The 92,947-nt window shown below is 69.6% G+C and carries 80 protein-coding genes, 1 tRNA gene and 3 pseudogenes; 53 read left to right on the top strand and 31 right to left on the bottom strand.

The annotated features are described in order from the left end of the window. Together ACWCP8_RS31275 and ligD are read right to left on the bottom strand one after the other, a co-directional pair. The coding region (locus ACWCP8_RS31275) for a HEAT repeat domain-containing protein (RefSeq protein WP_451119515.1) at positions 1–1,906 on the bottom strand (1,906 nt) is incomplete at its 3' end. A 151-nt stretch (positions 1,907–2,057) separates the two neighbouring features. Then, positions 2,058–2,954 carry a non-homologous end-joining DNA ligase gene (ligD, locus tag ACWCP8_RS31270; RefSeq protein ID WP_451119513.1) on the bottom strand — a complete coding sequence of 299 codons (897 nt, stop codon included), beginning with the start codon at positions 2,952–2,954 and terminating at the stop codon, positions 2,058–2,060. Positions 2,955–3,044: 90 nt separating this feature from the next. Here ligD and ku point away from each other — a divergent pair, with 90 nt between their 5' ends. Both ku and ACWCP8_RS31260 read left to right on the top strand, forming a co-directional pair. After that, positions 3,045–4,130, top strand: coding sequence for a non-homologous end joining protein Ku (gene ku / locus ACWCP8_RS31265; RefSeq protein ID WP_352262815.1), 1,086 nt, complete (start codon positions 3,045–3,047; stop codon positions 4,128–4,130). A gap of 73 nt (positions 4,131–4,203) precedes the next feature. Next, positions 4,204–6,891, top strand: coding sequence for a SpoIIE family protein phosphatase (locus tag ACWCP8_RS31260; protein WP_352262816.1), 2,688 nt, complete (start codon positions 4,204–4,206; stop codon positions 6,889–6,891). A gap of 209 nt (positions 6,892–7,100) precedes the next feature. Here the strand turns inward: ACWCP8_RS31260 and ACWCP8_RS31255 are convergent, their stop codons facing one another. Together ACWCP8_RS31255 and ACWCP8_RS31250 are read right to left on the bottom strand one after the other, a co-directional pair. Next, on the bottom strand, positions 7,101–9,044 hold the full coding sequence (locus ACWCP8_RS31255; protein ID WP_352262817.1) for a S53 family peptidase: 1,944 nt from the start codon (positions 9,042–9,044) through the stop codon (positions 7,101–7,103). A 208-nt stretch (positions 9,045–9,252) separates the two neighbouring features. Then, a complete protein-coding gene (locus ACWCP8_RS31250) occupies positions 9,253–10,872 on the bottom strand; it encodes a hypothetical protein (protein WP_451119510.1) in 1,620 nt (539 codons plus the stop codon). A gap of 285 nt (positions 10,873–11,157) precedes the next feature. Here ACWCP8_RS31250 and ACWCP8_RS31245 point away from each other — a divergent pair, with 285 nt between their 5' ends. Then, entirely contained in the window at positions 11,158–12,456 is a 1,299-nt protein-coding gene (locus ACWCP8_RS31245) for a serine hydroxymethyltransferase (protein ID WP_451119508.1), read from the top strand. Here ACWCP8_RS31245 and ACWCP8_RS31240 read toward each other — a convergent pair. The 3 genes from ACWCP8_RS31240 to ACWCP8_RS31230 all read right to left on the bottom strand — a co-directional run bounded on the left by ACWCP8_RS31240 (position 12,426) and on the right by ACWCP8_RS31230 (position 16,510). Beyond that, positions 12,426–14,540 carry a SpoIIE family protein phosphatase gene (locus ACWCP8_RS31240; RefSeq protein ID WP_352262820.1) on the bottom strand — a complete coding sequence of 705 codons (2,115 nt, stop codon included), beginning with the start codon at positions 14,538–14,540 and terminating at the stop codon, positions 12,426–12,428. The two genes, ACWCP8_RS31245 and ACWCP8_RS31240, sit on opposite strands and share 31 nt — an antisense overlap. Before the next feature lie 398 nt (positions 14,541–14,938). Then, entirely contained in the window at positions 14,939–15,601 is a 663-nt protein-coding gene (locus ACWCP8_RS31235; RefSeq protein ID WP_352262822.1) for a hypothetical protein, read from the bottom strand. 510 nt (positions 15,602–16,111) lie between these two features. After that, positions 16,112–16,510 (bottom strand): hypothetical protein, encoded by a 399-nt coding sequence (locus ACWCP8_RS31230; RefSeq protein ID WP_451119506.1) that lies wholly within the window; start codon positions 16,508–16,510, stop codon positions 16,112–16,114. Between the two features lie 695 nt (positions 16,511–17,205). Here ACWCP8_RS31230 and ACWCP8_RS31225 point away from each other — a divergent pair. Further along, entirely contained in the window at positions 17,206–18,531 is a 1,326-nt protein-coding gene (locus tag ACWCP8_RS31225) for a hypothetical protein (protein ID WP_451119505.1), read from the top strand. Between the two features lie 930 nt (positions 18,532–19,461). On the opposite strand, the pseudogene ACWCP8_RS31220 reads toward ACWCP8_RS31225, so the two are convergent. After that, positions 19,462–19,608: pseudogene (locus ACWCP8_RS31220) on the bottom strand (SAM-dependent methyltransferase); the annotation flags it as partial. Positions 19,609–19,707: 99 nt separating this feature from the next. On the opposite strand from ACWCP8_RS31220, the gene ACWCP8_RS31215 reads away from it, so the two are divergent. The 3 genes from ACWCP8_RS31215 (at position 19,708) to ACWCP8_RS31205 (ending at position 21,397) form a co-directional block, all read left to right on the top strand. Continuing rightward, on the top strand, positions 19,708–20,154 hold the full coding sequence (locus tag ACWCP8_RS31215) for a DUF6174 domain-containing protein (protein WP_451119503.1): 447 nt from the start codon (positions 19,708–19,710) through the stop codon (positions 20,152–20,154). 634 nt (positions 20,155–20,788) lie between these two features. Continuing rightward, on the top strand, positions 20,789–21,088 hold the full coding sequence (locus tag ACWCP8_RS31210) for a hypothetical protein (protein WP_451119501.1): 300 nt from the start codon (positions 20,789–20,791) through the stop codon (positions 21,086–21,088). 9 nt (positions 21,089–21,097) lie between these two features. Then, positions 21,098–21,397: a hypothetical protein gene (locus ACWCP8_RS31205; protein ID WP_451119499.1), complete on the top strand. Its 300-nt coding sequence runs from the start codon at positions 21,098–21,100 to the stop codon at positions 21,395–21,397. A gap of 118 nt (positions 21,398–21,515) precedes the next feature. Here the strand turns inward: ACWCP8_RS31205 and ACWCP8_RS31200 are convergent. Beyond that, positions 21,516–22,865: pseudogene (locus ACWCP8_RS31200) on the bottom strand (IS1380 family transposase). A 195-nt stretch (positions 22,866–23,060) separates the two neighbouring features. Between ACWCP8_RS31200 and ACWCP8_RS31195 the strand changes: the two are divergent. After that, positions 23,061–23,492, top strand: a pseudogene (locus ACWCP8_RS31195) (tyrosine-type recombinase/integrase); the annotation flags it as partial. A gap of 477 nt (positions 23,493–23,969) precedes the next feature. Here the strand turns inward: ACWCP8_RS31195 and ACWCP8_RS31190 are convergent. After that, positions 23,970–24,041: transfer RNA gene (locus tag ACWCP8_RS31190), tRNA-Arg, on the bottom strand. Between the two features lie 221 nt (positions 24,042–24,262). On the opposite strand from ACWCP8_RS31190, the gene ACWCP8_RS31185 reads away from it, so the two are divergent. The 25 genes from ACWCP8_RS31185 (at position 24,263) to ACWCP8_RS31065 (ending at position 50,159) form a co-directional block, all read left to right on the top strand. Next, positions 24,263–24,697, top strand: a complete 435-nt coding sequence (locus tag ACWCP8_RS31185; RefSeq protein ID WP_451119497.1) for a response regulator — start codon at positions 24,263–24,265, stop codon at positions 24,695–24,697. 55 nt (positions 24,698–24,752) lie between these two features. Then, on the top strand, positions 24,753–25,817 hold the full coding sequence (gene nrtL, locus ACWCP8_RS31180) for an ArgS-related anticodon-binding protein NrtL (protein ID WP_451119495.1): 1,065 nt from the start codon (positions 24,753–24,755) through the stop codon (positions 25,815–25,817). Positions 25,818–25,843: 26 nt separating this feature from the next. Then, positions 25,844–27,235 carry a diaminopimelate decarboxylase gene (gene lysA / locus ACWCP8_RS31175; RefSeq protein ID WP_411086227.1) on the top strand — a complete coding sequence of 464 codons (1,392 nt, stop codon included), beginning with the start codon at positions 25,844–25,846 and terminating at the stop codon, positions 27,233–27,235. Between the two features lie 99 nt (positions 27,236–27,334). After that, positions 27,335–28,633: a homoserine dehydrogenase gene (locus tag ACWCP8_RS31170; RefSeq protein ID WP_352263252.1), complete on the top strand. Its 1,299-nt coding sequence runs from the start codon at positions 27,335–27,337 to the stop codon at positions 28,631–28,633. Between the two features lie 6 nt (positions 28,634–28,639). Next, complete coding sequence (gene thrC, locus ACWCP8_RS31165; protein WP_326815013.1) at positions 28,640–29,713, top strand: threonine synthase; 1,074 nt, start codon at positions 28,640–28,642, stop codon at positions 29,711–29,713. A 255-nt stretch (positions 29,714–29,968) separates the two neighbouring features. Then, positions 29,969–30,886 carry a homoserine kinase gene (thrB, locus tag ACWCP8_RS31160; protein ID WP_451119493.1) on the top strand — a complete coding sequence of 306 codons (918 nt, stop codon included), beginning with the start codon at positions 29,969–29,971 and terminating at the stop codon, positions 30,884–30,886. Positions 30,887–31,270: 384 nt separating this feature from the next. Next, entirely contained in the window at positions 31,271–33,349 is a 2,079-nt protein-coding gene (gene rho / locus ACWCP8_RS31155) for a transcription termination factor Rho (RefSeq protein WP_451119491.1), read from the top strand. A gap of 367 nt (positions 33,350–33,716) precedes the next feature. Further along, the gene (locus ACWCP8_RS31150) at positions 33,717–34,820 is read left to right on the top strand and encodes an LCP family protein (RefSeq protein ID WP_451119489.1); all 1,104 of its coding nucleotides are present in this window, start codon (positions 33,717–33,719) and stop codon (positions 34,818–34,820) included. Positions 34,821–35,002: 182 nt separating this feature from the next. Continuing rightward, positions 35,003–35,227, top strand: coding sequence for a 50S ribosomal protein L31 (rpmE, locus tag ACWCP8_RS31145; protein WP_030971552.1), 225 nt, complete (start codon positions 35,003–35,005; stop codon positions 35,225–35,227). Between the two features lie 190 nt (positions 35,228–35,417). Continuing rightward, positions 35,418–36,494, top strand: a complete 1,077-nt coding sequence (gene prfA / locus ACWCP8_RS31140) for a peptide chain release factor 1 (RefSeq protein WP_352262833.1) — start codon at positions 35,418–35,420, stop codon at positions 36,492–36,494. A 42-nt stretch (positions 36,495–36,536) separates the two neighbouring features. Beyond that, positions 36,537–37,382 (top strand): peptide chain release factor N(5)-glutamine methyltransferase, encoded by an 846-nt coding sequence (gene prmC / locus ACWCP8_RS31135; RefSeq protein ID WP_451119488.1) that lies wholly within the window; start codon positions 36,537–36,539, stop codon positions 37,380–37,382. 61 nt (positions 37,383–37,443) lie between these two features. Continuing rightward, positions 37,444–38,091 (top strand): L-threonylcarbamoyladenylate synthase, encoded by a 648-nt coding sequence (locus ACWCP8_RS31130; RefSeq protein ID WP_030915951.1) that lies wholly within the window; start codon positions 37,444–37,446, stop codon positions 38,089–38,091. After that, positions 38,088–38,729 (top strand): arsenate reductase/protein-tyrosine-phosphatase family protein, encoded by a 642-nt coding sequence (locus ACWCP8_RS31125; protein WP_267001792.1) that lies wholly within the window; start codon positions 38,088–38,090, stop codon positions 38,727–38,729. The genes ACWCP8_RS31130 and ACWCP8_RS31125 overlap by 4 nt, the downstream gene beginning before the upstream one ends. Positions 38,730–38,826: 97 nt before the next feature. Further along, positions 38,827–40,092: a serine hydroxymethyltransferase gene (locus ACWCP8_RS31120; RefSeq protein WP_352262838.1), complete on the top strand. Its 1,266-nt coding sequence runs from the start codon at positions 38,827–38,829 to the stop codon at positions 40,090–40,092. A 92-nt stretch (positions 40,093–40,184) separates the two neighbouring features. Next, entirely contained in the window at positions 40,185–41,570 is a 1,386-nt protein-coding gene (locus tag ACWCP8_RS31115) for an MraY family glycosyltransferase (protein ID WP_451119486.1), read from the top strand. 262 nt (positions 41,571–41,832) lie between these two features. Continuing rightward, entirely contained in the window at positions 41,833–42,270 is a 438-nt protein-coding gene (locus ACWCP8_RS31110) for a hypothetical protein (protein ID WP_267001786.1), read from the top strand. A 225-nt stretch (positions 42,271–42,495) separates the two neighbouring features. Next, positions 42,496–43,323, top strand: a complete 828-nt coding sequence (gene atpB, locus ACWCP8_RS31105; RefSeq protein WP_326605790.1) for a F0F1 ATP synthase subunit A — start codon at positions 42,496–42,498, stop codon at positions 43,321–43,323. 74 nt (positions 43,324–43,397) lie between these two features. Continuing rightward, a complete protein-coding gene (gene atpE / locus ACWCP8_RS31100; protein ID WP_250967599.1) occupies positions 43,398–43,628 on the top strand; it encodes an ATP synthase F0 subunit C in 231 nt (76 codons plus the stop codon). A 51-nt stretch (positions 43,629–43,679) separates the two neighbouring features. Beyond that, complete coding sequence (locus ACWCP8_RS31095; protein WP_451119517.1) at positions 43,680–44,213, top strand: F0F1 ATP synthase subunit B; 534 nt, start codon at positions 43,680–43,682, stop codon at positions 44,211–44,213. Next, entirely contained in the window at positions 44,210–45,025 is an 816-nt protein-coding gene (locus tag ACWCP8_RS31090) for a F0F1 ATP synthase subunit delta (protein WP_352262844.1), read from the top strand. Before ACWCP8_RS31095 ends, ACWCP8_RS31090 begins: the two co-directional genes overlap by 4 nt. A gap of 133 nt (positions 45,026–45,158) precedes the next feature. Next, on the top strand, positions 45,159–46,730 hold the full coding sequence (gene atpA, locus ACWCP8_RS31085) for a F0F1 ATP synthase subunit alpha (RefSeq protein ID WP_352262845.1): 1,572 nt from the start codon (positions 45,159–45,161) through the stop codon (positions 46,728–46,730). A 3-nt stretch (positions 46,731–46,733) separates the two neighbouring features. Then, the gene (locus ACWCP8_RS31080) at positions 46,734–47,648 is read left to right on the top strand and encodes a F0F1 ATP synthase subunit gamma (RefSeq protein WP_267001776.1); all 915 of its coding nucleotides are present in this window, start codon (positions 46,734–46,736) and stop codon (positions 47,646–47,648) included. Continuing rightward, positions 47,648–49,090, top strand: coding sequence for a F0F1 ATP synthase subunit beta (atpD, locus tag ACWCP8_RS31075; protein ID WP_352262847.1), 1,443 nt, complete (start codon positions 47,648–47,650; stop codon positions 49,088–49,090). The genes ACWCP8_RS31080 and atpD overlap by 1 nt, the downstream gene beginning before the upstream one ends. 110 nt (positions 49,091–49,200) lie before the next feature. Continuing rightward, positions 49,201–49,575, top strand: coding sequence for a F0F1 ATP synthase subunit epsilon (locus ACWCP8_RS31070; RefSeq protein ID WP_030915989.1), 375 nt, complete (start codon positions 49,201–49,203; stop codon positions 49,573–49,575). Between the two features lie 137 nt (positions 49,576–49,712). After that, on the top strand, positions 49,713–50,159 hold the full coding sequence (locus tag ACWCP8_RS31065) for a DUF2550 domain-containing protein (protein WP_352262849.1): 447 nt from the start codon (positions 49,713–49,715) through the stop codon (positions 50,157–50,159). 182 nt (positions 50,160–50,341) lie between these two features. Here the strand turns inward: ACWCP8_RS31065 and ACWCP8_RS31060 are convergent, their stop codons facing one another. From ACWCP8_RS31060 to ACWCP8_RS31050, 3 genes are all read right to left on the bottom strand, one after another. Further along, entirely contained in the window at positions 50,342–52,213 is a 1,872-nt protein-coding gene (locus tag ACWCP8_RS31060; RefSeq protein ID WP_352262850.1) for a glycoside hydrolase family 18 chitinase, read from the bottom strand. A gap of 168 nt (positions 52,214–52,381) precedes the next feature. Continuing rightward, positions 52,382–53,032, bottom strand: coding sequence for a response regulator (locus tag ACWCP8_RS31055; protein WP_451119481.1), 651 nt, complete (start codon positions 53,030–53,032; stop codon positions 52,382–52,384). Next, positions 53,029–54,225 (bottom strand): sensor histidine kinase, encoded by a 1,197-nt coding sequence (locus ACWCP8_RS31050; RefSeq protein ID WP_352262851.1) that lies wholly within the window; start codon positions 54,223–54,225, stop codon positions 53,029–53,031. The genes ACWCP8_RS31055 and ACWCP8_RS31050 overlap by 4 nt, the downstream gene beginning before the upstream one ends. A 151-nt stretch (positions 54,226–54,376) precedes the next feature. Between ACWCP8_RS31050 and ACWCP8_RS31045 the strand changes: the two genes are divergently transcribed. Continuing rightward, entirely contained in the window at positions 54,377–54,937 is a 561-nt protein-coding gene (locus ACWCP8_RS31045; RefSeq protein WP_352262853.1) for a hypothetical protein, read from the top strand. Positions 54,938–54,967: 30 nt separating this feature from the next. Here the strand turns inward: ACWCP8_RS31045 and ACWCP8_RS31040 are convergent, their stop codons facing one another. Next, on the bottom strand, positions 54,968–55,540 hold the full coding sequence (locus ACWCP8_RS31040; RefSeq protein WP_352262855.1) for a cob(I)yrinic acid a,c-diamide adenosyltransferase: 573 nt from the start codon (positions 55,538–55,540) through the stop codon (positions 54,968–54,970). A 302-nt stretch (positions 55,541–55,842) separates the two neighbouring features. Between ACWCP8_RS31040 and ACWCP8_RS31035 the strand changes: the two genes are divergently transcribed. The 3 genes from ACWCP8_RS31035 (at position 55,843) to ACWCP8_RS31025 (ending at position 59,958) form a co-directional block, all read left to right on the top strand. Further along, on the top strand, positions 55,843–56,691 hold the full coding sequence (locus ACWCP8_RS31035; protein ID WP_352262856.1) for a 3-hydroxyacyl-CoA dehydrogenase family protein: 849 nt from the start codon (positions 55,843–55,845) through the stop codon (positions 56,689–56,691). Positions 56,692–56,916: 225 nt separating this feature from the next. Next, positions 56,917–57,240, top strand: a complete 324-nt coding sequence (locus ACWCP8_RS31030; protein ID WP_352262858.1) for an STAS domain-containing protein — start codon at positions 56,917–56,919, stop codon at positions 57,238–57,240. A 231-nt stretch (positions 57,241–57,471) separates the two neighbouring features. Then, positions 57,472–59,958, top strand: coding sequence for an ATP-binding protein (locus ACWCP8_RS31025; RefSeq protein ID WP_451119478.1), 2,487 nt, complete (start codon positions 57,472–57,474; stop codon positions 59,956–59,958). Positions 59,959–60,064: 106 nt separating this feature from the next. On the opposite strand, the gene nucS is transcribed toward ACWCP8_RS31025, so the two are convergent. Beyond that, positions 60,065–60,736 (bottom strand): endonuclease NucS, encoded by a 672-nt coding sequence (gene nucS, locus ACWCP8_RS31020; protein ID WP_451119476.1) that lies wholly within the window; start codon positions 60,734–60,736, stop codon positions 60,065–60,067. Positions 60,737–61,007: 271 nt separating this feature from the next. Between nucS and ACWCP8_RS31015 the strand changes: the two genes are divergently transcribed. Then, the gene (locus ACWCP8_RS31015; RefSeq protein ID WP_030971516.1) at positions 61,008–61,400 is read left to right on the top strand and encodes an SCO5389 family protein; all 393 of its coding nucleotides are present in this window, start codon (positions 61,008–61,010) and stop codon (positions 61,398–61,400) included. 77 nt (positions 61,401–61,477) lie between these two features. On the opposite strand, the gene ACWCP8_RS31010 is transcribed toward ACWCP8_RS31015, so the two are convergent. After that, a complete protein-coding gene (locus ACWCP8_RS31010; protein WP_352262862.1) occupies positions 61,478–62,530 on the bottom strand; it encodes an LLM class flavin-dependent oxidoreductase in 1,053 nt (350 codons plus the stop codon). A 209-nt stretch (positions 62,531–62,739) separates the two neighbouring features. Between ACWCP8_RS31010 and ACWCP8_RS31005 the strand changes: the two genes are divergently transcribed. After that, on the top strand, positions 62,740–63,069 hold the full coding sequence (locus ACWCP8_RS31005) for an ATP/GTP-binding protein (RefSeq protein WP_352262863.1): 330 nt from the start codon (positions 62,740–62,742) through the stop codon (positions 63,067–63,069). A 21-nt stretch (positions 63,070–63,090) separates the two neighbouring features. Here ACWCP8_RS31005 and ACWCP8_RS31000 read toward each other — a convergent pair whose 3' ends face one another. From ACWCP8_RS31000 to mce, 7 genes are all read right to left on the bottom strand, one after another. After that, positions 63,091–63,984 (bottom strand): ABC transporter permease subunit, encoded by an 894-nt coding sequence (locus tag ACWCP8_RS31000; protein ID WP_352262865.1) that lies wholly within the window; start codon positions 63,982–63,984, stop codon positions 63,091–63,093. Then, positions 63,981–65,102 carry an ABC transporter ATP-binding protein gene (locus ACWCP8_RS30995; protein WP_352262866.1) on the bottom strand — a complete coding sequence of 374 codons (1,122 nt, stop codon included), beginning with the start codon at positions 65,100–65,102 and terminating at the stop codon, positions 63,981–63,983. The genes ACWCP8_RS31000 and ACWCP8_RS30995 overlap by 4 nt, the downstream gene beginning before the upstream one ends. A 191-nt stretch (positions 65,103–65,293) precedes the next feature. Beyond that, entirely contained in the window at positions 65,294–66,073 is a 780-nt protein-coding gene (locus ACWCP8_RS30990) for an ABC transporter permease (RefSeq protein WP_352262868.1), read from the bottom strand. A gap of 5 nt (positions 66,074–66,078) precedes the next feature. Next, a complete protein-coding gene (locus ACWCP8_RS30985) occupies positions 66,079–67,077 on the bottom strand; it encodes an ATP-binding cassette domain-containing protein (protein WP_382828774.1) in 999 nt (332 codons plus the stop codon). 86 nt (positions 67,078–67,163) lie between these two features. Beyond that, positions 67,164–68,102 (bottom strand): coiled-coil domain-containing protein, encoded by a 939-nt coding sequence (locus tag ACWCP8_RS30980; protein WP_352262872.1) that lies wholly within the window; start codon positions 68,100–68,102, stop codon positions 67,164–67,166. A 186-nt stretch (positions 68,103–68,288) separates the two neighbouring features. Then, positions 68,289–72,083 (bottom strand): polarized growth protein Scy, encoded by a 3,795-nt coding sequence (scy, locus tag ACWCP8_RS30975; RefSeq protein ID WP_451119472.1) that lies wholly within the window; start codon positions 72,081–72,083, stop codon positions 68,289–68,291. A gap of 160 nt (positions 72,084–72,243) precedes the next feature. Further along, entirely contained in the window at positions 72,244–72,672 is a 429-nt protein-coding gene (gene mce / locus ACWCP8_RS30970; protein WP_451119470.1) for a methylmalonyl-CoA epimerase, read from the bottom strand. A gap of 135 nt (positions 72,673–72,807) precedes the next feature. On the opposite strand from mce, the gene ACWCP8_RS30965 reads away from it, so the two are divergent. Both ACWCP8_RS30965 and meaB read left to right on the top strand, forming a co-directional pair. Continuing rightward, a complete protein-coding gene (locus tag ACWCP8_RS30965; RefSeq protein ID WP_352262877.1) occupies positions 72,808–74,010 on the top strand; it encodes an acetyl-CoA C-acetyltransferase in 1,203 nt (400 codons plus the stop codon). A gap of 44 nt (positions 74,011–74,054) precedes the next feature. Beyond that, positions 74,055–75,011, top strand: a complete 957-nt coding sequence (gene meaB / locus ACWCP8_RS30960) for a methylmalonyl Co-A mutase-associated GTPase MeaB (RefSeq protein WP_326605810.1) — start codon at positions 74,055–74,057, stop codon at positions 75,009–75,011. Between the two features lie 561 nt (positions 75,012–75,572). Here meaB and ACWCP8_RS30955 read toward each other — a convergent pair. Beyond that, positions 75,573–76,022 carry a PepSY domain-containing protein gene (locus ACWCP8_RS30955; RefSeq protein WP_352262879.1) on the bottom strand — a complete coding sequence of 150 codons (450 nt, stop codon included), beginning with the start codon at positions 76,020–76,022 and terminating at the stop codon, positions 75,573–75,575. A 120-nt stretch (positions 76,023–76,142) separates the two neighbouring features. Here ACWCP8_RS30955 and ACWCP8_RS30950 point away from each other — a divergent pair, with 120 nt between their 5' ends. Both ACWCP8_RS30950 and ACWCP8_RS30945 read left to right on the top strand, forming a co-directional pair. Continuing rightward, a complete protein-coding gene (locus ACWCP8_RS30950; RefSeq protein ID WP_352262880.1) occupies positions 76,143–76,805 on the top strand; it encodes a response regulator transcription factor in 663 nt (220 codons plus the stop codon). Then, positions 76,802–78,280, top strand: a complete 1,479-nt coding sequence (locus ACWCP8_RS30945) for an ATP-binding protein (RefSeq protein WP_451119467.1) — start codon at positions 76,802–76,804, stop codon at positions 78,278–78,280. Before ACWCP8_RS30950 ends, ACWCP8_RS30945 begins: the two co-directional genes overlap by 4 nt. Positions 78,281–78,425: 145 nt before the next feature. On the opposite strand, the gene ACWCP8_RS30940 is transcribed toward ACWCP8_RS30945, so the two are convergent. The 4 genes from ACWCP8_RS30940 to ACWCP8_RS30925 form a co-directional block, all read right to left on the bottom strand. Then, entirely contained in the window at positions 78,426–78,902 is a 477-nt protein-coding gene (locus ACWCP8_RS30940) for a MarR family winged helix-turn-helix transcriptional regulator (RefSeq protein ID WP_352262883.1), read from the bottom strand. Between the two features lie 137 nt (positions 78,903–79,039). After that, the gene (locus ACWCP8_RS30935; RefSeq protein ID WP_326605816.1) at positions 79,040–79,822 is read right to left on the bottom strand and encodes an AIM24 family protein; all 783 of its coding nucleotides are present in this window, start codon (positions 79,820–79,822) and stop codon (positions 79,040–79,042) included. Further along, positions 79,819–80,469, bottom strand: a complete 651-nt coding sequence (locus ACWCP8_RS30930; protein ID WP_451119465.1) for an AIM24 family protein — start codon at positions 80,467–80,469, stop codon at positions 79,819–79,821. The genes ACWCP8_RS30935 and ACWCP8_RS30930 overlap by 4 nt, the downstream gene beginning before the upstream one ends. Further along, a complete protein-coding gene (locus tag ACWCP8_RS30925; protein WP_093772502.1) occupies positions 80,469–81,101 on the bottom strand; it encodes an AIM24 family protein in 633 nt (210 codons plus the stop codon). Before ACWCP8_RS30925 ends, ACWCP8_RS30930 begins: the two co-directional genes overlap by 1 nt. 211 nt (positions 81,102–81,312) lie before the next feature. On the opposite strand from ACWCP8_RS30925, the gene ACWCP8_RS30920 reads away from it, so the two are divergent. Continuing rightward, a complete protein-coding gene (locus tag ACWCP8_RS30920; protein ID WP_330246359.1) occupies positions 81,313–81,663 on the top strand; it encodes a DUF3817 domain-containing protein in 351 nt (116 codons plus the stop codon). Then, entirely contained in the window at positions 81,660–81,953 is a 294-nt protein-coding gene (locus tag ACWCP8_RS30915) for an MTH1187 family thiamine-binding protein (protein ID WP_030971479.1), read from the top strand. The genes ACWCP8_RS30920 and ACWCP8_RS30915 overlap by 4 nt, the downstream gene beginning before the upstream one ends. Before the next feature lie 54 nt (positions 81,954–82,007). On the opposite strand, the gene ACWCP8_RS30910 is transcribed toward ACWCP8_RS30915, so the two are convergent. Then, a complete protein-coding gene (locus ACWCP8_RS30910) occupies positions 82,008–83,006 on the bottom strand; it encodes an ArsR/SmtB family transcription factor (RefSeq protein ID WP_352262887.1) in 999 nt (332 codons plus the stop codon). Positions 83,007–83,079: 73 nt separating this feature from the next. Between ACWCP8_RS30910 and ACWCP8_RS30905 the strand changes: the two genes are divergently transcribed. The 4 genes from ACWCP8_RS30905 to ACWCP8_RS30890 all read left to right on the top strand — a co-directional run bounded on the left by ACWCP8_RS30905 (position 83,080) and on the right by ACWCP8_RS30890 (position 87,316). Then, the gene (locus ACWCP8_RS30905) at positions 83,080–84,570 is read left to right on the top strand and encodes an MFS transporter (RefSeq protein ID WP_451119462.1); all 1,491 of its coding nucleotides are present in this window, start codon (positions 83,080–83,082) and stop codon (positions 84,568–84,570) included. A gap of 10 nt (positions 84,571–84,580) precedes the next feature. After that, positions 84,581–85,090, top strand: a complete 510-nt coding sequence (locus tag ACWCP8_RS30900) for a MarR family winged helix-turn-helix transcriptional regulator (protein WP_352262890.1) — start codon at positions 84,581–84,583, stop codon at positions 85,088–85,090. A 107-nt stretch (positions 85,091–85,197) separates the two neighbouring features. Then, on the top strand, positions 85,198–85,530 hold the full coding sequence (locus tag ACWCP8_RS30895) for a DUF3817 domain-containing protein (RefSeq protein ID WP_352262891.1): 333 nt from the start codon (positions 85,198–85,200) through the stop codon (positions 85,528–85,530). Between the two features lie 85 nt (positions 85,531–85,615). Then, complete coding sequence (locus tag ACWCP8_RS30890) at positions 85,616–87,316, top strand: acyl-CoA mutase large subunit family protein (RefSeq protein WP_326605822.1); 1,701 nt, start codon at positions 85,616–85,618, stop codon at positions 87,314–87,316. Between the two features lie 27 nt (positions 87,317–87,343). Here the strand turns inward: ACWCP8_RS30890 and ACWCP8_RS30885 are convergent, their stop codons facing one another. Then, a complete protein-coding gene (locus ACWCP8_RS30885; RefSeq protein ID WP_326605823.1) occupies positions 87,344–87,973 on the bottom strand; it encodes a TetR/AcrR family transcriptional regulator in 630 nt (209 codons plus the stop codon). Positions 87,974–88,290: 317 nt separating this feature from the next. Between ACWCP8_RS30885 and ACWCP8_RS30880 the strand changes: the two genes are divergently transcribed. The 4 genes from ACWCP8_RS30880 (at position 88,291) to ACWCP8_RS30865 (ending at position 92,443) form a co-directional block, all read left to right on the top strand. After that, entirely contained in the window at positions 88,291–89,277 is a 987-nt protein-coding gene (locus tag ACWCP8_RS30880; RefSeq protein WP_352262894.1) for a tetratricopeptide repeat protein, read from the top strand. A gap of 598 nt (positions 89,278–89,875) precedes the next feature. Then, positions 89,876–90,514, top strand: a complete 639-nt coding sequence (locus tag ACWCP8_RS30875) for a DUF6230 family protein (RefSeq protein WP_382828812.1) — start codon at positions 89,876–89,878, stop codon at positions 90,512–90,514. 98 nt (positions 90,515–90,612) lie between these two features. Next, positions 90,613–91,200 carry a DUF6114 domain-containing protein gene (locus tag ACWCP8_RS30870; RefSeq protein ID WP_451119458.1) on the top strand — a complete coding sequence of 196 codons (588 nt, stop codon included), beginning with the start codon at positions 90,613–90,615 and terminating at the stop codon, positions 91,198–91,200. Beyond that, on the top strand, positions 91,190–92,443 hold the full coding sequence (locus ACWCP8_RS30865; protein WP_451119456.1) for a hypothetical protein: 1,254 nt from the start codon (positions 91,190–91,192) through the stop codon (positions 92,441–92,443). Before ACWCP8_RS30870 ends, ACWCP8_RS30865 begins: the two co-directional genes overlap by 11 nt. Before the next feature lie 104 nt (positions 92,444–92,547). Here ACWCP8_RS30865 and ACWCP8_RS30860 read toward each other — a convergent pair. Continuing rightward, positions 92,548–92,947, bottom strand: a 400-nt coding sequence (locus tag ACWCP8_RS30860) for a pyruvate kinase alpha/beta domain-containing protein (RefSeq protein WP_451119454.1), incomplete at its 5' end; no start/stop codon positions are given.

Genomic DNA, 92,947 nt, shown 5'->3' with positions numbered 1-92,947 from the left:
GGCCGGACACCTCCCACAACGCGATCGCTGCATCCACCCGCAGCCACAGCTCGTCGTGCGACAGCAGAGCCCGCAGCCGTGGCGCTGCCGCTTCCGCCCGGGCCCCCAGTCCGCCCAGCGCGGTCACCGCCGACCGCCGCTCGTGCGCATGCTCGGCCCGAAGCCCTTCGACGAGCACCGGCAGCACGGCCTCCGCGTCCCCGTCGACCGCCCACAGTGCCTGCGCCGCCTCCGTCGCCGCCGCGGTCCCGGGGCGGCGTATCAGCGCCCGCAACTCCGGTACGGCGCAGTGCGCGGCGGGGCCGAACGAGCCGAGCGCCCGCAGCGCCGACGTCCGCAACCACTCTCCGCGATACTCCGGCGCACCGCGCAGCACCCGCAGCACCTCCGTCGCAGCCTCGCCCGCCCGCAGCGCGGTCAGCCCGCTGAGCAGCGGATTCGCCCGGTCGTACGCCCCCTCGTCGAGAGCGATCTCGCCGAGTCTGCGGCGCAGCACCCCGGCCAGCGGTGCCGCAGCCGCCCCCAGATATCCGATGGCGAACCCCACGTCGTGCGGCACCTCGGGACGCTCCAGAGCGGCGGCCAGCGCGGGCAGGGCGCGGGCGTCACCCAGCCGGGCCAGCGCCTTCACCGCGCTGCCGAGCCCCGGCGGTCCGCTCGCCCACTCCTTCACCCAGGCCCCGGGGTCCGCCGCCACCCGCGCCGCCAGCGCGTCCGCGGCCGGTGCGGCGAGCCCGAAGAGCTCTTCCAGCACATGCGAGGCGGCCTCGGCCAGTTTTGGATCCGGGGCGGCGAGCTGTTCGCCCACGAGCCGGACCAGCTCCTCGTACGAGCCCCGCCAGGCCCGTATCAGCCCGGCGCTCATCCGCACGGCGTCGATCCGCTGGCGGAGGTCGGGGCTGCGCAGCTGATCGGTCAGCAACGCCGTCCGGTCGGCGACCCGGTCGTCGAGCCCGACGTGCAGTGTCCGCAGCAGATCCGCCGTCCAGGGGGCGGTACGCCCTGCGGACTCGGCGGCGGACAGCGCCCTCAACTGCCCCACCAGGGTCACCGGCGCGCCTTGCTCCTCGGTGGCATCGGCGGCCGGACCCGGATCGTCGCCCGGCCCGGCGGTGACCACCGGATCTGCCTCGTCCGCCCCGGTGGTCCCATCCTCCCCGTCGGCTGCGCCGGCCGGTGTCGCGCGCAGCCGGCGCAGCAGTCCCGCCACCACCCGTACGACATCACCCGGCAGCGCATCCGGCGCGCACCGGGCCAGCTGGGCGAGGGCGGCCAGCCGCAGTCCCGGGGCGTACGACTCCGCGGCGAGCCGGCTCAGCCAGTCAGCCGCCTGCCCGGCCAGCGGGCGGTGCCGCAGCGCGACGCGCCCGGCGGCCTCCACGAGCGCGAGCCGCACCTCCTCGTCCGGCTCCACCGGCAGCCGCTCCCGCAGCAGGGCGAGGACCCGCACCGGTTGGCCGTGCAGAGTGGCGAGCGCCAGCGGCGCGGCGAGCCGCACCCCCGGGTCCTCGTCGGCGATCAGCTCGAAGAACACCCCGGCGCCCGCGGTGACGGCGGTGGCCGCCATCGCGTAGTTCGCCGCACCCTCGATCTCCTCCTCGTCGAGCTCTTCCTCGTCGTCCTCGTCCAGATCGATGCCACCGATGCTGGTGAGCAGCTCGACGATGCTGCCCCGGTCCTGGATCCCCGGATCCGCGACCAGCTCGAAGAGAAACGGAATGCAGGCAAGTGTGCAGGCGTACACATCGCCCTGGTGGTGCACGGCCCCGTACATGCCGTCCAGCGCTCCCTCTCGCTCCGCCGGATCGGCGGACGCCAGCCCCCGCAGCAGCCCGGGCACATCATCGGCAGGCCCGTACGCATGCTCCATCGAGGCCCAGTCGACCTCGTCGATCCCTGCGAACACGCCATCGCCTCCCCACGCGACCTCACGAAGCAGTGTCTGCGCAGAGTGTGCACCACGGCCCGGACAATCCACCCGCCACATGCAGCCTTTTGCCCGCACGGACGCCAACGGAGGGCAGCATGGCCCCTGAACAGGCCCCGACGGACTCAGCTCAGGGAGCGGCTGGCAGCGGCCGGGCCCGGTCCGGATCGATCAGCGGGCCGAGCAGATCCCCGTACCGCTCCAGCCGCCCGGCCATGTCGGCGGCCAGAAATACCAGCTCGGCGGGGGTCCGGCAGTCCTCGATCTCCGCCCAGGTGACGGGCGCGGAGGCGGTCGGCTCGGCCCTGGCGCGCAGGGTGTACGGGGTGGCGGTGGTCTTCGCCGCCGCGTTCTGACTGAAGTCGACGAACACCTTCCCCGGCCGCAGCGCCCGCGTCATCCGGTGCACCACCAGGTCCGGAAGATCCTGCTCCGCCTCCGCCGCCAGCCGTTTCGCGTAGGCCGACACCCGATCGGCGGGAGCCGGTTCCAGCGGTACGAGGAGATGCAGCCCCTTGGACCCCGAGGTCTTCCCGTACGCGGGCAACCCGTCCGCCGCCAGCCGCTCGCGCAGCCACAGCGCCACCCGACAGCACTCCACGACGGTCGCCGGAGCTCCGGGATCGAGGTCGAACACCATCCGGTCGGCGATCCCCGGAGCATCGGCCTGCCACTGCGGCGTATGGAACTCCACCACCAGGTTTGCGGCCCACGTCAGCGACGCCAGGTCCTGTACGACCACCTGCCGGTTCTGCTGTGCCGCATGCCGCGGCACCTCGGCGATCCGTACCCAGGACGGGGTGCCGGGCGGCGGGTTCTTGGTGAAGAACCGTTGCCCGTCCGGCCCGTCCGGATAGCGCAGGAAGGACACCGGCCGGTTGTGCAGATGTGCGAGCAGGGCGTCGGCCGCCGTGACCGCGTAGTAGTGGAGCACCTCGCCCTTGGTGGTCCCGGTGGCCGGATACAGCACCTTGTCGAGGTTGCTGAGCGCCAGGCGCCGCCCCTCCACCTCCGTGATCGGCGTCATACGATAAGAATCACATGATTCCGGGATCTTAAGGAATCAATCGCCATCTATCGATAGCTGTCGAAATCTCCAGGGACACAGGGGTGAACGGTGAGGTCCATTTGGAACGGCGCGATCTCCTTCGGGCTGGTCAGTATCCCGATCAAGCTGGTCAATGCCACTGAGAGCCACTCGATCTCCTTCCGTCAGATCCACCTCGCCGACGGCGGCCGGATCCGCTACCGGAAGGTCTGCGAACTCGACGAGCAGGAGGTGACGACCGCCGAGATCGGCAAGGCGTACGAGGATGCCGACGGCACGATGATCCCGATCACCGACGAGGACCTGGCCTCGCTCCCGCTTCCCACCGCCAAGACGATCGAGATCGTCGCATTCGTGCCTGCCACCGAGATCGACCCGCTCCAGATGGACGCCGCGTACTACCTCTCCGCCAACGGAGTGCCGGCGGCCAAGCCGTACACCCTGCTGCGCGAGGCCCTGAAGCGGAGCCAGAAGGTCGCGGTCGCCAAGTACGCACTGCGCGGCCGTGAACGGCTCGGCATGCTGCGCGTGGTCGACGACGTGATCGCCATGCACGGCCTGCTCTGGCCCGATGAGATCCGTGCCACCGACGGAGTGGCCCCGGAGGCCGACGTCACGGTCCGTGACGCCGAACTCGATCTGGCCGACGCGCTGATGGCCACCCTCGGCGAGGTCGACATGGACACACTCCACGACGACTACCGCGAGGCGGTGGAGACCCTCATCGCCTCGAAGGCCTCCGGCGAGGCGTTGCAGCCCGCCGTCTCCGACGAGCACGGCGGTGGCAAAGTGATCGACCTGATCGCGGCGCTGGAGAACAGCGTCCGGGCGGCGAAGGAAGCCCGCGGCGAGGAGCCGGAAGAGGCAGAGGGTGCCCCGGTCGCCAAGGTCACCTCGCTCGCCGGACGCAAGAAGAGCGGCGGAACCGGGGCAAAGAAGAAAGCTGTCTCCACGGCAGCGAGCACCGGCCGGAAGGCCGCCGCGAAGAAGACGACGCCGGGCAGAACCTCCGCCAAGAAGACCACCGCACGGTCGGCGACGAAGTCGGCCACGAAGAAGACCACAGCGAACACGGCGGCAACGACAGCGAAGTCGGCAACGAGCACGAAGCCGGCGGCGAGGAAGACGTCCTCCAAGAAGCGCGCCTCGGTCTGACGGTTGGTCGACGAAAATCGGATGAAAGTGACCCAATGGGCACGTGTTGCTGGAAAGTGTTAGAAATGGCGCCATGGTCGACCATTCCGACCGATCCCGGAGCAGATCGGTTCGGTCACTGAGCGGCAGGCGTCCGCGAAGCGTAGCCCGGCAGGTGTTCGTCCTGCAGGCGGTGGTCATTGTCCTGCTCGTGGCGGGCGCGGTTCTTGCGCTGGTCCTCCAATCGTTTCGCGACGCCGAGATCGAGGCGGAGCGCCGTTCGGTGGCGGCAGCGGAGTCGTTCGCACACGCTCCGGGGATGGTGGATGTGCTGAGATCTCCCGATCCCTCGAAGGTGCTGCAGCCGCTCACCGAGGAGGCGCGGAAACTGGCCGGGGTCGACTTCATCGTGGTGACGGACACCCACGGGATTCGCTACACACACCCCCGTCCGGAGCTCATCGGGAAGAAATTCGTCGGCAACATCGAACCCTCGCTGGCCGGTCAGGTCCACGTGGAAGACGTCCAAGGACCCCTCGGCCATGAGGTCCAGGCGATTGTCCCCGTCAAAGCTCCCGACCACTCGGTCGTGGGCCTGGTGTCCGCAGGTCTCAGGGTCAAGAACGTCGCCAACACGGTCAGCAGGCAGCTGGTGGTCATCTTTGCCAGCGGTGCCGCCGCGCTCGCCCTGGCCACGGGCGGGGCCGCGCTGGTGGCCAAACGGCTGCGCAGGCAGACCCACGGGCTCGATCCCGCCCAGATGACACGCATGTACGAGCACCATGACGCGGTGCTGCACTCCGTCCGCGAAGGAGTGCTCATCGTCGGACGCGACGGTCGGCTCCTGCTGGCGAACGACGAGGCCGAACGGCTGCTTGATCTGCCGCCGGATGCCCAGGGACGCCGGGTCGAGGAACTGGAGAGCCTCGACCCGGCCACGGCGGAGCTGCTTGTCTCCGGCCGCGTGGTCACGGACGAGGTCTACTTGGCCGGGGACCGCATGCTGGTGGTGAACCAGCGGCGCACGGACCACAACGGAGGCTCTCTGGGAACGGTGGCGACCCTGCGCGACTCCACCCAGCTCCTGGCGCTGTCGGGCAAGGTGGATGCGGCGAACGAACGCCTCAGGCTGCTGTACGACGCGGGGCTGGGCATCGGCACCACCCTGGACGTGGCGCGCACGGCCGAGGAACTGGCCGAGATGTCCGTCCCCCGTTTCGCGGACTTCGCCACTGTCGACCTCGCCAACGCCGTCCTGCTCGGGGAGGAGCCGACCGGCACGGCCGCCGACATGTGCCGCGTCGCCGTCAGCGGTATCCGGAACGACCACCCCCTCTATCCGCGCGGCGAGCTCATCACCTTCCTTCCCTCCACGCCCCAGGCGCGCGGATTCGCCACCGGCCGGTCGGTGGTGGTGCCCGACCTGTCCTCCGCACCCGGCTGGCGTGCTCAGGACCCGGAACGCACGGACGATGTCATCGCGTACGGAATCCACTCACTCCTCACGACGCCGCTGCAGGCACGGGGCGTGGTTCTCGGCATGGCCAACTTCTGGCGCTCGCGGGAGGCCGGAACGTTCGACGAGGAGGACCGGTCGCTCGCCGAGGAACTGGTCGCCCGCGCCGCGGTCAGCATCGACAACGCCCGCCGGTACACCCGCGAACACGCCCTGGCGGTGATGTTGCAGCGCAGCCTGCTGCCGCGCGCTCTGCCCGAGCAGAACGCCCTGGATGTCGCCCACCGCTATCTGCCGGCACAGTCGGGAGTCAGCGGTGACTGGTTCGATGTGATCCCGCTGTCGGGCAACCGCGTCGCTCTGGTCGTCGGGGATGTCGTCGGCCATGGACTGCATGCCGCCGCGACCATGGGGCGGCTCCGCACCGCGGTGCACAACTTCTCCACGCTCGACCTGCCACCCGATGAGCTCCTCGGCCACCTCGACGACCTCGTCGACCGCATCGACAGGGAAGAGGGGAGCACGGACGTCGGCGCCGGGGTCGTGGGAGCGACCTGCCTGTATGCGATCTACGATCCCGTCTCCCGGAACTGCACCATGGCCCGCGCCGGGCATCACCTCCCCGCGCTGGTCCACCCCGACGGCAGAGTGGAGTTCCCCGACCTTCCTGCCGGGCCGCCGCTGGGGCTCGGCGGCATGCCGTTCAAGACGGCCGAACTGCATCTGGCCGTGGGTGCTCAGCTGGTCCTCTACACCGACGGGCTGATCGAGGACCGCACCCGGGACATCGATGTGGGGATGGAGTTGCTCCGCCAGGCCCTGGCCCATGCCGGCCGATCGCCGGAAGAACACTGCCGGGCGGTGCTCGACTCACTCCTTCCCACCGAGGCCCAGGACGACGTGGCACTGCTCATCGCCCGCACCCGCGCGCTCTCCGCCGACCAGATCGCCGAATGGGACGTTCCGCTCGACCCCGCCGCCGTAGCCGGGATACGCGCCGCCGTCGCCGAGAAGCTCGACGACTGGGACCTGTCGGAGCTGGCGTTCACCACGGAGCTGGTACTCAGCGAGCTGATCACCAACGCCATCCGCCACGCCTCCGCGCCGATCCGGGTGCGGCTCCTGCGCGACCGCAGCCTGATCTGCGAGGTGTCCGACGGCAGCAGCACCTCACCCCATCTGAGGTATGCGGCGACGATGGACGAGGGAGGCCGCGGGCTGTTTCTCGTCTCGCAGATCGCCGAGCACTGGGGCACGCGGTACACCCCTGAAGGCAAGGTCATCTGGGCGCAGCAGCCGCTGCCCGGGGCCACGGGCAGCTTCTGAGGGCTGTCCCGCAGCGGCTGGTCATGCACATGGGAACGGATGCCGCGCCCCGCCTCCGGGCGCTGGGCACCGACAGGCGGGGCGGAAGAGTGTCAGCGGCGATCACGACCTCCGTGCCGGAGTACATCTGTTGAGGTCGGCCCGCACACACTGCTGCCCCGGGGCCGAAACCCCGGGGCAGTCCTACGCGTCGATCCCGTGCATCGGTGTCAGCGGTACGAGTTGATGTAGCCGGCCGCCGGAGTCCCGACACCCGTCACGTCGTCGTATCCCTTGACCGCCTTGAGCGAGGCGTCCTTGCCGAGGCTCCGCACCGACGTCAGGAGACCGTCCGCCGCGTCGAAGCCGTTGGCGAAGTCGATCCGGGCCACCGCGAGGTCACGGCCTGCGCCGAGCGGGTGGTCGGTGACGTCGTGGTACGTCGTCGAACCGTACCGGGCATAGATCGCCGGGTTGGCGAAGCCGAGCGGCCGGCCGTGCTGCGCCTGCTGCGCGAGGGCCTGGACGCCTGCGATGACCGGGGCCGCCAGTGACGTACCGCCGATGCGGTACTCGTCGTAGCCGAGCGAGCCGTCGGGCAGCGTCTGGGTCTGGCCGACCAGGAAGCCGGTGTTCGGGTCGGCGACCGCCGCGATGTCCGGGGCGGTACGCATCCGGCGCTTGCCGTTCGCCCGCGCGAGCGCGTCCGGGACGATTCCACGCTGGTAGGACGGCTGCTTCACGGTCGAGCTGGTGCCACCGCCCGCGCCCGAGGTGTAGGCGCCGGGGAAGCCGGTCCAGCTCGTGCCGTCGGCCGCGAGGGACGCCTTCAGCGTGCCCCAGCCGGTCTCCCACTGGTATGCGTCGTGCTTGCCGACGGCCAGCGAGGTGCCGCCGACCGACGTCACCCAGGCGGAGTTGGACGGGACGTCGATCTGCTTCGTGCCGGTGGACGCGACATTGTCGCCCGCGTCACCGGAGGAGAAGTAGAAGCCGATGCCCTCGACCGCGCCCATCTTGAACACCTGGTCGTACGCGGCCGCGACGTCCGGGGTCTCGTTGGCCTCGATGTCGCCCCAGGAGTTGGAGACGATGTCGGCCAGCCGGTGGTCGACGATCTTGTTGAGCGAGTCCAGCAGGTCGGCGTCGTAGCAGGAGGCGCCGCCCACGTACACGATGTCCGCGGCGGGTGCGACCGCGTGCACGGCCTCGACGTCGAGGGTCTCCTCGCCGTACCAGCCGGCTGCCCCGCACTCCTCGGTCTTCGTGTAGTCGGCCGGCAGCACCTGGCGGAGCTGCCCGCTGCGGTACGGGGCGTCACCGTTGCGCCTGGCGTATTCGGAGGCGTCCTTCGCGATGGTCGGCGAGGCGTACGCGTCGGTGATCGCGACGGTCACGCCCTTGCCGGTCCAGCTGCCCGCACCGTACGCGGCACGCAGCTGCTCGCCCGTGTAGCCCTTGACCGCGTACGGCACCTTGGCCCCGTACGCGCTCGGCAGCGACTCCGCGGTCCTCGAGCCGAAGTACGAGGAGAAGGGGCCCGCGTTGCGGAACACCGCGTCCGGCGGCGGCAGCGTCTCGTCGTGGCTCGACTTGTGCGGCGCGTTGTCCAGACCGGAGACCGCCAGGACCGAGTCGCTCAGCCCGGCCGGCACGGAGGCCGTCGAGGACGGGGCGCGATAGGTCCGGCTGCCCTTGCGGTAGTTGCGCAGCTGGGTGCTGAACGCCTTCTCGGCCGCGGCGACATCGCCGGTGGCGGAGACGTAGTGCTGGTTGGCACCGGTGACGGTCAGACCGTTCGACTTCAGCCACTGGCTGACCTGGTCGATCTGCTGCTGGGTCGCCCCGAACCGGGCCTGTGCCTCCGCGGCGCTCAGATACTTCCCGTACGAGGAGGAGCGCGGGTCGGACACGGCGGCGGCGTAGGCGGCCAGCCCCTGCGCGTCCCGCCCGGCGAGATGGACCCGGACACTCACCTTGCCGCTGTCGGCCGTGGCACCCTGGTCGGCCTGGGCGGTCGCCCAGGCCGGCTTGGTGCCCTGCAGTGCGTCGCGCCCGCCGGGCGCGGAGTCCGCACTGGCGGACGGTATGCCGAGGGCGAGTGCACCGGCGAGCAGCGGCAGTGTCGCTGCCATGCTCAGCCCGGCGCGACGTCTGGCGCGGCTGATTCTCATGTAACCCCCTGCGATGTGGTTCTTCGCGTGTGGAGCATGTGCCGGATGATGCGCACATGTAATCCGTCACTCTGGCGAGGAACCCTTTACGTAAGGGGCATGCGTTCACCAAGAAACTGTCAAAAGGCGCTGAGAAACGGGCAGTTCGAGTCGATAAGAGAAGGAATGCACCTGTCCGGATCCGACCGTCCCGGTATCGACAACCGGTTCACCGAGACGAGGACGCGGGAGAAAAGGTGATCGGATCGGACGGTGAGGGCAGGCCGAGCCCGTACGCACTCTCGACGACGTACGTACAACTCGTGTACGCGTAGCCGGGCTTGATCTGCGACCCGGACGAGTAGCTGTCCACGTTCGCGCCCGTGCCGTGCTTGTACAGGAAGTGGTACTCGCCCGCCGGCAGCTGCAACCGCACCTTCGGATAGCTCCTGCCGCCGGCCTTGCAGGCGAGCACCGACCCGGACACCTCCGTCCCGTACCGCTTGCAACCGCCGCACGCCTTGAGCGTGACGCGGCCGGTGACCGGGCCGGTGTAGAGGATCTCGACACCGCTCGGGGCGTCGTTGCTGATGACGAGTTCCATTCGGGAGCCGCCCGGACGTCCGGCCGGCGGCAGCCGCTTGCCCGCCGCCGGCCGGTCGTCGGCGATCTCCGAGGCGATGGCGATGTCCCGGGCCCGAGCCCTGCGCCTGTCCTTCTTGTAAGTGGTGGCGAACTCCGCCAGGGTCTTCCGCGCCTCGGTGAACTGCTTGTTCTCGAACCGGTCCACCCCGCAGGCGTACATGCCGTTCTCGATCCCCCGGTCGGCCTCCCCGGCCCGGGCGGAGACCGACTTCTCGGGCATCGACGTCACGCTCGCCCGGAGTCCGCGCAGCGTCTCGGTGGCCGGGCAGGGACTGCTCCCGCTCACCGCCCGGGCCTGCTCCGAGATCTTCTTGGAGACCGCCGGACCCACCTTTCCGGCCTGCGCCGAGCCTGGGAACGTACGCAGCAGCTCGGCCAGCTCGCCACCCGACGAACCCACGGCCGAGTCACCCAGCTTCGACACCCCGCACGCGTACAGCGAGGTGGCCAGCGGACCGTCGGGCCAGCCGGCGAGGTCGCCCAGCAGCTTCGGGTCGATCGAATCGGGCACGGTCCGCAGATACGTCAGCGGCGCGACGGCCTCGCAGTGCCTGCCCTGCCGGTACGGAGCGGCGACCGCCTCGTAGTATGCGTTCAACCGCTCCGGCACGAGCTTCCCCGCCCTCGACCCCGCATGCTGCTCACCGAGATCGCGGTAGACGGCAAGGGCGGAACGGTAGTCGGCCCGGGCGGCATCGAAGGTCCGGCCCGAGGCGGCCCGCACGGTCCGGTCGCTCTCGCCCAGCCGGTCGAGCAGCATCTGTTCGACGGCCTCGTCCTGCGCGGAGCCGTAGAGCACCACACCGCCCGCCGGCCCCGCCAGCAGCACCAGCCCGACCCCGGCCGCCGCCACCGGCCGCCACGACCCGCCGACAGCGGTACGCCGCGCGATCCGCGCCCCGTCCACGGCGGCCGCCACCAGCACGAGTACATACCCGACGATCGGACCCGTGGCCACGCCGTCGGGATCGGCGGGGAGCGCCACGAGCAGCAGCACACCCGTCGCCACCCAGCACAGAACGGCTCTGAACCACCGTCCCATCAGGACATGGCCGAGCCCGAGACCGGTGAGATTGAGCAACCCGGCGGCCACGGCACGCAGTGTGGCGCCCGGTGGCGGCGGCCCCACGGTGGGCGGACGGGAAGGCGGTGGCGGTACGGGAGGAACCGAGCCCGGTCGGAAAACCTGATCGTCCCAACTCATCCCGGCCCCCCAACCGTTGGGCACGACACCCCCTGACCGCGCCCGGCTTCACCACCATCCTCGCCGCCAGGAACCGTGTCAATCGGGCGTATTCGCCCCGGATCCGCCCTGTATCCGCCCGGGATCCGTCATCCGTCGGTAAACTTCGAGGCGCCGCGACTGGCGCGTACCCCGGCAGGGGTGCTGCGTGGAATCGACCACGAGGAAGCGGCACACTCCGGGCCTGCCCGGAGGCGTCACCGCCGGAGAGCCGTCCGCCTGGGCATCCGGGTCCACGCCGCAGCAATGCGCCAGACCCGGGAGAACCCTGTGCCGACACCCGAGAACCACCGCGCCGCCCTTACCGCCACCGATCCGGAGCTCGCCGCACTCATCACTGCGGAGGAGCAGCTGCAGGCCGACACCCTGCGCCTGATCCCCAGTGAGAACTACGTCTCCGCAGCGGTTCTGGAGGCCTCCGGCACGGTCCTCCAGAACAAATATTCCGAGGGCTACCCCGGCAAGCGGTACTACGAAGGCCAGCAGATCATCGACCAGGTGGAGACGGTGGCCGTCGAACGGGCCACGTCCCTCTTCCGCATGGACCACGCCAATGTGCAGCCGTACTCCGGCTCGCCCGCCAACCTCGCCGTCTACCTGGCGTTCCTCGAGCCCGGTGACACCGTGCTCGGCATGTCGCTGCCGATGGGTGGTCACCTCACGCACGGCTGGGGCGTCTCGGCGACCGGCACCTGGTTCCGCGGGGTGCAGTACGGCGTCCGGCGCGACACCGGCCGGATCGACCTGGACGAGGTCCGCGACCTGGCCCGCGCCGAGCGCCCCAAGGTGATCTTCTGCGGCGGCACCGCGGTGCCCCGGACGATCGACTTCGCAGGCTTCGCCGAGATCGCCCACGAGGTCGGCGCGGTTCTGGTTGCCGACATCGCCCACATCGCCGGCCTGATCGCGGGCGGCGCCCACCCCTCACCCGCCCCGCACGCCGACGTGGTCTCCACCACCACCCACAAGACCCTGCGCGGCCCGCGCGGCGCGATGCTGCTGAGCCGGGCGGAACACGCCCGTGCCATCGACCGCGCCGTCTTCCCCGGCCTCCAGGGCGGCCCGCACAACCAGACGACGGCAGCGATCGCAGTAGCACTCAAGGAAGCCGCAACCACCGACTTCAGCGCCTACGCCCACCAGGTGGTCGCCAACGCCCGCGCCCTCGGCGAGGAGCTGGCGTCCCAGGGCTTCGACCTGGTCTCCGGCGGCACGGACAACCACCTTCTGCTGATCGACCTCACCGGCAAGGACGTACCCGGCAAGATCGCGGCGAAGGCCCTGGACCGGGCGGGGATCGTCGTCAACTACAACACGGTCCCCTACGACCCCCGCAAGCCCTTCGACCCGTCCGGCATCCGCATCGGCACCCCGGCCCTGACCTCACGCGGGATCCCCGCATCCGAGATGAACACGGTCGCGGAGTGGATCGCCCGGGTGGTGGAGGCGGCGCGTACGGACGACGAGGCGACGGTCACCAAGGTGCGCGCCGACGTGAAGAACCTGATGGACGCCTACCCGGCGCCGGGGTTGCCGGTGGGCTGAGGGTCTGCGGGCTCCGCGGCGGGCAGCCGGGCGATGAGCAGGGCCACGTCATCGTGGTCGCCGGGCCGGCGCAGCGCCCGAAGGAGCAGGTCACAGGTCTCCTCAAGATCGCGGTGCGGACCCGCGAGCAGGGACAGCAGAAGATCCAGCCGATCGTCGATGGCCTGGTCGCGGGTTTCGACCAGGCCATCCGTGTACAGGACCAGCTGGTCACCGGGGGCGAGGCCGAGGCGGGTGGTACTGAAGGGGACCCCGCCCACGCCGAGCGGAGCGCCGGTGGGCAGGTCGAGCAGTTCGGGGGTGCGGCCCGGTCGCATGAGGATCGGCGGCAGGTGCCCGGCCAGCGAGATGTCGCACGTACCGTTGTGGGGGTTGAACACGGCGTAGGCGCAGGTGGCGATGGTGTGTTCGATGCCGGCGGTGGCCCGGTCCAGATAGTGCAGGACGTGGTCGGGATCGAGGTCGAGCTGTGTCAGCGTGCGGGTGGAGGTGCGCAGCTGGCCCATGGTGGCGGCGGCGTCGATACCGCTGCCCATGACATCGCCGATGACCAGGGCGGTCTTGTCGTCGGCCAGTGGGATGACGTCGAACCAGTCGCCGCCGATCTCACTGGTGGCGCCGGCCGGCTGGTAGCGGGTGGCGATCTTCAGACCCGGTTGATCGGCCGGCCGTTCGGGCAGCAGGCTGCGCTGGAGGGTCAGGGCGGCGTGCCTCTGGCTCTGGAACAGGCGTGCGTTGTCGATGCATACCGCCGCGCGGGCAGCCAGCTCCCCGGCCAGGATGACGTCGTCCTCGTCGAAGGGCCTCGCGTTGTCGGCGCGCATGAGGCCCACGGCGCCGATCACCTCGCCACGGGCGATCAGCGGGACCGCGAGGTAGGAGTGCACTCCGGCTGCGGCCAGCAGCGCCGCGCATTCGTCGTCCCGGGCGACGCGGCGCAGATCCTGACCCGTCACATCGGTCCTGAGGACGGGCCGGCGGGTGTTGACGCACTGGGTGATCAGACGGTTGGCGTCGTACTGGGCGTAGTCGCCGGTGGGATCGACGGCGTGAGTGGCCACGGTGGGGTGGGCCGACACCACCGCCAGCGCCCTGAACCGTGCCGCGCCGGCCGCACCCCCGCTGCTGCGGTGGCCGTGCAGGATGCTGTCCAGCACATCCACCGTGGCCAGGTCGGCCACCTGTGGCACACAGACCTCGGCCAACTCCCGGGCGGTCTGTTCCAGATCGAGGGTGGTGCCGACCCGCACCGACGCGTCGGCGACCAGTGCCAGCCGGTGCCGCGCCCGGGTGGCGTCGGCGGCCGCCCGGTGCTGCTCGGTGACGTCCACCACCGAGGTGGCGAGTCCGAGCACCTGCCCGCCAGGGTCCTCCAGCCGGTAGAGGGACACCGACCAGGCATGGTCCTGGTCGGTGTCCTTCGGGGTGCGGCCGACGACGAACCGGTCCAGCAGCGGTGTGCCGGTGGCCAGGACCCGGCGCATGTCCGACTCGATGGAATCCTCGTTGGCGAAGGGCAGCGCCTCGCTGACGGCGCGCCCGACCTGCTCGTCGGCGGGCAGGCCGTCGACGCGCGCCAGCACCGGGTTGACCAGTACGTACCGCAGTTCGGTGTCCATGACCCCCAGGCCGATCGGGGACTGGGAGACGAGCCGTATGGACAGTGCCAGATCCCGCTCCACACGCTGCAGCGTCGCCTGGTCCGTGGCGATGCCGAGCGCGTAGTAGCCTCCCCGGTCGTCCTGCAGCCGCATGTTGCGAAATTCCACCAGCCGCGTGCTGCCGTCCCGGTGCAGGACCGGGAAACTTCCCGCCCAGCGCTGCCCGCTCTGCATCACCCGGGCGAACAGGTCGATCACCGTGTCCAGGTGCTGTTCCTCCACCAGCAGCCGGCCCGCGAACGTCCCCAGCGCCTCCTCGGCGGTATAGCCGAACAGCTCCTCCGCCTGCGGGCTCCAGAAGACGATCCGCCCGCTGTCATCGAGTACCACCGCGGCCAGGCTCAGCAAATCCAGCAGCCCGCTCGGCGCGGATGCCGCACCTGGCAGGCCCAGCCCGGCCAGGAACGCATCGGTCGTACTCATCCCCGGGCACCCCTTCCGCTTGCCTCCACGGCGGCAGTTTCGTCCGGCCCAGCCCGTACCTGCTCCTTACGCCTCGCTGCGGCCCCTCCATCGTCTCTCCGAACCCGATACCCAGCACTCCACCGCCGATGCGCGGTCGTGGGTGCGATGAAGCGGAAGGTCATCGTCGACACACCGGACCACCCGACGGAACCCGGTGCCCGGCCCATATCCGACAGCAGGCCCTCCGATCCGGCGTTATGCCTGATCAGAGAGCCTGCTTGGCCCCCGAACTGCGGTGCCCCCGGCAGGAGAGCTGGTGGGGCCCGTTCCGGCCGGAACCGGAGCGTCGGTGGGGGCGGCTGTCTTCCGCCACCCCCCGTCACGGGTGTCACGGGGGTCCGGGGATCGCCACTCCCTCAGCGGTTGCCTCCGCGACGATGGCCCTGGCCCTGGCCCTGGCGCTGACTCTGGGTGTTGGGCTGCTGGACGGCGGGTTGGTTCAGGCAGGCGGAGAAGAGGTCCTTCGCCTCGGCGAGGCCCTGCCGGTAACCGTCGATGTAGTCCTGGGACTCGCCGATGAGCGACCGCCTCACGGCCCTGTTCTGCTCGCACGAGGCCAAGCCGTCGGAGCGTCCGTCCTTGATTCCCTTTGTCTTCTCGGCAGCGGCGGTGCCCGTCGCTTGTCCGGGCGGCGGGGTCTGTCCGGGCGGAGGTGTCTGTCCGGGCGGAGGTGTCTCAGGCGTCGTGAACGGGTTGACGCAGGTGGCGGTATTGCCCGTCGCCACGCCCTGTGCGAGGAAGGACGGGGCCGTGAACGTGCCGGCGAGTGAGAAGCTGCCACCCACGGTCGCCGTCGTGTCAGTGATCACCTTCCCGCCCGCGGTGATGTGTATGGGTTCGAAGGCGTTGAATCCCGAACCCACGATCCGGTTCGAGGGGAATCCACTGACCACCGAACATGCTGCGCTGGGTACGGCCGAGGCCGAGGTGTCCGCGGCCTCCGCGGAGCCGCCCGCGACCAGCATGGAGGAGACGCCCAGCGGCAGGCTGAGCAACGCGATGTATCGCTTGTGTCGCATGATCTCTCCCTTTCCTTGGGGCGATCACAGTTTTGCTGTTCGGGCGTGACGCCGACGTGATGGCTGCGTGTCCCGCTCCCTGACGGCCCTGCCCGCCCAGGGGGTCCTCGGGGTGCACAGCGCACTGGCCGCCGTCCGCAGGATCCAACGGCAGCAAAACGGCATGAAAAAGCCCCTCTGCTCAGCGTTTCCGCTGGTCAGAGGGTCTATCCGGAAGTGCCCCCGGCAGGATTCGAACCTGCGCACCCGGCTCCGGAGGGCATGCGCCTATGTGTCCCGACTGGCCGCCTCAGCTGGGAGAACGTTCAAGCGAGTTCAGACCGGACGTAAACTCACTCGCCACTCACTCGGGGGCGCGCAGGGTATCGAGTCCCTGTTCGTTCCGAAGCAACTCGGAATGGGGGGCATGACCAACGGGCAGTACGCCTCCTCGCTGGCTGGTCCTGCAGCAGATCGCGACTGGCTGCGGCTACCCGGCTACTTCCCGGCACGGTCCGGAGCTGGCGCCTATCAGTCGCGCCACTTGTCTGTGATCTCATACCGCCCCAGTCCGCACCTCGCGGTGAGTTCGGGGACGTCGATGCCGCGATCGGTGAGCGCCTGATCGATGTACTGGCAGAGCTCTTCGCGTTCGCCGGTCTCGTAACCGGCACCGTCATGCTGATCATTAATGGCGTTCAGGTCGAGTACGACCCGCTGCACTGCTGCGAAGACCTCATCATCGGAGGGGGTGCGGAGAGTCCCCAGTGTGCTCTCGAACGCGCCCAAGGCTTCGTCGGTCGCGTCCAGTAGTGACACAGGGTAGAGGTCGGCCATGAACGCGTCGTCCAAGGTGAGGGTGCCGGCCGCCAGCTTGCGCGCTTCCTCAGCTACTCCGTCAGGCCAGTGCTTCGAGGGTCTCTCAGTCATGAGCGGGACGGTACATACGGACACTGACAGACGGCTCGGGAGGCAGCGCGGGCTCGCGTCCAGTCGGGCAAGCGCTTAGACGGCCCTTGAGCGGACCCCTGGATGAGTAGGCCTGACCTGGCTGTTTCCGGACCGGAATCCGCACGATCGGTGACTTCGACATGCATTCGACCGGCGAGGAAGCGGCCCGCAGGCGAAGCACCGTAAGCAGCGCGTCGTCCGCCACGCCACACCCTCCGGTCACACCCGTGGCCGTGAGGCCCGAAGAGCGCGGTCGGCACCACTGACCCCGGTCAGATGCCCTCGCCACGCGTCGTGGCGGGGGCATCGGGTCGGGTTCAAGATCCCCGACAGAGTCGCCACTGGCAGTACGACCTGCTGGGAGACGAACTGCCCTGGGACACGTGGGGGCGGTGGGAGGACAAGGAGGTGCCCTACGCCGAGCTGACCACCTGGCTGGCCCGCCACGCCCCCACCCGTCTCCAGGCCCACGGTGCTCCTGACGAACTGCTCCAGCGCATACGCCTGCTGGGCGGATCCGCATTGGCCCGGCTACAGGTACTGAGGTCATCAGGCAGGGGGCCTGTGTTGCTCGTGTGACGTATGCGCACGCAACGCCGCTGTACCTACTGAACAGTCGCATGGGACAGCCTCACTGCCGTGGAGTCCATGGCAGCCCTGGAAGGGATACAAGAGTGGCACCTCAGGCAGCACGTCACCGGCGTTCGACAAAACGCCGCCTCATCGGCGCAGGCGCCGTGGCGACCGTGGCCGGAATCGCGCTCACCGCGACGCTCGTAGTGAACGCCGACGCCGCGTGGACGTCCACGTGGAATGTCACCGCGTCCGGCTGGTCCGGCCAGGACGACCCCCAGGTCTCCATCGACCGCTCCGGCGATGCGCTGCTCGCCTGGGCGGCCATGGACAATGCGAACAGCTCCTACTTTCGCGTACAGACCCGGGTGAAGTACGCAAACGGCACCCTGGGTGCGACCCGCACCCTGTCCCCGGACGGCCGCGCCATCAGCTGGGTGCAGGCCGACTCCGATGACACCGGCGACTCGTCGGTGGTGTGGCAGCAGGACAGCACCGTCGTCGGCCGCCGGGTCGCGTCCTCCGGCAGCCTCGTCGGCTCGCTGCAGATGCTCTCCACCCCCGGGTCGCCCGCAACCACGCCCTCGGTCGCCGTGACGCCCGGCGGCAGCTCGATGGTGGCGTGGACGGAGATCCGCGACGGCAGCTGGTACGCGGTGGCCCGTCGACTGAAGCTCGACGGCACGCTTGGCGCGGTGCACACACTCGGCTCGGGCTCGGCGGAGCCGCCGGCCATCGGCGTGGACCGCAATGGTCAGTTCGTCGTCGCCTGGGTACGCGGCTCCGAGGTGGTGGCCAAGCGGATGACCGCGACCTCGATCTCCGCGGCGAAGGTGCTCACCACGCCGATCGCGGCGTACGGCGGCTTCGGCATGGTTCGGGTCGGCGTGGACCGGGACGGCGACGCGGTGATCAGCTACCGTTCCGGCGGCGGCGACCGCTCGCAGGTCTGGGCCTCGCGCTGGAGCCACACCGGCACGCTGTCGAACCCGCTGCGTATCTCGACATCCACGGAGAACGTGGACTTCCACCACACCCTCGGGACAGACCTGGACGGCGACTCGATGATCGTGTGGGTACGCAACAACGCCGGCAAGCGCGAGCTGTACGGCCGCAAACTCTCCGCCGGCGGCACCCTCGGCGCCATCACGTCGCTGGGCGCCGGCGACCGCCCCGACCTCGCCCTGGACGACGACGGCGACGGCATGCTGGTGTCGCAGACCACCACGGCCATCTCCACGCCGCCGTACAGCGTCACAAAGGCCACCGCCCGGCTGATCAGCCGCTCCGGCACCTTCGGCAGCGCGAAGACGCTCACGACGGACGGCCGCGTGCCACAGGTCGCAGCGCGTCCGACGGCCGTGTTCACGACCACGTGGCAGCAAGAGTCGTACCCGTACACGATCAAGGCGATGACTGGTCCTTGATCTGTCTTGGTCGACGCTGCCGACGGCGGAGTCCGAACCATCCCTGTGCGCCCTGCCGCTGACCCTGCGCCCCTTCGTGGACAACCCCAACGCGCGAGGGCTGGGGGCCCAGACGTTCAAAGTGGGCGGTATGCCGTCCTGGGCGCAAGACCCCGAGTTCTACCGGTGCGCGTGCGGCGCCGATCTGGTGTACCTCTGCCAGGTACCGGAGGGCATGGAATTCGCCGTCCACCCGGGCCAACCAGAGCAGCCCTACAGCATCGGCGCCGACACCTACGGGTCTTCCTCGGTAACAAGGTCTATCTGCTGGCTTGCCCGGCCCACTGCGACCCGGCTGAAGTCTGGCCGGTGAACCAGAACTGAACGGCGCTTAGTACGCGCAGCGAGCCTGCCCACGTGATCGACGGAGTCAATGGGCGAGTCCAGCCCGGGAGCGATCTTGAAAACCGTCGTGGCGCGGGTCACCGTGGGTTCAAATCCCACACCCACCGCGCAGGTTGAAGGCCTCTGACCAGGAACATCGGTCGGGGGCCTTCGTCTTGGCCAGTGCCCGTGAGTTCCCGCTGTTCCCCGGTGTTCCCCGCTCCATCAGGCACGGCTGGGGCACGACAGCGTGCTGCGTGGAGCAACTCCCCCTGGAGTGTGTTGCCTCCAGTACGTATGTCGGGGGAGCCGATCACGCCCTCGAAGGAAGCTCTCTGACCTGCTAAGACTGCCGAGTTCCCCCGCATGGCCTAGAGGCTCTTGCGGGGGCACTGGTTTCTGGATCTGCGCGTTACCCCACCTTCGGAAGAGCACGGGCAGCTTCAGACCGTAGGCGGGTGCACCGCCGGACGCAGGGTCCGGGAGCGAGCTATATACCGCCCTGGTCCGGCATCGGGCAGCGCCGTCCGGTCCGCACCCGTGCGTCAGGGTGCGCAGACGTTGATGTCAGCCGTTGATGTCAGCGGGAGCCGTGACAACGGCCAGTGAGTGCGTGCTGGCGGCGAGCAACTCCGAGTATGGCTCTGCCATGCGCGCTGCTGCCATCGCGGAGGCAATCAGCTCATCCGTGGGCCCGTCGCCCGGCTGCTGCAGGACGCTAACGAGGAGACTGGCTAGGGGAACCGAATCAATCGCGATGCCGTCGAAGGGGCAATTGAGCTGCTGAAAGGCCTAACCGTGACGAAATCCGGCATGTACCTGCTCGTCGCATCCGCTGCGCTTGCCCTCGCCGTGGTCGGCTGCGACGCAGGGTCCACACCGGCCACCGCCGGAGGCGGTGGCCAGGCAAAGGCAGCCCGATGGTCCGAACCGCATCGGTATTCCTTCCGGCTTCTCTCCGAGTCCGGAGAGCGGAGCGGCCTTGGGGAGTACCGGATCACCGTGGGAAACGGGAAGGTCGTCAAAGCGATCGGCCTCGACGAGCCGGCCCGGCGCACGGTCGAGGAGAATCCGCAGGATGTGCCGACGCTTGGCGGTCTCCTCACTGATGTCCAGAAGGCCCGTGCAGGCCAGGCTGAAGTCGCGGAGACGGTATTTGCCGCAGATGGACACCCCACTGAGATTCACATCGACTGGCTGAAGAATGCCATTGATGACGAGGCCGACTACCTCATTACCGAATACCGCGAACTCCCCTGACTGGGGCGGCAAACTGCCGTCTACCGCGTGCCCGCCCTTCGGCCGGACGACGGCATCGCGATTGATTCGGTTCCTGTCCGACCTTCCCGCAGACACCCCCCTGAGCACGCTGGTCCGGCTCGCCAAGCTCCAGTGGCGCATCGAGTACCGCGGATCGAACGGCGAGATCTTGTAGGCGGATGCTCCTATGACGTCGTCGGCGCGGCCGATGTAGGCGAATGGCCGGAACAACGAACGGCGGCCGCAAACGACGTTGATGTCACCCGCTGATGCCAGAAGCCCCTCGGGATCATCCCGAGGGGCTTCTGAGCTGTGTGCACTCGGCAGGATTCGAACGTGCAACCTTCTGATCCGTAGCTCTATGTGGAGCGGTCAACGGCGGCCATAGCGGTCGCGTCGAAGTCTCCAAGGGACGTTGCAGGCCATGGACCATTGCTGGGGTTGCTGTACTCCGCTGCTGTACCGCAACCGAGCTCCGTCGCCCCTCTTCACGGGCGGCTGTCTACCGGTTCAGCGGGTTCCTGTCGTCGTCACTCGACGCAGCCGGTCAGACACACTGCCTTTCCGACGCGTCGCGGCGAAATAGGCGAAAATGGCTGTAGAGGTTGTTTTGGTATTTTCCAGGGAGTCGCAGATGGACGCCTCGGACGAACTCCTTCGAGGAGCTGACCCGGCGGCTCTTCTGACGCTGGACGGTGCCATTCTCAGCCTCAACGCTGCGATGGCCACAGCGCTGGGCAGGCCGGCGGAGCATTGCCAGGGACTTGACTTCGGTGAGCAGTTGCTGGGACGTGACTTCGGTGATGTGTGGCCCACAAGCCAGCGGATGTCGGCCGAGAACCTCGTGGCCCACGCCGCCAAGACGAAGACGGTCGCGATGCGGGTGCTGGACTTCCCCGGGCCAGGCGGAGCGCCCGTTGCCTGCTTGATGTAGGCGCAGCAGGTGAAGGATCCCGCAAGTGACGAGCAACTGGTCTGGGTGCACGCCCTGGACGCGCGGAACGACCTGGCGAGCCTGCTGATCCCGTTCCGGATAGCCACCAGGGCCGCCCACCTCGGCCTGTGGATGTATTCGCCCCATGAGCACCAGCTGGAGTGGCTCGGTGGCGCACCCGCCCTGGACGCGCTCTTTCCGGATACCACTATTTCACTTTCCGCAGTGATATCGGCAGTGCACCCTGAGGACCAGCCTCGATTCTTCAGCGAGGTTCGGTCGTTGACCGGCTCGGCGGTTCGCCCGTAATGTCCTTGGGCCGTTCGAGGTGGGCCGCCGCGTGACGCCGCGGGTGCGCCGGGTTCCACGGGCCCGGAGTGCTGCCGGTCTTCTCCTTCCCGGTCCTTGTCGGGGTAGTGCCCGGCCGTCAGGTGACGGCCGGGAGGGCGGTGAGCCGCTGCCAGCAGGTGGTGAATGCTTGTGCCCAGGGCCAGGTCACATCGATGCGCAGCCAGCGGCGGCGGGCGTGGTCGGCGAGGCGGGCGGGCAGGTGGTAGAGGCGGAAGCGCATGGTGTCGGGCTCGGCGTCGGCCAGGCCCTCGATGTCGTGCAGGGCCAGCAGCCTGACCCAGGCGTCGAGGTCGGCGGCGATGTTCGCGGCAAGCGTCCAGCCGCGGTTGACCTCCCACGAGGCGGACGGCAGATTGTCCAGCCCCATGGCCTTGTTGGTGCGGACCCGGTCTTCCACCCCGGCGTGCGAGCGGTGCAGTACGTCCAGGAACTGGCTGTGGCCCGAGCCGGCGATGCCTCACATGTGGCGGATGTTGGTGGCGGTTATCGCGTAGCGCCAGCCGGTCCTGGTCTCGAACGCGGTCAGCTTCTTCAAGTGCCGCCGGGACGGCCGGACGCGGCGGACGATCAGCCGCGTGCCCTCCGGCCAGCCCTCACTGGTGCTCACGCCGGTCACCTCGGCAACGAAGTAGCCTTCTTGAAGGCTGCCGTCCTGGTGCACGGAGGTCTCCCAGGCGGCCTCGGGCAGTTGGGCGATGGCCTGCTCGTCGGCGTCGGTGATCTTCCAGCCGACCGTGTAGCGGACCGTGCGCCGGGTGGTGTTCAACGCTTCAAGGTGTTCCAGCAGTCCGTGGGTGGCTCCGGCCCCGTCCACTCGCACCAGGATTTTCGCGGCCGAGGAACCGGGGATCTGGGCGAGGGCGTCGGTGAGCACCGTGATGTGGTCGGCCACCGTGTTTGCTCCGGCGTTGCCGGGTCGCAGCAGCATCGCCAACGACTCGGTGGTGTTCGCGCACCACGCGGCCAGTGGATGAAACCCGAACGTCTTTTTGAAGGTGACCGCCGCCCCGGCCTTCTTCGACGCCGCGGTGATGACCGTGGCGTCCAGGTCGATGACGATCCAGCCGGTCAGCCGCTTGCCCGCCACCGTCAGCCACGGGAAGCCGCCCGGCCGCAGATGCAGCAGACTCCACACGTGCCTGCGGACCCGGGCGCGTGCCTTCGCAATCTTCGCCAGTACTGCCTCGTCGAGCGCGGCCAGAGTGCGGCGGGCGGTGGAGTCCGAGGCCGCCGACCCGAACAACGGCCGATGATGCAACTGAAGTTGCTCGGCCTCCGACAGGTTCGCCGCCCCGAGCACGATCGCGGCCGCCAGGTGCACCAGCACGCTCGCCCGTTCCCGCCAGCCGGCCGCCGTGCTGGACGGCAACACCTTCCCCAGTGCGCCGGTGAGTCCAGTGCGGTCCGCGCATCGGCGCAGCAGCACCGCACCGGCATGCCCGATCAGTCTCTTCCCGTCAGCCACCACCGACAGCCGGCGGTCCCACCCTGTAGCCTTGCTCACCAGATTGGTGCCCTGATCCTTGCAGCGGATACGACGTAGACACTCGCATCCTCGCAGGTCAGCGGCACCATTCTGCTGTCGGGGCGTCAGGTCACCCAATATCGCTGAATACCCAGGGTTAAATCACGTGAGGCGAACACCGACCGCCCAGTGCCGATCTCGCCCGTGCTGGTCGCCATGCTCCGCGCCCACATAGAGGAGTTCGGCACGGCGGAGTTCGGCACGGCCAAGGACGGTCGGCTCTTCGCCAACGAGCGCGGGGGAGTCCTCGGCTCCACGAGCTACTGGCGGGTATGGCAGGAAGCCCGTCCCTACGCGTTGCCGCCGGACAAGACCGATTCGCCGCTGGCCCACCGGCCGTACGACCTGCGGCACACATGCATCACCAACTGGCTGAACGCCGGCGTCCCCGTGGCGGAGGTGTCCCGCCGCGCCGGGAACTCGCCGGAAGTGGTTCACCGTCGCTATGCCGGCTGCATCGACGGCCACGAGGAACTGAACAATCGGAAGATCGAGCAGGCCATGGGATGGGGTGAGACGGGAGGCTGAGCTGATCTCGGCGAGGGCCGGTCTGTTGCATGGTCGGTCAGCACGGAAAAACGTTCTAGCGACGGGCGGCGACCACATGCGACGGTTCAGCGCATGGGCAACTCCATGGCGTACCCCGTCCTCCGAACCAGCGACGCGGCCGAGGCATACGCGAAGGGCAAACGTCGCAATGGTCGGGGTGGGCCGCCCACCACACCGTCTTCGTGCATGTGGGGAAGACGGGCGACCTTCCCCGTGCCCAGCGCCTGGCCGCCCACATCGGTGGTCAGGTGTTGGGCGAGCCGCTGCTCGGATGGTGAACCGGCATGGTTTTGGCGTCGCGCTGGTGTCGGCAGCGGGCCTCGAAAACCCACTCGCCACTCACTCGCGATCAGTGACACACAACGACAAAGGGTCGGACCCAGTGAGACTGGGTCCGACCCTTTGTGCTTGGCACTTTGCCTGGTCAGCGGGTTGATCACGCTGTCCGGACTGAAGTGCCCCCGGCAGGATTCGAACCTGCGCACCCGGCTCCGGAGGCCGATGCTCTATCCCCTGAGCTACGGGGGCATGTCGCTGTCGTGTTCTGCGACGGGTGAAACACTACCAGCTTCCGCGGGGTGTCCGTGAACAGGTATTTCCACGCGGCCACCGTCCGCGTCACGTCGGCCGCCATGCCCTCCGCCGTGCCGTCCGCCGTGCCGTCCGTGGGCCACCCGGCCGCCACCCGTCCGGGGCCGGAAATGGGCAAAACCCGGACGCGGCCCCTACGTCCCACCTAGTCTCGGAGTGTGTCAGGGGCGTGTGGCCGCGTGCTTGTTGTTGACGACAACAAGGTCATCCGGCAGTTGATCAGGGTCAATCTCGAGCTTGAGGGCTTCGAGGTCGTGACCGCGGCCGATGGTGTCGAGTGCCTGGACCTGGTGCATCGGGTCTGCCCCGATGTGATCACCCTCGATGTCGTCATGCCCCGGCTCGACGGTCTGCAGACCGCCACTCGCCTGCGCTCCGATCCGCGGACCAGACATCTGCCCGTCGCGATCGTCAGCGCCTGTACGCAGTACGAGGTTGACAACGGTGTCGCCGCGGGCGTCGACGCGTTCCTGGCGAAGCCCTTCGAGCCGAGCGAGCTCGTACGGCTCGTACGGCAGTTGGCGAACAGGGAGGACCCGCCGTCGCTCGACGGCAGACAAAGCGCCGGGAAGGCCGAGAGCACCGCGGGCTGACCGCATGGCGAAACCAGGTCGCGGAGCGACCCCCTCCCTCCCATACGCTTGTCCCGTGACCCCCGCCGAGCTCTCCAGGACCGTGCTGCGCGCCGTGCGTCGCGCGGTCGAGGAGGATGCCTTGCGCGCGCCCGTGCCCGCGCGCGTGCGAGTGGAGCGGACACGGCCCGGCGGTAGCGGGGACTATGCCTGTGCCGTCGCGCTCCAGCTGGCCGGGGCCGCCGCGCGGCCGGCCCGGGAGGTCGCCGAGATCCTGCGGGACCGGGTCGCCGGCGCACCCGGGATCGGGAGGGTCGAGGTCACCGGGCCCGGATTCCTGAACTTCACGCTCGACGCGTCGGCGGATGCCCGGGCGCGCGACGCACTCCTACGCGATGTGCTGGCGCGAGGGGCCCGGTACGGGTACGGGGACGCGCTGGCCGGGGACATCCTGCAGTTGAGCCATGCCCGCGAGGTCCGGGCCGCGGTCACCGCCCACGCGCTGCGCACCATCGCACGTACCCAGGGTGCGCTGGTGCGCACCGACTGCGACGGGTCGCTCGACCCCGACTGGGTGCGGCTGGGGGTCGATATCGATGCCCCGGGGGAGCCTGCTGCGTTTCACACCGCCGTCCGGCCCCTTCCCGCCGGTGCTGCCGCGAGCGAGCTGCTGGAGCGGCTCGGGCCCGATGCCGTCCGGTGGGGGCTGCTGCGGCCGGCCGGGCACGACCGGGCCCCGCTCGGCGACGAGCTGCTCGTACAGAGCGCCGGCAATCCGCTGTTCCTCGTCCGCTACGCCCACTCCCGGGCCCGCGCGCTCACCCGTGGCGCCGCGCTCCTCGGATTCGACAGCTCGTACGACGAGGATGTCGACGCACCTGCACTGCTGCGCGCGCTGGCCGACTACCCCGATGCCCTCGCCGCCGCCGCCCGCCACCGCGCGCCCGACCGGCTCGCCCGGCATCTCGAAGACGTCGCGCACGCCTTCTTCGACTTCCAGGACTCCGCGTCCCCGCTGCCTGTCGGCGACGAGAAACCCTCGGCCGCCCACCGCTCCCGGCTGGCCGTTGCCGAAGCCGCCGGGACGGTGCTCGCAGGCGGCCTGTCCCTGCTCGGTATCAGCGCACCCGAACACCTCTGAGAGATCCGAGAGAGCAGAGCAACACCATGAGCCGATCCGCACACCCCGCCGGTCCTCGTCACGCCGACGTCCTGACCGAGGGGCACTACACGGCCCCGCCCGCCGACCTGAACGTTCTCGACGAGAAGGTCTGGGCCCGCACCGTCTCCCGCGACGACGACGGTGCCGTGACCGTCGGCGGGATCGAAGTGACCCGGCTGGCCGAGGAATTCGGCACGCCCGCCTACTTCCTCGACGAGAGCGACTTCCGCGCCCGCTGCCGCGCCTGGGCCGACGCGTTCGGACCGGGCGCCGATGTCTTCTACGCCGGCAAGGCGTTCCTGTCACGGGCTGTCGTGCGCTGGCTCAAGGAGGAGGGGCTCAACCTCGACGTCTGCTCCGGCGGCGAGCTGACCACCGCGCTCGATGCCGGAATGCCCGCCGAGCGCATCGCCTTCCACGGCAACAACAAGACCGTCGCCGAGATCGAGCGCGCCGTCCAGGTCGGTGTCGGGCGGATCGTGCTCGACTCGTTCCAGGAGATCGTCCGCGTCTCGCACATCGCGCAGCGGCTCGGCAAGCGGCAGCGTGTCCAGATCCGGGTGACGGTCGGCGTCGAGGCGCACACCCACGAGTTCATCGCCACGGCTCACGAGGACCAGAAGTTCGGCATCGCGCTGGCCGGAGGACAGGCCGCCGAGGCGGTGCGCCGGGCGCTCACGCTCGACGGGATCGAGCTCATCGGCATCCACTCGCACATCGGCTCGCAGATCTTCGACATGGCCGGCTTCGAGGTCTCCGCCCGCCGCGTGGTCCAGCTCCTCGCCGAGGTGCGCGACGAGCACGGTGTCGAGCTGCCGGAGATCGACCTCGGCGGTGGTCTGGGCATCGCGTACACCTCCGACGACGACCCGCGCGAGCCGCACGAGATCGCCAAGGCGCTCGGCGACATCGTGACCCGCGAGTGCGAGGCGGCCGGCCTCGCCACCCCGCGGATCTCGGTCGAGCCCGGGCGCGCCATCGTCGGACCCACCGCGTTCACGCTGTACGAGGTCGGCACCATCAAGCACCTCGAAGGTCTGCGTACGTACGTCAGTGTCGACGGCGGCATGTCGGACAACATCCGCACCGCGCTCTATGACGCCGAGTACAGCGTCGCGCTCGTCTCGCGCCGCTCCGACGCCGAGCCGATGCTCGTACGCGTCGTCGGCAAGCACTGCGAGAGCGGTGACATCGTGGTCAAGGACGCGTTCCTGCCGTCCGACCTCGCGCCCGGCGATCTGATCGCCGTGCCCGCCACCGGCGCCTACTGCCGCTCGATGGCGAGCAATTACAACCACGCGCTGCGCCCGCCCGTCGTCGCCGTGCGCGACGGAGAGGCGCGGGTGATCGTCCGGCGCGAGACGGAGGAAGATCTCCTGCGTCTCGATGTCGGCTGATGAAATAGATGTCTCAGGATCCGGACGGGTGGCAGAAACTCCCGTCCGGTGAGTGAGACTGGTCCACACATGAGCATGCATGAGAAACGAGGTCGGATGATGCGTACGCGTCCGCTGAAGGTGGCGCTGCTGGGCTGTGGAGTGGTCGGCTCAGAGGTGGCGCGCATCATGACGACGCACGCCGACGACCTCGCCGCGCGCATCGGCGCGCCCATCGAGCTCGCCGGTGTCGCTGTCCGCCGGCCCTCGAAGGCGCGGGAGGGGATCGACCCCGCGCTGATCACCACCGATGCGACCGCCCTGGTCAAACGGGGCGACATCGACGTCGTCATCGAGGTCATCGGCGGCATCGAGCCGGCTCGCGCACTCATCACCACCGCCTTCGAGCACGGCGCGAGTGTCGTCTCCGCCAACAAGGCACTGCTCGCCGAGGACGGCGCCGCTCTGCACGCCACCGCCGAACAGTACGGCCGGGACCTCTATTACGAGGCGGCTGTGGCCGGTGCCATTCCGCTCGTGCGGCCACTGCGCGAGTCCCTCGTCGGTGACAAGGTCAACCGGGTGCTGGGCATCGTCAACGGCACGACCAACTTCATCCTCGACAAGATGGACACCAGCGGCGCGGGCTACTCCGAGGCGCTCGACGAGGCCACCGCCCTCGGGTACGCCGAGGCCGACCCGACCGCCGACGTCGAGGGCTTCGACGCCGCCGCCAAGGCCGCGATCCTCGCCGGAATCGCCTTCCACACCCGGGTGCGGATCGGCGAGGTGCACCGCGAGGGCATCACCGAGGTCACCGCGGCCGACATCGCGTCGGCCCGCCGCATGGGCTGCACCGTCAAACTCCTCGCCATCTGCGAGCGCGCCGCCGACGGCCGGTCCGTCACCGCGCGCGTGCACCCGGCGATGATCCCGCTCAGCCACCCGCTGGCCTCCGTCCGTGAGGCGTACAACGCGGTCTTCGTCGAGGCGGAGGCCGCCGGGCAGCTGATGTTCTACGGCCCCGGCGCGGGCGGTTCCCCGACCGCCTCCGCGGTACTCGGCGACCTGGTCGCGGTCTGCCGCAACAAGCTCAACGAGGCCACCGGCCCCGGTGAGTCCGCGTACACGCGTCTGCCGGTCAGCCCCATGGGCGAGGTCGTCACGCGGTACCACATCAGTCTCGACGTGGCCGACAAGCCTGGCGTACTCGCCCAGGTCGCGACGGTCTTCGCCGAACAGGGCGTGTCCATCGATACGGTCCGCCAGCAAGGCCGCCAGGACGGAGGCGGCGAGGCATCCCTCGTCGTCGTCACCCACCGCGCGCCCGACGCCGCCCTCTCGGCGACCGTCGAGGCGCTGCGCAAGCTCGACACCGTGCGCGGTGTCGCCAGCATCATGCGTGTTGAAGGGGAGTAAGGACCCATGACCAGCAAGGGCACCCACCAGTGGCGCGGCATCATCGAGGAGTACCGGGACCGCCTTCCGGTCACGAGCACGACGCCGGTCGTCACGCTTCGTGAGGGTGGTACGCCGCTCGTTCCCGCTCAGGTCCTCTCCGAGCGCACGGGCTGCGAGGTGCACCTCAAGGTCGAGGGCGCCAACCCCACCGGGTCCTTCAAGGACCGCGGTATGACGATGGCGATCACCCGGGCCAAGGAGGAGGGCGCCAAGGCCGTCATCTGCGCCTCCACCGGCAACACCTCCGCCTCCGCCGCCGCGTACGCGGTGCGGGCGGGCATGGTCTGCGCCGTCCTCGTACCGCAGGGCAAGATCGCTCTCGGCAAGATGGGCCAGGCGCTCGTCCACGGCGCCAAGATCCTCCAGGTCGACGGCAACTTCGACGACTGCCTGACGCTGGCCCGCTCGCTCTCGGACAACTATCCGGTGGCGTTGGTCAATTCGGTCAATCCGGTCCGCATCGAGGGTCAGAAGACCGCGGCGTTCGAGATCGTCGACGCGCTCGGCGACGCCCCCGACATCCATGTCCTCCCAGTCGGCAATGCGGGCAACATCACCGCGTACTGGAAGGGTTACACGGAGTACGCCGCGGATGCCATGTCGACGCACAAGCCGCGCATGTGGGGCTTCCAGGCCTCGGGATCCGCGCCCATCGTCCGCGGCGAGATCGTCAAGGACCCGTCGACCATCGCCACCGCGATCCGGATCGGCAACCCGGCCTCCTGGCAGTACGCGCTGGACGCGCGCGACGAGTCGGGCGGCTTCATCGACGAGGTGACGGACCGTCAAATCCTTTCTGCCTACCGCCTGTTGGCCTCCCAGGAGGGCGTCTTCGTCGAGCCTGCCTCGGCCGCATCGGTCGCCGGTCTGCTCAAGGCCGCCGAAGAGGGCAAGGTCGACCCCGGTCAGAAGATCGTCTGCACGGTCACCGGCAACGGCCTGAAGGACCCCGACTGGGCCGTCGCGGGCGCCCCGCAGCCCGTCACCGTACCGGTCGACGCGGCCACCGCCGCGGAGAAGCTGGGCCTCGTGCAGTAAAGACATCAGCAGCTCAACCGCCCCTTTTCGGGGCGGAGAGCGCATAGGAGGCGTGCGACACGCATCGTGCGCCTCCTGTGCGCCCTATGTCGCGACAGAACCTTCCTTCGATAAGCTGTAGTCAACCCGCCCCGCCGCAATTGCCGCGGTGTCGCCTTCGTGGCCGTCGGGTTCTCCACAGGCCTACGAAATATCCACCGCCACAATCCCCGCCGCAACAATCCCCACTGCCTCACAAGGAGAGTCGTCGAAGCGATGGCCGGTCCCGCCTTCCGAGCCGCCGCCGTCCGGGTGCGCGTCCCCGCTACCAGCGCCAACCTGGGCCCGGGTTTTGACGCCCTCGGCCTGTCGCTGGGGCTGTACGACGACGTCGTCGTCCGCGTCGCCGACGCCGGCCTGCACATCGACATCGCCGGCGAGGGTGCCGACACCCTGCCCCGCGACGAGAGCCACCTCCTCGTGCGCTCCCTGCGTACGGCCTTCGACCTGCTCGGCGGACAGCCCCGCGGCCTGGAGATCGTCTGCGCCAACCGCATCCCGCACGGGCGTGGCCTCGGCTCCTCCTCCGCGGCCATCTGCGCCGGTATCGTCGCGGCCCGCGCTGTGACGACCGGTGGCGATGCCCGGCTCGACGACGCGGCACTGCTGGAGCTCGCCACCGAGATCGAGGGCCACCCCGACAATGTCGCGGCATGCCTGCTCGGCGGCTTCACGCTGGCCTGGATGGACGGCGGGTCTGCCCGCGCGATCAGGATGGATCCCTCGGATTCCATCGTTCCGGTGGTTTTCGTCCCCGGCCAGCCGGTGCTCACCGAGACCGCCCGCGGACTGCTGCCACGTACCGTCCCGCACGTCGACGCCGCGTTCAACGCCGGCCGTGCGGCCCTCCTCGTCGAAGCCGTGACCAGGCGCCCCGAGCTGCTGCTCGCCGCGACCGAGGACCGGCTGCACCAGGAATACCGCGCCCCCGCAATGGCCGAGAGCGTGGAACTTGTGAACCGACTGCGCGCCGACGGCGTCCCTGCAGTCATCTCCGGTGCCGGGCCGACCGTGCTCGCGCTGGCCGAGGACGGTGCGGCCGACAAGGTCGCACGGCTGGCGGGCGAGGGATGGGCGGCCAACCGGCTCACTCTCGACGCCTCGGGTGCGAGTGTTCTGCCGCTCGCCCCGTAGCGAGAAGTGATTGCCGGTGAGTGAGAGGGGGAATGTTTGTTGGAGCCGGTAGTGTTAACCTCAAGTCTGCAACCGACGTCTATGTGGCGCGTTGCTTCGTGTCCCTTTCCGGGGCCACCATTTCTTCCGAGAGCCTCCCCAACTGCCTGAGCAGCCTGCCTGAGCAGTTTCGAGCACGCTCCGGAACCGGCACGACACCCCTCGCTTGTCCAGGAGTGGGCCGAGCAGGGGGATGCTCGCGCCGGACCCTTGCACACTCATCTCTCCGCCGTACCCGGCGGACCACCGCCCCGGCACGGTCCGCAAGATTCAAAGACCGCAGTCGGACAGCACAACCGGTCGCCGAGCCAGAAGGCCGACGTCCGCTCCAGGGAAGGACCCTTCGTGAGCGACACCACCGATCTGATGGGCGTGACTGCCGACAAGACCGTCGACAGCTCCGCGCCCGCCGAAGGTGCTGCCACTGGCACCACCGCACGGCGCCGCCGCTCCGGCACCGGCCTCGATGGCATGGTCCTGGCCGAGCTGCAGCAGGTCGCGTCCGGCCTCGGTATCAAGGGCACTGCGCGGATGCGCAAGAGCCAGCTGATCGAGGTCATCAAGGAGGCGCAGGGCGGAAGCGCTGCGCCCAAGGCTGCCGCAGCGCCCGCCGCCGCGGACGCCGAGACCAAGCCGAAGCGCCGCGCCACCTCCAAGGCGCGCACGGGGGACGAGTCCGCCGCCGCGCCCGCCGAGAAGGCCACGGCCCAGCAGCAGATCGACATCCCCGGCCAGCCGGCCAGCGACGACCAGCCCACGGGTGAGCGTCGTCGGCGCCGTGCGACCGCGCAAGCGGGCAGCCCGGACGTCAAGGCGGAGCCCAAGGCCGAGGCCAAGGTGGAGACGCAGGCCGAGCCGAAGGGCGACGACCGCGCCGAGGCGAAGGCCGAAGCCGCCGTGGACACCGCCGAAGGCCGCCGTGGCGACCGTGGCGACCGTGGCGACCGCGGTCAGCGTGGCGACCGCGGTGAGCGTGGCGACCGCGGTGAGCGTGGCGACCGCCGTGACCGTCAGCGCGACCGGCGCGGCAAGGGCGACGAGCAGGGCGGTGGCCAGGGCCAGCAGCGCCAGGGCCAGGGCCAGCAGCGCCAGGGCCAGGGCCAGGGCCAGAGCCAGGGTCAGGGTCAGGGTCAGGGCCAGCAGGGTGGCGGCGGACCGCAGGACGACGGTTACGACGACGAGGCAGGCGGCCGTCGCGGTCGCCGTGGCCGCTACCGCGACCGCCGTGGCCGCCGTGGCCGCGACGACTTCGCGAGCGAGGCGCCGCCGGTCACCGACGACGACGTCCTGATCCCCGTCGCGGGCATCCTGGACATCCTCGACAACTACGCGTTCATCCGGACCTCCGGCTACCTGCCGGGCCCGAACGACGTGTACGTGTCGCTCGCCCAGGTCCGCAAGAACGGCCTGCGCAAGGGTGACCACGTCACCGGTGCGGTGCGCCAGCCCAAGGACGGCGAGCGCCGCGAGAAGTTCAACGCGCTGGTCCGCCTCGACTCGGTCAACGGCATGGCTCCCGAAAGCGGCCGTGGCCGCCCGGAGTTCCAGAAGCTGACCCCGCTCTACCCGCAGGACCGGCTCCGTCTGGAGACCGACTCCAACGTCCTGACGACGCGGATCATCGACCTGGTCGCACCGATCGGCAAGGGCCAGCGTGGTCTGATCGTGGCCCCGCCGAAGACCGGCAAGACCATGATTCTGCAGGCGATCGCCAACGCGATCACCGTCAACAGCCCCGAGTGCCACCTGATGGTCGTCCTGGTCGACGAGCGTCCGGAAGAGGTCACCGACATGCAGCGGTCGGTGAAGGGCGAGGTCATCTCCTCGACCTTCGACCGTCCCGCCGAGGACCACACCACCGTCGCCGAGCTGGCCATCGAGCGCGCCAAGCGTCTCGTCGAGCTGGGTCACGACGTGGTCGTCCTGCTGGACTCGATCACCCGCCTCGGCCGCGCGTACAACCTCGCGGCCCCGGCATCCGGTCGCATCCTGTCCGGTGGTGTCGACTCGACCGCGCTGTACCCGCCGAAGCGCTTCTTCGGCGCCGCGCGCAACATCGAGGACGGCGGCTCGCTGACCATCCTGGCCACCGCGCTCGTCGAGACCGGCTCGCGCATGGACGAGGTGATCTTCGAGGAGTTCAAGGGCACCGGCAACATGGAGCTCAAGCTCGACCGGAAGCTCTCGGACAAGCGCATCTTCCCGGCGGTGGACGTTGACGCGTCCAGCACCCGTAAGGAAGAAATCCTGCTCGGCAGCGACGAGTTGGCGATTGTCTGGAAGCTGCGCCGGGTGCTGCACGCACTCGACCAGCAGCAGGCGATCGAACTGCTCCTGGACCGGATGAAGAAGACCCAGTCCAACGCGGAGTTCCTGCTCCAGATCCAGAAGACGACGCCCGCTCCGGGCAACGGCAACGACTGACGTCGTATCGCTCAGGCAGTCGTCACAGGGCCGCCCCCGTCACCTCGGTGACGGGGGCGGCCCTGTTCCCGTGCATCGTTTTCCGGCCTTTCGGCAGATCCGCCCGATCCGAGACCTTCGCCACACAGCGACCGTTCCGCTCCGGGCCCCGGCGATGCCTGTAACCGGCAAGAAACCGCAGGTGAGCGCGGGATCACCGGGCGTTCCTCGCCGTCGTGTGCGGCTTCCGTCCTCACCCGGTCACGACAGGGTGCTGTGCAACCCTTTTTCGAGCCGGCGCGTCGTACTCATAGCGACAAAGCGACAGAACCAGCACCCGAACACCACTGCAGGGGGTAGCCGGGGCAGGTGAGGATCGAGGAGACGGATGACCGGGCAGAGCGGGAGCAACGGCCGAATACACGGCACCGGCAAGCGCCGGAAGGAGCCTTCCCGCCGCCGCAGGGCGACGGCCATAGCCGCCTGGACCGTGGCCGGTGTGGTCGTCGTGGGTGGTACGGGCCTGGGGTACGCGTACTTCAAGCTCAACGGAAATCTCAAGGCCGTCGACATCAACGCCGCGCTCGGCAAGAACCGCCCGGCCGATGTCGACAACGGCTCGCAGGACATCCTCGTCCTGGGCTCCGACTCCCGCTCCGGCGCGAACTCCGAGTACGGCAGGGACGAAGGCACCGCCCGCTCGGACACCGCGATGGTCGTGCACCTCAATCAGGGCCACAGGACCGCGAGCGTCGTCTCCATCCCGCGCGACACCCTCGTCACCCGCCCCGAGTGCACGAGCGACACCAGCGGCGAGACCGTACCGGGCGAGCAGCGCGCGATGTTCAACACGGCGTACGAGGTCGGCGGACCGGCCTGCGCGGTCAAGACCGTCGAGGCGATGTCCGGCATCCGCATGGACCACTACCTCGAAGTCGACTTCACGGGCTTCAAGAAGCTCATCGACCAGCTGGGTGGCGTCAAGATCACCACCACGCAGGCGATCAACGACGCCAAGAGTCACCTGAATCTGACGCCCGGCACCCACACCCTCGACGGAGAGCAGTCGCTCGGCCTGGTCCGCACCCGCAAGAGCGTCGGCGACGGCAGCGACCTCGGCCGCATCCAGCTCCAGCAGGCCTTCATCAAGGCGCTGATGGAACAGGCGAAGACCGTGGGGGTGTTCTCCGACCCGAAGAAGCTGTTCGGCCTCGCGGACACGGCGACCAAGGCCATCACCACCGACTCCGACCTGGGTTCGGTCAAGGAGCTCACGGGCTTCGCCAACGGCCTCAAGGGGCTCGGCTCGAAGAACGTCCACATGGTCACGCTGCCCGTGCAGTACGACCCGGCCGACCCGAACCGCGTCGTACCGCTGGAGAAGGCCGCACAGCAGGTGTGGACCGCCCTCAAGCAGGACAAGCCGATCCCCGCCTCCGCCATCGAGAAGTCGGCCGGTGACAAGGGCGATGCCGGCCAGGTCGTCCGGTAGGACCACCGCAGTCCGGTGACCCGGCATGCGCGGAACGTTCCGGACCGCTCGGGAATAGTTGCGGCCCGCCCCCGGTTTTGGGAGATACGGCCGGTCCTGGCAGACTGGTACGTCGGCCCCGGTTCACGGATGCGCAAATCCGCGCGTACGACCCGGCGCCCTCCCGAACCTAGGAGACACCCTTGAAGCGCGACATCCACCCCGAGTACGTCGAGACGCAGGTCAGCTGCACCTGTGGCGCGTCGTTCACCACGCGGTCCACCATCGGCGGCGGCGCCATCCGTGCCGACGTCTGCTCCGAGTGCCACCCGTTCTACACGGGCAAGCAGAAGATCCTCGACACCGGTGGCCGTGTGGCCCGCTTCGAGGCCCGCTTCGGCAAGGCTGCAGGCTCCGCCAGCAAGTAGCGAGCCCTTGCGCCGGTTCTCGGCGCCCTCTTCCCGGGGGCGCCGAGACCGGCGTTTTTTTCCGGCCGGGGGGTACGGGCCCGTCCCCGCAGCCCCGACCGGACAGCACCACGCCTTCCAGCAGGCACGTCGAAGTCACTTCCCCGAGCTCTTGATGAGCAGGGGATACCCCCACCCCCAGGAGCCCCCGATGTTCGAGGCGGTCGAGGAACTGATCGGCGAACAGGCCGATCTTGAGAAGAAGCTCGCGGATCCCGCGGTCCACTCCGACCAGGCCAACGCGCGCAAGCTCAACAAGCGCTACGCCGAGCTGACCCCGATCGTCGGTACGTACCGCTCCTGGAAGCAGACCGGGGACGACATCGAGACCGCCCGCGAGTTCGCGGCGGACGACCCCGACTTCGCGGCCGAGGTGAAGGATCTGGAGAAGCAGCGCGAGGAGCTCACCGAGAAGCTCCGCCTCCTCCTGGTCCCGCGCGACCCCAGCGACGACAAGGACGTGCTCCTGGAGATCAAGGCGGGCGCGGGCGGCGACGAGTCCGCCCTGTTCGCCGGCGATCTGCTGCGCATGTATCTGCGGTACGCCGAGCGCGTCGGCTGGAAGACCGAGATCATCGACTCCACCGAGTCCGAGCTCGGCGGGTACAAGGACGTCCAGGTCGCCGTGAAGACCAAGGGCGGCAACGGTGCCACCGAGCCCGGCCAGGGTGTGTGGGCCCGGTTGAAGTACGAGGGCGGCGTGCACCGCGTGCAGCGGGTGCCGTCCACCGAGTCCCAGGGCCGTATCCACACATCGGCAGCCGGTGTGCTCGTCACGCCCGAGGCGGAGGAGGTCGACGTCGAGATCCACGCCAACGATCTCCGTATCGATGTCTACCGCTCCTCGGGCCCCGGCGGCCAGTCCGTCAACACGACGGACTCCGCTGTCCGGATCACGCACCTGCCGACCGGTGTCGTCGCCTCCTGCCAGAACGAGAAGAGCCAGCTCCAGAACAAGGAGCAGGCGATGCGTATCCTGCGGTCGCGACTGCTTGCCGCGGCCCAGGAGGCGGCTGAGCAGGAAGCCTCGGACGTCCGGCGCAGCCAGGTGCGTACCGTCGACCGTTCCGAGAAGATCCGCACGTACAACTTCCCGGAAAACCGGATCTCGGACCACCGCGTCGGATTCAAGGCGTACAACTTGGACCAGGTGCTCGACGGTGAACTGGACGCAGTCATCCAGGCTTGCGTCGATGCCGACTCCGCCGCCAAGCTCGCCGTCGCATAAGCAACACCCCGCCCCGCCCGTGAAACCGTACGGAGAACCGCGATGAACCTGCTGCTCGCCGAGGTGGCCCAGGCCACCCAGCGGCTGGCCGACGCCGGTGTACCCTCACCGCGATTCGATGCGGAGGAGCTCGCCGCGTTCGTGCACGGCGTCAAGCGGGGCGAGCTGCACAATGTGCCGGACGCGGACTTCGACGCCCGGTACTGGGAGGCCATCGCCCGCCGCGAGGCCCGCGAGCCGCTCCAGCACATCACCGGTCGCGCCTTCTTCCGCTACCTGGAGCTCCAGGTCGGCCCCGGCGTCTTCGTCCCCCGCCCGGAGACCGAATCGGTCGTCGGCTGGGCGATAGACGCCGTCCGCGCGATGGACGTCGTCGAGCCGATGATCGTCGACCTCTGTACGGGATCGGGCGCCATCGCCCTCGCCATGGCCCAGGAGGTGCCGCGCTCGCGTGTGCACGCCGTGGAGCTGTCCGAGAAGGCCCTCGCCTGGACGCGGAAGAACGCCGAGGGGTCCAGGGTCACCGTGCACCGCGGAGACGCCCTGACGGCCCTTCCCGAGCTCGACGGCCAGGTCGACCTGGTCATCTCCAACCCGCCGTACATCCCGCTCACCGAGTGGGAGTACGTGGCACCCGAGGCCCGTGACCACGATCCGGAGATGGCGCTCTTCTCCGGCGAGGACGGTCTCGACACCATCCGCGGCATCGAACGCACCGCACACCGTCTGCTGCGCCCCGGCGGTCTCGTCGTCATCGAGCACGCCGACACCCAGGGCGGTCAGGTGCCGTGGATCTTCACCGAGGAGCGGGGCTGGGCCGATGCGGCCGACCACCCCGACCTGAACGGGCGCCCCCGGTTCGCCACGGCCCGCAAGGCCATGCCGTGACCGGCGCCCCGCACGCGCACCCGCACGACCCGTACCCGTACACGCTTGAGGAGGCCGGCTGATGGCACGGCGATACGACTGCAACGACGCGACCGACCGTACGACGGGTCTGCGCGAAGCCGCGTCCGCCGTGCGCCGCGGCGAACTGGTCGTGCTGCCCACCGACACCGTGTACGGGATCGGTGCGGACGCCTTCAGCTCCGAAGGCGTCGCCGACCTGCTCGACGCCAAGGGCCGCGGCCGCAATATGCCCACCCCTGTCCTGATCGGCTCCCCGAACACCCTGCACGGCCTGGTCACGGACTTCTCGGAGCAGGCCTGGGAGCTCGTCGACGCCTTCTGGCCCGGCGCCCTCACGCTCGTCGCGAAGCACCAGCCGTCGCTCCAGTGGGACCTCGGCGACACCCGCGGCACCGTCGCCGTCCGGATGCCGCTGCACCCGGTCGCCATCGAGCTGCTCACCGAGGTCGGTCCGATGGCCGTCTCCAGCGCCAACCTCACCGGACACCCGTCTCCCGAGGACTGCGACGCAGCCCAGGAGATGCTCGGCGACTCCGTCTCCGTCTACCTCGACGGCGGCCCGACCCCCGGCATCGTGCCGTCCTCCATCGTCGACGTCACGGGCAAGGTGCCGGTACTGCTGCGCGCCGGTGCGCTCTCCGTCGAGGAACTCCGCAAGGTGGTACCCGACCTCGAGGTGGCCAATTGACCGCCCCTGAGGGGCGTGGTATAGCGGGGCGGACCGACACCTTCCGCATCCTCCACGTCAGCACCGGCAACGTCTGCCGCTCGCCGATCACCGAGCGGCTGACACGCCATGCCCTGGTGGACCGGCTCGGCGATCCGCTCAGCGGCGGCCTGATCGTGGAGAGCGCCGGCACCTGGGGGCACGAAGGCGCCCCCATGGAGGCCAACGCCGAGATCGTCCTGGCCGACTTCGGCGCCGACGCCACCGGCTTCGTCGGCCGCGAACTGCTCGACGAGCACGTGATCCGCGCCGACCTCGTCCTCACCGCGACCCGCGACCACCGCGCCCAGGTGATCTCGATGGGTCACTCGGCCGGCCTGAGGACGTTCACGCTCAAGGAATTCACCCGGCTGGTCCGGGCCATAGACCCCGCGACGCTGCCCGACCCGCGCGACGAGGGCGTCGTCGAACGCGCCCGCGCGCTGGTCCGCGCGGCAGCCGCGCTGCGCGGCTGGCTGCTGGCCCCCACCGCCGAGGCCGACGAGGTGTACGACCCGTACGGCGCCCCGATCACGTTCTTCCGCTCCGTCGGCGACGAGATCAACCAGGCCCTCGACCCGGTGGTCACCGCACTGACGGGCGTACCGGCCCCGCACTGACGCGTCCGGGGGCAGCGTGCAGCAGGCAGCGAGCCGGGTACTGGCCTACCTTGGATCTGACGCCAGCGCACCCCCACTCCAGGCCCGGAGCCGTCAGATGTCGGTCACCACCCCCGCCGCCCCCTCCTCCGCCCACGTCACCGCCCTGCCGCAGGACTTCGCAGCCCTGATCCGGGAGGACCCGGAGATCGCCGATGTGCTGCTGGGGGAGCTGCACCGGCAGTCGAGCACGCTGCAGCTGATCGCCGCCGAGAACTTCACCTCGCCCGCGGTCCTTGCCGCCCTCGGCTCACCGCTCGCCAACAAGTACGCCGAGGGATACCCCGGCGCCCGCCACCACGGGGGCTGCGAGATGGCCGACGCCGCCGAACTCATCGCCGTCCAGCGGGCCACCACGCTCTTCGGTGCCGAGCACGCCAACGTCCAGTCGCACTCCGGCTCCTCGGCCGTCCTTGCGGCGTACGCGGCACTGCTGCGCCCCGGCGACACGGTCCTCGCGATGGGACTCCCGTACGGCGGACACCTCACCCATGGCTCGCCCGCCAACTTCTCCGGCCGCTGGTTCGAGTTCATCGGCTACGGGGTCGACTCCGACAGCGGTCTGATCGACTACGAGCAGGTGCGCACCCTGGCCCGCACCCACCGGCCCAAGGCGATCGTCAGCGGCTCGATCTCGTACCCCCGTCACCCCGACTACGAGGTGTTCCGCGAGATCGCCGACGAGGTCGGCGCGTATCTGATCGCCGATGCCGCGCATCCGATGGGGCTGATCGCCGGGGGAGCTGCGCCCAGTCCCGTCCCGTACGCCGATGTGGTGTGCGCCACCACGCACAAGGTGCTGCGGGGGCCGCGCGGCGGCATGATCCTGTGCGGCGCGGAGCTGGCCGAGCGGATCGACCGGGCGGTCTTCCCCTTCACCCAGGGCGGGGCGCAGATGCACACCGTCGCGGCCAAGGCGGTGGCGTTCGGGGAGGCGGCGACACCGGCGTTCACGGGGTACGCCCACCAGGTGGTGGCACATGCGCGGGTGCTGGCGGCCGGCCTGGAGGCCGAGGGCTTCGAGGTGACCACCGGCGGCACGGACACCCATCTGATCGTCGCGGACCCGGCGCCGCTGGGCGTCGACGGCCGTACCGCCCGCGAGCGGCTCGCGGCTGCGGGCATGGTGCTGGACACCTGCGCGCTGCCGTACGGGGACGCCCGGGGCATCCGGCTCGGCACCGCCGCGGTCACCACCCAGGGCATGGGAGACGCCGACATGGCGCGGATCGCGGTGCTCTTCGGGGCGGCTGTACGTGAGGAAGGCGACGTCCGTGCGGAGGTGCGGGAACTGGCAGGGAAATATCCCCCCTATCCGGGGTAGACGTGGCTCGTGCAACCATCACCCGTACCTCCGTGTCCTCAACCATGAGGCCGACGTAGTTAAGGTGTGGGCTGAGATGGCCGGCGAAACCTGTGGGGCAGCCCGTGCGTGATTACTTGCTGACACTGTGTGTCACGGCCGCGGTGACCTATCTGCTGACCGGTCCGGTGCGGAAGTTCGCGATCGCGGTCGGGGCGATGCCCGCGATCCGAGCGCGTGACGTCCACCGAGAACCGACACCGCGGCTCGGCGGCATCGCCATGTTCGGCGGGCTGTGCGCCGGACTGATCGTCGCGGACCATCTGTACAACCTCGACGGCGTCTTCCAGCTCTCCAACGAGCCGCGGGCGCTGCTCTCCGGCGCCGCCCTGATCTGGCTGATCGGCGTCCTCGACGACAAGTTCGAGATCGATGCGCTGATCAAGCTCGGCGGGCAGATGATCGCCGCCGCGGTCATGGTCATCCAGGGTCTGACGATCCTCTGGCTGCCGATCCCCGGCATCGGCACGGTCGCCCTCACCCAGTGGCAGGGCACGCTGCTCACCGTCGCACTGGTCGTCATCACGATCAACGCGGTCAACTTCGTCGACGGCCTGGACGGCCTGGCGGCCGGCATGGTGTGCATCGCCTCCGCCGCGTCCTTCCTCTACACGTACCGGCTCTGGTACGGGCACATGATCGAGGCGGCCGCCCCCGCGACGCTCTTCACCGCGATCCTGATGGGTATGTGCCTCGGCTTCCTGCCGCACAACATGCATCCCGCCCGGATCTTCATGGGCGACTCCGGATCGATGCTGATCGGCCTCGTTCTGGCGGCCGGCGCGATCTCCGTCACGGGCCAGGTCGACCCGGACGCGATGAAGCTCTTCGCGGGCAGTGAGCGCGAGGCCACCCACGCGATGCTGCCGGTCTTCATCCCGCTGCTGCTGCCGCTGACCATCATCGCGATCCCGGCCGCCGACCTGGTGCTGGCGATCGTGCGGCGTACCTGGAACGGCCAGTCGCCGTTCGCGGCGGACCGCGGCCATCTGCACCACCGGCTGCTGGAGATCGGTCATTCGCACAGCAGGGCCGTGCTGATCATGTATTTCTGGTCGGCTCTGATCGCCTTCGGGACGGTCGGCTACTCCGTGCACTCGGCATCGCTGTGGATCGTGCTGGTCATCGTGGGGCTGAGCGCCGTGGGCCTGGTCCTGCTGCTGATGCCCCGCTTCACCCCGCGCGCCCCGCGCTGGGCGGAGCACTTCGTGCCGCCCCGTTACCGCCGCCGGGGCCATCACGGCGAGGAGCCGGGAGCGGCGCCCTCATCTGCGTACGGGACCCAACAGGGGCCCAGGGGCGCGCAGATGGGGCAGGACGCGGAGGGGCCCCAGGGGCGGCGCCCGGTCGTCGCGGGAGTCTCCGGCGTCAACGGAGCGACCGCGATCGGCCCTCGTTCGCGCCTCCCGGAGAGACACAAAGCCGATACGACCCGCTAACGATTCGGGCACCGAAGGGCATTACCAGACAAAGCGTTGAGTTGTTTTGCTCACACGCGCGGATTAACTCTCATGTGTGACAGCGACCACACTTTCTTGGTAAAGACCTCATCAAATAGTTTGTGATACCGTTCACTAAGCCCGGTGACGGAGCCGAAGGAGCCTAGTGAGACGCTCCATTGGCCCGAGGCATCGACTCGAACCGGGCCTACGCTCGTCCATGACGACACACTGCCCACCCCCTGCAAGCGGAGCTGCCGCCATGCCGTCCAACGACGTCCGGACTCTCCTTCAAGCCGCCGTACCCACCGCTGTCGCCGGCGCTGTTGCCGCCGCCATCAGCGGTGGCGTTGCCGGTGGCAAGGGAGCCCTGGGCGCGGTCGTTGCGACGATCGTGGTGATCCTCTTCATGGGGATCGGCCTCATGGTCCTGCAACGGACCGCGAGGTCCCTGCCCCACTTGTTCCAGGCGATGGGGCTGATGCTGTATACAGCCCAGCTCCTGCTGCTGTTCATCTTTGTTGCCGCATTCAAGAACACGACGCTGTTCAACCCGAAGGCCTTCGCGATCACGCTGGTTGCGACGACTCTCGTGTGGATCGGCGCACAGGCGCGTGCGCACATGAAGGCCAAGATCCTTTACGTCGAGCCCGAGTCCGACCAGGGCGACAAGCCCAAAAACACGGGCTCGCAGACGTGAAAGGTAGGGGCGGAATAAGTGCACGTTCCGGACCCTGCTATCGTCCGGTTCCAACTGCGGCACTGCGGGCGCGGGCATGTGAGCTGACGCCTGCTCGATCGCGAGGCTCAATGCCTGACTGCCGCTCACACATCCGTAACACCAGTCCAGTGCCGAACCGCGGCTGCGCGCCGCGCCGACACAACGAGGTTGCCGTACCTATGCGCCACGCTGAAGGAGCCCGCGGTGAGTGCTGACCCGACACAGGTGCTCGCCTTCGAGACCGATTGCCACATCTTCCAGAACAACGGTTGTGGCTTCCCGGCACCCGGCTTGCACTCGTTCCTGTTCGAGCCCCTCTGGGGCGACGCGGACAGCAACCTGTACTTCAACAAGCCGATGCTGCTGGCCCTGCTCGGCTCGATCATCGTCGTCGGTTTCTTCTGGGCCGCCTTCCGTAAGCCGAAGGTCGTCCCGGGCAAGCTGCAGATGGTTGCCGAGAGCGGCTACGACTTCATCCGTCGCGGCATCGTCTACGAGACGATCGGCAAGCGTGAGGGCGAGAAGTACGTCCCGCTCGTTGTCTCGCTGTTCTTCTTCGTCTGGATGATGAACCTCTGGTCGATCATCCCGGTCGCGCAGTTCCCGGTGACGTCGATCATCGCGTACCCGATCGTGCTGGCCCTGATCGTGTACGTCCTGTGGGTCAGCCTGACCTTCAAGCGTCACGGCTTCGTCGGCGCCTTCAAGAACTTCACCGGATACGACAAGTCGCTCGGCCCGGTGCTCCCGCTGGCCATGCTCATCGAGTTCTTCTCGAACCTGCTGGTCCGCCCCTTCACCCACGCGGTCCGACTCTTCGCGAACATGTTTGCAGGCCACACGCTGCTGCTGCTGTTCACGATTGCCAGCTGGTACCTGCTCAACGGCATCGGGATCGCCTACGCGGGCGTCTCCTTTGTGATGGTCATCGTGATGACCGCGTTCGAGCTCTTCATTCAGGCGCTGCAGGCGTACGTCTTCGTACTCCTGACCTGCACCTTCATCCAGGGCGCGCTCGCCAAGCACCACTGAGCATCTCGCGCTCCGACCCTTATTCGTCCGGTGGCCAACCCCCACCGGTCCGTGAAAGAGAAGGAAGAACTGGCATGTCCCAGACCCTTGCTGCCGTCACCGGCTCCCTCGGCTCCATCGGTTACGGCCTCGCCGCCATCGGCCCCGGCGTCGGCGTCGGCATCATCTTCGGTAACGGCACCCAGGCTCTCGCCCGTCAGCCCGAGGCTGCCGGTCTCATCCGTGCCAACCAGATTCTCGGCTTCGCCTTCTGTGAGGCGCTCGCCCTCATCGGTCTGGTCATGCCGTTCGTCTACGGCCAGTGATCTTCGGATCCACGACCAGCCCACTAGACGAAAGGCAATGACGTGAGCCAGATGCTTATGGCCGCGGCCGAGACGGAAAACCCTCTCGTCCCGCCGATCCCCGAGCTCGTCATCGGCCTCATCGCCTTCCTCATCGTCTTCGGCTTCCTCGCCAAGAAGCTCCTCCCGAACATCAACAAGGTTCTGGACGAGCGCCGCGAGGCCATCGAAGGCGGTATCGAAAAGGCCGATGCGGCCCAGACCGAGGCCCAGAGCGTTCTTGAGCAGTACAAGGCTCAGCTCGCCGAGGCCCGTCACGAGGCCGCGCGCCTGCGCCAGGAGGCACAGGAGCAGGGCGCCGTGATCCTCCAGGAGATGCGGGCGGAAGGCCAGCGGCAGCGCGAGGAGATCATCGCTGCCGGCCACGCCCAGATCGAGGCCGACCGCAAGGCTGCGGCCGCTGCGCTGCGTCAGGACGTGGGCAAGCTCGCCACCGACCTGGCCGGCAAGCTCGTCGGCGAGTCCCTCGAGGACCACGCCCGGCAGAGCGGCACCGTCGACCGTTTCCTCGACGAGCTCGAGGCGAAGGCCGAGGCTGTCCGATGAACGGCGCGAGCCGCGAGGCACTGGCTGCCGCACGTGAGCGTCTCGACGCGCTGACCGACAGCACGTCGGTCGACGTGGCGAAGCTCGCCGAGGAGCTGGCCGCCGTCACGGCGCTGCTCCAGCGCGAGGTCTCACTGCGGCGGGTCCTGACCGACCCGTCGCAGGCCGGCGAAGCCAAGGCGGAGCTGGCCGGACGGCTGCTGCGGGGCCAGGTGGGCGGCGAAACCGTCGACCTGATCTCCGGCATGGTCCGCTCCCGGTGGTCGCAGTCGCGTGACCTGGTCGACTCGGTCGAGGAGCTGGCGAACATCGCAGACCTCACCGCAGCCCAGCGCAGCGGAGACCTCGACGACGTCGAGGACGAGCTGTTCCGGTTCGGCCGGATCGTGGCTTCCGACAGGGAGCTGCGCGCCGCGCTCACCAACCGGTCCGCGTCCACCGCCGCCAAGGGCGAGCTGCTGCGCAGCCTGCTCGGCGGCAAGGCGCGGCCCGTCACCGAGCGGGTCGTCGTGCGGCTTGTGACCCAGCCCCGGGGACGTAGCCTGGAAGCGGGACTCGAGTCCCTCTCCAAGCTTGCCGCGGAGCGCCGGGACCGCATGGTCGCCGTGGTCACGTCGGCAGTGCCGCTGAGTGATCAGCAGAAGCAGCGCCTCGGTGCCGCACTGGCGAAGATCTACGGTCGGCCGATGCACCTGAACCTCGACGTGGACCCGACGGTCCTCGGTGGGATCGCGGTGCGGGTCGGTGACGAGTTGATCAACGGCACCATCGCGGAGCGCCTCGACGAGGCGACCCGTCGCATGGCCGGCTGACGCAGCGCAGCAACAGAACAAGCAAGACCAGCGGCCCGGTTGGGCCGTGCAGAAATTGCAGAAGATTCCTGGGGGTCGGCCCCCAGACCCCCTTAAGAAACTTCGGGCCCAACAAGGAGAGCAGGGAACCCAGATGGCGGAGCTCACGATCCGGCCGGAGGAGATCCGGGACGCGCTGGAGAACTTTGTCCAGTCGTACAAGCCGGACGCGGCCTCGCGCGAGGAGGTCGGTACGGTCAGCGTTGCCGGCGACGGCATCGCGAAGGTCGAGGGTCTTCCCTCGGCCATGGCGAACGAGCTGCTGAAGTTCGAGGACGGAACCCTCGGTCTCGCCCTCAACCTCGAGGAGCGCGAGATCGGTGCGATCGTTCTCGGCGAGTTCAGCGGGATCGAGGAGGGCCAGCCGGTGCAGCGCACCGGTGAGGTGCTCTCCGTCGGCGTCGGCGAGGGTTACCTCGGCCGCGTCGTCGACCCGCTCGGCAACCCGATCGACGGTCTCGGCGAGATCGCGACCGACAGCCGCCGCGCCCTCGAGCTGCAGGCCCCTGGCGTCATGGTCCGTAAGTCGGTGCACGAGCCGATGCAGACCGGCTACAAGGCCGTCGACGCCATGGTGCCGATCGGCCGTGGCCAGCGTCAGCTGATCATTGGTGACCGTCAGACGGGTAAGACCGCTCTGGCCGTCGACACGATCATCAACCAGCGCGACAACTGGCGCTCGGGCGACGTGAACAAGCAGGTGCGCTGCATCTACGTCGCCATCGGTCAGAAGGGCTCCACCATCGCCTCCGTGCGCGGTGCCCTCGAAGAGGCCGGCGCGCTCGAGTACACGACCATCGTCGCCGCCCCGGCGTCCGACCCGGCCGGCTTCAAGTACCTCGCGCCGTACACCGGTTCGGCCATCGGTCAGCACTGGATGTACCAGGGCAAGCACGTCCTGATCATCTTCGATGACCTTTCGAAGCAGGCCGACGCCTACCGCGCCGTGTCGCTGCTGCTGCGCCGTCCGCCGGGCCGTGAGGCCTACCCGGGCGACGTCTTCTACCTCCACTCGCGTCTGCTGGAGCGCTGCGCGAAGCTCTCCGACGCGATGGGTGCCGGTTCGATGACGGGCCTCCCGATCGTCGAGACCAAGGCGAACGACGTGTCGGCGTTCATCCCGACCAACGTCATCTCCATCACCGACGGTCAGTGCTTCCTGGAGTCCGACCTGTTCAACGCCGGCCAGCGTCCGGCCCTGAACGTCGGTATCTCGGTCTCCCGTGTCGGTGGCTCCGCCCAGCACAAGGCCATGAAGCAGGTCTCCGGCCGTCTCCGTGTGGACCTCGCCCAGTTCCGCGAGCTGGAGGCGTTCGCCGCCTTCGGTTCCGACCTGGACGCGGCCTCGAAGGCGTCGCTGGAGCGCGGTAAGCGCATGGTCGAGCTGCTGAAGCAGGGCCAGTACCAGCCGATGCCCGTCGAGGAGCAGGTCGTCTCCGTCTGGGCCGGTACCACCGGCAAGATGGACGACGTCCCGGTCGAGGACATCCGTCGCTTCGAGAGCGAGCTGCTGGAGTACCTGCGCCGCGAGCGCAAGGAGCTCCTGACCAGCATCGCCGAGGGCGGCAAGATGTCCGACGACACGCTGCAGTCGATCGCCGAGGCGATCGCCGCCTTCAAGCAGCAGTTCGAGACCTCGGACGGCAAGCTCCTGGGCGAGGGCTGATCGATGGGCGCTCAGCTTCGCGTTTACAAGCGCCGCATTCGCTCCGTCACCGCCACGAAGAAGATCACCAAGGCGATGGAGATGATCGCCGCTTCGCGCATCGTCAAGGCGCAGCGCCAGGTGGCGGCGTCGACGCCGTACGCGACCGAGCTCACCCGTGCGGTGACCGCGGTGGCGACCGGCTCCACCACCAAGCACCCGCTGACCACCGAGGCCGACGCTCCGGCGCGGGCCGCGATCCTGCTCATCACGAGCGACCGCGGTCTGGCCGGCGGTTACTCCGCCAACGCCATCAAGGCGGCGGAGCGACTGACCGAGCGTCTGCGCGGTGAGGGCAAGGAGGTCGTCACGTATGTGATCGGCCGCAAGGGTGTCGCCTACTACGGCTTCCGTGAGCGCAAGGTCGCGGACTCGTGGACCGGCTTCACCGACAGCCCGACGTACGCGGATGCGAAGCGGGCTGCGGCCCCGCTGATCGAAGCGGTCACCCAGGAGACCGCCGAGGGCGGCGTGGACGAGCTGCACATCGTCTTCACTGAGTTCGTGTCGATGATGACGCAGAACCCGGTGGACAACCGGATGCTGCCGCTCAGCCTCGACATGACGAAGACCGAAGAGGGCAAGGGCGAGATCCTGCCGCTCTTCGACTTCGAGCCGTCGGCGGAGGACGTCCTCGACGCCCTGCTTCCGCGGTACGTCGAGAGCCGGATCTACAACGCACTGCTGCAGGCCGCTGCTTCCGAGCATGCTGCCCGCCGCCGCGCGATGAAGTCGGCCACCGACAACGCCGGAGATCTCATCAAGAGCCTCTCCCGGCTTGCCAACGCGGCCCGCCAGGCCGAAATCACCCAGGAAATCAGCGAGATCGTCGGTGGTGCCAGTGCGCTGGCCGACGCGACCGCGGGGAGTGACAAGTAATGACGACCACAGTTGAGACGGCCGTTGCCACGGGCCGCGTCGCCCGGGTCATCGGCCCGGTCGTCGACGTGGAGTTCCCCGTCGACGCAATGCCGGAGATCTACAACGCGCTGACTGTCCAGGTGGCCGACCCGGCCGAGGACGGCAAGATCAAGAAGCTGACGCTCGAGGTCGCCCAGCACCTCGGCGACGGCGTGATCCGCGCGATCTCGATGCAGCCCACCGATGGTCTGGTCCGCCAGGCCCCGGTGACGAACACGGGTTCCGGCATCACGGTGCCGGTCGGCGAGATGACCAAGGGCAAGGTATTCAACACCCTCGGTGAGATCCTGAACAAGCCGGAGGCCGAGTCCGAGGTCACCGAGCGCTGGCCGATCCACCGCAAGGCGCCCAGCTTCGACCAGCTCGAGTCCAAGACCGAGATGTTCGAGACCGGCGTCAAGGTCATCGACCTTCTCACCCCGTACGTCAAGGGTGGAAAGATCGGCCTGTTCGGTGGTGCCGGTGTCGGCAAGACCGTTCTGATCCAGGAAATGATCTACCGCGTCGCCAACAACCACGACGGTGTGTCGGTGTTCGCGGGCGTCGGTGAGCGTACCCGTGAGGGCAACGACCTCATCGAGGAAATGGCCGAGTCGGGCGTCATCGACAAGACCGCCCTTGTCTTCGGCCAGATGGACGAGCCCCCGGGCACCCGTCTGCGTGTCGCGCTTGCCGGTCTGACCATGGCGGAGTACTTCCGCGATGTGCAGAAGCAGGACGTGCTCTTCTTCATCGACAACATCTTCCGTTACACCCAGGCCGGCTCCGAGGTCTCCACGCTGCTCGGCCGTATGCCGTCCGCGGTGGGTTACCAGCCGAACCTGGCCGACGAGATGGGTCTGCTGCAGGAGCGCATCACGTCGACCCGTGGTCACTCGATCACCTCGATGCAGGCGATCTACGTCCCCGCGGACGACCTGACCGACCCGGCGCCGGCGACCACCTTCGCCCACCTGGACGCGACGACCGTTCTGTCGCGTCCGATCTCGGAGAAGGGCATCTACCCGGCGGTCGACCCGCTGGACTCGACGTCCCGCATCCTGGACCCGCGTTACATCGCGGCGGACCACTACGAGGCCGCCATGCGTGTCAAGGGGATCCTCCAGAAGTACAAGGACCTCCAGGACATCATCGCGATCCTCGGTATCGACGAGCTGGGCGAGGAGGACAAGCTCGTTGTCCACCGTGCCCGTCGTGTCGAGCGCTTCCTGTCGCAGAACACCCACGTCGCCAAGCAGTTCACCGGCGTGGACGGTTCGGACGTGCCGCTCGAGGAGTCGATCGCCGCGTTCAACTCGATCTGCGACGGTGAGTACGACCACTTCCCGGAGCAGGCGTTCTTCATGTGCGGTGGCATTGAGGACCTCAAGGCCAACGCCAAGGAGCTCGGCGTCTCCTGAGCCCATGGCTCACCGAGGGGGGCGGGTGCGTCCCGTCCCCCTCACCACGCCCCGTAGAATTGACCCAACACCCGGCTGCAACGGCCGGGTGGTGACCCGAGGAGCCACTCTTGGCTGCTGAGCTGCACGTCGAGCTGGTCGCCGCGGACCGCAGTGTCTGGTCCGGCGAGGCCACCCTGGTCGTCGCGCGTACCACGTCCGGCGACATCGGCGTCATGCCCGGTCACCAGCCGCTTCTCGGTGTGCTGGAGTCGGGCCCGGTGACGATCCGTACGAGCGAGGGCCCAACCGTAGTCGCGGCTGTGCACGGCGGTTTCATCTCGTTCGCGGACGACAAGCTGTCGCTGCTGGCGGAGATCGCCGAGCTGGCGGACGAGATCGATGTCCAGCGCGCCGAGCGTGCGCTGGAGCGTGCGAAGTCGGAGACGGACGGCGCCGCCGAGCGTCGCGCCGATGTCCGACTCCGTGCGGTGGCGGTGCGTTAAGCACCCCGCCGAATGTTTTTATCCTCAGCCGCGGCCCGAGCTGGATCTCTCCAGACCGTGCCGCGGCTGAGGCGATGCAGGTGCAGGTGCAGTCAGGGTGGTATCCGTTACTCGACGATGCGAGGAGGTCGGTGGAGATGGTCCTCGCTTTGTGGGTGTGCGGCCTGGTCGTCGTACTGGTCGCGGTGGGTCTCTTCGTCTTCGGCCTGCGCCGGCGGCTGATTCAGCGCTCAGGCGGGACGTTCGACTGCAGCGTGCGGTGGAACGTGTCGGCCGAGCCCGATCTCTCGGGCAAGGGCTGGGTGTACGGGGTCGCCCGGTACAGCGGCGACAGGATCGACTGGTTCCGGGTCTTCTCGTACGCTCCCCGGCCCCGCCGGGTTCTTGAGCGTTCCGCGATCGAGGTGGTCTCCCGGCGGCTGCCCGAGGGTGAGGAGGAGCTGGCGCTGCTCTCCGACGCCGTCGTGCTCGGCTGTCTCCACCGCGAGACCCGCCTGGAGCTGGCGATGAGCGAGGACGCCCTCACCGGATTTCTCGCCTGGCTGGAGGCGGCTCCGCCCGGCCAGCGAGTCAATGTTGCTTGAGAAAGGGCCTCGCCGGTAAAGGGTCCCCCCGGATGAACTCCGGGAACGGTGAACCTGGACCGAGGCCCCTTATGTACGGGCATGACCACGGGCACAGAGAAGAACCGGGGAGACAGGGGGCGGACCTGTCTCCCCGGCTGCTTTTCGGGGTTACGCGCTGTTCTGCACGAGGACCGCGGTGACTACCTCAGGCCGCTGTCGATCGCGCTGACGAGTTCACCGTTGCTGGTGTCCCCGCTGAACTCCCAGAAGAACGCGCCCTTGAGACCCTGGTTCTTCACGTAGGTCATCTTTCCGGCGATGGTGGCCGGGGTGTCGTAGCTCCACCAGTTGCTGCCGCACTTGGCGTAGGCAGTGCCGGCGATGGTGCCGGTGGACGGGCAGCTGGTCTTGAGCACCTTGTAGTCCTCGATGCCCTGCTCGTACTTGCCGGGCGCGGGACCGGTCGCCGTGCCGCCCGGGGTGGCCTGGGTGACGCCGGTCCAGCCGCGTCCGTAGAAGCCGATGCCGAGGTTCAGCTTGCTGCCCGCGATGCCCTTGCCCTTGAGCTTGGTGATCGCGGCGTCGCTGTTGTAGCCGTCCAGCGGGATGCCGCTGTACGAGGTGAGCGGGGAGTGCGGGGCGGTCGGTCCGTCCGCGTCCCAGGCGCCGAAGAAGTCGTACGTCATCACGTTGTACCAGTCGACGTACTGTGCCGCGCCCGCGTAGTCGGTCGCGTCGATCTTGCCGCCCGACGAGGCGTCGGCGGTGATCGCCGCGGTGACCAGGTTGGAGCTGCCGAACTTCGTCCGCAGTGCGGAGACCACGTTCTTGAAGGCCGCGGCGCCGCTGCTGTCACAGGACAGACCGCAGGCGTTGGGGTACTCCCAGTCGATGTCGATGCCGTCGAAGACATCGGCCCAGCGCGGGTCTTCGACCAAGTTGTAGCAGGAGTTGGCGAAAGCGGTGGGGTTCTGCGCGGCCTGGGTGAAGCCGCCGGACCAGGTCCAGCCGCCGAAGGACCAGAGGACCTTGAGGCCCGGGTGCATCTTCTTCAGCTCGCGCAGCTGGTTGATGTTGCCGGCCACCGGCTGGTCCCAGGTGTCGGCGGTGCCGTCGACGCTGGAGGCCGCGTCGTAGGTCTTCTGGTAAGCGGCGTAGGCGTCGCCGATCGCGCACTGGCCGCCGGTGACGTTGCCGAACGAGTAGTTGATGTGCGTGATCTTGGCGGCGCTGCCGCTGGTCTCCAGGTTCTTGACGTGGAAGTTGCGGTCGTAGACGCCCCACTCGGTGAAGTAGCCGAGCTTGACCTTGCTGCCGGGATCGGGGTTTCCTCCGCCGCCCGTGGTGTGTACGGCCACCGAGCCGCTGGCCGGGCCCGTCTGGTCGGCGGTGTCACGCGCCTGGATCGTGTACGAGTAGTCGCTGCCGGCGGTCAGCCCGCTGTCGGTGTAGGTCAGGCCGGTGACCGTGGTGACCTTGTTGCCGTTGCGCAGCACGTCGTAGTTCTTGACGCCGTTGTCGTCGGTGGCGGCTGTCCAGGTGAGCTTCACACCGGTGTCGGTGATGTTGCTCGCGGTCGGAGTGCCGGGTGCCGAGGGGGCGTTGTCGCCGGGGACGCTGCCGCCGTCACAGGAGGCGCCGTTCACCTTGCAGCCGGTGGGGGCGCCGGGGCCGGCGCCGTTGAAGCCGAAGCTGACGCTGGCGCCGGGGGCGACCGCACCGTTCCAGCCGGCGTTCTTTGCGGTCCAGTGGGTTCCGGAGCTGGTGACAGTGGCGTCCCAGGCGGACGTGACCGACGTGCCGGAGGGGAAGTCCCACTCGATGGTCCAGGAACTGAGGGCGGTGGTGCCGGTGTTCTTCACCGTCCACTGGCCCTCGAAGCCGGTGCCCCAGTCGGACTTCTTGACGTAGGTGGCGGTCGCCGAGGTGGCGGCCTGGGCCGGGGTGGCCAGTCCGACCATTGCGGCGAGGGGGAGCAGTAGTGCGGTGAGGCCCGCCATCGCCTTCGTGCGGGTGGTGGTGGCCAGGCCGAATCTGAATCTGGTTCGACGTAGGGGGGTTTCGGTGCTCAACGGTGCTCCTCGGGTGAGGTCCGGACAAACGGGGGTGGTCCGTGGACTGCAACCCTGCGCCGCCCTGAGCACGCTTTGTCATGGCGCGCTCACCGCAGTGTGTTCGGTGAGGTTAGGAAGGTCTGGACCAATCGTCAAGAGGTCTGGACCATAGAACGGAACTAAACCTCAGATCCCCAACTCCTGTGCCAGTACCGCTGCCTGGACCCTGCTGCGCAGCTCCAGCTTCCCCAGCAACCTGCTGACGTGCGTCTTCACCGTCGCCTCCGCCATCGAAAGACGCACCGCGATCTCGGCGTTCGACAGCCCGACGCCCAGACATCCGAGTACCTCGCGCTCGCGCCGCGTCAGGGCGTCGAGAATCGCCGGATCGGGTGCGTTCGCAGGCCGCGCCGGCGTCGTCCCGGCGAACTCGGCGATCAGGCGGCGGGTCACGGCAGGGGCGATCAGGCCCTCGCCGCGCGCCACCGTCCGTACCGCTTCCAGCAGCTCGTGCGCCTCGGTGTTCTTCAGCAGAAAGCCGGCCGCGCCCGCCCGCAGCGCCCCGAAGACGTACTCGTCCAGATCGAACGTCGTCAGCACGAGCACATCGGCCAACTGCTCGGCCACCACCTGCCTCGTCGCCGACACCCCGTCCAGCCGGGGCATCTGGACATCCATCAGCACCAGATCCGGGCGCAGTTCACGGGCGAGATGTACCGCCGCCTCGCCGTCCGCCGCCTCCCCGACGACCTCGATATCGGGCGCGCTGCCCAGAATGAGCACCAGCCCTGCGCGCACGGCCGACTGGTCCTCCGCGACCAGTACCCGGATCGTCATTCCTGCACGGTCCTTTCCTCGACGGGCACTTCGGCCCGTACCCGCCAGATCTTCGCCCCGCCCGCGGTGGTCACGGGCCCCGCCTCGAACGCGCCGCCCAGCAGCGCCACTCGCTCGGTCATCCCGACCAGACCCGCCCCCGACCCTGGTGCGCGCGGCCCCGGACGGTCCCCGAACACACTTGTGACCTCCACCGTCAGCAATGGCCCGGCCCGGTCGAGCCGCACCACCACCGGGCCCGGCGCCCCATGCTTCAGCGCGTTCGTCAGCGACTCCTGGACGATCCGGTACGCGGCCAGCTCGACCGGCGCCGGCAGCGCGCCCCGCTCGGTGCGGACGTCCTGGAGCGTGCAGGTCAGTCCGCTCGACGCGGCGTTCGTCCGGGTCTGCTCGATCAGCGCGTCCAGCGCCGCGAGAGTCGGCGCGACGCTCGGCTTTGCCTCCTTGCTCCCAGTACGCAGGAGCTCGATCAGCCGTCGCATTTCGGCCAGGCCCTCGACGCTGTTGTGCCGGATGACACCGAGCGCGTCCCGGGAGGTCGCGGGGTCGTCGATGGAGAGCGCGGCGGTGGAGTGGATGGCGATCGCGGAGAGACGGTTGGCGACCATGTCGTGCAGTTCGCGGGCCATCCGGGCGCGCTCGGCGGTCACCGCCTGCGTCCGGTCCATCTCGGCGAGCAGCGCCGTCTGGTCCGCGCGCAGCCGGGCGGTCGCGGCGGCGTCGCGGTGGTTGCGCACACTGACCCCGGTGATGGCCGGCGCGAACGAGACCAGGCCGGTGACAATGCCGATGAGCAGCGCCTCGGCGGTACGGAACCAGGCCAGGAACCCGATCGTGACCGCGACCGTGATCAGGAAGGTGGTCACCGGGATACGGCGGGCCGCGGCTGGGGTTCCGTACACCACGGCCGCGTACATGAGGTCGGTGAACATCAGTACGGTCGCCAGATTTCCGGCCGTGAACTGGTCAGCGATCAGCGCAAGCGTGCCGATGACCAGCGCGGTCTGGGGCGCGGACCGGCGCAGCAGCTCCAGTCCCGACATCACGACGAGCGGCACCAGCGGGATCCACGGCGAGTCGAGCGGCCGGCCACGCTGCATGTAGAGGCCGACAGCCGTCAGGAACACACCGCTGAACAACCCGATGACCGCGATGAGTACGTCGTCGCGGTGCGGGCGGACAGGAATGAGCACCTTCCCATCCAACACGGCCCCCTTGCCGCCGGCCTCCGTACTGGGAGTGAGACCTGGCTACATCGAAGGATGCAGTCGCGGTTCGTCACTGCCGACGACGTGACGCGCCGGTACGGACAGGAGGCTGGAGGGGACCGGGAGGAGAAGTGTTGTGATCGTCACGCTGATTGTGCTCTGCGAAGTCGCTTTCTGGGTGCTGCTGGCTGCGGGACTCGCGCTGCGGTACCTGGCGAAGAAGCCCAGGCTCGGAGCGGCCGTGCTGCTGTGCGAGCCGCTGCTGGAGGTGGTGCTGCTGGCGGTGACGGCCATCGACCTGAAGAACGGCGCCGAGCCCGACTGGAAGCACGGGCTGGCTGCCGTCTACATCGGCTTCACGGTCGGACTCGGCCACGCCACCATCAAGTGGGTCGACGCCCGCGTCGCCCACCGGTTCGCCGGCGGCCCGCCGCCGGTGAAGCCGCCGAAGTACGGGATGGCACGGGCGGCGCACGAGTGGCGGGTCGCCGGGCGGTGGGTGGTTGCCGCGGTGACGGCGCTCGTCCTGCTGCAGGGGGCGATCCGGTATGTCGGCGACGTCGGGGACATCGGTTCGCTGCGGTCCTGGCAGCAGACGATGCTCTTCGTGATCGGGATCAATGTGATCATCGCGGGGAGCTACACGGTCTTCCCGAAGCGGGGGCCGAGCGGCTCGCCGGGGGCGTCCGGCGACTGACGACGGGGACGGCCGCCGGACGGGCTCGGTCTACCGCTCGCCGCCCGGCACCCACAGCACGTCGCCGACTTCCTTGTTCGCCGTCCTCGCCAGGATGAACAGAAGGTCGGAGAGGCGGTTGAGGTAGGTCGCCGTCAGCGCGTTCATCACGTCACCGTGCACTTCCAGTGCCGCCCAGGTGGACCGCTCGGCACGCCGGACCACCGTGCACGCCTGGTGGAGCAGCGCGGCGCCCGGCGTACCGCCCGGCAGGATGAAGCTCCGCAGCTTCTCCAGGGGCTCCAGGAAGTGGTCGCAGTCCGCCTCCAGCCTGTCGACGTAATTCTGCTCGACCCGCAGCGGCGGATACTTCGGCTTCTCGGCGACCGGCGTCGACAGATCCGCGCCCACGTCGAACAGGTCGTTCTGCACGCGGACGAGGACCTTCACGACCTCCTGCGGCAATTGGCCGAGCGCGATCGCCGTACCGATGACGGCGTTGGCCTCATTGGTGTCCGCGTACGCCGAGATCCGCAGATCGGTCTTGGCGGTGCGGCTCATGTCGCCGAGGGCGGTGGTGCCCTGGTCGCCGGTACGGGTATAGATGCGCGTCAGATTGACCATGCGGCCGAGCCTATCCGGGCCCCCTCCCGCTCCGGCGGTCCGGAACACGGGCGGACGCGCACGCCAAGAGGACTTCACGGTTTCCTCGGCGACAGGGTGCTCAACTGCGCGCGGTGCGCCGCCGAATGACGTGTCCCGGTGTGATGTCCGTCATGTGAGACGTGACGCGTATCTCTTCACTGCCCCAGCGCGCCTCACGGGTACTAATCTCCGCCGGAGAGCATGTGAACAAGCGTTACGAATATGTCCGGGGAGCCGTCGTGGACGTCGGCCGTCGAGGACTGACACAAAGGGGTGCGAACGTGGCCAGGAAGCTCGCCGTCATCGGGGCCGGACTCATGGGGTCCGGTATCGCGCAGGTCTCCGCCCAGGCGGGCTGGGACGTCGTGCTGCGTGATGTCACCGACGAGGCCCTGGCTCGTGGGCGCGACGGCATCAAGGCCTCGTACGACAAGTTCGTCTCCAAGGGCAAGCTGGAGGCGGCCGACGCCGACGCCGCGCTGGCCCGCATCACCACGACCACCGACCTCGACGCGGTCGCCGACGCGGATGTCGTCGTCGAGGCCGTCTTCGAGAAGCTCGAGGTCAAGCACGAGATCTTCCGGGCCCTCGACAAGATCGTGCGGGACGACGCCGTCCTCGCCTCGAACACCTCCGCCATCCCGATCACCAAGATCGCGGCCGTGACGGAGCGCCCGGAGCGTGTCGTCGGTGTGCACTTCTTCTCGCCGGTTCCGATGATGCAGCTCTGCGAGCTGGTGCGCGGCTACAAGACGAGCGACGAAACGCTCGCCACCGCACGGGAGTTCGCCGAGTCCGTGGGCAAGACCTGCATCGTCGTCAACCGTGACGTCGCCGGGTTCGTCACCACCCGGCTGATCTCGGCGCTGGTGGTCGAGGCCGCCAAGCTGTACGAGTCGGGCGTCGCCACGGCCGAGGACATCGACATCGCCTGCAAGCTGGGCTTCGGCCACGCCATGGGCCCACTCGCGACGGCGGACCTCACCGGCGTCGACATCCTGCTGCACGCCACGTCCAACATCTACACCGAGTCGCAGGACGAGAAGTTTGCCGCACCCGAGCTGATGCGCCGGATGGTCGATGCAGGTGACATCGGCCGCAAGAGCGGGCAGGGCTTCTACACCTACTGATTGTTCTCGGCCCCTGGGCGACTGATTGCCGTCGATCACGCCCGGGGGAGACGGGGGTCACTCCCCGGCTGCGGTGGTCCTTGAGCGGGCCGAATTCACTCCACGGAGTGAATTCGGTATCGGTTCGCTTACAGACGGAAACTTCCCTGTCGTTGCCGCAGTCAGTTGTGGCAGAGACAGAAACAGACAGACGACCGTGCCATGGAGCATTTCCGGGGAGCGCATATGCACATCAGGGGCGACCACGCCGAGCTGGTCGTCGGGGGCCGCCTCGACGTCCGAAGCGCGGCGGACGCCCGTACGGTCCTGCATGCGGCCCTCGACGACGGGGTCGGCGACCTGATTCTCGACCTGACCGAGCTGGATTCCTGGGACGCCACCGGTCTCGGCGTCATCATGGGCGCGCACCGCCGGGCCGGGCGGGCCGGACGGCGGCTGGTGCTCCGTGGTGTGCCGCCACAGATGCAGCGCCTGCTGGTGGCGACGAGACTGCACCGCATTCTGGCGATCGAAGGCGGAATCGCCGCGGACTCCCTGCCGCGGGTTTAGCACGGGCGTAGGGGCGCTCGTCCTCCCGCCCGAATCCGCACAATCCTCACGAGACCGTGACGTCCTGGACGGCGCGGCACCCCGATGGTTTGTAGATACTGTGCGACGGTTTAGGGTTCGGCCGTCCGCCGATTGACGGAACCCATGCGGCGGACACCGGACCAGAAGCGACAGCAGGGCGTGCGAGGCCGGGAGGGGCAACCGTGCGCGACGCATCTGGGGGGTTTGGCGATGGACTCGACACACCGAGGGCCGGAAGTTTTCGGCCATGACAATGACGGCTACGGCGAGGACACCGGCCGACGGCGGTCCCGTGACCCGCTCACCGAATTCGGCCAGCAGTCGCCGCAGCAGGCTCGCGTCGTGCAGCTCTTTCCCGGCGACTTCCTCCTCACCGTCAACCCGGTCGACGGCAGCGAGGTCGAGCTGTGCCCGCCGGGGGAGCAGCCCGCCACTCCGGTTCGCCGCACCCCCGCCGAGCGCACCGACCGCGACCGCGCCGCCGCACCACCCGTACCGCCGGGACCTCCCTCCCCCCAACTGCCGCTCCTGGAGCGCGCTGAGGAGCGTGAGCGGCTGGTGCGCCTGCTGGCGCGCGGCCGCTCGGTGCGGCTCACCGGACCGGCCGGATCCGGACGCACCGCGCTGCTGAACGCCGTCGCCGCCGACTGCGCGGACCTCGCACCGGACGGAGTCGTACGGCTCTGCGGCTACAAGCGCACCGCCACTGACCTGCTGTACGGGCTCTACGAGGCGGTCTTCGACGCGCCGCTGCTACGCCCCGACCGCGCCGTCCTCCTCGAAAAGGTCCGGGGCATCGGCGCCGTCGTCGTCCTCGACGACCTGGAGTTCGGCGGGGCCGCGCTGGAGGAGCTGCTCGACGCGACGCCGGAGTGCGCGTTCCTGCTCGCCGCGACACCCGACATAGCCGCACCCACCGCCGACTCGCACCTCGAAGAGGTCTTCCTCGCCGGGCTGGGCCGCAGCGCCTCGGTCGACCTGCTGGAACAGGTCGTCGAGCGGTCGCTCACCGAGGACGAGGCGAACTGGGCGGGTGACCTCTGGTTCGAGTCCGAGGGGCTGCCGCTGCGTTTCGTCCAGGCGGGCGCCCTGCTGCGCCAGCGCGACATGCTGGGCACCGACCCCACCGCGTACGACGAGCACGGCTACTTCGACGGCCGGCCCGTCGACGATTCCTTCGACGCCTTCGGCCAGGACGCCGATGCCGACGGCCACGACGTACCGCTGCCCAGCCTCGGCGAGGGCGCCGCGCCCGCCGCGCTGCTCGCCTCCCGGCTCAGCGAGCCCGCGCGCGACACCCTGCACTTCGCGGTCGCACTCGGCGGCGAGGTGCCGCACCAGGCGCATCTGCCGGCCCTTGTGGGGGACACCCACGCCGATGCCGCGCTCGGCGAGCTGGCCGGCTGCGGACTGCTCTCCCCGGCCGGTCCCCGCTACCGGCTGGCCGCCGGTGTCCTCGCCCAGCTGGAGGCCGCCGGATACGGCGAGGACGCGGCCGACCGGGCCCGTACGGCGGCCCAGCACTACGCCTGGTGGTCCGGGCATCCCTCGGTCACCCCTGCCCGCGCGGTCGCCGAGGCCGACGCGATCATCGCGGCCATGACCCAGCTGGTCCCCGGCGACGGGGCCGGACAGACCAGCGCAGCCGTGCTGCTGGCGCGCAGCGCGGCCCCCGCCTTCGCCGCCGGGCTGCACTGGGGCGGCTGGGAGAAGGCCCTGCGGCTCGGGCAGGAGGCTGCCAGGATCGCCGGTGAGGTCGCCGAAGAGGCCTACTTCCACCACGAGTTGGGCGTCCTCGCGCTCTGTACCGGCAATCTCGACCGGGCCAGGGCCGAGCTGGAGGCCTCGATCGGTATGCGCGGCGCGCTCGCCGACAAGTCCGGGGCGGTGGCCGGACGCCGCGCGCTCGCCCTGGTCGCCGACCGCTCCGGCGGACAGGTGCCCGGCGGCCGCCCGTCGGGCGAGGAGGTGCCGGCCTCGCGGTACGAGGAGTCGCCGCGGCCGCCCGTCGTCATACCGGTGAGCGGGCCGAAGGCCGCGCCGCGTACGTCCGAGGACGAGACCGCGCTGATATCCCGGGTCGCCCCGGCGGCAGGCACCGGTGCGTCAGGCGGCCGCAAGGCTGCGCTGCTGGGCGGCGCCCGGCGCAATCTCGTCGCGGCGGGCGCGGGTGTCGCGCTGGTGGCTGTGCTCGGCACGGTGGTGACGCTCGGCATGACGTCCAGCAGCGACGCCCGGGACGGCGGCGGCGTCACGACCGAGCAGCCGGCCGACGAGGGCGACGGCGACAGCGGGCTCCCGGCCGACGAGCCGACGGACGCCTCGACACCGGGCAAGGGCTCGTCGAGTGGGAGTCCCTCGTCGCCGGGGCCGTCCGGCAGTCGGACCACCCCGAGCGGCAGCGGTGCGCCGTCCACGGGATCGACCGGGCCGAGCGACAGCCCGTCGTCATCGGGCAGGCCGTCGACCGGGAGGCCCAGCACACCGGGCACGCCCACCAAGTCGCCGACCAAGTCCCCCACGAAACCTCCGACCGGGACACCCACGCCGACCCCGACCCCGACGGGGCCGACGGACAGCCCCAGCCCGACCGAGACGGAATCGGGACCGACCACGCCGGACACGTCCGTCTCGGCGAGCGGTCCGTCGACGACGGCGAGCGAGTCCGGCACCACGGCGGAGCCGACGGTGGCCTGAGACGGGACCCGTACGAACAGGCACCCGTACGCGCAAGGCCCCGGACCGTACATCGGCGGTCCGGGGCCTTGCGCATGCAGGGGTTCGCGTATTGCGGGGGACGGCGTCAGAAGAGCCGCAGCTTGTCGTCCTCGATGCCGCGCATGGCGTCGTAGTCGAGGACCACACAGCCGATTCCCCGGTCCGTCGCCAGCACCCGGGCCTGCGGCTTGATCTCCTGCGCCGCGAAGATGCCCTTCACCGGGGCGAGATGGGGATCGCGGTTGAGCAGCTCCAGGTAGCGGGTCAGCTGCTCCACACCGTCGATGTCACCACGGCGCTTGAGCTCGACGGCGACGGTCTTCCCGTCGGCGTCCCGGCACAGGATGTCGACCGGGCCGATGGCGGTGGGGTACTCGCGGCGGATCAGGGTGTAGCCCTCGCCGAGGGTCTCGATCCGGTCGGCGAGCAGCTCCTGCAGGTGCGCTTCCACGCCGTCCTTGATGAGGCCGGGATCGACGCCCAGCTCGTGCGACGAGTCGTGGAGGATCTCCTCCATCGTGATGATCAATTTCTCGCCCGCTTTGTTCACCACGGTCCAGACGCCTTCGGTGTCGTCGGCGCCCTCCTTCAGTGTGCAGGGCGGTGACATCCAGTTGAGGGGTTTGTACGCCCTGTCGTCGGCGTGGATCGAGACGCTCCCGTCCGCCTTGACCAGGATGAGACGGGGAGCGGAGGGCAGGTGGGCCGTGAGCCGGCCCGCGTAGTCCACGGAGCAGCGGGCGATGACGAGACGCATGGTCGGCAACGCTACTCGACGACGGGTGCTCCACGCGATTCTCCCTCCGGCAACCCACCACCACCGCCTGCCACAGCCCTTCCCGCCCGCGGGCTTGCCCCTCTTTGCGCACCTTCGTTATTGGCCGGTTGTGTTCCCAATCTCCTGGTGCGGCCCGGACTGCGCCCTTACCGTGGAAGCAGGAGGTCGCCGTGTGTGTACGCTGCGTCGCCGTCCTCCTTCCCTGCCCGTAAGGCCCCGGCCGACCGCCGGGGTCGCGAGAGGAGAACCCATGTCGCTCGACGTCTCACCGGCGCTGTTGGAACAGGCCGAGCGAGGCGAGGTCGACGAAGCCGACTTCGTCGACTGCGTCCGGACCTCCCTGCCCTACGCATGGGAGATGATCAGCTCTCTGGTGGCCCAGCTGAAGGTCGACGGCGGAGAGTTCGCCGACAACCAGACGCCGCCGCCGGACGAGCAGGCACGTGGTCAGCTGTTGCGTGCGCTCGCGAGTGATGCGATACGCGGCGCGTTGCAGCGGCACTTCGGGGTGCGCCTGGCATTCCAGAACTGCCACCGCGTCGCGGTGTTCCCGCTGGACGCCTCGGTCGACGAGCGGTTGGCCCGATTCACCTCGGTGAGAGGTCAGTTGCTCAACCAGTCGCCCGAACTACGGGACTGCTGAACGCTTCTGCTGTCGCTCCGGGCCGCGGGAGGTGCAACTGGCTTCGGGGCGGCAGCTCCCCGTACCCGTACGGGTGTTCATGTCAGGAGTGGCAGTACCTCGGTGCCCAGCCGCGCTACGTTCTCCTCCGTGGCCGCGAGATCTCCCGAACCCTCCGCCAGGAGCGCGAACCTGGTGATGCCCGTCCGCTCGGCGGTGGCGGCGAGCCGGTCGGCCGCGAGCCGGGGCGGGCCCACCGGATGAAGACCGCACAGCAACTCCGTGTACGCGACCGGATCGCGCATCACCCGGTGCCTGCCGTCGACCGTCACATGGGCGTCGAGCCCCTGCCGCAGCCAGCCCGGCATCGCCTTCACGAGCGTCTCCACGGCCTCCTCGCGCCGGTCCGTGATCTGGGCGACGCCCGCGGAGACATGGCCCGCGTCCCGGACGCTCTCCGGGGAACGGCCCGCGGCGAGGGCGGTGGAGCGCCACAGGGCGACCATCTCGGCCTTCTCCTCGTCCCCGCAGTGCATGCCGAGGAGCATCGGCAGGCCGTTCTCCGCGGCGAGCTTCACGCTCTTCGGCGAGGTGCACGCGACGATCACCTCGGGGCCGCCCGGCCCCTGCGCGGTGTCCTCGCGGTGCTCGTCGAGGAGTTCGTCGGCGCGGGGGACCACCGCGACCTCACGGAAGCCGAATCGCTCCCCACGGCCCGCCACGCGCGGTTTGCTCAGCCAGTCGAGCAGCAGCTCCAACGACTCGGGGAAGCCGTTCTCGTACGCCTCCAGGCCCCCTCCGAACACCTCCAGATCCACCCAGGGGCCGCCCCGTCCCACGCCGAGGGAGAACCTGCCCCCGCTGGTGAGATGGAGCAGCGCGGCCTGCTCGCCCAGCGCCACCGGATGCTGGGACGGCAGCACGCTCACCGCCGTACCGACCCTGATTCTGCGGGTGCGGCCGAGCAGCAGCGCGGCCAGGGTGACGGCGGACGGGCAGACCCCGTACGGCACGAAATGATGCTCGGCCAGCCAGACCGAATCGAGTCCGGATTCCTCCGCGACCTCGGTGGACCGGATCGCGCGATGCAGCGCTTCACCCGGCCCCTGGCCCGGAAACTGGGCTGCCAGTACAAACGTTCCCACGCGCATCGCCAATTGCCTCCTTGCGGCCGACACGGCTCTCCCCTATAGGCAACAACGTCTGACACGTGCCAAAGGCACGGTCCACGGCGAAGTTGTTGCGATTTTCCGGTAACCCGGTCCTGTCCCGGCCCCGTTCCGGGGCCTCCTGGACGCCTGCCCCGTCCGAATGGCCCTACGCTGGACGGGAACTGCCCGCCCGCCCAGTGAGGTGTCACGTGTCCCCGCGCCGCAACCGCCCCCGAGGCGGCGAGAGTCCCACCGGCAGCGCAAGCGCGGCGGGCGAGCGGTACGGCGGGGGCGGGCGCGCCGAGGAGTGGCAGGGCGAGCAGTGGTCGGTCCGCCCGGTGAGCGGCGCGAGCGCGGCGGGCAAGCGGTACCGCTGCCCCGGCTGCGACCAGGAGATCCCGTCCGGCGTTCCGCATCTCGTGGCCTGGTCCGAGTACGGCGGGATCGACGACCGCAGGCACTGGCACAAGGCCTGCTGGAATGCGAAGGACCGCCGCACCACAAGGGTGCAGCGGTCCAGGAACGCGCCGCGCTACTGAGCTGCGCCGGCCGCTGACGGGTCAGACGTCGCGCCTGTCCAGCGACGCATAGGCGCCGATCATGGCCACGGCCGTGACGCCGAGCATGATCCAGAGCGGCTCCCAGCCGGACGGCCCCGACGAGGCGACCGAGGCGTCGTAGAACGCGCCGAGCTGGCTGGGGATCGAGTACTCGAAGAGCGCCTGCTGCACGTCGGCGAGCGACTGCGAGAACATGAACATGGCCAGCACGAGCGGCAGCAGCACCACGGCGATCATGATCGTGATCGCGCCGGCGGAGTGCCGGATGAGGGCGCCCACCGCGAGCGACAGCAGCCCCAGCGTCGCGATGTAGAGGCCGACACCGACCGTGGCGCGCAGCCAGTCGCCGCCGGTCGGCTCCACGCCGCCGAGCATGGCCGTCTGCATCACCGCGACGAGCGCGGTCGTCACGGTCGTGATGACGAAGGTGAGCAGGAAGAAGACGACCGCCTTCGCGGTCAGTACCCGGCCGCGGCTGGGGCAGGCCGTCAGCGTCGTACGGATCATGCCCGTGCCGTACTCGGAGGCGATGGTCATCACGCCGAGCGTGATCACGCAGATCGAACCGAGGAGCACCCCGAAGAAACCGAGGCTGAGCACGGGGGTGTTGCCGAGCTCGGAACCGGACGCGTCGACGGCGATCGCCGACAGCAGCCCGATGCCGAGCAGCAGCACGATCATGATGCCGAGCGTCCACATCGTGGAGCGCACGGAACGGATCTTGGTCCACTCGGAGGCGAGCGCGTCACCGAGGGTGGCGCGCCGCTGCGGGATCGGCGAGGCGTAGAGGCCGGCGGGTGCCCCCTGCCAGTTCTGCTGCGGGGCCGGGGGCTGCTGCGGATACTGCTGCGCCTGCTGCTGGTACGGCGCCTGCGGGGTCGGCGGCGTTGTCATCGGGCGTCCTCGCTGGTGTCGCGCTGGGTCAGGTCTGCGGGGCCGGCGGCGGGCACGGCCGGGGCGGCCACGGGGGGCGCCGCGTACGGGTTCTGTCCGGGCGGCGGCGGGGCGTACCAGCCCTGCTGCGGCACCTCGTGGACGGGCGGCTGCGCGTACCCGCCGCCCATCATGGGCTGCTGCAGCCCGGCCTTCTGGTCCACCGTCGAGCGGTAGTCCACGGCGCCCTGCGTCATCCGCATGTACGCCTCCTCCAGCGAGGCCTGGTGCGGCGAGAGCTCCCACAGCCGGACGTCCGACTCGTGCGCCAGATCGCTGATCCGCGACAGCTGCAGTCCGGTGACGCGCAACGCCCCGTCCGGCTCCGACATGACCCGGCCACCCGCCTCGGTGATCGACGCGGTCAGCTTCTCCCGCAGCTCCGGCTGCGCGTCCGGGACCCGTACCCGGGCGAAATCGGCCGAGTTGGCGGAGATGAAGTCCTTGACGCTCATATCGGCGAGCAGCTGCCCGCGGCCGATCACGATCAGATGGTCGGCGGTGAGCGCCATCTCGCTCATCAGGTGGCTGGAGACGAAGACCGTGCGCCCCTCGGAGGCGAGCATCTTCATCAGGTTCCGGACCCAGAGGATGCCCTCGGGGTCGAGACCGTTGACCGGCTCGTCGAAGAGCAGCACCTGTGGGTCGCCGAGCAGCGCCGCCGCGATCCCGAGCCGCTGCCCCATGCCGAGCGAGAACCCCTTGGACCGCTTCCTCGCGACGTCCTGCAGACCGACGACGCCGAGCACCTCGTCGACCCGGGCGGCCGGAATACCGGCGAGCTGGGCCAGCGAGAGCAGGTGATTGCGGGCGCTGCGGCCACCGTGCACCGCCTTGGCGTCCAGCAGCGCACCCACCTGGCGCGGGGCGTTCGGCAGGCTGCGGAATGCATGCCCGCCGATCGTCACATGGCCCGATGTCGGACGGTCCAGGCCGAGCATCATGCGCATGGTGGTGGACTTGCCCGACCCGTTGGGACCGAGGAATCCGGTGACGGCACCCGGCCGCACCTGGAAGGAAAGGTTGTACACGGCCGTCTTCGCGCCGTAGCGCTTGGTCAGGCCGACTGCCTCGATCATGCTCCAGCCCCATCGACTTATCTGTCGTCGGGGCCCAGGCCGACCGGCCGCACGCCCCCCGTAAGAGTTAGGAGGATATCCAGGCCTTGACGGTTCCGGCCAAGCCGTTGCAGGGGTGCGTCACCCACGTATCGGACCGAACCGGATCTCTTCCTCCTGCTTTCCTCCGCTTCCTCCCGCTTCCTCCGGGATCACGCGTCCCGCTTCTTGAGTACGAGATAGCCGCCGATCAGCGCGGCCACCACCCACGCCGCCAGAATGCCGAGCCCGCCCCACGGTCCGTACGGGGCCGGGCTGCTGCGCATGGCGTCCGGAACCACCTGCATGATCTTGGAGCCGGCCCGGTCCGGGAAGTAGCGGGCCACGTCCTTGGCGCCCGGGACCGCCGACAGGATCTGGGACACCAGGAAGAAGAACGGCATCAGGATGCCGAGCGACAGCATCGAGCTGCGCAGCATCGTGGCCACGCCCATGGAGAAGATCGCGATCAGGCCCATGTAGAGGCCGCCGCCGAAGACCGCGCGCAGGACGTTGTCCGCACCGATGTCCGTGCGGTGGTCGCCGAGGAGGGCCTGGCCGAGGAAGAAGGTGACGAAGCTGGTGGCGAGGCCGACCACCAGGGCGAGGGCGCCGGCGACCGCGATCTTGCTGAAGAGGAACGAGCCGCGCTGCGGTACGGCGGCCAGCGAGGTGCGGATCATGCCGGAGCTGTACTCCGTACCGACCACCAGGACACCGAAGACGACCATCGCCAGCTGACCGAGGATCATGCCGGAGAAGCTGAGGAACGTCGGGTCGAAGGTGGCCCTCTCCGGTGCGGGGAGGTCGTCGAACTGGGCGTTCATCAGTGCGCAGAGTGCCGCGCTCATCGCCACGGTGACGACGAACGCGGAGATCAGGGTCCAGGTGGTCGAGGAGACCGTACGGATCTTGGTCCACTCGGAGTTCAGGACCGCGGGTACCGATGCCATCGTCGTCACGCCCCCTTTCCGGGGCCGGGGGTGCCGGACTGCAGGTTCCACTGCTCGCCCCACTGCGGGCCCGCGAGCGCCGGCTGCGGCCCGGCGTGGTCCGCGTGGGCGTGGTACTCCACGGAGTCCGCCGTCATCTGCATGAACGCCTCCTCCAGCGAGGCTCGCTGGGAGCTCAGCTCATGCAGCACGATCCGGTGCTGCGCGGCCAGCTCGCCGAGCTGTTCGCTGGTGGCGCCGTCGATCTCCAGTACGCCGCTCCCCGATTCGACCGCGATGATGCCCGCCTCGTGCAGCACATCGCGCAGCCGTTCCTGCTGCGGGGAGCGCATCCGTACGTAACTGCGCGAGTTCTGGTGGATGAAGTCGGCCATCGAGGTGTCGGCGAGCAGCCGGCCCTGGCCGATGACGATCAAGTGTTCCGCGGTGAGGGCCATTTCGCTCATCAGGTGCGAGGAGACGAAGATCGTCCGGCCTTCCGCCGCGAGCGTCTTCATCAGATTGCGAATCCAGTGAATTCCCTCGGGGTCCAGACCATTGACGGGTTCGTCGAACATCAAGATCTCGGGATCACCGAGCAGCGCGGCGGCGATTCCGAGCCGCTGACCCATACCGAGGGAGAACGACTTGGACTTCTTCTTCGCCACCGCGCTCAGGCCGACGGTGTCGAGAACTTCCGGGACACGGCTCTCCGGGATGCGATTGCTCTGCGCGAGACAGAGGAGATTGTTGTACGCGCTGCGGCCGCCGTGCATCGACTTGGCATCGAGCAGCGCGCCCATGTGCTTCAGGGGTTCCGACAGCTCGCGGTAGTGCTTGCCGTCGATCCGCACCGATCCGCTGGTCGGGTTGTCGAGATCGAGCATCATCCGCATCGTGGTGGATTTGCCCGCCCCGTTCGGGCCCAGGAAGCCCGTCACCATTCCAGGCCTGACCTGGCATGAGAGGTGGTCGACGGCAACCTTGTTACCGAAGCGCTTGGTGAGACCATCAAGCTCGATCATGCGCTCACGCTAGAACGGGCGCGCGCCCGGCGCCACCACAAGGGCGGAACCGGGCGCGCAGGGGGTACAGCTGAGGTACTGCGGGGTCAGCGGGTCTGCTGAGCCGGGACCCCACGGGTGACGGGCTCGTCGTCCACCGGCGAACCGGCGGCGGCCACCGCGGCACCGGTCAGCGTCGCCAGCATCTCGCGGACGTTGGTCAGCTGCGCGTTGATCGAGTCGCGGCGGTTGGTGAGCGCCGCCAGCTCGCGCTCCGATTCGCTGCGGATCCGGTCGGCCTTCGCGTTCGCGTCGGCCACGATGTCCTCGGCCTGGCGCTGCGCGGTCTCCACCGTCTGGCGGGCCCGGCGCTCGGCGTCCGTACGGAGCTTCTCGGCCTCCAGGCGGAGCTGCTCGGCACGGTGCTCGATCTCGGCAAGGCGCTTCTCGGCCTTGGCCTGACGGGACGCGAGGTCGCGCTCCGACTGGTCGCGGCGCTTGGCCAGGTTGGTCTCGAAGTCCGCGGCGGCCTGGGCGGCCTTGGCGCGGGTCTCCTCGAAGAGGGCGTCCGCCTCCTCGCGCTTCTGCGCCGCGTCCTTCTGGGCCTCGGTACGCAGCGAGGTGGCCTCACCCTTGGCCTTCTCGACAATGCGTACGCCCTCGTCCTCGGCCTTCGCCTTGCGCTCGGTCGCGAACGACTCGGCGTCGTTGCGCACCTGCTGGGCGGCCGACTCGGCGAGCTCGCGGTGCTGCTCGGCGGCGCGACGGGCCTCCTCGCGCAGGTCCTTCGCCTCCTCCTCGGCGAGGCGGAGGATCTTCTCCACGCGCGCACCGAGACCGGCGTACGACGGCTCCGCGTCGTTCACCTGGGCCTGGGCGTTCTGCGTTTCGAGGTGCAGCTCCTCGATGCGCTTTTCCAGAGACGTGATGCGGGTGAGAGCGCTATCACGGTCGGCGACGAGCTTGGTAATGCGGTCATCCACCTGACCGCGGTCGTAACCACGCCGCACGAGCTCGAAGCCGAAGGGGGAGGAAGGGTCACTCATGGGGTTCCTGTCGAAGTAAGACCGGTGAGGTGATAGGGGGAATCCTAGGGGCCCGAGCGGCGTGTCATCGAGCGGATGCCCGTTTGATCTGGAGAATGACACCCCTTTTGAGTGGCTAACCCCCCGGAACCCTTGCCACTCGGAGGGGCGAACCTCCTTGTCGAAGCATGTGACTGGGCCGGGTGACTACCCCTCGGACGACTTGCCACTCGATCGAGTGCCGGCCGAGGCCGCGGCTTTGACGCCGCCCGTGGAACCGCCGCCCGCCCCCTTACCGCCGCCCGGTGCCTCGAACGACTCCAACGCCTCCAGGACGTCTTGGACACGGGAGATCTCCGTGTTGATGTCCTCGCGCCGACGCACCAGGACATCGAGCTCGCGACGGCCCTCGTCCACCGTCTTCTTCGCCTCCTGCTCGGCATCTGCGCGCAGCTTCTCGGCCTCGCGGACCAAGCTGGCCTTCTTCTGCTCGGCCTCCTTCAGCAGCGACTCGGCCCGCTTCACCGCGGCGATCCGGACCTTGCTCGCCTCCGAGTTCGCGTCCGCCAGCAGCTCCTTGGCCTTCGCCGCAGCCTCTTCGCGCTGCTCCGTCGCCGCCTTCATCAGCTTGTCGACGCGCTCGCCCGCCGTCTTCATCTGCTCGGAGGTCTCGCGCCGCGCCCGGTCGTGCAGCTCCTCGATCTCGCTCTCCAGACGGGCCCGGAGCTCCTCGGCCCGCTCCCGTACGGCCGTGGCGTCCCGGCGGGCGCCGACCAGCAGCTCGTCCGCGTCCGCACGGGCCCGCTCCACCAGGGAGTTGCCCTCGACGGTCGCCTCCGCGGTGATTCGCACGGCCTCCTTGCGGGCCACGCCGACCATCGTGTCGGACTGCTTCTCGGCCTCGGTGGCGGAGCGCAACGCTTCCTCCTGGGCCTTGTTGACGAGCTGGTCGGCCTGCTCGGCGGCGTCGGCACGGCGCTTCGCCGCCGCCTCGCGCGCCTCGTCGAGCAGCCGGTCCGTCTCCTCGCGGGCCTCTCCGCGCATCTGCTCGGCCGCCGCCTCCGCGTCGGCGCGCACCCGCTCCGACTCCTCGCGGGTACGGGCCGCGTGCTCCTGCGCCGAGCCGACGGTGGCTGCCGCCTCCGCACGGAGTCGCTCCGCCTCGTTGGTGGCGTCGCCGACGAGCTCGATCGCCTGCTGCGTCGTCTCGGTGAGGATCCGCTCGGCCTCGCCCGTCGACTCGCCCACCAGCCGGTCGGCCTGGGCCGCGGCGTCCGAACGCATCCGGTTGGCGTCCTCGCGGGCCTCCGCGCGGCTGCGCGCGGCGTCCTGCTCGGCCGAGGCCAGCGCGTTTGACGCCTCGGTACGCACCCGCTGGCTGTACTCCGCGGTGTCCGTGCGCAGCCGCTCCGACTCGGTGATCGCGTCGCTGACGGTCCGCTCGGCCATCGCTTTCGCGGCCTCGGACTCCTCCTGGGCCTCCCGGCGGATCCGTGCCGAGTCCTCGCCGGCCCGCTCCCGCTCCGCGTACGCGTCGGCGCGGACCCGGTCCGCCTCCTCCTGTGCCTCGGACTTCGTCCGCTCCGCGACATGCTCGGCGGTGGAGCGCAGCCCGGCGATCTCCGCCTCGGCCTGCTCCTGGAGCCCGGAGACCGAATCCCGTACCTGCTGGGCGGTCTGCTCGGCGGCGGAGACCATCTCGGTCGCCCGGGCGTCCGCCTCGCCGACCAGCCGCTGGGCCTCGGCCTGCGCCTCCTCGACCCGCTTGCGGGCGGAGGCAAGGAGCTCCTCGCTCTGCTCGCGGGCCCGCTCGCGCTCCTGGGTGGCCTCCGTGCGCGCGGCGTCGAGGGTCTCCTCGGCCTCGCGGCGGCGCCGGTTCGCCTCCTCCTGGGCGGCGGCCAGCGCCTCGGCGGCCTCGGTGCCGACCCGTTCGGCCGCGGCCGCGGCCTCGGACCGCACCCGGTCGGCGTTCTCCTGTGCCTCGGTCCTGAGCCGCTCCGCCTCGGCGGCCGCCTCGCTGCGCAGCCGTACGGCGACGGCCTCGCCCTCCGCGCGGGACTGCGACGCATCCGCCGCCGCCTCGTCGCGCAGCCGCTCGGCCTCGGTCTCCGCCTGCTCCTGCAGGGCGCGCAGCCGCTCGGCGGCCTCCGCGCGCAGCCGCTCGGACTCCTCGTTCGTCTCGCGCCGGATCCGCTCCGCCTCGGCGCGCGCGTCCGTGAGCGCCTGCTCGGCGGTGGTGACCCGGGTCTCGGCCTCGGTGTGCAGCCGGATCAGGTCGTCGGCCGCCTCGGCGTGCCGGGCCGCGACCGCGCGCTCGGTCTCCTCACGGAGCTCCGCCGCCGCCCGCTCGGCCGCGGCCGTGGTGGACTCCGCCTGTTCCTCGGACTCGGTACGCAGCCGCTCGGCCTCTGCGCGGGCCCGCTCCAGGGCCTCCTCGGCCTGCTTGCGCAGCACCGTGGCGCGCTCGATCGCCTCGGCACGGACCCGTTCGCTCTCGCTGCCCGCGGAGGTCCGCAGCTCCTCCGCGTCCGCCTTCGCCTTGGACAGCAGTCCCTCGGCGGTCTTCGCGCCCTCCTCGATCTGCTGGACGGCCTCGCGGCGGGCCTCGCCACGGATCCGCTCGCCCTCGGCGACCGCCTCGGAGCGCAGCTGCTCGGCCTCGCCGCGCAGCCTGCGCGCCTCCTCCTGCAGCTCGACCGTCTTGGCCCGGTACTCCTTGGTGTCGTCCTTGGCCGCGCCCTTGAGCTGGTCGGCCTGCTCCGCCGCCTCGCCGTGCAGCCGGTCCGCCTCGGCCTCCGCCTCGCGGCGGATCCGGTCGGCCTCCTCGCTCGCCGCACGGGTGGTGGACTTCGCGTCCTCGGACGCCTTGGTCAGCACCTCCTCGGCGGTCCTGGCCGCCTTGGCGAGCTGCGCCGCGGTGTCCTCGGCGGCCGCTGTGCGGGCCCTCTCCGTCGCCTCGGACGTGAGCCGCTCCGCCTCGGCGCGGGCGTCGGCGAGCGCCTGCTCGGCCTCCGCCTTCAGCACCTCGGCGTCCTTCGTGGCCTCGCCGACCAGCCGGGCGATCTCCGACTTGGCCGTACGGGTGCGCTGCTCGTTCTGCGACTCGGCGCCAGCCAGCCGCTTGACCGCGGCCTCCTTCGCCTCGGTGAGGACCTTCTCGGCCTCCAGGCGGGCCTCCCGCAGCTGCGTCTCGGCCTCCTGCATGCGCTGCTCGGCGGCCCGGTTCAGTTCGGCGGTCTGCTGCCGGGTCTGCTCGGTCTCCGCGTTCGTCGACGTACGCAGCTGCTCGGCGTGACTGGTGGCCTCGTGCGCCTGGCTGGACGCGGCGTTGAGCAGCCGCTCGGCGTCCTTACGGGCGCGCAGCAGGATCGTCTCGGCCTCGGCGCGGGCGGACTCCGCCTCGGAGCCGAGCCGCTGCCGGGTCTCGTCCGCGAGCCGGGCGGTCTCCGCGCGGGCGGCGGCCAGGGCCTGCTCGGCCTCGGCCCGCGACTCGTCGAGCAGCCGGCGGGCCTGGGACTCGGTCCGGGCCCGCAGCTGCTCGGCCCAGGCGACGTTCTCGTTGACGTGCGATTCGACGGTCTGGCGGCGTTCTGCGAGCTCCTGGTCGAGCTGCTGCCGCCGCTGCACGGCCTCGTTGTGCAGCTCGGCCTGCAGCCGTGCCTGGTGCTCGGCGTGCTCCTGCAGGATCCGCTGCGTCTGCGCCCGGGCGTCACGGAGCTCGCGCTCGGCGTCGGTACGCAGCTGATCGGCCTGGATCTGGGCATTACGGAGCAACTGTTCGGCCTGGTAGCCGATGTCCGCGCTGTCGTACGCGGGACGGGTCGCAAGATTGCGCCGAGCCTCGTGCAGCTTGGCGCGCAAGACCTCGACCTGGTAACCGAGGTCCTCGGCGTGCTGGACGGCCTTCTCCCGGTCGGTCTTCAGCCGGTCCATCTCGGCTTCGAACCGCGAGAGATGGTCGTCTTCAGCTCGGTGGCTCTCCTGGCGTTCGTAGCCCCGCACTGCGCGGTCCCATCCGTCCCCTGGTCGCAACTCTCCAAACGAGTACCGCTCGCCGGCGAACGGTCCCCCGGGGAATGGTGACAGATCAACGGCTGGGGGCGCGGCCCCGACCCGGCCCCGGCCCGGAATTGCCCACTGTACCGGGCCAGGTATCCGGAGGTCAGTGCTCCGCTGCGGACGTGACCAGTTCGGTGAGGACGCCGTGGCAGTCCTTGGGGTGCAGGAAGGTGATCCGGGACCCCATCGACCCGGTTCTGGGCTCGTCGTACAGCACCCGGACGCCCTTGGAACGGATGTTCGCGGCGTCCGCGTCGACGTCTGCGGTGCCGAAGGCGATGTGGTGGACCCCCTCGCCGTTCTTGGCCAGCCATTTACCGACGGCCGAGTCCTCGCGAGTGGGTTCGAGCAACTGGAGGTAGGAGGCACCGCCGTCCGAGGTCTCATTGATCTTGAGCATGGCCTCCCGTACGCCCTGCTCCTCGTTCACCTCGGAGTGGAACACTTCGAAGCCATAGGTCGAGCGGTAGAACTCGACAGTCCTGTCGAGGTCGAAACAGGCGATCCCGATGTGGTCGATTCGCGTCAGCATGGACAACAGTGGAGCGCTCCACCGATGGTTACGCAACGTGCGCGCGATCACACCCGCCGCAGGATGACGGGCGGGGTACCGCTCAGTACATTCGAGTAAACCCTCGTTCACATCTAATCCAAGGGGCCGTGCCTCATGTCCGGAACGACCGGTACCACCTCAGTGATCGTCGCGGGCGCCCGTACGCCCATGGGGCGTCTTCTCGGCTCCCTGAAGAGCTTCTCCGCAGCCGACCTCGGCGGCTTCGCCATCAAGGCCGCGCTGGACCGGGCCGGCATCGGCGGCGACCAGGTCGAGTACGTGATCATGGGCCAGGTGCTCCAGGCCGGGGCGGGGCAGATCCCGGCACGCCAGGCCGCGGTCAAGGCCGGCATCCCGATGAACGTTCCGGCGCTCACCGTCAACAAGGTCTGTCTGTCCGGGCTCGACGCGATCGCGCTGGCCGACCAGCTGATCCGCGCCGGCGAGTTCGACGTCGTGGTGGCCGGTGGCCAGGAGTCCATGACCAACGCCCCGCACCTGCTCCCGAAGTCCCGCGAGGGCTACAAGTACGGCGCGATCGAGATGCTCGACTCGATGGCGTACGACGGTCTGACCGACGCGTACGAAAACATCCCGATGGGTGAGTCCACCGAGAAGCACAACACCCGCCTCGGTCTGAACCGCCTGGACCAGGACGAGATCGGTGCCCTGTCCCACCAGCGTGCCGCCGCCGCCCAGAAGAACGGTCTCTTCGAGGCCGAGATCACCCCGGTCGAGATCCCGCAGCGCAAGGGCGACCCGGTCCTCTTCTCCAAGGACGAGGGCATCCGCGCCGAGACGACCGTCGAGTCCCTCGGCAAGCTGCGCCCGGCCTTCGCCAAGGACGGCACGATCACCGCCGGCACCTCCTCGCAGATCTCCGACGGCGCCGCGGCGGTCGTCGTGATGAGCAAGGCCAAGGCCGAGGAGCTGGGCCTGGACTGGATCGCCGAGATCGGTGCGCACGGCAATGTGGCGGGCCCGGACAACTCGCTGCAGTCCCAGCCGTCCAACGCGATCAAGCACGCGCTGAAGAAGGACGGCCTCTCCGTCGAGGACCTCGACCTCATCGAGATCAACGAGGCGTTCGCGGCCGTCGCCGTCCAGTCGATGAAGGACCTCGGCGTCTCCCCGGAAAAGGTGAACGTCAACGGCGGCGCGATCGCGCTGGGTCACCCGATCGGGATGTCCGGCGCCCGTGTGGTGCTGCACCTGGCGCTGGAGCTGAAGAGGCGTGGCGGCGGCACGGGTGCGGCGGCGCTGTGCGGCGGTGGCGGCCAGGGCGATGCGCTGATCATTCGCGTTCCGGGCAAGTAGTAGTCGTACGTACGCAGCTGCAGAGCGAACCGAACGGAGCGGTAATGGTGGACGTCCCCACCCTGGTCGAGCAGGCCCGTGAGGGCCGGCCGCGGGCCGTGGCCCGGCTCATCTCGCTGGTGGAGGGGGCGTCGCCGCAGCTGCGCGAGGTGATGGCGGCCCTCGCGCCGCTGGCCGGGAACGCGTACGTCGTCGGCCTGACCGGTTCGCCCGGTGTCGGCAAGTCGACCTCCACGTCGGCGCTCGTCTCGGCGTACCGGCGGGCCGGCAAGCGCGTCGGTGTGCTGGCTGTCGACCCGTCGTCGCCGTTCTCCGGGGGCGCGCTCCTCGGCGACCGGGTCCGGATGTCGGAGCACGCCTCCGACCCCGGCGTCTACATCCGTTCCATGGCCACCCGCGGACATCTCGGCGGCCTCGCCTGGTCGGCGCCGCAGGCGATCCGGGTGCTGGACGCGGCGGGCTGCGACGTGATCCTGGTGGAGACGGTCGGCGTCGGCCAGTCGGAGGTGGAGATCGCCTCCCAGGCCGACACCTCCGTGGTCCTGCTCGCCCCGGGCATGGGCGACGGCATCCAGGCGGCGAAGGCCGGAATCCTGGAGATCGGCGATGTGTACGTCGTCAACAAGGCCGACCGGGACGGTGCGGACGCCACCGCGCGTGAGCTCAACCACATGCTGGGCCTCGGGGAGTCCCGGGGGCCCGGCGACTGGCGGCCGCCGATCGTGAAGACGGTCGCCGCCCGGGGCGAGGGCATCGACGAGGTCGTCGAGGCGCTGGAGAAGCACCGGGCGTGGATGGAGGAGCACGGCGTCCTCGCTGAGCGGCGGGCAGCGCGCGCGGCCCGCGAGGTCGAGACGATCGCGGTCACCAGACTCCGCGAACGCATCGGCGACCTCCACGGTGACCGCCGGCTGGACTCCCTGGCCGAACGCATCGTGGCGGGCAGCCTGGACCCGTACGCCGCGGCGGACGAACTGGTGGCGGGAATCACCGGGGCCTGACACCCGGGGCGGCGGGCGGCGTGCGGGCCGCCTTCCGCCCGGGGCGGTGTGTGCTGAGAATGCGTCAGTTGTCGGACCCTGGTGTGCTGTTCGCGCTGCCGGCCGTGCGGGTCCGGTCGCGCGGTCCCCGAGCGGCGCGTGGCAGGATTGCGGCCCGACACGTGTCATGCACACCGGAGGCAGCGGCACATGCTGGGGCCGCTGCGTGAGGACTCGCCCGGACGGATCGGCCGAGTACGGCAGGGAACCGGCTCGGGTCCGCGCCCTGGACGGCCCGCTGCTGCCCGGCCGCACACCGACCGAGACCGCCGGCGGCAGCCAGCTGCTGCCGCATCAACTGCCCACCCAGGCAACAGACTGCGTCCCCGCCCTGGCTGTCGCGCCGACCCAGGGCCCAGGGCTCCCGCCGGCCACGCCCGCGCGGGAGACGTCAACAGCAAGAACATGAAGCTCAACTCCGGCCGGCCCAAGGGGAGGGCCGAGCCGGAGCTGATCGCGAGAGGCGACGTGGTGTTACTGATCTTCGCCGCCGGGACGGCGCTCTCGGGCTTCGCCCCCTGATCAGTCGTCGTCGCGGTCGTCGCGGTCGTCGTGCCGGTCGTGCCCGGGCCGGTCGCCCCCGTGGTGGCCGTCGTCCGCGTGGTCGGGGGTGACTTCGGCGGTCGTGGCGTCCACGTTCAGCTCGTGATGCCTGCCGTCCTTGCCGTTGATCTCGACCTCCCAGTGCTGCGCTCCGCCGCTCCGGTCGGCGTCGTCGAGCTCGATCGAGGTGACCGTGCCGGGCGCCGAGCGCAGAGCGGCGTCCATCGCAGCGGAGCGTGTGACCTGGGCCGGCCGCGGCGTTTGCAGGTCGCGGTGGTTGTTGTTGTCGTCGGAGGTGTGCTTGCCGAGCACCTTCGCGCTGTCGTGGTTGTGCCGGCCGCTGTCGTCGGCGAAGGCGGCGGCCGTGGCGGTCCCGCCGCCGATGAGTACGGCCGCGGTGACGGCGGCGATGGCGATCCTGTGCTTCATGAGGGTTCCTCCCGATGTGGGTTGCCCGTGTGCAACGTGAACCACCGTGGCGCACCGATGCTGAACGCAGCCTGAAGCCACCTGAAGCCGTCTTCAGGTTCCGTTTGCCACTCTGTGCGTATGCGCCTGTTGATAGTGGAGGACGAGAAGCGGCTGGCGACGTCCCTGGCCGGGGGACTCACGGCCGAGGGCTTCGCCGTGGACGTCGTGCACGACGGCCTCGAAGGGCTGCACCGGGCAGCCGAAGGAGCGTACGACCTCGTCGTCCTCGACATCATGCTGCCGGGGATGAACGGCTACCGGGTCTGCGCCGCCCTGCGCGCCGCCGGCCACGAGGTGCCGATCCTGATGCTGACGGCGAAGGACGGGGAGTACGACGAGGCGGAGGGGCTGGACACCGGCGCCGACGACTATCTGACCAAGCCGTTCTCGTACGTGGTGCTGGTCGCCCGGATCCGGGCACTGCTGCGGCGCCGGGGCGGCGGTTCCGCCTCACCCGTGCTCACCGCCGGCGCGCTGCGGATGGACACCGCCGCTCGCCGTGTCCACCTGGGCGAGGACGAAGTCACGCTCACGGCCAAGGAGTTCGCCGTGCTGGAGCAGCTGGCCCTGCGGGCGGGACAGGTGGTCAGCAAGGCGGACATCCTGGAACACGTCTGGGACTTCGCGTACGACGGGGACCCGAACATCGTCGAGGTGTACGTGAGCGCGCTGCGGCGCAAGCTCTCCGCCGCGGCCATCCGTACGGTGCGCGGCGCCGGCTACCGGCTGGAGGCGCTGTGAGATCGGTGCGGGCCAGGGCCGCGCTCGGTGCCACGGTGGTGGTCGCGGTCGCCCTGATCGGCGCAGGGCTCGCCGTACTCCTCGTCCTGCGCGCCAACCTCACCGACCAGGCGGGCCTCCAGGCGGAGGTGGCGGCCCGCGAGGTCGCCGGACAGCTGGCCCTCGATGTGCCGGTCCACCGGCTGGACCTGCCCGACGCGGAGGAGCACCCGGTCCAGGTGACCGACGAGGACGGGCGGCTGGTGGCCGTGTCCGAGGACCTGGTGGCGATCACCGGCACGGGCACGGGCCGGGTCAAGCCCCAGGCATCCGCCGTGCCGACGAGTACCGGCACCGACGACGACGGCAGCGGCGACCGGCACGGAGGCGAAAACCGGGGCGATGACGATGCGAGCGGCAGCATTCCCGCCCGCGGCGAAGTCTCCACCGACGACCCGGACTTCACCAACGGCACCGCCACCGTCGGCGGAGACACGGCCGACTACCGCTTCGCCTCGGTCTCCGCGACCACCGGCGCCGGTGTGACCCTGACCGTCCACGCGGGCGCCCCGCTCGCCACCGAGCAGAAGGCGGTGGGCAGTGTGCGCGGCGCGATGCTGATCGGGCTGCCCGTCATGCTGCTGATCGTCGCCGCGGTGACCTGGCTGATGACGAGGCGCGCGCTGCGGCCCGTCGAGGGCATCCGGGCGGAGATGGCCGCCATCACGGCGTCCGAGGACCTGTCCCGGCGGGTGCCGGAGCCCGGTTCGCGCGACGAGATCGCCCGGCTGGCCCGTACCACCAACGAGACCCTGACCGCGCTGGAGGCATCGGTCGACCGTCAGCGGCGCTTTGTCGCGGACGCCTCGCACGAGCTGCGCAACCCGATCGCGTCCTTGCGCACCCAGTTGGAGGTGGGCGCGGCCCATCCGGACCTGCTGGATGTGCCGGGCGCGGTCACGGACACCGTACGGCTGCAGGCGCTGGCCGCCGATCTGCTGCTGCTGGCCCGGCTGGACGCGGGGGAGCGGCCGGGGAACACCCGGCTGGACATGGGCGCGCTCCTCCACGAGGAGGTCTCGCAGCGCACCGGCGACCGGATCCCGGTGACGGTGTCCGTACCACCGTCGGAGCCCTTCGAAGTCACCGGCTCACGCGGCCAGTTGGCGCGAATCATCGGCAACCTGCTGGACAACGCGGAGCGTCACGCGGAGAGTTCGGTCGCCGTCTCGGTGCGCACGGAACGCGGCAGCGTGGTGGTCGCGGTCAGCGACGACGGGGCGGGCGTTCCGGAGCCCGAGCGCGAGCGGATCTTCGAACGCTTCGTGCGCCTGGACGACGCCCGCAGTCGCGACGAGGGCGGCGCGGGCCTGGGCCTCGCCATCGCGAGAGACGTGACCCGCAGGCACCAGGGCACCCTGACGGTCACCCGATCCCCGGAAGGCGGTGCCCGCTTCGAACTACGCCTGCCGGCAAGACCGGATCCAGGCAGATGAGGGCAACAGCAGGCTCCCTGCGGAGCAGCATCCGCCCTTTCGAGCCCGCCCGGCGATCGAGGACAAAGCCGCCGCGTCCGTGCAACGGCGCATTCCCGCAACCGCGTCCCCTGCCCGTGTACCCCCACCCGCGCGCTCCGCCGCGCTACGGCTTGCCCCGCCGCCCCCGCAGATGATCCGCAACCGGCGTCAGCGCCGCATGCAGGTCTGCCAGGGCTTCGGGCGTCAGTAGGTCCATGAAGTGTTTGCGCACCGAAGCGACATGGTGCGGCGCAACCTTGTGCATCGTCTCCGCGCCCGTCTCCGTGAGTACCGCGAACAGCCCACGCCGGTCGGACTCGCAGTTCGCCCGGCGGACCAGCCCGGCCGACTCCATCCGCGTGATCTGGTGCGAGAGCCGGCTCTTGGACTGCAGAGTGGCGGTGGCGAGGTCGCTCATCCGCATGCGCTGGCCGTCCGACTCCGAGAGGTTGACCAGGATTTCGTAGTCGTTCATGGTCAGGTCGAACGGCTGGAGATCCTTCTCCAGCTGATGCATCAGTAGTCTGCTGACGTCCAGGTGGGTGCGCCAGGCGCACTGCTCCGCGTCGCTCAGCCAGCGAGTGGCCGTCTCGGTCTCCATGTATGGATTCTACCTAAGAAGTTGAAATCTGGACGAAGTAGACTGGGTGTGACTTCCGGCACTCGCCCGGAGACCGGCTCAGGAGCCCGGTCCGAGCTGGGTGCAGGCGTTCGACGTCACACTCTGCAGACTACCGTTCACAAACCGAAGCGGCGCTGGAGGTCCCCCAGCTGCCCGGGCAGACGGGGGGCGGAGCCGGGTTGACCAGCACCGGGTGAGTGCTGCCCACCGCCCGGCACCCCGGCCTGCTGCGGAGTCAGCCCGGTCGCCTGTTCGGGCATCAGGACCTCCGTCGACTGGAGCAGCACCGTACCGGCGCCGACGAACTCGAACTGGTGCTCCTCCCCCGACGTCCCGCCGATCCCGGTCAGCGATCTGAGCCCGCCCATCACGCCCGTCATGTAGCCGTGGTCGTAGTGGTGGCACGGCGAGGGGCAGTCCGCCCAGCCCACCAGCGCCTGCGGATCGACCCGCAGCGGCGGCTCCATGAAGACCACCGGCCCGTTGGACGCGGCCACGAACTTCCCCGTACCGATCAGCGTGAGAAAGCCCGGCACGATCGACTGCTTGAGTGCCAGCGTCGGCTGGTACGCGAGGAGGTTGCCGGAACGGATCGTCAGGTTCCCGTCCTCCAGGTCGTACGAGTTCACGTCGAACGCCCGGTCGGCGAGCAGCATCTTGCCGCTGCCCTCGGCCACCACCCAGTCGCTCGCGTGCAGCGGCGAGTGGAAGCTCGTACGGATCAGCCGCTCGAAGCGGCCGTGACCGATGCCGTTGAACTCGATCCGCCCGTAGTAGGCGATCATCTTGCCCTTCTGCAGGAACCACTGGCTCCCCTTGAGCTCCACGCAGAAGGTGTACGCGTTGACATTGTCGTCCGACGGCAGCGTCATCGGATCGAAGATCACGGGCGTGCTCACAGCTTCTCCTCCGACGCCTGGACGTACACCGCGCCACTGCCGCTGAACTCCAGCTGGAATGCCTCGCCGGAGCCGCGCCCCACCATGTCGCGCCAGCCGAGCGCGGTGGAGAGCTTGTTGCGTACGTCGCCGTGGTGCGCGACATACGCCTGTGGGTCCACATGCACCTCGCGGCCCGGGGCGATCGGCAGCTCGATCACCCCGCCGTGGGCCATCACCGCGACCGCGCCATGGCCCTTCAGCGTCGTGGTGAACAGGCCCTGCCCGGTCACCTGGCCGCGCACCATGCCCATGACCCCGCCCTGCGCACCCATGAACATCGTGCCCTGCTGCAGCATCCCGTCGAAGGCGAGCAGCCGGTCGGCCTCCACGTAGAGGGTGTCGCCGGCCAGGTTGATCACCTGGATGTGGTGGCCGCCGTGGCCGAACATCACCGTGCCGTTGCCCTCGACCGTCATCAGCGGGGTCGCCTCGTTCGCCACCCGTCGGCCGATCATCGACATCAGGCCGCCCTGGCCGCCCTGGATGTTAGGGGTGAACGACACCTCGCCGCGGTACGCGAGCATCGCGCCGCGCTGGCTGAACATCTTCTGGCCGGGGACCACCGTCGCCTCGACCATCTTCGAGTTGATCTCACGGAACGGCATCAGACATCGCCCCCGATGGTGTTCCGCTCGCTCGGCTGCACGTAGACGAGGCCCTCGCCCTCGAACCGGATCTGGAACGACTCGCCCGAGCCCTCGCCCATCAGTGTCCGGAAGTTCACCCCGGACTGGAAGTGCTGCTGGAGGTTGCCCTGATGGGCGATGTACGCGCCGGGGTCGACGAACAGCGGGTACTGGGCTGTCACCCGCAGCACCACGGCCGAGCCGTCCGACATGATCGCCGCCTGGCCGGTGCCCTCGACGGTGGTGGTGAACAGGCCGTTGCCGGTCGCCCCGCCGCGCAGCCCGGTGAAGGTGGTGCCGGTGCGCAGCCCGGCGTCGGTGCAGAGCAGATTGCTCGCCTCCACGTAGAGCTTCTCGCCGCGCAGCGACACGAGGTTGATCTCGCTCGCGCGGTCGGCGAAGTAGCAGGTGCCCTGTCCTGTCACTTCCATCACGGTCATCTGCTCGCCGGTCAGCCGGCGGGTCACCATGCCGCGGATCCCCTCACCGCCGCCGGACATCTTCTTGAACGCCATCCGGCCGTCGTACGCGACCATCGAGCCGTTCTTCGCCCTGACGGCGTCGCCGGTGAGGTCGACGGCGAGCGTCTTGCTGCCTTGGAGTCGGAACATTGCCACGGGGTGACGTTAGCGGCCCGGACCGGGGCCCGGACAGGGCCCATGGACCTATCCGGCCCCTGAGTCGACCCTGATATGCGCCGATAAGTGCCCCGCGGCGGGTGCCGCCCCCCGCCCCCGGGGCAGGTGGGGCGCGATGTCACAATGGGGGACGCTTGTGCCTGTATTCACAAGCCGTCACGACCCTCCCACCGAAGGTGCCCTCGTGGACATCAAGACCGCCACCGCCCTGCACCGGCTGCGCCTCATCTCGATTCCCGAGGCGCTCTCCTTCCCGGCGCTGATCATCTTTGGCTCGATCCTCAGCCGTGTCTCGGACATCGACTTCCTGATGATGCCGCTCGGCATGCTGCACGGCGTCCTCTTCGTGATCTACGCCGTTCTGCTGCTGGACGTCTGGTCCAAGACCAAGTGGCCGTTCAAGCGCGTCGCGTTCTTCTTCCTGCTGGCGCTGCTCCCGTTCGGCGGGCTGTACGGCGACAAGGTGCTGAAGCGCTACGAGGCCGACGGCGTCATCGCCGCCCGCGCCCGCCGGGAAGGCGTGGTCGGCGCATGATCGTCGCCTTCTCCGTCAGTCCGCTGGGTGTCGGTGAGGATGTCGGCGAGTACGTCGCCGACGCCGTCCGAGTTGTCCGCGAGTCCGGACTGCCCAACCGTACGGACGCCATGTTCACCTCCATCGAGGGTGAGTGGGACGAGGTCATGGACGTCGTCAAGCGAGCCGTCGCGGCCGTCGAGGCCCGCGCCGGACGCGTCTCCCTCGTACTGAAGGCCGATATCCGCCCCGGCGTCACCGACGGCCTGACCTCCAAGGTCGAGACGGTCGAGCGTTACCTCGCGGACTGACACCGCCCGCCGCACCACCTGACGAACCCCCGCGCCGTACGGCGCGGGGGTTCGTCAGGTGGTGCCCTCCCCGGACGTCACCGCGAGTGCGATCCCGAGCGGCGTGCGCTCGTACAGCACCTGATGTCCGTACCGCCGTGACGTCAGCAGCCCCGCCGCCCGCAGCACCGACAGATGGGCCGACACGGAGGACGGCGCGAGGCCCAGCCGGTGGGCGAGGGCGCTCGTCCCGGCCGGTTCGTCGAGCGCGCACAGTACGTCGGCCCGCGCCCGGCCGAGCAGCCGGGCGAGCGTCTGCGGCGTACGGTCGGCGGGCTCCGTCCACAGCCCGCCGATCCCGCGCGCGGGATAGATCACCGCGGGCAGCCAGGGCGGTTCGTACCCGCTGATCACATCCGGCCAGGCGAACACGCTCGGCATCAGGACGAGGCCCTGCCCGCCGAGCACCCGGGAGTGCCGGCCCTTCATCCCGACGAGCGTGAGGGTTGAGTCCGTCCACCTGAGCTGGGGACTCAGCTCGCCGAGCAGCCGTGCGAAGCCGACCTCGGCGAGCCGGCGCGAGTGGTACGCGATGTCCGCCTCCAGCAAGGCGCGCAGCCGCGGCCAGTCCGGCTCGACCAGGGTCCGCCAGGCCTGTTCCAGCAGTGCGGCCAGCTCGTGCAGCGCCCGCGCAGGATCGGCGAGCAGCGCCTGCCCGGCAGGGGAGTCCAGCGCACCCGGCTGGTCGGCGAGCGTCAGGGCCAGGTCCTCACGGATGAGCTCGGGGTCGATGGCGCGTACGCCGGCGATCTCCTCCTCGAACGAGGCGTAGGGCCCCAGCGGCGGCGGGCAGAGGAAGTCCGGGTTGTGTCCGCCCTCCGGCATCAACGACCACAGCGGCCCGAGATCGAGACCCGCGGCGGCGTCCTGGATGCGCCGCAGCCACGGCTGGTGGTAGCCGTGCCGCCCCGGGTGCAGAAGCGTGCGTACCGCGGCCTGGGTCTCCCAGAGCGGGGAGAGCGCGAACCGGCAGCGAAGCAGATCGCTCTCGTCGAAATGCAGATGGAACGGCATGGGCGGCCTCGCGAAGATTCGGCGTCAGCCGAAAGTCTATGGAGCGGTGCCCCCGGTCCTCCAAGCTGCGGCCATGCCGAGCAACAGCCCCACCCCGGCGGGCGGCCCCCGCGACGCGGCGGACACCCCGCACGGTCCGACGGGCCCACGCGACCCGTCAGCCGCGCCCCGCGCCGCGACCGTCCACCCCGCCGGACCGGTGCCGGTCTCGGCCCCTGCCCCGGAGCGCGCCGAGCCCATTGACCCGAAGCCGTCGCCCGCGCTCCGGGACCGGGCCCCCGCCGCGTCCCCGGAGCCCACCCCTCGCGGTTACCGTGCGGTCTTCGCCGTGCGGGAGTTCCGGGCCGTCTTCGCCGCCCATCTGCTCTCCCTCCTCGGCGTCGTGGTCAGCGAGCTCGCGCTCACCGTCCTCGTCTACGACCTCACCGGCTCGCCCCTGCTCAGCGCCCTCACCTTCGCGCTCGGCTTCCTGCCGTACCTCGTCGGCGGCACGCTCTTCGCCGGGGTCGCCGACCGCTACCCGGCCCGCCGGGTTCTTGTCACCTGCGATCTGATCTGCGCGGGCTGCGTCGCCGTCATGGTGCTGCCGGGCACCCCGGTCGGCGGGCTTCTCGCGCTGCGCTGTCTCGTCGCATCCGTGTCGCCCGTCTTCACCGGGACGCGGATGGCCGCGCTCACCGACATCCTCGGCGAGGGCGACCTCTATGTACTGGGCCGCTCGCTGCTGCGGATCGTCTCGCAGAGCGCGCTGCTGATCGGTTTCGGTGTGGGCGGGGTGCTGCTTGCCGCACTGTCCGCGCGCGGGGCGATCACGATCACTGTCGGGACGTTCCTCTGCTCGGCGGCCCTGCTCCGCTTCGGCACCCGCAACCGGCCCGCCAGGACCGGCGGTGACCGCGGCGGCCCGCTGCTCAAGGAATCACTGGCCGGGGCCCGCATCGTCCTCGCCGACCGCAGAATCCGCGCGCTGATGCTGCTCTTCTGGGTACCCGCGCTGTTCGTCGTCGCACCGGAAGCGCTCGCCGCCCCGTACGCGGACGAGATCGGCCTCGGTCCGGCCGCCCTGGGGCTGCTGATGTGCGCGATGCCGGTCGGGCACATCGCCGCCGAGCTGTACGCGGGCACCGTGCTGGCCCCGCGCACCCGCTCCCGGATCGTGCTGCCGGTCGCTGCCGTCGGCCTGCTGCCGCTCCTGCTGTACGGGCTCCGCCCCGGCATGGTCCTGACCCTGGTGGCGCTTGCGCTGGCCGGGGTGGGGGCGGCGTACATCATCGGCCTCGACCAGTGGTTCGTCGACGCCGTCCCGGAGGAGCTGCGGGGCCGGGCCATGACCCTGCTCACCGCAGGACTGATGACGGTCCAGGGCATCGGCATGGCCCTGGCCGGCCTGGCCGCCGAGTTCCTCCCCGTGCACCGGGTGGTCGCCGGGGCCGGGGTGATCGGCGCCGTCTGCACCCTTCTGCTCGTCCGCGAGGTCAGCAGAACCGCACGCGCAACCGTACCTGTGGACGGTAGCCGGACCGAAGCGCGAGACGGGGCTGACCAGCATATGACCAGTGGGTAAGGTCGGTGCCGTGCCGAAGCCGCTCAGTCTCCCGTTCGATCCCATCGCCCGCGCCGACGAGCTCTGGCAGCAGCGCTGGGGTCCGGTCCCCGCGATGGGGGCGATCACCTCGATCATGCGTGCGCAGCAGATCCTGCTCGCCGAGGTCGACGCGGTCGTCAGACCGTACGGGCTGACCTTCGCGCGGTACGAGGCGCTGGTGCTTCTCACCTTCTCCAAGGCGGGCGAGCTGCCGATGTCCAAGATCGGCGAGCGGCTGATGGTGCACCCCACCTCCGTCACGAACACGGTGGACCGGCTGGTCAGGTCCGGCCTGGTCGCCAAGCGGCCCAACCCGAACGACGGTCGCGGCACGCTCGCCTCCATCACCGAGAAGGGCCGCGAGGTGGTCGAGGCGGCCACCCGGGACCTGGTGGACATGGAGTTCGGACTCGGGGTGTACGACGCCGAGGAGTGCGCGGAGATCTTCGCCATGCTGCGTCCGCTGCGGATCGCGGCCCATGACTTCGAGGAGCACTAGGGTCTTCCTTGCGGGTCATGCGGGTCATGCGGGGCTCGCGGGGTCCGGCACGCACGACCCCCGGCCCGCTTCAAGATCCCCCCGGCTGCCCGGTTACGCTCGTTGCCATGAAACGCAGTGTGCTGACCCGGTATCGGGTGATGGCCTACGTCACCGCCGTCATGTTGCTGGTGCTCTGCACCTGCATGGTCTTCAAGTACGGCTTCGACACCGGTGAGGGTCTGACGCTCGTCGTCTCCCAGATCCACGGTGTGCTGTACATCATCTACCTGATCTTCGCCTTCGACCTGGGCTCCAAGGCGAAGTGGCCGATGGGCAAGCTCCTCTGGGTGCTGGTCTCCGGCACGATCCCGACCGCCGCCTTCTTCGTCGAGCGCAAGGTCGTACAGGAGATCGAGCCGCTGGTCGCGGACGGCTCCCCGGTGACCGCCAAGGTCTGACCCGGCCCCACCCGAACCGCCCCGCGCAAAGCGCCGGGCGGTTTGTCATCGACATTTACTAGGACGTCCTAGTAAATTGGTTTCCATGGACGCTGACGCGATCGAGGAAGGCCGCCGACGCTGGCAGGCCCGTTACGACAAGGCCCGCAAGCGTGACGCGGACTTCACCACGCTCTCCGGGGACCCGGTCGAGCCCGCGTACGGGCCCCGCCCCGGGGACACCTACGAGGGCTTCGAGCGGATCGGCTGGCCGGGTGAGTACCCGTTCACCCGGGGTCTCTATCCGACCGGCTACCGCGGCCGCACCTGGACCATCCGCCAGTTCGCCGGCTTCGGCAACGCCGAGCAGACCAACGAGCGGTACAAGATGATCCTCGCCGCGGGCGGCGGCGGGCTCAGCGTCGCCTTCGACATGCCGACGCTGATGGGCCGCGACTCCGACGAGCCGCGCTCGCTCGGCGAGGTCGGGCACTGCGGTGTCGCCATCGACTCCGCCGCCGACATGGAGGTCCTCTTCAAGGACATCCCGCTCGGCGACGTCACGACGTCCATGACGATCAGCGGCCCCGCCGTCCCCGTCTTCTGTATGTACCTGGTCGCCGCCGAGCGCCAGGGCGTCGACCCGGGGGTGCTCAACGGCACGCTCCAGACCGACATCTTCAAGGAGTACATCGCGCAGAAGGAGTGGCTCTTCCAGCCCGAGCCCCATCTGCGCCTGATCGGCGACCTGATGGAGCACTGCGCCGCCGCCATCCCCGCGTACAAGCCGCTCTCGGTCTCCGGCTACCACATCCGCGAGGCCGGAGCGACGGCCGCGCAGGAGCTCGCGTACACCCTCGCCGACGGCTTCGGCTACGTGGAGCTCGGCCTTTCCCGCGGGCTCGACGTCGACACCTTCGCCCCCGGGCTCTCCTTCTTCTTCGACGCGCACCTCGACTTCTTCGAGGAGATCGCCAAGTTCCGCGCCGCCCGCCGGATCTGGGCGCGTTGGATGAAGGAGGTGTACGGGGCGAAGACCGACAAGGCGCAGTGGCTCCGCTTCCACACCCAGACCGCCGGGGTCTCCCTCACCGCCCAGCAGCCGTACAACAACGTCGTACGGACCGCGGTCGAGGCACTGTCCGCCGTTCTCGGCGGCACCAACTCGCTGCACACCAACGCCCTCGACGAGACCCTCGCGCTCCCCTCCGAGCAGGCCGCCGAGATCGCGCTGCGCACCCAGCAGGTGCTGATGGAGGAGACCGGTGTCGCCAATGTGGCGGACCCGCTCGGCGGCTCCTGGTACGTCGAGCAGCTCACCGACCGGATCGAGGCCGACGCCGAGAAGATCTTCGACCAGATCAAGGAGCGCGGCACCAGGGCGCACCCGGACGGGCAGCACCCCATCGGGCCGATGACCTCGGGCATCCTGCGCGGGATCGAGGACGGCTGGTTCACCGGCGAGATCGCCGAGTCCGCCTTCCAGTACCAGCAGTCGCTGGAGAAGGGCGACAAGCGGGTCGTGGGCGTCAACGTCCACCACGGCTCGGTCACCGGCGACCTGGAGATCCTGCGGGTCAGCCACGAGGTCGAGCGCGAGCAGGTCCGCGAGCTCGTCGGCCGCAAGGCCGCCCGTGACGACGCCCGGGTCCGCGCCTCACTGGACGCGATGCTGTCCGCCGCGCGCGACGGCTCGAACATGATCGGACCGATGCTCGACGCGGTACGGGCCGAGGCGACGCTCGGTGAGATCTGCGGGGTCCTGCGGGACGAGTGGGGCACGTACACCGAGCCGCCCGGCTTCTGACGGGGGCGCCCGGCCGGCGGCCCCGCGTTACGTGGCGGCCGCCGCGCCCAGCCCCGCGAGCAGCAGAACGGTGAAGCGCCGGGCCCAGTCCTCGTCGACGGGCTCGGCGCTCACCAGTGCCCGGTGCACGACGGCACCGGCGATCACATCGAAGATCAGGTCGGCCGTCATGGCCGCCGTCGCCTCGTCCGCCTCGACGGGCAACTCGCCGCGCTGCTGCGCCCGTTGCCGCCCCAGCAGCACGAGCCGCTTCTGCCGGTCCACGATCGAGTCGCGGATCCGGGCCCGCAGTGCCTCGTCGCGGGTCGACTCGGCGACGACGGCCATCAGTGCGGTCCTGGTCTCCGGGCGCTCCAGCAGCGCGGCGAACTGCAGCACCACGCCCTGCACATCGGCCGACAGGCTGCCCAGATCGGGCAGTTCCAGCTCGTCGAAGAGGACCGCGACGGCGTCGACGACCAGTTCGTTCTTTCCGGCCCAGCGGCGGTAGAGGGTCGTCTTGGCGACCCCGGCCCGTGTGGCCACATCACCCATCGTCAGCTTCGACCAGCCGAGGTCGACCAGCGAGGCCCGGCAGGCTTCCAGGATCGCTTCATCGGCCGCGGCGTTGCGCGGTCGTCCCGTTCGGGCGGGTTTGGGGTGGCCGTGGCTCAGCATTCCGTGACCATACCCGCCAGTAGCGAGAACAAGCCGTTCCCGTTCGTCGTGAGACAGATCACCGAACACCCTTGTGCACGAGGGGGGCGGGACAGTTACGCTACGGGTCGTAGCGTAAGGACGACGGCCGTGCCGTTGCTGCGCCACGAGCGAACGACAGCCACATGCGCCGGGTGGGGACCCGGCAGGAAAAAGGGCCCTTCCGGGGCCCTCGGGCCGTGGATGTCCGTGCGCCCCGCATGCCGGCGGGAGCCACGGACGGATGCGGTTCCCGGATCGCTTTCCGCAACGGCGTGCCAAGGGGGGAGGATGTACGTATGCAGCCTAGGAACATGTCCATGAGCGGTGTCGTCGACCTCGCCGCGGTGAAGGCGGCCGGCGAGGCCAAGGTGAAGGCGGAGCAGGCCCGTGCCGAGGCCGCCCGGCAGGGTGGCGGCGGAGCCGTGCCGCCGTCCGCCCTGGTGATCGATGTCGATGAGGCGGGCTTCGAGCGCGACGTTCTCCAGCGCTCCGCCGAGGTCCCCGTCGTCATCGACTTCTGGGCCGAGTGGTGCGAGCCGTGCAAGCAGTTGGGGCCGCTCCTGGAGCGTCTGGCCCAGGAGTACAACGGCCGCTTCCTGCTGGCCAAGGTCGATGTCGACGCCAACCAGATGCTGATGCAGCAGTTCGGTATCCAGGGCATCCCGGCGGTCTTCGCCGTCGTCGCCGGGCAGGCCCTCCCGCTCTTCCAGGGCGCGGCCCCGGAGGCCCAGATCCGGCAGACCCTGGACCAGCTGATCCAGGTCGGCGAGGAGCGGTTCGGTCTCACCGGGATCGCGGTCGACGCGGCCGCGGCCGCGGCCGGTCCGGAGGGAGCCGAGCAGGGCCCGGCCGAGGTGCCGGCCGGTCCGTACGACGCGCTGCTCGAAGCGGCGGTCCGGGCGCTGGACGCCAACGACTTCGCCGGCGCCGTCCAGGCGTACAAGAACGTGCTCTCCGACGACCCGGCCAACACCGAGGCCAAGCTGGGTCTCGCCCAGGCCGAACTGCTCTCCCGGGTGCGGGACATGGACCCGCAGCGGGTCCGCGACGACGCCGCCGAGCAGCCGGGCGATGTGGCGGCGCAGATCGCCGCCGCCGATCTGGATCTGGTCGGCGGCCATGTCGAGGACGCCTTCGGGCGGCTCGTCGAGACCGTGCGTCGCAATTTCGGTGACGACCGGGACGCGGCGCGGCTGCGCCTCCTTGAGCTCTTCGAGGTGATCGGCCCGGAGGACCCGCGCGTCGTCGCCGCACGCACGGCGCTGGCCCGGGTCCTGTTCTGATGTGACAACGCGGCCGTGGTGCCCCGCCGGCGCCACGGCCGTTTTTCGCGGTCGAGCGACAGGACCCGCCCCCGCTTTACCAAATCTTGATAAAAGCTCGGGCTGTTACTCGCAGTAAATCGTGCGTTGGGATCTGTCCGCTTACGAGCCTCGATCTCCCCTTTTCTCCATGCGCCCTGCACCACCCTGTGTGGCCGGTCGATGTCACCTGGTGGTGCATCGGTTATCGGGCCGTTACTAGCGAGTAACGATCCCCCTTGTGTCGCGGGCGCGAATGGACCACGATCGGCCACGCTCGGTCCAATGACGCCAGCCCGACCGCCAGTCGGCGCGGCGGCCGAATTGGGTCCCCACCGAGTCGGTCGGCGGCAGTGGCGCCGACTGCGGACAGGGGGGTTCCTGCTGACCGGCAGGGCCTGTCCGAACAGGTTGCGCGAACGCGTGGCCAGTGGTTGTCGCTCGGGGGTGATCGCCAGTGATTCGGACGCGGCTGACGCCTCCGGTTCCGGCGCTCTCCTTTCCGAGGACGTAGCACTTCTCCCATCCCAGGACGGGCCAGACCCGGACCGGAGATGTACGTCCGAGAAGGAGGAAAGTCATGGAGTCCCAAGTTCGTGGCGGGACCAGATGGAAGCGGTTCGCTCTCGTCATGGTGCCGAGCGTGGCCCTGACGGCAGCGGTAGGTGTGTCCCTTGCACAGGGCGCGCTGGCTGCTTCGTTCAGCGTCTCCGGCCAGTCGTTCAAGGTGACAGCGGATCACCTGGACGGCAAGGGCTTCTCGCAGTACGGCGGCATAGACGCCGGCTACGCGGAGCTCAAGGGTGACAAGAAGACCCTGCACCCGGTCGCTATTTCGTCGTTCAAGTCGGCCGACATCACGGGCATGTGCCAGTCCGTGGTCACGCCGGACATCCCGCTCCTCGGGTCCGTCAGCCTCCAGCTGAAGGCCGGCGGCGGCGGTACCCCGGTTCACGCCGAGAACCTGTACCTCGACGTTGCGGAGCTGGACGCCGACGCCACGTTCACCAACATCGACATCGGTGTTGCGGCGAAGGACGCCAACAAGGGTCCGAAGATCAAGGACGGCGAGAACGTCAACGAGAACGGCTTCGCCCAGCAGGCGGACCGTGCGGTTCTCGACAACGTGAAGCAGAAGGCGTGGGCGACCACCGCCGGCACCTTCAAGCTCAGCGGTCTGAGCATGCGCCTCTACAACGGCGTCAAGGAGTGCTACTAAGCACTCCGCCCGGGTGGGCGGGGAAGCGTGAAGCTGCCCCGCCTGCCCGTCTCCCACTCTTTTTTCACAGCAATACCGGTTCCAGGGAGCTGTTTTCCATGAGCGCCGAGACCACAGGTTCCCGCGACTTCGCCTACTGGCGGCTGCGGTTCCGTGCCTGGCGGCACACCCGGCCGTTCTGGGCCGGCCTGCTCACCGCACTCGGTGGGGCGCCGATCGCGTACTTCCCGTACGCCAATCTCAAGCTCGGCCACCTCACGCTGGCCATGGCGACCACGGCGGGTGCGGGCTCACTGATCATCGGTGTACTGCTGGTCACGCTCGGTCTGACCATGTGGTACCACCAAATTGTCCGGGTGTTCGCCGGTGTCGCCTCGATCCTGCTGGCGCTGGTCTCCATTCCGGTGTCCAACCTCGGCGGTTTCGTGGTCGGGTTCCTGCTCGCCTTGATCGGCGGCTGCCTCGCCCTGTCCTGGGCCCCGGGCACGCCCACGGGCGAGCAGCCGGCCAAGTACGCGGCCGGGCATTCCCCGAAGGGCCCGGAAGCTCCTGAGGGTTCGGCGCCTGACGGCACGGAACCTCAGTTCGGCGCCGGACCCACGTACAGCCCGGGTCCCGCTCCGTGGAGCGACGACAGCACGAACGGCAAAGTTGAAGCCAACGGCGGGAGGAACAGTGCGGGGTGACGAGACGCAGCTGAACTCGACCGGAGGCGAGGTTTTCCGGAGCAGAGGCGGGCCGCGTCACGCGGCCCCCAGGAAGTCGCTGCTGACGAAGCTGCACATACCCGCGGGCAAGGCCTTCGCTCTCGCCGCGATGCCGACGGCGGTCTTTGTCGGGATGGGGCTCACCCCCAAGCTGGCGCTGGCCGACGACGCGACGAACATCCCGTTCGCGCCGGGCCCCTGCGTGACCCGGTCCGACGAGCCGAGCGAGTCTCCGGAGCCGTCGGCCTCGGCGACGAAGTCCCCGTCGCCGTCCGCCAGTGAGACCACCGGCGACAGCGGCAACGGTTCGGACCAGGGCGACGGGGCGACCCCGAAGCCTTCGGCGACCTCGTCGGCGAGCGGCACGTCGAACTCGTCGAGCGACGCGTCCGCCACGACGCCGAGCGCCTCCCCGTCGCCCACGGCGACGGAGAACCCGCTGGACCCGCTGGGCGTCGGCGACGCGCTCAAGGGCCTCCTCGGGGGATCGGACGAGGGGACGGCAAGCCCGTCCCCGAGCGCCACCACCGCGTCCCCGAAGCCGTCCGACACCGCGACCAAGTCGACCGACAACCCCGCCGACAAGGTCACGGACACCGTGGGCAAGACCGCCGACGCCATCCGTGACGCGGCGGACAAGGCGGGCACGACGGTCGAGGAGCTCGACCAGGGGGTCAAGGGCCTCGACCCCGTGAAGGACGTGGACATCCCGGACGGCGCCAAGGAGCGCTTCCCGTGCCCCACCGCCGACCCCAAGGCGCTGGCCGCGGCCGACCTGGAGCAGGGCATCCCCCGGCTGCCGAACCAGCCGTGGATCCTGGAGAGTTCGCTGCTCACCCTGAGCGGGCTCGACTACAAGGGCATCGTCGAGGTGGAGAAGGGCGACGGCACCACCAAGAAGGTGCTCAAGTTCACCGCCTCGTCCGTCGACATCAAGGACCTGCACCAGCTGACGGAGGGCCCGAACGGCACCACCGGCCATGTCCAGGCGCGGAAGGGCTCCACGTCCACCATCCGCAACGGCACGGTGACGATGTACACGGAGGAGCTGAAGGGCAACCTCTTCGGCCTCATCCCGATCACGTTCAGCCCCCAGACCCCGCCGCCGGTGAACGTACCGTTCGCGTTCTTCACCAACGTGAAGGTCACCCAGGCCGGCCAGTTCGGCGGCACGCTCACGGTGCCCGGGCTGCACAACTACTTCACCGGCGGCAACAGCTAGCGCCCGTGGACCCAGGACCCGTTCGGGAGCCGCACAGACTGTGGCCCGCACCCCCTTCGAAGGGGGTGCGGGCCACAGTCGTACGCCGGTGCGGGGCGAACGCGTCAGTCGCGGGCGCCGCCGCCCACGTGATGCACCCGGACCATGTTGGTGGTGCCGGGGACGCCGGGGGGCGAACCGGCCGTGATGACCATCGTGTCGCCGGCGTTGTAGCGGCTCAGCTTCAGCAGCTCCGCGTCGACCAGGTCCACCATGGCGTCGGTGTTGTCCACGTGCGGCACGACGTAGGCCTCGACGCCCCAGCTCAGCGCGAGCTGGTTACGGGTGGACTCGTCGGTGGTGAAGGCCAGGATCGGCTGTGCGGCGCGGTAGCGGGAGAGCCTGCGGGCCGTGTCACCGGACTTGGTGAAGGCGACCAGCGCCTTGCCGTTCAGGAAGTCCGCGATCTCGCAGGCCGCGCGGGCCACCGAACCACCCTGGGTACGGGGCTTCTTGCCCGGCACC

Source organism: Streptomyces sp. NPDC002206, from assembly GCF_053593595.1.
The sequence above is the reverse complement of the archived record's forward strand: the minus strand, read 5'-3'. Positions and strand labels throughout refer to the sequence as shown.

Coding starts and splice junctions, on each gene's coding strand:
- ACWCP8_RS31065 (WP_352262849.1), top strand. CDS start 49,713: ATGGTCCTCGCTTTGTGGGTGTGCGGCCTGGTCGTCGTACTGGTCGCG.
- ACWCP8_RS30910 (WP_352262887.1), bottom strand. CDS start 83,006: ATGCCGTTCCATCTGCATTTCGACGAGAGCGATCTGCTTCGCTGCCGG.
- lysA (WP_411086227.1), top strand. CDS start 25,844: ATGAGCCGATCCGCACACCCCGCCGGTCCTCGTCACGCCGACGTCCTG.
- ligD (WP_451119513.1), bottom strand. CDS start 2,954: ATGACGCCGATCACGGAGGTGGAGGGGCGGCGCCTGGCGCTCAGCAAC.
- ACWCP8_RS31015 (WP_030971516.1), top strand. CDS start 61,008: ATGTCGCTCGACGTCTCACCGGCGCTGTTGGAACAGGCCGAGCGAGGC.
- mce (WP_451119470.1), bottom strand. CDS start 72,672: ATGCTGACGCGAATCGACCACATCGGGATCGCCTGTTTCGACCTCGAC.
- ACWCP8_RS30955 (WP_352262879.1), bottom strand. CDS start 76,022: ATGAAGCACAGGATCGCCATCGCCGCCGTCACCGCGGCCGTACTCATC.
- ACWCP8_RS31255 (WP_352262817.1), bottom strand. CDS start 9,044: ATGAGAATCAGCCGCGCCAGACGTCGCGCCGGGCTGAGCATGGCAGCG.
- ACWCP8_RS31080 (WP_267001776.1), top strand. CDS start 46,734: ATGGGCGCTCAGCTTCGCGTTTACAAGCGCCGCATTCGCTCCGTCACC.
- ACWCP8_RS31170 (WP_352263252.1), top strand. CDS start 27,335: ATGCGTACGCGTCCGCTGAAGGTGGCGCTGCTGGGCTGTGGAGTGGTC.
- ACWCP8_RS31230 (WP_451119506.1), bottom strand. CDS start 16,510: ATGACTGAGAGACCCTCGAAGCACTGGCCTGACGGAGTAGCTGAGGAA.
- ACWCP8_RS30870 (WP_451119458.1), top strand. CDS start 90,613: ATGAGCGCCGAGACCACAGGTTCCCGCGACTTCGCCTACTGGCGGCTG.
- thrB (WP_451119493.1), top strand. CDS start 29,969: ATGGCCGGTCCCGCCTTCCGAGCCGCCGCCGTCCGGGTGCGCGTCCCC.
- ACWCP8_RS30915 (WP_030971479.1), top strand. CDS start 81,660: ATGATCGTCGCCTTCTCCGTCAGTCCGCTGGGTGTCGGTGAGGATGTC.
- ACWCP8_RS31025 (WP_451119478.1), top strand. CDS start 57,472: ATGGACTCGACACACCGAGGGCCGGAAGTTTTCGGCCATGACAATGAC.
- ACWCP8_RS31000 (WP_352262865.1), bottom strand. CDS start 63,984: ATGACAACGCCGCCGACCCCGCAGGCGCCGTACCAGCAGCAGGCGCAG.
- ACWCP8_RS30890 (WP_326605822.1), top strand. CDS start 85,616: ATGGACGCTGACGCGATCGAGGAAGGCCGCCGACGCTGGCAGGCCCGT.
- ACWCP8_RS31030 (WP_352262858.1), top strand. CDS start 56,917: ATGCACATCAGGGGCGACCACGCCGAGCTGGTCGTCGGGGGCCGCCTC.
- ACWCP8_RS30925 (WP_093772502.1), bottom strand. CDS start 81,101: ATGTTCCGACTCCAAGGCAGCAAGACGCTCGCCGTCGACCTCACCGGC.
- meaB (WP_326605810.1), top strand. CDS start 74,055: ATGGTGGACGTCCCCACCCTGGTCGAGCAGGCCCGTGAGGGCCGGCCG.
- ACWCP8_RS30950 (WP_352262880.1), top strand. CDS start 76,143: ATGCGCCTGTTGATAGTGGAGGACGAGAAGCGGCTGGCGACGTCCCTG.
- ACWCP8_RS31210 (WP_451119501.1), top strand. CDS start 20,789: ATGGACGCCTCGGACGAACTCCTTCGAGGAGCTGACCCGGCGGCTCTT.
- ACWCP8_RS30875 (WP_382828812.1), top strand. CDS start 89,876: ATGGAGTCCCAAGTTCGTGGCGGGACCAGATGGAAGCGGTTCGCTCTC.
- ACWCP8_RS30885 (WP_326605823.1), bottom strand. CDS start 87,973: ATGCTGAGCCACGGCCACCCCAAACCCGCCCGAACGGGACGACCGCGC.
- ACWCP8_RS31010 (WP_352262862.1), bottom strand. CDS start 62,530: ATGCGCGTGGGAACGTTTGTACTGGCAGCCCAGTTTCCGGGCCAGGGG.
- prfA (WP_352262833.1), top strand. CDS start 35,418: ATGTTCGAGGCGGTCGAGGAACTGATCGGCGAACAGGCCGATCTTGAG.
- ACWCP8_RS30880 (WP_352262894.1), top strand. CDS start 88,291: ATGCAGCCTAGGAACATGTCCATGAGCGGTGTCGTCGACCTCGCCGCG.
- atpE (WP_250967599.1), top strand. CDS start 43,398: ATGTCCCAGACCCTTGCTGCCGTCACCGGCTCCCTCGGCTCCATCGGT.
- prmC (WP_451119488.1), top strand. CDS start 36,537: ATGAACCTGCTGCTCGCCGAGGTGGCCCAGGCCACCCAGCGGCTGGCC.
- ACWCP8_RS30895 (WP_352262891.1), top strand. CDS start 85,198: ATGAAACGCAGTGTGCTGACCCGGTATCGGGTGATGGCCTACGTCACC.
- ACWCP8_RS31235 (WP_352262822.1), bottom strand. CDS start 15,601: ATGCGACACAAGCGATACATCGCGTTGCTCAGCCTGCCGCTGGGCGTC.
- ACWCP8_RS31040 (WP_352262855.1), bottom strand. CDS start 55,540: ATGGTCAATCTGACGCGCATCTATACCCGTACCGGCGACCAGGGCACC.
- ACWCP8_RS31215 (WP_451119503.1), top strand. CDS start 19,708: ATGTACCTGCTCGTCGCATCCGCTGCGCTTGCCCTCGCCGTGGTCGGC.
- ACWCP8_RS31055 (WP_451119481.1), bottom strand. CDS start 53,032: ATGACGATCCGGGTACTGGTCGCGGAGGACCAGTCGGCCGTGCGCGCA.
- ACWCP8_RS30990 (WP_352262868.1), bottom strand. CDS start 66,073: ATGGCATCGGTACCCGCGGTCCTGAACTCCGAGTGGACCAAGATCCGT.
- ACWCP8_RS30995 (WP_352262866.1), bottom strand. CDS start 65,102: ATGATCGAGGCAGTCGGCCTGACCAAGCGCTACGGCGCGAAGACGGCC.
- ACWCP8_RS31095 (WP_451119517.1), top strand. CDS start 43,680: ATGCTTATGGCCGCGGCCGAGACGGAAAACCCTCTCGTCCCGCCGATC.
- thrC (WP_326815013.1), top strand. CDS start 28,640: ATGACCAGCAAGGGCACCCACCAGTGGCGCGGCATCATCGAGGAGTAC.
- ACWCP8_RS31120 (WP_352262838.1), top strand. CDS start 38,827: ATGTCGGTCACCACCCCCGCCGCCCCCTCCTCCGCCCACGTCACCGCC.
- ACWCP8_RS31110 (WP_267001786.1), top strand. CDS start 41,833: ATGCCGTCCAACGACGTCCGGACTCTCCTTCAAGCCGCCGTACCCACC.
- ACWCP8_RS30980 (WP_352262872.1), bottom strand. CDS start 68,102: ATGAGTGACCCTTCCTCCCCCTTCGGCTTCGAGCTCGTGCGGCGTGGT.
- ACWCP8_RS31245 (WP_451119508.1), top strand. CDS start 11,158: ATGCGCCAGACCCGGGAGAACCCTGTGCCGACACCCGAGAACCACCGC.
- ACWCP8_RS31260 (WP_352262816.1), top strand. CDS start 4,204: ATGGTCGACCATTCCGACCGATCCCGGAGCAGATCGGTTCGGTCACTG.
- ACWCP8_RS31240 (WP_352262820.1), bottom strand. CDS start 14,540: ATGAGTACGACCGATGCGTTCCTGGCCGGGCTGGGCCTGCCAGGTGCG.
- atpD (WP_352262847.1), top strand. CDS start 47,648: ATGACGACCACAGTTGAGACGGCCGTTGCCACGGGCCGCGTCGCCCGG.
- ACWCP8_RS30965 (WP_352262877.1), top strand. CDS start 72,808: ATGTCCGGAACGACCGGTACCACCTCAGTGATCGTCGCGGGCGCCCGT.
- ACWCP8_RS31250 (WP_451119510.1), bottom strand. CDS start 10,872: ATGAGTTGGGACGATCAGGTTTTCCGACCGGGCTCGGTTCCTCCCGTA.
- ACWCP8_RS31090 (WP_352262844.1), top strand. CDS start 44,210: ATGAACGGCGCGAGCCGCGAGGCACTGGCTGCCGCACGTGAGCGTCTC.
- ACWCP8_RS30985 (WP_382828774.1), bottom strand. CDS start 67,077: ATGATCGAGCTTGATGGTCTCACCAAGCGCTTCGGTAACAAGGTTGCC.
- ACWCP8_RS30940 (WP_352262883.1), bottom strand. CDS start 78,902: ATGGAGACCGAGACGGCCACTCGCTGGCTGAGCGACGCGGAGCAGTGC.
- ACWCP8_RS31150 (WP_451119489.1), top strand. CDS start 33,717: ATGACCGGGCAGAGCGGGAGCAACGGCCGAATACACGGCACCGGCAAG.
- ACWCP8_RS30930 (WP_451119465.1), bottom strand. CDS start 80,469: ATGCCGTTCCGTGAGATCAACTCGAAGATGGTCGAGGCGACGGTGGTC.
- nucS (WP_451119476.1), bottom strand. CDS start 60,736: ATGCGTCTCGTCATCGCCCGCTGCTCCGTGGACTACGCGGGCCGGCTC.
- ACWCP8_RS31130 (WP_030915951.1), top strand. CDS start 37,444: ATGGCACGGCGATACGACTGCAACGACGCGACCGACCGTACGACGGGT.
- atpA (WP_352262845.1), top strand. CDS start 45,159: ATGGCGGAGCTCACGATCCGGCCGGAGGAGATCCGGGACGCGCTGGAG.
- ACWCP8_RS30905 (WP_451119462.1), top strand. CDS start 83,080: ATGCCGAGCAACAGCCCCACCCCGGCGGGCGGCCCCCGCGACGCGGCG.